General features: G+C 65.0%; 103 protein-coding genes and 3 pseudogenes (1 of these 106 running past the window's edge). 57 read left to right on the top strand and 49 right to left on the bottom strand.

Annotated features, from left to right (window positions below):
• Positions 1–364 carry the 3' portion of a dTMP kinase gene (locus DMX06_RS11680; protein ID WP_110737146.1) on the top strand. The gene continues 254 nt to the left of window position 1, outside the view, so only the last 364 of its 618 coding nucleotides appear in the window; its start codon lies beyond the left edge, outside the window; the stop codon is at positions 362–364.
• On the opposite strand, the gene DMX06_RS11675 is transcribed toward DMX06_RS11680, so the two are convergent.
• Positions 365–1255 carry a LysR family transcriptional regulator gene (locus DMX06_RS11675; protein ID WP_110737145.1) on the bottom strand — a complete coding sequence of 297 codons (891 nt, stop codon included), beginning with the start codon at positions 1253–1255 and terminating at the stop codon, positions 365–367. It abuts the gene before it with no gap.
• A 106-nt stretch (positions 1256–1361) separates the two neighbouring features.
• Here DMX06_RS11675 and DMX06_RS11670 point away from each other — a divergent pair, with 106 nt between their 5' ends.
• Together DMX06_RS11670 and DMX06_RS11665 are read left to right on the top strand one after the other, a co-directional pair.
• Positions 1362–2369, top strand: coding sequence for a zinc-binding alcohol dehydrogenase family protein (locus DMX06_RS11670; protein WP_110737143.1), 1008 nt, complete (start codon positions 1362–1364; stop codon positions 2367–2369).
• Positions 2370–2433: 64 nt separating this feature from the next.
• On the top strand, positions 2434–2760 hold the full coding sequence (locus DMX06_RS11665; RefSeq protein WP_258378842.1) for a putative quinol monooxygenase: 327 nt from the start codon (positions 2434–2436) through the stop codon (positions 2758–2760).
• 14 nt (positions 2761–2774) lie between these two features.
• Here DMX06_RS11665 and DMX06_RS11660 read toward each other — a convergent pair whose 3' ends face one another.
• Positions 2775–3545 (bottom strand): SDR family NAD(P)-dependent oxidoreductase, encoded by a 771-nt coding sequence (locus DMX06_RS11660; protein WP_110737140.1) that lies wholly within the window; start codon positions 3543–3545, stop codon positions 2775–2777.
• Between the two features lie 108 nt (positions 3546–3653).
• Here DMX06_RS11660 and DMX06_RS11655 point away from each other — a divergent pair, with 108 nt between their 5' ends.
• Together DMX06_RS11655 and DMX06_RS11650 are read left to right on the top strand one after the other, a co-directional pair.
• Positions 3654–4196, top strand: coding sequence for a chalcone isomerase family protein (locus DMX06_RS11655; protein WP_110737138.1), 543 nt, complete (start codon positions 3654–3656; stop codon positions 4194–4196).
• A 2-nt stretch (positions 4197–4198) separates the two neighbouring features.
• Positions 4199–4735, top strand: a complete 537-nt coding sequence (locus DMX06_RS11650; protein WP_110737136.1) for a DUF3833 domain-containing protein — start codon at positions 4199–4201, stop codon at positions 4733–4735.
• Positions 4736–4756: 21 nt separating this feature from the next.
• Here DMX06_RS11650 and DMX06_RS11645 read toward each other — a convergent pair whose 3' ends face one another.
• On the bottom strand, positions 4757–4975 hold the full coding sequence (locus tag DMX06_RS11645; protein WP_050705559.1) for a hypothetical protein: 219 nt from the start codon (positions 4973–4975) through the stop codon (positions 4757–4759).
• Positions 4976–5273: 298 nt separating this feature from the next.
• Here DMX06_RS11645 and DMX06_RS11640 point away from each other — a divergent pair, with 298 nt between their 5' ends.
• The 3 genes from DMX06_RS11640 (at position 5274) to DMX06_RS11630 (ending at position 8476) form a co-directional block, all read left to right on the top strand.
• Positions 5274–6134, top strand: coding sequence for an RNA ligase family protein (locus tag DMX06_RS11640; RefSeq protein WP_110737133.1), 861 nt, complete (start codon positions 5274–5276; stop codon positions 6132–6134).
• Between the two features lie 14 nt (positions 6135–6148).
• Complete coding sequence (locus DMX06_RS11635; protein WP_110737131.1) at positions 6149–7294, top strand: AAA family ATPase; 1146 nt, start codon at positions 6149–6151, stop codon at positions 7292–7294.
• A 171-nt stretch (positions 7295–7465) separates the two neighbouring features.
• On the top strand, positions 7466–8476 hold the full coding sequence (locus DMX06_RS11630; RefSeq protein WP_110737130.1) for an aldo/keto reductase: 1011 nt from the start codon (positions 7466–7468) through the stop codon (positions 8474–8476).
• 82 nt (positions 8477–8558) lie between these two features.
• On the opposite strand, the gene DMX06_RS11625 is transcribed toward DMX06_RS11630, so the two are convergent.
• The 5 genes from DMX06_RS11625 to DMX06_RS11605 all read right to left on the bottom strand — a co-directional run bounded on the left by DMX06_RS11625 (position 8559) and on the right by DMX06_RS11605 (position 12956).
• A complete protein-coding gene (locus DMX06_RS11625) occupies positions 8559–9545 on the bottom strand; it encodes a zinc-binding dehydrogenase (protein ID WP_110737128.1) in 987 nt (328 codons plus the stop codon).
• Between the two features lie 149 nt (positions 9546–9694).
• Entirely contained in the window at positions 9695–10102 is a 408-nt protein-coding gene (locus DMX06_RS11620; RefSeq protein ID WP_110737126.1) for an SRPBCC family protein, read from the bottom strand.
• Positions 10103–10123: 21 nt separating this feature from the next.
• On the bottom strand, positions 10124–10921 hold the full coding sequence (locus tag DMX06_RS11615; RefSeq protein WP_110737124.1) for an SDR family NAD(P)-dependent oxidoreductase: 798 nt from the start codon (positions 10919–10921) through the stop codon (positions 10124–10126).
• 92 nt (positions 10922–11013) lie between these two features.
• A complete protein-coding gene (locus DMX06_RS11610) occupies positions 11014–11919 on the bottom strand; it encodes a LysR family transcriptional regulator (RefSeq protein ID WP_110737123.1) in 906 nt (301 codons plus the stop codon).
• Positions 11920–12020: 101 nt separating this feature from the next.
• On the bottom strand, positions 12021–12956 hold the full coding sequence (locus DMX06_RS11605; RefSeq protein ID WP_110737121.1) for a cyclase family protein: 936 nt from the start codon (positions 12954–12956) through the stop codon (positions 12021–12023).
• A gap of 316 nt (positions 12957–13272) precedes the next feature.
• Here DMX06_RS11605 and DMX06_RS11600 point away from each other — a divergent pair, with 316 nt between their 5' ends.
• From DMX06_RS11600 to DMX06_RS11590, 3 genes are all read left to right on the top strand, one after another.
• The gene (locus DMX06_RS11600; protein WP_110737120.1) at positions 13273–13824 is read left to right on the top strand and encodes a fimbrial protein; all 552 of its coding nucleotides are present in this window, start codon (positions 13273–13275) and stop codon (positions 13822–13824) included.
• A 62-nt stretch (positions 13825–13886) separates the two neighbouring features.
• Positions 13887–14633: a fimbrial biogenesis chaperone gene (locus tag DMX06_RS11595; RefSeq protein ID WP_110737118.1), complete on the top strand. Its 747-nt coding sequence runs from the start codon at positions 13887–13889 to the stop codon at positions 14631–14633.
• A 52-nt stretch (positions 14634–14685) separates the two neighbouring features.
• Positions 14686–17076, top strand: coding sequence for a fimbria/pilus outer membrane usher protein (locus DMX06_RS11590; RefSeq protein WP_258378841.1), 2391 nt, complete (start codon positions 14686–14688; stop codon positions 17074–17076).
• 4 nt (positions 17077–17080) lie between these two features.
• On the opposite strand, the gene DMX06_RS11585 is transcribed toward DMX06_RS11590, so the two are convergent.
• Complete coding sequence (locus tag DMX06_RS11585; RefSeq protein WP_110737115.1) at positions 17081–20662, bottom strand: transporter substrate-binding domain-containing protein; 3582 nt, start codon at positions 20660–20662, stop codon at positions 17081–17083.
• Positions 20663–20672: 10 nt separating this feature from the next.
• Positions 20673–21296 carry a response regulator transcription factor gene (locus tag DMX06_RS11580; protein WP_110737113.1) on the bottom strand — a complete coding sequence of 208 codons (624 nt, stop codon included), beginning with the start codon at positions 21294–21296 and terminating at the stop codon, positions 20673–20675.
• Positions 21297–21492: 196 nt separating this feature from the next.
• Between DMX06_RS11580 and DMX06_RS11575 the strand changes: the two genes are divergently transcribed.
• The 7 genes from DMX06_RS11575 to DMX06_RS11540 all read left to right on the top strand — a co-directional run bounded on the left by DMX06_RS11575 (position 21493) and on the right by DMX06_RS11540 (position 28212).
• Positions 21493–22548: a fimbrial protein gene (locus DMX06_RS11575; RefSeq protein ID WP_110737111.1), complete on the top strand. Its 1056-nt coding sequence runs from the start codon at positions 21493–21495 to the stop codon at positions 22546–22548.
• A gap of 35 nt (positions 22549–22583) precedes the next feature.
• A complete protein-coding gene (locus DMX06_RS11570) occupies positions 22584–23810 on the top strand; it encodes an EAL domain-containing response regulator (RefSeq protein ID WP_110737109.1) in 1227 nt (408 codons plus the stop codon).
• Between the two features lie 125 nt (positions 23811–23935).
• Entirely contained in the window at positions 23936–25069 is a 1134-nt protein-coding gene (locus DMX06_RS11565; RefSeq protein ID WP_110737107.1) for an aminotransferase class V-fold PLP-dependent enzyme, read from the top strand.
• Positions 25070–25091: 22 nt separating this feature from the next.
• Positions 25092–25643, top strand: a complete 552-nt coding sequence (locus DMX06_RS11560; protein WP_110737105.1) for a YdeI/OmpD-associated family protein — start codon at positions 25092–25094, stop codon at positions 25641–25643.
• Between the two features lie 378 nt (positions 25644–26021).
• Complete coding sequence (locus DMX06_RS11555) at positions 26022–26258, top strand: hypothetical protein (RefSeq protein ID WP_110737103.1); 237 nt, start codon at positions 26022–26024, stop codon at positions 26256–26258.
• Positions 26259–26334: 76 nt separating this feature from the next.
• On the top strand, positions 26335–26643 hold the full coding sequence (locus DMX06_RS11550) for a DUF3077 domain-containing protein (protein ID WP_110737101.1): 309 nt from the start codon (positions 26335–26337) through the stop codon (positions 26641–26643).
• 528 nt (positions 26644–27171) lie between these two features.
• Positions 27172–28212, top strand: coding sequence for a hypothetical protein (locus DMX06_RS11540; protein ID WP_146232204.1), 1041 nt, complete (start codon positions 27172–27174; stop codon positions 28210–28212).
• Between the two features lie 28 nt (positions 28213–28240).
• Here DMX06_RS11540 and DMX06_RS11535 read toward each other — a convergent pair whose 3' ends face one another.
• Entirely contained in the window at positions 28241–28864 is a 624-nt protein-coding gene (locus tag DMX06_RS11535; RefSeq protein ID WP_110737095.1) for a LysR substrate-binding domain-containing protein, read from the bottom strand.
• Between the two features lie 183 nt (positions 28865–29047).
• On the opposite strand from DMX06_RS11535, the pseudogene DMX06_RS11530 reads away from it, so the two are divergent.
• The 3 genes and pseudogenes from DMX06_RS11530 (at position 29048) to DMX06_RS11520 (ending at position 32512) form a co-directional block, all read left to right on the top strand.
• Positions 29048–30244 (top strand): annotated as a pseudogene (locus DMX06_RS11530) (IS256 family transposase).
• Positions 30245–30441: 197 nt separating this feature from the next.
• The gene (locus tag DMX06_RS11525; RefSeq protein ID WP_258378840.1) at positions 30442–31473 is read left to right on the top strand and encodes a tetratricopeptide repeat protein; all 1032 of its coding nucleotides are present in this window, start codon (positions 30442–30444) and stop codon (positions 31471–31473) included.
• A gap of 175 nt (positions 31474–31648) precedes the next feature.
• Positions 31649–32512, top strand: coding sequence for a hypothetical protein (locus DMX06_RS11520; RefSeq protein WP_146232203.1), 864 nt, complete (start codon positions 31649–31651; stop codon positions 32510–32512).
• Between the two features lie 301 nt (positions 32513–32813).
• Here the strand turns inward: DMX06_RS11520 and DMX06_RS26120 are convergent, their stop codons facing one another.
• Positions 32814–33242 (bottom strand): hypothetical protein, encoded by a 429-nt coding sequence (locus DMX06_RS26120; protein ID WP_146232202.1) that lies wholly within the window; start codon positions 33240–33242, stop codon positions 32814–32816.
• Between the two features lie 749 nt (positions 33243–33991).
• A complete protein-coding gene (locus tag DMX06_RS11510; RefSeq protein ID WP_110737089.1) occupies positions 33992–34729 on the bottom strand; it encodes a hypothetical protein in 738 nt (245 codons plus the stop codon).
• Between the two features lie 204 nt (positions 34730–34933).
• Between DMX06_RS11510 and DMX06_RS26975 the strand changes: the two are divergent.
• Together DMX06_RS26975 and DMX06_RS26970 are read left to right on the top strand one after the other, a co-directional pair.
• Positions 34934–35755: pseudogene (locus DMX06_RS26975) on the top strand (HAMP domain-containing protein); the annotation flags it as partial.
• Positions 35753–36616 (top strand): methyl-accepting chemotaxis protein, encoded by an 864-nt coding sequence (locus tag DMX06_RS26970; protein ID WP_446033103.1) that lies wholly within the window; start codon positions 35753–35755, stop codon positions 36614–36616. The pseudogene DMX06_RS26975 and the gene DMX06_RS26970, both read left to right, overlap by 3 nt.
• A 151-nt stretch (positions 36617–36767) precedes the next feature.
• Here DMX06_RS26970 and DMX06_RS11500 read toward each other — a convergent pair whose 3' ends face one another.
• From DMX06_RS11500 to DMX06_RS11455, 10 genes are all read right to left on the bottom strand, one after another.
• Positions 36768–37043, bottom strand: coding sequence for a type II toxin-antitoxin system RelE/ParE family toxin (locus DMX06_RS11500; RefSeq protein WP_110737086.1), 276 nt, complete (start codon positions 37041–37043; stop codon positions 36768–36770).
• The gene (locus DMX06_RS11495) at positions 37043–37315 is read right to left on the bottom strand and encodes a CopG family ribbon-helix-helix protein (protein ID WP_110737084.1); all 273 of its coding nucleotides are present in this window, start codon (positions 37313–37315) and stop codon (positions 37043–37045) included. Before DMX06_RS11495 ends, DMX06_RS11500 begins: the two co-directional genes overlap by 1 nt.
• 211 nt (positions 37316–37526) lie before the next feature.
• Positions 37527–39764, bottom strand: coding sequence for a TonB-dependent receptor (locus tag DMX06_RS11490; protein WP_258378839.1), 2238 nt, complete (start codon positions 39762–39764; stop codon positions 37527–37529).
• A gap of 262 nt (positions 39765–40026) precedes the next feature.
• Positions 40027–40989 (bottom strand): siderophore ABC transporter substrate-binding protein, encoded by a 963-nt coding sequence (locus DMX06_RS11485; protein ID WP_110737083.1) that lies wholly within the window; start codon positions 40987–40989, stop codon positions 40027–40029.
• Positions 40986–41768: an iron ABC transporter ATP-binding protein gene (locus DMX06_RS11480; RefSeq protein WP_110737081.1), complete on the bottom strand. Its 783-nt coding sequence runs from the start codon at positions 41766–41768 to the stop codon at positions 40986–40988. The genes DMX06_RS11485 and DMX06_RS11480 overlap by 4 nt, the downstream gene beginning before the upstream one ends.
• Positions 41765–42700, bottom strand: a complete 936-nt coding sequence (locus DMX06_RS11475; protein WP_110737283.1) for an iron chelate uptake ABC transporter family permease subunit — start codon at positions 42698–42700, stop codon at positions 41765–41767. The genes DMX06_RS11480 and DMX06_RS11475 overlap by 4 nt, the downstream gene beginning before the upstream one ends.
• A complete protein-coding gene (locus DMX06_RS11470; RefSeq protein WP_110737079.1) occupies positions 42700–43644 on the bottom strand; it encodes an ABC transporter permease in 945 nt (314 codons plus the stop codon). The genes DMX06_RS11475 and DMX06_RS11470 overlap by 1 nt, the downstream gene beginning before the upstream one ends.
• Positions 43641–45410 (bottom strand): ABC transporter ATP-binding protein, encoded by a 1770-nt coding sequence (locus DMX06_RS11465; RefSeq protein ID WP_110737078.1) that lies wholly within the window; start codon positions 45408–45410, stop codon positions 43641–43643. Before DMX06_RS11465 ends, DMX06_RS11470 begins: the two co-directional genes overlap by 4 nt.
• Before the next feature lie 2 nt (positions 45411–45412).
• Positions 45413–47197, bottom strand: coding sequence for an ABC transporter ATP-binding protein (locus DMX06_RS11460; protein WP_110737076.1), 1785 nt, complete (start codon positions 47195–47197; stop codon positions 45413–45415).
• A gap of 120 nt (positions 47198–47317) precedes the next feature.
• Positions 47318–47833, bottom strand: coding sequence for a sigma-70 family RNA polymerase sigma factor (locus DMX06_RS11455; protein WP_110737074.1), 516 nt, complete (start codon positions 47831–47833; stop codon positions 47318–47320).
• Positions 47834–48050: 217 nt separating this feature from the next.
• Between DMX06_RS11455 and DMX06_RS11450 the strand changes: the two genes are divergently transcribed.
• Positions 48051–50150, top strand: a complete 2100-nt coding sequence (locus DMX06_RS11450) for a condensation domain-containing protein (protein ID WP_110737072.1) — start codon at positions 48051–48053, stop codon at positions 50148–50150.
• 216 nt (positions 50151–50366) lie between these two features.
• On the opposite strand, the gene basC is transcribed toward DMX06_RS11450, so the two are convergent.
• Both basC and DMX06_RS11435 read right to left on the bottom strand, forming a co-directional pair.
• Complete coding sequence (gene basC / locus DMX06_RS11440; RefSeq protein ID WP_110737281.1) at positions 50367–51686, bottom strand: putative histamine N-monooxygenase; 1320 nt, start codon at positions 51684–51686, stop codon at positions 50367–50369.
• Between the two features lie 61 nt (positions 51687–51747).
• Complete coding sequence (locus DMX06_RS11435; protein ID WP_258378838.1) at positions 51748–56034, bottom strand: amino acid adenylation domain-containing protein; 4287 nt, start codon at positions 56032–56034, stop codon at positions 51748–51750.
• 128 nt (positions 56035–56162) lie between these two features.
• On the opposite strand from DMX06_RS11435, the gene DMX06_RS11430 reads away from it, so the two are divergent.
• The 7 genes from DMX06_RS11430 (at position 56163) to DMX06_RS11400 (ending at position 64470) form a co-directional block, all read left to right on the top strand.
• Entirely contained in the window at positions 56163–57335 is a 1173-nt protein-coding gene (locus DMX06_RS11430; protein WP_110737067.1) for an isochorismate synthase, read from the top strand.
• A 26-nt stretch (positions 57336–57361) separates the two neighbouring features.
• The gene (locus tag DMX06_RS11425; protein WP_110737066.1) at positions 57362–58963 is read left to right on the top strand and encodes a (2,3-dihydroxybenzoyl)adenylate synthase; all 1602 of its coding nucleotides are present in this window, start codon (positions 57362–57364) and stop codon (positions 58961–58963) included.
• 17 nt (positions 58964–58980) lie between these two features.
• Positions 58981–59847: an isochorismatase family protein gene (locus tag DMX06_RS11420; protein WP_110737064.1), complete on the top strand. Its 867-nt coding sequence runs from the start codon at positions 58981–58983 to the stop codon at positions 59845–59847.
• Positions 59847–60596: a 2,3-dihydro-2,3-dihydroxybenzoate dehydrogenase gene (dhbA, locus tag DMX06_RS11415; RefSeq protein ID WP_110737062.1), complete on the top strand. Its 750-nt coding sequence runs from the start codon at positions 59847–59849 to the stop codon at positions 60594–60596. Before DMX06_RS11420 ends, dhbA begins: the two co-directional genes overlap by 1 nt.
• A gap of 80 nt (positions 60597–60676) precedes the next feature.
• On the top strand, positions 60677–61972 hold the full coding sequence (locus DMX06_RS11410) for a histidine decarboxylase (RefSeq protein WP_110737061.1): 1296 nt from the start codon (positions 60677–60679) through the stop codon (positions 61970–61972).
• 427 nt (positions 61973–62399) lie between these two features.
• Positions 62400–63467: a GNAT family N-acetyltransferase gene (locus DMX06_RS11405; protein WP_110737059.1), complete on the top strand. Its 1068-nt coding sequence runs from the start codon at positions 62400–62402 to the stop codon at positions 63465–63467.
• Positions 63468–63486: 19 nt separating this feature from the next.
• Positions 63487–64470, top strand: a complete 984-nt coding sequence (locus DMX06_RS11400) for a fatty acid desaturase family protein (protein ID WP_110737057.1) — start codon at positions 63487–63489, stop codon at positions 64468–64470.
• A 132-nt stretch (positions 64471–64602) separates the two neighbouring features.
• Here DMX06_RS11400 and DMX06_RS11395 read toward each other — a convergent pair whose 3' ends face one another.
• The 16 genes from DMX06_RS11395 to DMX06_RS11320 form a co-directional block, all read right to left on the bottom strand.
• A complete protein-coding gene (locus tag DMX06_RS11395) occupies positions 64603–65943 on the bottom strand; it encodes an LLM class flavin-dependent oxidoreductase (protein WP_181427812.1) in 1341 nt (446 codons plus the stop codon).
• The gene (locus DMX06_RS11390) at positions 65930–67474 is read right to left on the bottom strand and encodes an MFS transporter (RefSeq protein WP_110737055.1); all 1545 of its coding nucleotides are present in this window, start codon (positions 67472–67474) and stop codon (positions 65930–65932) included. Before DMX06_RS11390 ends, DMX06_RS11395 begins: the two co-directional genes overlap by 14 nt.
• 70 nt (positions 67475–67544) lie before the next feature.
• Positions 67545–68294 carry a tRNA-dependent cyclodipeptide synthase gene (locus DMX06_RS11385; RefSeq protein WP_110737053.1) on the bottom strand — a complete coding sequence of 250 codons (750 nt, stop codon included), beginning with the start codon at positions 68292–68294 and terminating at the stop codon, positions 67545–67547.
• A gap of 5 nt (positions 68295–68299) precedes the next feature.
• Entirely contained in the window at positions 68300–69076 is a 777-nt protein-coding gene (locus tag DMX06_RS11380; RefSeq protein WP_050705786.1) for a 2OG-Fe(II) oxygenase, read from the bottom strand.
• A gap of 234 nt (positions 69077–69310) precedes the next feature.
• The gene (locus DMX06_RS11375; RefSeq protein WP_181427811.1) at positions 69311–70297 is read right to left on the bottom strand and encodes an aliphatic sulfonate ABC transporter substrate-binding protein; all 987 of its coding nucleotides are present in this window, start codon (positions 70295–70297) and stop codon (positions 69311–69313) included.
• 59 nt (positions 70298–70356) lie between these two features.
• A complete protein-coding gene (locus DMX06_RS11370) occupies positions 70357–72807 on the bottom strand; it encodes a TonB-dependent receptor plug domain-containing protein (protein ID WP_110737049.1) in 2451 nt (816 codons plus the stop codon).
• A gap of 55 nt (positions 72808–72862) precedes the next feature.
• On the bottom strand, positions 72863–73357 hold the full coding sequence (locus DMX06_RS11365; protein WP_110737047.1) for a RidA family protein: 495 nt from the start codon (positions 73355–73357) through the stop codon (positions 72863–72865).
• A 75-nt stretch (positions 73358–73432) separates the two neighbouring features.
• Positions 73433–75007, bottom strand: a complete 1575-nt coding sequence (locus tag DMX06_RS11360) for a flavin monoamine oxidase family protein (RefSeq protein ID WP_110737045.1) — start codon at positions 75005–75007, stop codon at positions 73433–73435.
• 406 nt (positions 75008–75413) lie between these two features.
• Complete coding sequence (locus DMX06_RS11355) at positions 75414–76616, bottom strand: dipeptidase (RefSeq protein WP_258378837.1); 1203 nt, start codon at positions 76614–76616, stop codon at positions 75414–75416.
• Between the two features lie 207 nt (positions 76617–76823).
• Positions 76824–77780, bottom strand: a complete 957-nt coding sequence (locus DMX06_RS11350) for an ABC transporter substrate-binding protein (protein ID WP_110737043.1) — start codon at positions 77778–77780, stop codon at positions 76824–76826.
• A 15-nt stretch (positions 77781–77795) separates the two neighbouring features.
• Positions 77796–78614 carry a class II aldolase/adducin family protein gene (locus DMX06_RS11345; RefSeq protein ID WP_110737041.1) on the bottom strand — a complete coding sequence of 273 codons (819 nt, stop codon included), beginning with the start codon at positions 78612–78614 and terminating at the stop codon, positions 77796–77798.
• Positions 78611–79555, bottom strand: a complete 945-nt coding sequence (locus tag DMX06_RS11340) for a D-isomer specific 2-hydroxyacid dehydrogenase family protein (protein WP_110737039.1) — start codon at positions 79553–79555, stop codon at positions 78611–78613. The genes DMX06_RS11345 and DMX06_RS11340 overlap by 4 nt, the downstream gene beginning before the upstream one ends.
• Entirely contained in the window at positions 79552–80742 is a 1191-nt protein-coding gene (locus DMX06_RS11335) for an acyl-CoA dehydrogenase family protein (RefSeq protein WP_110737038.1), read from the bottom strand. The genes DMX06_RS11340 and DMX06_RS11335 overlap by 4 nt, the downstream gene beginning before the upstream one ends.
• Positions 80739–81500: an ABC transporter ATP-binding protein gene (locus tag DMX06_RS11330; protein WP_110737036.1), complete on the bottom strand. Its 762-nt coding sequence runs from the start codon at positions 81498–81500 to the stop codon at positions 80739–80741. The genes DMX06_RS11335 and DMX06_RS11330 overlap by 4 nt, the downstream gene beginning before the upstream one ends.
• A 2-nt stretch (positions 81501–81502) precedes the next feature.
• The gene (locus tag DMX06_RS11325; RefSeq protein ID WP_110737033.1) at positions 81503–82318 is read right to left on the bottom strand and encodes an ABC transporter permease; all 816 of its coding nucleotides are present in this window, start codon (positions 82316–82318) and stop codon (positions 81503–81505) included.
• A 211-nt stretch (positions 82319–82529) separates the two neighbouring features.
• Positions 82530–83426 (bottom strand): LysR family transcriptional regulator, encoded by an 897-nt coding sequence (locus DMX06_RS11320; RefSeq protein WP_110737031.1) that lies wholly within the window; start codon positions 83424–83426, stop codon positions 82530–82532.
• A 110-nt stretch (positions 83427–83536) separates the two neighbouring features.
• Here DMX06_RS11320 and DMX06_RS11315 point away from each other — a divergent pair, with 110 nt between their 5' ends.
• Together DMX06_RS11315 and DMX06_RS11310 are read left to right on the top strand one after the other, a co-directional pair.
• Positions 83537–84139, top strand: a complete 603-nt coding sequence (locus tag DMX06_RS11315) for a cysteine dioxygenase family protein (protein ID WP_110737029.1) — start codon at positions 83537–83539, stop codon at positions 84137–84139.
• Positions 84136–85719: a rhodanese-related sulfurtransferase gene (locus DMX06_RS11310; protein ID WP_110737027.1), complete on the top strand. Its 1584-nt coding sequence runs from the start codon at positions 84136–84138 to the stop codon at positions 85717–85719. The genes DMX06_RS11315 and DMX06_RS11310 overlap by 4 nt, the downstream gene beginning before the upstream one ends.
• A 392-nt stretch (positions 85720–86111) precedes the next feature.
• Here the strand turns inward: DMX06_RS11310 and paaX are convergent, their stop codons facing one another.
• Positions 86112–87035 (bottom strand): phenylacetic acid degradation operon negative regulatory protein PaaX, encoded by a 924-nt coding sequence (gene paaX, locus DMX06_RS11300; protein ID WP_110737025.1) that lies wholly within the window; start codon positions 87033–87035, stop codon positions 86112–86114.
• A 59-nt stretch (positions 87036–87094) separates the two neighbouring features.
• Positions 87095–87694: a phenylacetic acid degradation protein PaaY gene (gene paaY, locus DMX06_RS11295; protein ID WP_110737022.1), complete on the bottom strand. Its 600-nt coding sequence runs from the start codon at positions 87692–87694 to the stop codon at positions 87095–87097.
• 340 nt (positions 87695–88034) lie between these two features.
• Here paaY and paaF point away from each other — a divergent pair, with 340 nt between their 5' ends.
• From paaF to DMX06_RS11210, 16 genes and pseudogenes are all read left to right on the top strand, one after another.
• Positions 88035–88808, top strand: coding sequence for a 2,3-dehydroadipyl-CoA hydratase PaaF (paaF, locus tag DMX06_RS11290; RefSeq protein ID WP_110737020.1), 774 nt, complete (start codon positions 88035–88037; stop codon positions 88806–88808).
• A 31-nt stretch (positions 88809–88839) separates the two neighbouring features.
• On the top strand, positions 88840–89634 hold the full coding sequence (gene paaG / locus DMX06_RS11285) for a 2-(1,2-epoxy-1,2-dihydrophenyl)acetyl-CoA isomerase PaaG (protein WP_110737018.1): 795 nt from the start codon (positions 88840–88842) through the stop codon (positions 89632–89634).
• A gap of 2 nt (positions 89635–89636) precedes the next feature.
• Entirely contained in the window at positions 89637–91154 is a 1518-nt protein-coding gene (paaH, locus tag DMX06_RS11280) for a 3-hydroxyacyl-CoA dehydrogenase PaaH (RefSeq protein WP_110737016.1), read from the top strand.
• A complete protein-coding gene (paaI, locus tag DMX06_RS11275) occupies positions 91147–91596 on the top strand; it encodes a hydroxyphenylacetyl-CoA thioesterase PaaI (protein ID WP_110737014.1) in 450 nt (149 codons plus the stop codon). Before paaH ends, paaI begins: the two co-directional genes overlap by 8 nt.
• Entirely contained in the window at positions 91589–92809 is a 1221-nt protein-coding gene (gene pcaF, locus DMX06_RS11270) for a 3-oxoadipyl-CoA thiolase (RefSeq protein ID WP_110737012.1), read from the top strand. The genes paaI and pcaF overlap by 8 nt, the downstream gene beginning before the upstream one ends.
• A 94-nt stretch (positions 92810–92903) precedes the next feature.
• The gene (gene paaK, locus DMX06_RS11265; RefSeq protein ID WP_110737010.1) at positions 92904–94223 is read left to right on the top strand and encodes a phenylacetate--CoA ligase PaaK; all 1320 of its coding nucleotides are present in this window, start codon (positions 92904–92906) and stop codon (positions 94221–94223) included.
• A gap of 288 nt (positions 94224–94511) precedes the next feature.
• Positions 94512–95501, top strand: coding sequence for a 1,2-phenylacetyl-CoA epoxidase subunit PaaA (gene paaA, locus DMX06_RS11255; RefSeq protein ID WP_110737006.1), 990 nt, complete (start codon positions 94512–94514; stop codon positions 95499–95501).
• 28 nt (positions 95502–95529) lie between these two features.
• Complete coding sequence (gene paaB / locus DMX06_RS11250) at positions 95530–95811, top strand: 1,2-phenylacetyl-CoA epoxidase subunit PaaB (RefSeq protein WP_011533969.1); 282 nt, start codon at positions 95530–95532, stop codon at positions 95809–95811.
• 8 nt (positions 95812–95819) lie between these two features.
• Entirely contained in the window at positions 95820–96578 is a 759-nt protein-coding gene (gene paaC, locus DMX06_RS11245) for a 1,2-phenylacetyl-CoA epoxidase subunit PaaC (RefSeq protein ID WP_110737004.1), read from the top strand.
• Positions 96565–97089 carry a 1,2-phenylacetyl-CoA epoxidase subunit PaaD gene (gene paaD, locus DMX06_RS11240; protein ID WP_110737002.1) on the top strand — a complete coding sequence of 175 codons (525 nt, stop codon included), beginning with the start codon at positions 96565–96567 and terminating at the stop codon, positions 97087–97089. The genes paaC and paaD overlap by 14 nt, the downstream gene beginning before the upstream one ends.
• 15 nt (positions 97090–97104) lie before the next feature.
• The gene (gene paaE, locus DMX06_RS11235) at positions 97105–98181 is read left to right on the top strand and encodes a 1,2-phenylacetyl-CoA epoxidase subunit PaaE (RefSeq protein ID WP_110737000.1); all 1077 of its coding nucleotides are present in this window, start codon (positions 97105–97107) and stop codon (positions 98179–98181) included.
• Positions 98182–98352: 171 nt separating this feature from the next.
• Positions 98353–98661, top strand: coding sequence for a DUF485 domain-containing protein (locus DMX06_RS11230; protein ID WP_110736998.1), 309 nt, complete (start codon positions 98353–98355; stop codon positions 98659–98661).
• A pseudogene (locus DMX06_RS11225) lies at positions 98652–100220 on the top strand (cation acetate symporter); the annotation flags it as partial. The gene DMX06_RS11230 and the pseudogene DMX06_RS11225, both read left to right, overlap by 10 nt.
• 35 nt (positions 100221–100255) lie before the next feature.
• A complete protein-coding gene (locus DMX06_RS11220; protein WP_110736994.1) occupies positions 100256–101488 on the top strand; it encodes an OprD family porin in 1233 nt (410 codons plus the stop codon).
• 25 nt (positions 101489–101513) lie between these two features.
• Positions 101514–103562 carry a phenylacetic acid degradation bifunctional protein PaaZ gene (gene paaZ / locus DMX06_RS11215; RefSeq protein ID WP_110736992.1) on the top strand — a complete coding sequence of 683 codons (2049 nt, stop codon included), beginning with the start codon at positions 101514–101516 and terminating at the stop codon, positions 103560–103562.
• A 191-nt stretch (positions 103563–103753) separates the two neighbouring features.
• Entirely contained in the window at positions 103754–104065 is a 312-nt protein-coding gene (locus DMX06_RS11210) for a hypothetical protein (protein ID WP_050705697.1), read from the top strand.
• A 5-nt stretch (positions 104066–104070) separates the two neighbouring features.
• Here the strand turns inward: DMX06_RS11210 and DMX06_RS11205 are convergent, their stop codons facing one another.
• On the bottom strand, positions 104071–105702 hold the full coding sequence (locus tag DMX06_RS11205) for an ATP-binding response regulator (protein ID WP_110736990.1): 1632 nt from the start codon (positions 105700–105702) through the stop codon (positions 104071–104073).
• Positions 105703–105809: 107 nt separating this feature from the next.
• On the opposite strand from DMX06_RS11205, the gene DMX06_RS11200 reads away from it, so the two are divergent.
• Both DMX06_RS11200 and DMX06_RS26300 read left to right on the top strand, forming a co-directional pair.
• The gene (locus tag DMX06_RS11200) at positions 105810–106424 is read left to right on the top strand and encodes a LuxR C-terminal-related transcriptional regulator (RefSeq protein WP_110736988.1); all 615 of its coding nucleotides are present in this window, start codon (positions 105810–105812) and stop codon (positions 106422–106424) included.
• Between the two features lie 112 nt (positions 106425–106536).
• A complete protein-coding gene (locus tag DMX06_RS26300) occupies positions 106537–106704 on the top strand; it encodes a hypothetical protein (RefSeq protein WP_181427815.1) in 168 nt (55 codons plus the stop codon).
• A 45-nt stretch (positions 106705–106749) separates the two neighbouring features.
• Here the strand turns inward: DMX06_RS26300 and DMX06_RS11195 are convergent, their stop codons facing one another.
• From DMX06_RS11195 to DMX06_RS26555, 5 genes are all read right to left on the bottom strand, one after another.
• Positions 106750–106971, bottom strand: a complete 222-nt coding sequence (locus tag DMX06_RS11195) for a DUF6555 family protein (protein WP_050705694.1) — start codon at positions 106969–106971, stop codon at positions 106750–106752.
• Between the two features lie 104 nt (positions 106972–107075).
• A complete protein-coding gene (locus tag DMX06_RS11190; RefSeq protein ID WP_110736986.1) occupies positions 107076–107285 on the bottom strand; it encodes a general stress protein in 210 nt (69 codons plus the stop codon).
• 140 nt (positions 107286–107425) lie between these two features.
• The gene (locus tag DMX06_RS11185; protein ID WP_110736984.1) at positions 107426–107977 is read right to left on the bottom strand and encodes an ATP-dependent Clp protease proteolytic subunit; all 552 of its coding nucleotides are present in this window, start codon (positions 107975–107977) and stop codon (positions 107426–107428) included.
• Positions 107978–107991: 14 nt separating this feature from the next.
• The gene (locus DMX06_RS11180; RefSeq protein WP_110736983.1) at positions 107992–108387 is read right to left on the bottom strand and encodes a low affinity iron permease family protein; all 396 of its coding nucleotides are present in this window, start codon (positions 108385–108387) and stop codon (positions 107992–107994) included.
• Between the two features lie 13 nt (positions 108388–108400).
• Positions 108401–108529 carry a hypothetical protein gene (locus DMX06_RS26555; protein ID WP_258378836.1) on the bottom strand — a complete coding sequence of 43 codons (129 nt, stop codon included), beginning with the start codon at positions 108527–108529 and terminating at the stop codon, positions 108401–108403.
• A gap of 260 nt (positions 108530–108789) precedes the next feature.
• Here DMX06_RS26555 and DMX06_RS11175 point away from each other — a divergent pair, with 260 nt between their 5' ends.
• The 6 genes from DMX06_RS11175 (at position 108790) to DMX06_RS11155 (ending at position 112947) form a co-directional block, all read left to right on the top strand.
• On the top strand, positions 108790–109086 hold the full coding sequence (locus tag DMX06_RS11175) for a hypothetical protein (RefSeq protein WP_110736981.1): 297 nt from the start codon (positions 108790–108792) through the stop codon (positions 109084–109086).
• A 106-nt stretch (positions 109087–109192) separates the two neighbouring features.
• Complete coding sequence (locus DMX06_RS26550) at positions 109193–109324, top strand: hypothetical protein (protein ID WP_258378835.1); 132 nt, start codon at positions 109193–109195, stop codon at positions 109322–109324.
• Between the two features lie 235 nt (positions 109325–109559).
• Positions 109560–110333, top strand: a complete 774-nt coding sequence (locus tag DMX06_RS11170) for an endonuclease/exonuclease/phosphatase family protein (protein ID WP_110736979.1) — start codon at positions 109560–109562, stop codon at positions 110331–110333.
• Entirely contained in the window at positions 110330–111532 is a 1203-nt protein-coding gene (gene clsB / locus DMX06_RS11165; protein ID WP_110736977.1) for a cardiolipin synthase ClsB, read from the top strand. Before DMX06_RS11170 ends, clsB begins: the two co-directional genes overlap by 4 nt.
• Positions 111532–112491, top strand: a complete 960-nt coding sequence (locus DMX06_RS11160; protein ID WP_110736975.1) for a lysylphosphatidylglycerol synthase domain-containing protein — start codon at positions 111532–111534, stop codon at positions 112489–112491. The genes clsB and DMX06_RS11160 overlap by 1 nt, the downstream gene beginning before the upstream one ends.
• Positions 112492–112518: 27 nt before the next feature.
• Positions 112519–112947: a hypothetical protein gene (locus DMX06_RS11155; RefSeq protein WP_110736973.1), complete on the top strand. Its 429-nt coding sequence runs from the start codon at positions 112519–112521 to the stop codon at positions 112945–112947.
• Positions 112948–113663 lie beyond the last annotated feature (716 nt).

Raw genomic sequence — 113663 nt, 5'->3', positions numbered from 1 at the left:
GGCCAGGCAGCCCAAGGACAGCATTATCCTGATCGATCGCTGGTACCCGTCCGATGCCGCATTTCGCCGGCTGGTGCCGTTTGCCGAGATCCTGCGGCTGAACATCGAACGCGGCGTGCGGGTGCCGGACCTGCATGTCGGTGTCGTTACCGACCCTGAAATTTCCTGGGTCAGGGCAGCTGCGCGCACGCGTGGCCTGGGCAGTACCGTGATGCATGAGTTGCAGGAGCACGTAGCCTGCACGCAAGCATTCGAGCGAGCGGTTACCGATCACGGCTGGGTGCTGTGCCGAAATGAAGGCACCCTGGAAGCGGCGACGCTGCAGGTGGTAACGGCTATCCAAGGCATGCTGCCGGCAGGCTGATCAGTAGCGCTCGAGGACGGCGAAGTGGCTCGACAACCAGGCGTGCAGCTGTTTTACCGCAGGCGACAACTGCTTGCGGTGCGGGCACACCAGGCTCAGTGGCATGGACGGCCCGGGGTGATCCTGCAACAGCACCACGAGCCGTCCCGCCAGTACATCGTCGCTCACATCCAGCCAGGACTTGTAGGTGATCCCTTCACCCGCCACGGCCCAGCGCCGGGCGATATCGGCATCGTCGCAGAGCAGCGCTCCACGCACCTGCACGGTCTGCTCTCCCAGTTGCCACCTGTCGTAGACCCGGCCCTGCTGCATGTACAGCAGGCACTGGTGCTCGCGCAGGTCCTCGGGGGCTTGCACCGTGCCTTGCCGCGCCAGGTACTCGGGCGCGGCCACCAGCACCTTGCGGTTCCATGGTGCCAGTGGCAGGGCGATGTAGTTGGCGTCGGCGTTCAGGCCGTAGCGGATGGCGATGTCCACAGGCTCGCGGAACAGATCGGCGATCTGGTCGGAGAGAAACAGGCGCAGGTTCAACTGCGGGTGCTCGCGGCGAAACGCCGTTAGCCAGGGCAGCAGCACATTGCGACCCAGGTCGGACGGCGCGGCCACCTGCAACGTTCCGCTTAGCTGGGCGCCTTCCCGCTGCAGGTTGTCCCGCCCGAGCCTGAGGGCTTCCAGGGCGGCCAGGGCCGAGGGCAGGTACTGCTCGCCCTCGGCCGTCAGGCGCAAGCTGCGCGTGGTGCGGGCAAACAGCCGTACATCAAGCTCACGTTCCAGGCGCTTGACCGCCTCGGCCGCCTGGCCGGGCAGCAGGTCGGCTTCGTGGGCGGCCGCGGTAAAGCTGCCTAGCGCTGCACTGCGCACAAAGATGCCCAGGTCGTCGAGACGAATCATTTTCACTCCTACAATGAAAGTGTTCACGGGTACAGCCCGTTTTTCCCGAAGGCCGGATACGCCAGACTGGGTTCACGAATCAAACCATATCCTGCAGCGAGTGCCTATGAAAGCGATCGGTTATACCCAGAATGGCCTGCCCATCGAAGACCCTGCGTCCCTTCAGGACATCGACGTGCCCAGGCCGAATCCAGGGCCCAGGGACCTTCTTGTGGAGGTCAAGGCCGTGTCGGTCAACCCCGTCGATACCAAGGTGCGCGCCGGAACTTTCACGCCTGAGCCGAAAATACTTGGCTGGGATGCGGCCGGTATCGTCCGTGAGGTTGGCCCACAGGTGACACTGTTCAAGCCAGGCGATCAGGTGTACTACGCCGGCTCCATCGCCAGGCCCGGCAGCTACAGCGAATATCACCTGGTCGACGAACGTATCGTCGGTCACCAGCCGCGCAGCCTGGATGCGGCGCAGGCAGCAGCGCTGCCGCTGACGGCCATCACCGCCTGGGAACTGCTGTTCGACCGCTTAGGTTTGGTCGAAGGCGGCGGGGAGGGCGATGCCCTGCTGATCGTCGGCGCCGGCGGCGGTGTCGGCTCGATGCTGGTGCAACTGGCCCGGCAACTGACCCGCCTGACGGTCATCGGCACCGCCTCCCGCGCCGAGACCGCCGACTGGGTACGCGAACTGGGCGCCCATCACGTCATCGACCACAGCGCGCCGCTGACAGGGCAACTGCAGGCCCTGGGGATCGAGTCGGTCAGCCATGTCGCCAGCCTCACACATACCGAGCAGCACTTCGCGCAACTGGTCGAGGTGCTGCGGCCACAAGGTCGCCTGGGGCTGATCGACGACCCGCAGACCCTGGATGCCATGCCGCTCAAGCGCAAGTCGCTGTCGCTGCACTGGGAGCTGATGTTCACCCGCTCGCTGTACCAGACCAACGACATGGTCCGCCAGCACGAGCTGCTCGAGCGGGTGGCCGGGCTGATCGACCAGGGCATCCTGCGCACCACCCTGGGCGAGCATTTCGGCGCCATCAATGCCGCCAACATGCGCCGTGCCCATGCGCTGGTCGAGAGCGGCAAGTCGCGCGGCAAGATCGTTCTGGAAGGCTTCTGAGCCCATCCGAGAGACAACGGCGGGCCGGTCGATCCGGCCCCTTGCGATTGACCAGGAGATTGATGTGAACCCACAAGACCATCCCCTCGTTTCCCTTGCCATCCTCAAGGCCAAGCCAGGCCTGGCAGCGTCGTTGAAAGCAGCCTTGCTGGCCTTGATCGAGCCGACCCGGGCGGAACCCGGCAACCGCGACTACATGCTGTTCGAGCGCAGCGATGAGCTCGGGACGTTCTACATGCGCGAGGCGTTCGACCACCAGCAGGCCCTGGACACGCACCTGGCCACCGACCACTTCCAGCGCTTTGCCGAGCAGGCCGACCAGCTGTTGGCGGAGCCGCTGCAACTGATCTTCCTTGACCCGGTGTCCACCGCCGTCACGCCTCATCCCTGACGAGCACCTGCGGATCACCAGGGAACGGGGCTGCCATCCCAGGCCCAGAACGTACCGGTCTCTGACGGCCCGTGCTGGCCGACGAGTTCGAGGATGCAACTGGCGGCAAACGCGGGCGCGAACAGCTTGTCGATCGGCACATTGCCCTGGAACGGGCGTGAAAGCGGGGTATCGGTGGTCCCAGGGTGCAGGGCCAGGACTGTCGAGGCAGGGTTGAGGCGTTTGAGCTCGATGCTGGCCGTACGCAACAGCTGGTTCAGTGCGGCCTTGCTGGCGCGATAGCTGTACCAGCCGCCCAGGCGGTTGTCGCCGATCGACCCGACCCGCGCCGACAGGGCGGCGAAGGTGACGGGCTGGCGGCGCAGCAACGGCAACAGGTGCTTGAGCAGCAGGACGGGGGCGAAGCAGTTGGTGGCGAAGCTGGCCTGCAACCCCGCCAGATCCAGTTGCGCCAGCGACTTCTCGGCCCGCGCCGGCGGTGCTTGCAGCACACCGAGGGTACACATGACCAGGTTTAGCTGATCGCAGCAGCCACGGACCTGATCTGCCAGTACTTGCAGCGCCTGTTCATCCCGGGCGTCGCAGTCGAGGCGAAGCAAACGGCGGCCATGCTTCTGGACCAGGACATCCAGCTCAGGGCTGCTGGTTGCCCGCCGCGAAACAGCGAGCAGCAGCCCGACGTCATCACGTGCCAACAGCTGCGAGCACAGGGCAAGACCGATGCCCTGGCTGGCGCCGCAGACCAGCACGTTGGCGGGTGTATGAAGATGGGTGATCAGGCTCATTGGACGATCTACCTGATAGGTGCAGTCGACCCTAATATCTATACATGATTTGATTTATCTGTACATAAAACTAGTCTTGTATAAGTTAAGTCTTCCTGCAGATTCGTCATGGCATTCCTTGCGCGCTTGGCCTGTCTCTGCCTGCTGCTGACGTCGATGCCAGTGGCTATTGCGGACTGGCGTGCAGCGCTACCGGCGGCCCGGCAACTAGGCAGTGGCGACTTCACCTGGTTCGGCCTGCGGCTGTACAGCGCACGCTTGTGGACCGAGGGTCCGCGTCATGACTGGAACCAGCCGTTTGCCCTGGAACTGACCTACCACCGCTCATTGTCCCGGGACACGCTGGTGCAAGCCAGCCTCGAAGAGATGCGCCGCCTCGGCGCCGGCAGCGTGACGCCGCAACAGCTCGAAGCCTGGGCCAAGGTACTGCAGGAGGCCTTCGTGGATGTGCGCCCCGGCATGCGCATCACCGGCTTGTACCTACCGGGGCAGGGCGGTCGCTTCTATGTCGATGACCAGCCCACCCGCACCCTTGCCGACCCGGCCTTTGCCCGGGCGTTCTTCGCCATCTGGCTGGACCCGCGGGCCCGGGACGCCCAGTTGCGTCTGCAACTGCTCGGCCTGGCCGGCAAGCCCCGAGGAGGATCATGAACATGTACAGGGCGCTGTTGCTGGCCGCCTGCCTGGTGCTGGGCAGTTGTGGCAATGTCGAAGTCGAGCGGTACGCCGCCGAGCAACCCCGTTTCGACCTGGCGGCGTTCTTCTCGCGCCCGGTGCAGGCCTGGGGCATGTTCCAGAAGCGCTCCGGAGAAGTGGTGAAGCGCTTTCACGTACGCATCGACAGCCGCCGGGAGGGCGAACGGCTGATCCTCGACGAGCTTTTTCTCTACAGCGACGGCACCCGGCAGCAGCGCACCTGGACGCTGGTGCCGGACGGACCCGGTCGCTGGCGCGGCACGGCGGGGGATGTGATCGGCGAGGCGCGCGGTGAAGTGGCCGGTAACGCACTGCGCTGGCGCTACACGCTGGATCTGCCCGTGGACGGGCGGCACTGGCAGGTGGACCTGGACGACTGGATGTACCTGATGGACAAGGACACCCTGATCAACCGCTCGCGCATGAGCAAGTTGGGCCTGGAGATCGGCCAGATCACCCTGTTCTTCCGACGCTTGCCGGAAGGCGCGCCATGAGCGCGCGTACCGAGCAGAGCGTCAGTCTTTGCTGGCGTTGAGCTTGCGCAGCTCTTCGTAGGTAGCGGACTGGACGAACCAGAAGCCGGAAACGATGCACCATCCGAGGCTGCCGGCCACGAAGACACCCAGGGCTGGCAGGAACCCGCCGGTGAACAGGGTGATGAGCGCGAAGAGCCAGATAACGGCCAGGGAGATGTAGAGGACGATGTTGTTGACGCTGATGACGAAGTCTTTCACGAAGCATGTTCCTTGCGGGATTTCAAAAGATTGCCCCTCCAGGGGCGCGCCGATGCTATCACATTGATGCTATTGAAGGCTTGACCCGCTACCGGTACCTGCTGTTGAATACGCGCCCTCGAATCCCCGCAACCTTTTCCCCAAGTGGTGAAGCCAGTGCCCTGCGCCATCAAACACGCCTGATACCGACGACGGTCCATCGTGCCTGATGGCTGCCCGTGCCTGCGCGCGGCAGCGCTTCATCCTCGTGCCTGCCTGATCCTGTCGTCGGTTTTTCCCTATTTCCAAGGAGAAACCCATGAACATGGATTTTCGTGCCGACGCACATTCCCTCGAACTGCTCAAATACCCCCGCACACCCCATCTGCAAGGCTCGCGCCTGCAAGACGGCGACAGCGATGCCGGCCAGGTAGCCTATGGCTCGTTGGCCGGCCAATGGCTGGTGGTGGAAGAGAAACTCGACGGCGCCAACGCCGGCATCAGCTTTACCAGCGGTGGTGAACTCCGCCTGCAATCGCGTGGCCACTATCTCAGCGGCGGTGGCCGCGAGCGCCAGTTCAACCTGTTCAAGCAATGGGCCGTCGCCCACGAGCACTGGTTGCTGGAGCGTCTTGAAGACCGCTTCGTGCTGTATGGCGAGTGGCTGCACAAGAAGCACTCGGTGTTCTACGACCACCTGCCGCATTTTTTCTGCGAGTTCGACGTGTGGGACCGCGCCACGGGGCTGTTCCTGTCCACCGCGGCGCGCCGCCGCCTGCTCGCCGACGGCCCGGTGCTGTCGGTGCCGGTGCTGTACGAAGGCCCGGCACCACGCCGCTATGCCGAGCTGATGGCGTTGCTCGGCGACTCGCTGGCCAAGACCGCGCAATGGCGCGAAGTGTTCGAGCAGGTGGTACGCCGCGAAGGCCTCGACCTGGCCCGTGCCTGGCGCCAGTGCGACCGCTCGAGCCGCATGGAGGGGCTGTACCTGAAGCTCGAAGACGAGCGCCAGACCTTGGGCCGGCTCAAGTGGGTGCGCCAGGACTTCGTCCAGGCCATCCTCGACGCCGACCAGCACCATGCCAACCAACCGTACATACCCAATCAACTGGCCGCCGGCGTCGATCTCTACGCACCGCGCCTGTCCCTGGACTGGCACGGCGCACGCCGCGGCGACTGAAGGAGCTTCCTGAAATGGATATTCGACAACTGCAACAACTGGTGCCCGACCCCGGGCACGACATGGACAGCGCCGCTTGCCTCGCGGCCATTCCGGCCCTGGCACGCCTGGCCGACACCCCGCAGGATCCGACCTATCACGCCGAGGGCGATGTATGGGTCCATACCCGCCTGGTGGTCGAGGCGCTGCTGGCGCAGAGCGCCTACCGCGACGCCAGCGCCGAGCAGCGCTTCGTGCTGTTCTTCGCCGCCTTGCTGCATGACATCGCCAAACCCGACACCACGGTGATCGACCCGCAGACCGGGCGCATCGGCCAACCCGGCCACTCGCGCCGAGGCGCGGTGGATGCGCGCCTGCTGCTGTGGCGCGCCGGCGTGCCGTTCGCGCTGCGCGAACAGATCTGCCGGATCATCACTGTGCATCAACTGCCGTTCTTTGCCCTGCAGGGCGATCGCAGCGGGCGCAGCGCGGAGTTCCTGCTGCACAAGCTGTCCTGGGAGCTGCCGGTGTGGATGCTCTGCGCGGTGGCCGAGGCCGACATGCAGGGCCGCCACTATGCCGGCAAGGCCGATGTGCTGACCGCCATCGAACTGTGGCGTGAGCTGGCGGCAGAGGAGGGGTGTTTGCACGGCCCACGGGCGTTTGCCGACGACTACACGCGTATTCAGTACCTGCGTGGCGCCCGCGTGCACCCGGACTATGCGCTGCACGAACCCCAGGGCTCTCAGGTGGTGATGCTCTCGGGCCTTCCGGCCAGCGGCAAGGACACCTGGACCGCCCGACACCACCCGGACCTGCCGGTGGTGTCGTTCGATGACGCGCGCCAGGCCCTGGGCCTGCGCCACGGCCAGAACGAAGGCGCCGCCGCGCACTACGCCATCGACCGGGCCAAGGCGCTGCTGCGTGAGCGCAGGCCGTTCGTGTGGAACTCGACGCACCTGTCGGCGCAGATGCGCAGCCGGACGCTGGATTTGCTGTATGGCTACGGGGCGCAGGTGGAGATCGTCTATCTGGAGCGGCCGGAGGACGAAATCATGCGGCGTAACCAGCGACGGGATACGTCGCTGCGCAATGATGATATACGGCGGATGCTGTTCAAGTGGGAGGTGCCGCTGCCAACTGAGGCGCATCGGGTGAGGTATGAGGTGGTGACGGGGTGAGTGGGGCTTGATTGAAGGTACGGACAAAGGGACGCTGCGCAGTCGGTCGGGAGTCATGCATCTAAGGTCTCAAGTCTGTCGAATTATGACTTGGACGGTCTTGATAGGGGCGGCATAGGATTGCCGCCACTGGAGTTCACACAGCAACTCCCCTTATCAGGAAGTACACCCATGAGCCTCAAATCCCTTATCGCCAATCCGCTGGGCTTCGGCACCGCGCCACTGGGCAACATGTTCCGCAACGTACCGGAGGCCGAGGTCCAGGCCACCGTCGATGCCGCCTGGGACAACGGTGTGCGCTACTTCGACACCGCGCCGTTCTACGGTGCCGGGCTGTCCGAATCGCGCCTGGGCAACGCCCTGGCCGGTCGGCCTCGTGACCAATACGTGCTCAGCAGCAAAGTCGGCCGGATCATCCTCGACGAACTGGAAGACCCCACCAGCCGCGAGCTGGGCGAGAAGAGCGGCTTGTTCGAACACGGCAATCGCAACCGCATCGTCAATGACTACAGCGCCGATGCGACCCTGCGCTCCATCGAAGACAGCCTGCGCCGGCTGAAGACCGACCGCCTGGACATCGTCTGGATCCACGACATCGCCCAGGACTTCTACGGTGACGAGTGGCTGGAGCGCTTCGAGACCGCGCGCAAGGGCGCCTTCCGCGTGCTCACCCGCCTGCGTGAAGAGGGCGTGATCAAGGCCTGGGGCCTGGGGGTGAACCGGGTCGAGCCGATTGAGCTGACCCTCGACCTGGACGAGCCGCAACCTGATGGCTTCCTGCTCGCCGGGCGCTACTCGCTGCTCGATCACGACCGCGCGCTGCAGCGTGTCATGCCGCAGGCGGCGGAGCAGGGCGTTGGTATCGTCGTGGGCGGCCCCTACAGCTCCGGCGTGACTGCCGGTGGCGAGCACTTCGAGTACCAGAAGGCGACCCCTTCGGTGTTGGCCAAGCTTGAACGCATCCGGGCAGTGGCCCGTGCCCACGGTGTCGACGTCAAGGCGGCCGCCCTGCAGTTCGCCTTGGCCCACCCGGCGGTGGTCGCGGCGATCCCGGGTTCGACCCGTGTGGCGCACGCCAACGAAGACCATGCAGCCCTGGGCGCGGTCATTCCGGCAGCGTTCTGGAACGAATTGCGTCAACAAGGCCTGATCAACGCACTGGCGCCGGTTCCGGCAGCCTGAGCTTGAACAGGACAGGGCTGCAGCGCAGCCCTGTTTGCATCATCGCCGCGCTTAGCGCGGCGTTTTCATTTGTGCAGCCGGATTACGCCAAGCGCGTCACCCACTTGCCCGACGCGCTGCCTTCCTTCAGTTGGCGCAACGCCTGCGGCAGCGCCTCGAAGCGAAAGTCCAGGCGCTGCGGTGCCAGCAGCCGGCCATCGGCGACCATCCTCAGCAAACGCTCCCCTTCGACCTTCAACGCTTGCCGATCGAGCAGCCGGCCATGGGCATGGACACTGTTGAGCGCCACCTCGTGCAGCGAGATCGCCGTGCTGAAGGCCGGCAGCGGGGCGCTTTCCTGGCGGTCCTGAATGCACACCAGATGGCCGTTGTAACCCAGCAGATGGGCCAGGCTCGCGGCATGGCTGCCGCTGACCGTGTCGAACAGGGCATGCAGCGGACGCTCACCGAGGGCCGCCTGCACATCGGCCTGCCAGTCGCCGGCACGGTAGTCGAACACCCCGGCCACGCCCAGTTGCCTGAGCCGATCATGGTGCTGCCGGCCCGCCGTGGCCCACACGCGCAGGCCGCGCTGCAGTGCCAGCTGGACGAGATAGAAGCCCACCGCGCCGCCTGCGCCAACTACCAGCACATCACGCGACGCGCCGTCGGCGACCTTGGCCAGGGCCTGCCAGGCCGTGAGCGCGGGGCAGGGGACGGCGGCGGCCGCGGCGATGTCGAGGTTGTCGGGAATGTGCATGACCAGGTTCGCATCCAGCAGGCAGTGCTCGGCGAAGCTGCCATCGCGGGACAGCGACTGGTGATAGGCGACGCGGGAGCCCAGCGTCAGGTCGACGCCGGCACCGACCGCGATCACGGTACCCGCGCCATCGACGCCGGGCACGGTGCCCGGGTGCCAGTCGGCGTGACCCCATTCGCAGATCTTCCAGTCCACCGGGTTCAGGGCGATGGCGCGGTTGGCCACCAGCACTTGGCCGGGGCCAACTTCAGGCAGGGGTTTGTCGATGAGTTGCAGGCCGTCCAGGCCTGCGCCCGGGGTCCAACCCCAGGCGCGATGAGTGATGGACATGAGCGGTTCTCGTAGGGGCAGAAACGGGGCAGGGTAGCGAGGCGCGGGGCAGGGATACAGCGGAGTTCGGGCAAAGGTGTATTGAGCTGGAATCAGCAATGCAAAAGGGCCGCTCGAAGGCGGCCCTGCTGTGCATCTCGGGGGTTACATCAACCCAGGCTCTTGGCTAGGGCCTGCAGGCCACCTTCATAGATGCCGGTGAACAACGCCGTGGCTTCTTCGTCGCTGACGCCAACCGGGGTGAACTCGCCGAACCACTCCACCCGGCTGCCCTGGCCGTCGGCCTTGACCCGCAGGGTCGACAGGTAGCCGGTCACCGGGAACGGGCTGGTCAGGATCGAGTAGCTGTAGCTGCGCTGCTGCTCATCGAAAGCCATCAGGCGCTCGACAATGATGTTGCCGTCCGGGTCTTTCAGCGAGCGCACGCGGCCGCCTTCGCTGGACAGGCTTTCAGGGATGAACGGCAGCCAGTCGGGCAGGCTGTCGAAGCCGCCGATCAGGGCCCAGACGTGCTCGGGGCTGTGTGGGGTGTTCAGGGTTGCTTGGGCGTTGGCCATGGGAAATCTCCAGAATTGAATTCAAATTGCGAGGCTGTCGACTACACCGCCGTCGACCCGCAGGGCCGCGCCGGTGGTGGCGGAGGAATAAGGGGAGGCGAGGTACACCACCAGGTGCGCGACTTCGTCGACGTCGGCGGCGCGCTGGATGATCGAGCTCGGGCGGGCGCTGCGCACGAAGTGGTCGGCCTCTTCGCGAATGCTGCGCCCGGAAGCTTTGGCCGCATCGGCCACCAGGTTGGCGACGCCGTCGGTCAGGGTTGGGCCGGGCAGCACCGCGTTGACGGTGACCCCGGTGCCGGCCAGGCGTTTGGCCAGGCCATGGGAAACGGCGAGGTTGGCCGCCTTGGTCACACCGTAGTTGATCATGTCGGCCGGGATGGCGATGCCGGACTCCGAGGAGATGAACAGGATCCGCCCCCAGCCTTTCTCGACCATGCCCGGTGCGTAGTGGCGCGCCAGGCGCACGCCGGACAGCACGTTGGTGTCGTAGAAGCGGTTCCACTCGCTGTCGTCGACGTCGAAGAAATCGACGTCATCGTAGATGCCCAGGTTGTTGACCAGGATGTCGGCGCGAGGGTGAGCGGCGATCAGCGCCTGGGCGCCTTCGGCCGTGCCCAGGTCGGCGAACACCCCGTGCACCTGGCCACGGCCACCCTGGGCGCGCAGTTCGGCCAGGGCGGCGTCGAGCGACTTCTGGCTGCGGCCGGCGATGACCACGTCGGCATGGGCGCGGGCCAGGCCGCGAGCGATGGCCAGGCCGATACCGCCGGTCGAGCCGCTGATGATGGCGGTACGCCCGCCGAGGTCGATGTTCATGGAATGGCTCCTGTGGATGAGTTGCATCGATGGGAGCCATGCTAGTGACGCGCGATCAGACTGTAAAAGACTAGATTTGACTGAATTAAGACCTACAAAGTCTGATCGGCCAGGGCCAGCACGCGCTCGCGGAATACCCCCACGATCGGCCGCAGGTCGACCTGGTGCCAGGCCGCCCACAATTGCACGCAGGGGCTGAACCACTCTAGCTTGCGCAGCACCACCGTGGGGCCGGCGCTGGCACTCAGACTGCCCTGCACCATGGCCAGGCCGAGCCCGGCGGACACCAGGCCAAGCACGCTCAGCGGGTCGGTGGCCTCCAGCGACAGACGCGGGGTGAAGCCCGCGTCGGCGCAGCGGGCGATGAAATCGTCGCGCTTGTTGATCTGGTCGGGCTGCCCGCCGGTGATGATCCATTCCTGCTCATGCAGGTCGGCGGGGCTGAGGTCGGTCTTGCCAGCCAGCGGGTGCTCGGCGGGGATGGCCAGGAGCATCGGGTCGTCCAGCACCGGATGCGCCCGCAGGTCGGGATCATTGTCGGGCGGCGGCTCGCAGACCAGGGCGATGTCCAGGCTGCGCTGGCGCAGGCCCTCGAACTGCTCGCTCGGAGTCATGTTGTACAGGGCGATGTGAATCTTCGGGCGTTCGCTGCGTATGGCCCGCACCGCGCCGGGCAGCACGCCGGCATGGATGGCATGGTTGACGTAGCCGATGCACAGCCCGCCTTCCTCGCCACGGCCCAGGCGCTTGCCCAGTGACTCCAGGCGTTCAGCGTGCTTGAGCAGGCCACGGGCCTCGGACAGGAAGGTGCGACCGTCGGCGGTGAGGAACAGGCGCTGGTTGCGCCGTTCGAACAAGGCCAGGCCGAGGTGGTCCTCGAGCTGGGCGATCTGCCGGCTCAAGGGGGATTGAGAGATATGAAGCTGTTCCGCCGCGCGGCCGACGTTTTCGCATTCGGCGACGGCGACGAAGTAGCGCAACTGACGTAGATCCTGCATGAGACCTCCAGGGGACAGCCCTGTGTTTTTACCAGGTGGCCAGCCTGCATCAACGCAAATGCCCGCTGCAAGCAGCGGGCAGGGTACTCAAGGCCTGATGATCAGTGAATGGCCACCGGGTTGATGTTGACCTGGGTCGAGCCCTTGTACAGCGGCTGGCCCAGCACGAACAGGAACTCGAAGGCCTTGTCGCGCACCAGGGCGCGGGTGTCGATCAGCTCCAGGTTGTAGATGCCGCGCTTGGCCAGCATGTACTGGTTGACCGGGAACTCTTCACCCGTGGGGTTGGGGTAGACCTCCGAGGCCCAGGTGTCGCCGCCGAAGGCGACGATGCCCTGGTCGGCCAGCCACTCGGCCGCCGGCAGGTCGATACCCGGCTCGGTGGCGAGGAACTGCATGTTGTCCTTGCCGATCAGCTCCAGCCAGCCGGTGTTGAACAGCACCACGTCGCCCTTGCGCAGGGTGATGCCTTGCCGCTTGAGCACCGCCTTGATGTCATTGACGGTGAACGACGTACCACCCGGTACGATGGCCTTGCCGTAGTGGGCGGTCATGTCCAGCACCACGCCGCGGGTGACCATCGGCGGCACTTTCTCCACGCCGAGCTTGGTCACGCCTTCGACGGTGACGAAGTCGGCGGCCTTGTTGCCGTTGTAGTAGACGTTGTCGATGCCGATATGGCCGATGCCGTTGAGCTGGGTGCCGACGCCGGTCCAGCCGTTGACCAGTTCATCGTTGAAGCTGAACTTGTTCTTGCCCAGGGTCTGGCCGGCCTGTTCGCCGGGCTGGATGTTGTAGAGGTGGAAGCTGCGGTGGCGGAAGGCGGGCAGGTCCTTGCTGACGGGGACGGCGAGGGGGTAGGTCTTGCCGGTCTTGACCAGGGTGATGGCTTGCTTGACCACCTCGGGGGTGAGGAGGTTGGCGGCGCCGATTTCATCGTTTGGGCCGTAGGGGGAGGATTGCCAGTCGGCGGCCAGGGTGGATTGGGCGGTGGTGGCCAGGGCCAGGGTGAGTAGCAGGGGTTTGAAGTAGTGCAAGTTGTGGGCTCCTGAACGGGAAATGGTGTCAGGGGCGGATTCTGGGTGGAGGCGGGGATGGGAAAAAGTGGTGGAAGGGACAAGGAGTTTTGCGTGTGAGTCAAGGGACAGTCCCTCCCTCAGTGCCTGCCAGGGCCTGGTTGCTGCCATGCCGGACCTATTATTCGACCGCTCTTACCCACATATGGGCAAGTATCAAGACTGCTCTCGCCCGTATTCAAGACGGCTCCCGTACCCCCTGGCGCATCGCTTCCCTAGTCTGCAACGGCCCGCATCCAGCGGTTCCCTTCAACTTCGGAAAACAGGAAGCACCTCCATGAATCTTCTGAAATCGGCATTGGCCGTCGGCCTGTGCTGCGTCGCCACATCCGGCATGGCCGCTGATGGTGAGATCAGTTTCGTCGGCTCGGTCAACGCCTCAACCTGCTCGGTCAGCGTCGGTGATGTCAACAACACCGCAAGCTCGATCGTGTCACTCGGCAACGTATCTTCCCAGTCACTGAAGAAACTAAACGATACGGCCGGCGCCGCAGCGTTCGAGCTTCATCTGCAAGCCTCAGGCGTCGAGGACGAAGACTGCGACCTAAGCGATAAGACGGCCACCGTACGGTTCCTCGGCATGAGCGGGGTTGCTGGGCCCAACGGTGAGTGGCTGGGTCTTGAAAATGCCGGGAGCGACGGTGTAGCACGCAATGTCGCGGTACAGATTCGCGACGCCGCGGGCAACGATGTGCAGATGGGCCGCTCCTCCAGCGAGTACGCCAATCTGAGCGAGCCGCTGCGTTTCACCGCGAACTACATCGCCACCGGCGCCGCTACCCCAGGCACTGCCAACGCCAAGGCCTCCTTCAGCGTCGACTACAAGTAACCCGCCCCTGCACCGGGGCCAGGTCGCGCTCCGGTGCTGTCAATGTTCAGGTTCGAACTGCAATGAAAACCCTTCTTCGCACGCGCGCGGGGGCCTTCGGCCTGCGCAGGATTTGTGTTGCACTCATTGTCAGCTGGCCAGCACTGCCGGCCAGTGCCGGCGTGATGCTCAACGGCACGCGCATCGTGCTTGGCGCGGACGAGCGCAGCGTATCAACCATCGTTTCCAACCTGGGGCGTGACGACTACGCGGTCCAGGCCTGGGTCAATGACGCCGCCGACAGCCGCGACCGCGCCAGCCCTTTCATTGCCATGCCCGCGCTGTTCAGGGTGCGTGCCGGCGAAGAACAGGTGGTGCGGATCATCAGGACGCCAGGTGAATTACCCAGCGATCGTGAGTCGGTGTTCTACTTCAACGCCCAGGAAATTCCAGTGCAGAGCGAGCGCCAGGACAATGCGCTCAAGGTCGCCGTGCGCACCCGGGTCAAACTCTTCTACCGCCCAAAAGGCCTGCCGGGCACCGCGTTGCAAGCCCCCGGGCAGTTGCAGTGGAAACTGATCGACCGGCCCACCGGCACACTGCTACGGGTCAGCAACCCCAGCGCGTACCACGTCACCTTCATTGGCATTCGGGTCACGGACGACCAGAAGCCGATCGAACTGCGGGACATCGACATGCTGGCGCCCAGGTCGAGCCTGGATTACCCGCTTAAGCGCCAGGTCGGGGGGGCGGGCGCGACGGTCGAGTTCTCAACCATCAACGATCATGGCGGTTACCAGGACCCGCTGAAAACCCGCGTCGGGTTCTGACCGCATGATACAGGGACGAATGGCAAGGGCAGGGACGGTGCTATTCCTGGCCATGCTGCGCGAAGCCGCGGCCAGCTCACAATTCGATACCGGCTTCATGGCCGATATTGGCGGTTCGGGCTGGCAGGGTGACCTGCAGGCCATGCTGCACGAGCAGGCGTTGCCGACCGGGCGCTACCTGGTCAGTGTGCGCCTGAATCAGGAGGCAATCGGGCAACGAGAGGTCGACTTCCGGCGCATGGGCGAAGCGCTAAGCCCATGCCTGTCCCGGGCGCAGTTGGAACGGCTGGGAATCCAGTTGCCCGCCGCTGTCGACGATACGGATTGTCCCGACTGGTTGGCGACACTGGAGGGCGCGTCGGTACATTTCGACAGCCGCCAACTCAAGCTCGACATCAGCGTTCCACAGGTCTACCTCAGGCACGATGCCTTGGGCTACGTGCGCCCCGAAGAGTGGGACGCAGGGATCAATGCTGGGTTTCTCAACTACCAGTTTTCCGGTTCCAGAAGTGAGTACCAGCATCAGGGCACTGATCAATACAGCCTCTACCTCAATGGTGGTTTGAACCTTGGCGCCTGGCGCCTGCGCTCCAGTTCTTCGTATCAGAAGGACGGCACCTGGGAGCGTGCTGCCAGCTATCTGCAACGTGACTTGCCAGGCACCGCAGGGCAACTGCTGATCGGGGAAAGCATGACCCTGGGGGACACCCTGCAAAGCATCCCGTTTCGCGGCGTGCAACTGGCCAGCGACCTGCAGATGCTGCCGGACTCGCTGCAAGGATACGCGCCCGTCATTCAGGGGGTTGCCCGTACCCAGGCGAAAGTCGAGGTGCGTCAGTATGGCTATTCGCTCTACAGCACCTTCGTGCCGCCCGGCGCGTTCGAGATCCGCGACCTGAACGCGGCATCCGGCAGTGGCGACCTGGAAGTGATCATCACCGAGGCCGACGGCACCCAGCAGCGTTTTACCCAGCCCTATGCAACGCTTGGCAATCTGCTGCGCGACGGTACCTGGCGCTACAGCGTGACCGCCGGGCATTACCATGCGGCGAGCTCACCCGAAGCACAGCCGGGCTTCATGCTCGGTTCATATGCCCGAGGTTTGCCACGCGATTTCACCTTGTCCGTGGCGGGGCTGGTGGGCGAGGGTTACCGTGCCTACCAATTTGGTGTCGGCAAGGGGCTGGGCAGCCTGGGCGCGGTATCACTGGACGTCACTCACGCCCGGTCGGATATCTGGCCCTCGGCCGTGACCGGACAGAGCTATGGCCTGCGTTATGGCAAGGCCTTCGCCACGGGGACCAACCTGCGTTTTGCCGGCTACCGCTATTCGACCCCCGGTTACCGTGATTTCAGCGAAGTGGTGGGGGATCGTACCTGGCAGCAAGCGTTGGCTGACGACAGCCAATACAAGATGGTCAGCCGGCGCAGCCGTCTGGAGGCCAACGTTTCACAAAGCTTTGCCAGCAGCACTTCGATGTACCTGAACCTGTCCCAACAGGATTACTGGAACAGCGCGCGCCAGCAACGCCAGCTGCAGTTCGGCGTGAGCAGCCAAGTACAACGGGCCAACCTGTCGCTGCACGCCAGCAAGAGCCTGAGTGCTGACGATCAGCAAGGGCTGCAGGTAGGCCTGACCATCAGTTTCCCTCTGGGGGGCCAGAGCGCGAGGGTCAGCGTGGAGCGCGAAGCTGATGGCAGTCAGGGCCAGCATTTGGGGTTGAGTGGTTTGGCCGGTGAATACAACAACCTCAACTACAACCTCGACCTGCAGCGCAACGCACGTTCGGCCAATACCGGCTCGGCCTCTGTCGGTTACCGTGCGCCCTGGGCCGACCTTAATGCGGGGCTGAGCCACAGTAGCGACTATCGCTCGCTCAACATCGGTATGTCCGGGGCGTTGTTGGCCCACGCTGGGGGTATCCAGTTGGGGCAGCACCTGGGTGAGACCATGGCGCTGGTCGAGGTCACGGACACGCCGAATGTAGGTGTGCTGAATGCTCCCGGTGTCTTCACCGACGCTCGGGGATACAGCCTGGTGCCGTATGTTCAGCCTTACCGACGCAACCGCATCAGCCTCGACACTCGCAAGCTGGACACCAACACCGACATCGACAATGGTGTCGGTACCGTGGTCCCACGGCGCGGCGCGGTGGTGCTGGCGCGGTTCAGCGCACGGCGCAGTGAGAAGGTACTGGCCACGGTGGGCTTGCCGGGCGGTACGGCGGTGCCGTTTGGTGCCGCCGTGCTCGATGGGGCTGGGCAGCGTGTCACTGCCGTGGGGCCCATGGGTCAGGTACTGCTGTCCGTCGGTGAAGACCGGCATTACCGTCTGGTCTGGGGCCAGGCCGACGATCAGCAGTGCACCTTCAGCCTCGACCTGGAGCAAACCCGCGAACAGGACGGCCTGCGCCTGGCCGATGTGAGTTGCGCCTCCGGATGACTGCTCATGTTGCGTCGAGGCTGGCCGCCAGCGCAGCGTTCAGGTCGTTCACCAGGGTCGCGATCACCTGGCATTGCGCTGTCAGCGAAGGTTCTGTGGCGTCAGCTTCGATCGCTTGCTCCAGCGCTTCGCAATGCTTCAGCAAGGCGTCGGACTGCATCAACTGCGCAGCGGTCTTGAACCGATGCGCCAGGCTTGCCAGCGCGGCATGGTCGTGGCGGCCGAGGGCGTTGGCCAGGGCAGAAAGGTCCTGCTGGTTGGTCAGTACCAGGTTGCGCAGCAACGGTCGGCGTTTCGCTTCCGGCAGGCCAGCGAGCAACGGCATGCAACGACCGGCAGGTTCGCTGCCGCTGTGTGCTTGCTGGGTGAAGGCCGGTGCATGCCGGGCCAGCACCGTAAGGCTCAAGGGCTTGAGTAGGCAAACATTCATGCCAGCGGCCAGGGCGGCCGCATGATCCTGGGCACGGGCACTGGCGGTAGTGCCGATAATGGTCACTGGCCGTACACGTTGCAAACGCTCAAGGCGACGAATCTCCTCCGTCAGCCCGAGGCCATCCAGCTCGGGCATGTTGCAGTCAGTAATGATCAGGTCGAAGGCATGCTGTTCCCAGTACATCAGTGCTTCGAGTCCATCGTGGGCCAAGGTCGGCTGATGGCCGAGCAGCTCGAGCTGTTCCTTGAGCAGCACCAGGCTTGGCAGATGGTCTTCGACGATCAGTATCTTCAATGGGCAGCGCCCCGGTGCGGCAGGCCCGCCAAGCGCGTCGGGCATAGTCGTGGTACAGGCGGGCGCAGGTTCGGCCGGCAGCGTGAAGGTCATGCTGGTGCCGTTGCCGGATGCAGGGTCCAATACCAGGTCGCCACCCATGATGCGGGCTAGCGAGCGTGCAATCGACAGCCCGATAGCAGCGCCGCTGTTGCGCGATACGGTTGCGCGAGAGAAGGGCACGAACAGCGTCGGTAGTTCCTGTTCAGCGATACCGGGCCCGGTGTCCTGCACGCGGAGGGTGAATGCCAGCAGGCCTGCTTGCGAAGACTGACCAACGACTTGCAAGGTGACGCTGCCCTGTTCGGTGAACTTGATCGCATTGCTTATCAGGTTCGACAGCACTTGCTTGACCTTCAGCCGGTCAAGGTGCACCGCTGTATCAACATGTCCTTCGTAGGTAACGTCCAGGTCCAGGCCCTTGCGATGAGCCTGGTGGCTGAAAATCTGCAAGACGCCGTCGACCACCTGCCTCATGGTCCAGGGCGCAAGGTGCAGCCGGGTCTCGCCCGACTCGATGCTGGAGATGTCGAGGATGCCGCCCAGCAACTCCAGCAGGCTTAACGCGACATCGTGTGCCACCTGAACTTGCTGCACCGATCTTCCTGCCATGTCATTGCGTTGCAGCACAAGCTCGAGCATGCCGATGATTGCGTTCATGGGCGTACGTATTTCATGGCTCATGGTCGCCAGGAAGATTGTTTTGCTGCTGTTGGCCTGGTCGGCGGCGTCCTTGGCCTCGTGCAGCTCACCCAGTATGCGCAGTCGATCACCGATATCCAGCCAACCGCAGACCAGCCCGAAGATCTGTTGCCCGTCTTCGCGCAAGGGTTGTATCCAGTGGTAGATGTCGAGCATCTTGCCGGGTAGGGCCAGCTGCTGGTCACTCGCGCAGGGCTGGCCGGTATTGGCCACGCGGGCATAATCCAGGCGCCACTGCGCCAGTTGCGTCGGATTGAGCATGGCGTCGAGCTGCGCGCCGCTGCTTTCCAGGCTGGCCAAAGGACGGAAACTGTCGGCGTAGGCGGTGTTGAACAGCAGCAGCGCACCTTGAAGGTCGCGTACATAGATGGGGTGCGGAATGCTGTCGACAATGTTCTGGATAAGGCCAAGCCTGGCTTGCAGCGCCTTGCGTACCGTGGCTTTCCTGAAGATCAGCTTGCGCAGGTAGACGATCCACACACAGGTGATCAGCAGCAGCACGAACAGCCCGCTGAGCACCTGGTAGACCCGCAGGCTGAGGCCCGTCCAGTAAAGATTGTCGGTGGCCGCGTTGGCGCGCCAGCGGCCGGAAATGGTGGCGACTTCGTTGGGTGAGATGCGTTGCAGAGACTTTTGCAGCAGCGAGATCAGCGCCGGATTGTCCGCCGTGCTCGCAAGGCCGACCCGTGCATAGACACGAGTCAGCATATCGGCAACTTTCAATTGCCCTTCATATTTGTATGACAGGTAGTAGCGAGCCTGGTTGGCCGAGAGCAGCGTGAAATCGCTGTCTGCGTTGCTGACACTTTTCAACGCGTCGGGAACGTTGTCGGTCAGCTTCAAGGCAATCGACGGGAACTGTTCGCGCAGGTAGTCGATCAGCGCATCGGATTCGGGCAGGGCAATGCTGAGGGTCGAACCGGGAGCCAGATACGGCTGCTCCGGTGCCTCGGTGCGGGTGATCAACGCATACGGTGTGTTGATGATCGGCCGGGTGAACAGGTACTTGCGCTCTCGCGACGCTGTCTGGGAGATGATCCCCAGGTCTGCTTGGCCGCTGTCCAGCAATTGCAGCGTCTGGTGGATCGAGCGGGTGCGCACCACCTCGAAACGCAGCCCGGAGTTGATCCGCACCAACTCCAGGATGTCGGACATGGTGCCGCCGAACTGCCCCTGGCTGTCGAACAGAGCATAGGGCGCGAGGTCTTCGCTGGCGGCTATCCTGATCGGCTCGCGGCGGTTAAGCAATGCTTCTTCCTGGGCGTCGAGCGTGCTGACCTGTTCATCTTCACGGCACTTGAGCGCTGCCACCCACCAGTTGACCTGATTGATGACCTGGCAACGGCTGTGGGAGTGCAACTGCTGGTCGAGAATGGCTGCGAGCCTGCGGTTGTCGGCGGTGTAGGCGAAGCCGATACCGGTTTCGATGGCGTTGACGCTGGTGTTGGTGACCAGGAGGTTGTTGAAGCTCTGGTTCAGCAGGTACAGGGTACTGACGGTGTCACCCAGGTACGCCTGGGCCTTGCCCTTGAGCACCGCAGCGATGGCCTCGTACGGGGTAGGGTAGTTCTTCACCGTGGCCGTGCGGAACAGCTGGAACGTTTGCGCATCGATGAACCCATCGGCGGTCGAAGAGATCTCAGCTGACGCATCGCGCAGGTCGATATCCAGCAAGCTCCCAGTGGGTGAATACAGGGCGATGCGGGTATAGGCATAGGGGGCGGTGAACGCCACCTTGTAGCGCTGGGCCTCGGGCGCCGTGGCCGCGTCCACCAGGTCGACCTGGCGAGCCACCAGAGCGGCGAAGGCACTGTCCCGGCTGTCGTAGACCACGACCCGAAAGCGGATGCCCAGTGCATCCTGCAGCGCGAGCAGGTTTTCCGCGAGGATGCCTTCGAGCTGCTGGTGCTCAGTGATGATGGTGAGTGGCGGGTAGTCGGGGCTGGAGATGGCCACGGTGACCACCTGTTTCTGCGCCAGCCACGCACGATCGGGTTCGCTGACCGGGGCAGAGAAGCTCAAGGCCTGGCCACGGGAGGAAAGGGCCAGTTCCTGGGCGAGCGATGGCAAGGCAGCCAGCAGCAGGAGCGAAGCGAGGAGGGCGCGCAGGGTATTCACGGGGCAGTGTTCAGATCAGGTTCATGTCTCTGGCGATATCGGCCAGTTCGATGGTGGTGCGTACCCCCAGCTTGCGCAGGATGTTGACCTTGTGGCCGCTGATGGTCTTGTGGCTGAGGTGCAGCCGCTCGGCGATCTCCATGTTGCTCAAGCCCTGGGCCAGCAACTGCAGGATCAGCATTTCCTTGTTGGTCAGGCTCTGCGTGCCGTTGTCGCTCTGTGGGTTGAAGTCCATGTAGTGCGAGAGCACGTCCTTGGGGAAGTACAGGTAGCCGTCCTGGATCGTCTTCAGGCCGCGCAACAGGTCGTCCAGCGTTGCGCTCTTGTTGATGAAACCACTGGCACCCGCTTGCATGCAGCGTGAGGCGTAGGTGGCAGCCATCTGCGAGGTGAACACCAGTGTCTTTACCGGCAGGTTTTCGGCGTGGATGCGTTGCAACACCGAGAGGCCATCCAGACCGTCGAGGCCAATATCCAGGATGAGGTAATCCGGGCTTAGCCGGCGCAAACTCGCCAGGGCCTCGATGCCGTCGGTGCACTCGCCCACAACGTTGTATCCGGTCTGTTCCAGAAAGGCGCTGATGGCACTGGAGAAGATCGGGTGATCGTCCACGATCAGCACGGTAATGCTCATGTCAGGTTAGTCTCTGGTTAATCGGCTTGTATGCGTTGGAAGCGATTATAGCCTGACAGTCGCTTAGCCAGTGATCTGGATAAGGCGTGTTGCAGTCCGGGAACGTTCTTGGTGGCTAACAAGATGCGTCCTGGATAATTCAAAACTCGGCTGCCTTATTCTGTCGGCGATGTCGATATGCAACGCGAGGTGACAGATGAATAGGCTGGCATTGGGCTTCGCCTCGATGGCGCTGTTGCACAGCGGGACCGCTTTTTCGTATTGCACGGGTGGTGGTGAAGAGGTTTATTTAACCTTCAACATGGGTACACAGTATGTGCCACGTGATGCCCCCGTGGGGTCGGTCATAGGCACGGCCAACATGAGTTATGTGTACCGCCCCGACAATCCCTGGAACTGCGGCGCCAGTGATGAATGGGATGTGCGCTTCAGCGATAACTTCCCAGTGGTAAACGGTATTCAATTACCATCGATGGAGAGTGGAATTTCCACTGCGACCATCGTCAAGACCAATGTGCCCGGAGTGGGTCTGGTGGTCAGTTCGGAGCCGTTGAAGAAATATAATGTGAGCAGTGGGTCGCCGCCCTATGTTCCTTACAAGACACGTCTGACGGGCTGGGTAACGCAACATACTAGTGCCACGGCAAAATTCACCCTGGTGAAAATAAGTCAAGCGATTCCCGCTGGAAGCTCGAAGATAGAAAACCCTTACTCTACGATTAGCTACTGGTCGTATCGTAGAAAGCACAGCATCTTCCTGGTGGGTACGGTCGTGCGCTCCGAGTGCTCCATCGAGGGGAATGCCCAAGCCTATATCGAAGTACCCATGGGCACGATCGGGCGCAACGTATTCAAGGGCAAGGATAGTTATACGCAAAGCAACGATGTACTGATTCCGCTCACCAACTGCACGCCGGGCAGTTACCCCGCCAACCAAGGCTGGAACTACTATCAGAATGCCAATGCCTGGCTCCGTCTCGATGGCGCCAAAGGCTCGACCATCGTTGATGCCGGGCGTGGTCTGTTGGGCCTAACGCCGGAGTCGACTGCAAAAGGGGTCGCGGTACAGGTACTGCGCAAGGACGGGGTCACTCCATTGCCGCTGGGGCAGGCAGTGGCCATTTCGCGGCTGAGCAGCGGCAACATGAACATCGAGCTCAAGGCTCGTTATATCCAGACGTCCGATTCGTCGCTGGGCCCGGAACCGGGTTCGGCCAATGCGCGCGCGGCGTTCACTGTCACCTACAAGTAAGCCGATGCGCGGCTTTTTATAAGGAGTTGCAGGCCATGCCGACATTGAGCGTGCTTTTGCTGTGCGCGAATGCCTACAGGGTCGAGCGGTTCACCGCGCTGTTCGCACGGCTGGATTTCGTTCGGCTGCAGGTGGTCACCCACGAAAGCGACTGGTCTGAGCCTCTCTGTGGACAGGAGGGACCGGACCTGGTGGTGTGCGACAGCTTGCCTGCGCGAGGAGGCATTGGTTATTTGCGTCGGTTGTGCGAGCACAGCGGCTTTTTCTCGGTGATCGAATGTGAGGCGTTGGCAGCCCCCATCCGCTGGGGGCTCAACCATTTTCGTGTGCAGGCGGGCAAATATTTCGTGGGCAGCTACGATGCGTTGGCGGCAGCGCAAATCGATGGATTGCTGTTCAAGGCGTTGACGGTCAAGCGAACGGTGAGGCGCCATAATCTCGGTAGCCTGCCACGTTCATCGCGGGAAGTGATGAACGATTGGAGAGAGGCGTTGGATATTGACCAGGCTCTGGATCAGCAGCAAATCGTGGCTTTCTATCAGCCACAGGTCTGTTTGAGGAGTGGGCGCATCTGCGGTATCGAAGTGCTTGCCCGCTGGCGGCATCCACAAAAGGGGGTGTTGGGGCCGCAGGCTTTTCTCGACCTGATTGATACGCCGCAACGCCATGCCCGACTGCTGGACTGCCTGTTGCAGCAGGGGTTGAAACTGCAAAAGCACCTGCAATTGAGCGCTTCGGGGGAGTGGCTGGTGTTTTCCTACAACATCGAGCCCAGCCAGTTGGACGAAGAAGGTTTCGCCAGCCGAATCCTCCGGCATATCGAGCAGGCCGGCGTACCTTGCAGCCAGGTCATGCTCGAAGTGACCGAGCGTGACCCATTGGCGCTGAACCTCAACAGCATCGAGAACATCAGCCAACTGGTGAAGAGCGGAGTAGGGCTGGCGCTGGATGACTTTGGTACGGGCCACTCGACACTTGCGCGGTTGGCGCGCATTCCGTTTGCCCAGGTCAAGCTCGACGCAGGATTCGTTGCCCACGTGAACAGCCTGCGGGAGACACGGGTTGTTGAAGCGCTGGTAGGTCTGGCGCAAACGATGGGCTTCGAACTGATAGCCGAAGGCATCGAAACAGAGAAGCAGCGGCTGCATCTGCAACGGCTGGGTGTGGATGTGGGCCAAGGCTTCCTGATGTACAAGCCGATGAGTTGCAACGATCTGCTCGAGGTCCTGGTTACCAGTCTCGCGATCTTGCGCTTGGGCTGATAGGTCAATGCCAATTTGATGGTGGGGCAAGACTGTCGATTGCGAAGTGCCTGATGCATCTTGTCATTTGCAATAGCTTAGGGCAGGGTCGATGCCATGGACCTCTCTGCCAAAGGAACCGCACCATGTCGAAGATCTATCCCGGTATCGATCCCGAAGGGCTGGTCGAGTACTCGGTGGTCTACACGGACCGCTCGCTCAACCACATGTCCCAGTCGTTTCAAGGTGTGATGAAGAACATTTCAACCACCCTGAAACAGGTCTACAACGCCCAAGCGGTTGCGGTGGTTCCGGGCAGTGGCACCTTCGGTATGGAAGCAGTGGCACGGCAGTTTGCCACCGGCCAGCAATGCCTGGTGATACGCAACGGCTGGTTCAGTTATCGCTGGAGCCAGATCCTCGAGATGGGCAACATCCCGGCGGCCACAACGGTGCTGAAAGCCCGGCCGGTTGAAGCGGGGCGCCAGGCTGCCTACGCCCCGGCCCCTCTGGACGAAGTGCTGGCCGCCATCGAGGCGCAGAGGCCGCAGATTGTCTTCGCCCCCCACGTTGAAACGTCATCGGGGATAATCCTGCCTGATGAATACCTGCGGGCCGTGGGCGACGCCGTGCATGCGGTGGGTGGCCTGTTCGTGCTGGACTGCATCGCCTCAGGCGCGATCTGGGTTGATATGCACAAATGCGCGGTCGACCTGCTGATCAGCGCACCGCAGAAAGGCTGGAGCGCCTCACCTTGCTGCGCCCTGGTGATGCTCAGCGCTTTGGCCCTGGAGCGCATCGAATCGACGCAAAGCACCAGCTTCGCCTGCGACTTGAAGAAGTGGCTTCAGATCATGCAGGCCTATGAGCAGGGCGGCCACGCCTACCATGCGACCATGCCCAGCGATGCCCTCGCGCGGTTCAACGAAGTGATGAAAGAGACCCAAGCCTACGGTTTCGACAAGGTCTGCGACGAACAACAGGCCCTGGGTGACCGGGTGCGCGCAATGATGACCCGCAAAGGTATCAAGAGCGTGGCCGCGGCGGGTTTTCAGGCCCCTGGCGTGGTGGTGAGCTACACCGATGATGCCGATATCAAGAGCGGTAAGAAGTTTGCCAGCCACGGCCTGCAGATTGCCGCTGGCGTGCCGTTGCAATGTGACGAGCCGGCCGACTTCCAGACCTTCCGCATCGGGCTGTTCGGGCTCGAAAAGCTGCACAATATCGAGCGTACGGTCAGCACACTTGAGCAGGCGCTGGACGAGGTGATGGTTAACTAAGCGCACGGTTGGAGAACCTGCCATGACAACAGAGGATGCGAGGTCTCGATTCGAAGCCAAGCTTCTTCGTCCGGCAAAGCCCGGGGAGGATAGGTCGTGGGCGTTCGCGGTACTTCCAAGGGACGCGAGTGAACGGCTTCCGAGGCGGGGAAGGACGAGCGTTGAAGGTACGATCAATGGGCATCCTTTCCGGGCAACCCTTGAGCCCGATGGTCAGTTGAGTCATTGGCTGAAGGTCAGTAGCGATTTGCTTGACGCGGCAGGTGTGGCTGTTGGCGATATCGTTACCCTCGAACTGATCCCGGTGAAGAAGGAGCCCGAGCCTGATATCCCAGTGGATTTCGAGGAAGCCCTGGCAAGCACACCTGAGGCTCAAAAGGTTTGGAACAGTACGACGACCCTTGCGCGGGTGGACTGGATCCACTGGATTACTTCAGCGAAGCAGCTCAAGACGCGTGAAAAGCGAATTGGGGATGCCTGCGATATGCTTGCGAGCGGCAAGAAGGCGGTTTGCTGCTTCGACTCGTCCGGCTATTACAGCAAAGCATTTCGGGCGCCCGAGGCGGAAAATTGACCCGTGGTGCAGCTCGGGAACATCCAGGGGCGCAACCAGCCTTATGTTGACGACAAGAGAACACTTTCTATGTGCTCCGAATCGGATTTTCCCTCTTCTCTGTAGTCCATTTCCGAAACATACTCCCACCGCCTTTCAGCCGTTGCAGCAGCCCCATCAGCCATCTAGTCTCGCCAAGTCGCCGCAAATTCGACGACACGGTTTTGACAGACCGTCCCCTGATATACGGATCATGCACAACGCTCTATGGCGGCTGTGCGTGGGGCACTTCGGTGCGCCGAGTTCCGATATCCTCGGTCTGTCAACCCACGTACCGCTGCCACCCATTTGTTTGACAGCAGAGATGTGGTAGCTCCAGTCAGATATCGGAGCTTTATCATGTTAAAGATCGTCCCCGATCCACCGCTACACGACAAATACACCACCCACACCCTCGAAGACCTCCTGGTCCAGATCTCCGAATACCTCGTCTGCGCCCTGACCGTCAGCCAGCAGACCGTCCTGCTCCACGCCAAACCCCCAGGCCAGGTCCTGACCCTCGCCGCCATGCACGAAATCGACAGTGCCCGCACCTTGGTGGAGGTGGCGCTGAGTCGCGTGCAATCCCAGCATTGATCCAGCGAGCCTGGGCTCGCACTTGAAGTTCACCGATCAGGCCCCGCGCCGTTCGCGGGGCCGCAGGAGGAATGGTATGGATAAGGAATTGCAAACCCCACGCATCAGGAAGCTCGCAACCACCGGCGTCGGGCATTTCGGCGAAGCTGGAGAGGAGGGCGGTCAAGACCCGCTGTTCCGTGTTGTGGCGGGCCATTCGATGGACCATGCGGTTGAGCAGGCGACCGTGCTGATGTGCGCAGTGCACAAGATCAGTGATCTGGCGATGGCGGAGACGGATCATTTGCCTACGCTACTCACGGCGGTGCATTACCTCAGTGGCATGGCCAAGGCGCTGGCTCAGGATGTGAATCATGGGTTGATGTTTGGCCGGAGGGTTGAGTAGGAAAGCGGTGGCTGCTGTGGTTGGTGTCAGTCTGTTAGACCCGGGGCCGCTTTGCGGCCCATCGCCGGCAAGCCGGCTCCCACACCGACCTAAATGGATGTCCGGGGTTAATAGACCACTACAAAATGTGTCTGCGCGAAGGCCAGACAAGGCGAAACGGGGGGAGGAAGCGGAGTGTACTGGAGTACATGAGCATTCCGAGCCCCGTTTCAACGCAGTATGGGCGAGTGCAGATACATTTCGTACAGAGCCTAACCAGCCAGATGCATTCAAGCTAGATGGCCGGATGATCGATGCGCCAGTGCTGGCGCGGGCAGACAGGATATTTTCGTTAGTCGTTCTCGGTTTTTCTCCGAGCTAAACGTCACTCCTGGCCATGATGGCCAACCTCCAATGGTTGCGGATTAGCTTCGAGACTCCCAACCATTGCCAGTACAACAATTCGTTGTCATGACTCCATCATGGCTTGGGTGGCACGGTGATATCATTCCCGCGAGATCCTCACCTGTCTTAATTGGGAACGATGGCATGAACGGAAAATACAAAGGAATTTCTGACGAAGCGATCCGTGAAGGATTGGCACAAGGGCGATTTACCGAAGGCAACGTGCGGCAGATTCGCGACGAAGATGGGAAATTTGTTAAGCACATCAAGGAGGACGGCAAAGTCAGTCCGAGATTGCCTGTATCTGTGATCCAGGTCAGCAACCAGTACGTCTATCAAGCTGATCTGCGCCCCATCGTGGAAGCCATGATAGAGGCTCGTCGCGAGCAACTAGTTGAGGATCTGGGTGACCGTTATGATTTGGTGCTCTCGAAGCTTGAGCGCTACGTCAATCATCGCAAAGGTCTCGAAGATTTGGTCATCGCCTCCAACGATGGCTCGACAATCTTCCAAAAGCGGCTTCGGATCTTGTTGGAGGCATTTCAACCACGAGACCCTGATGCAAACTCGGGGACGACTCTGGTGAACATCCTTAAAGCGTACATCAACATACAGTTTGTGTACCTCATCAGTACGTTTTGGTCTGACCGAAAAAGCGTTGATATCGATACGGCCATTCCTAGAAGGTTGAACGAACTGGAGAAGGCGGTGCTGCAGCACTTCGAGCAGCTTCTCGCTTACCAATACAACCCACAGAACGGGTTATACCTACGCGACACGCTTTATGCCAAGTACCTTCTTCAAGGAGATTCGGGTATTACTCACCTTGAAAGGTTTTTAGAAAAAGACAGAAGATTCGCGTCTCTTGGCGACTTTATGCAGTTCGTTACCAAGCATTTCTTGACCTATACAGGTGAAAAGGATTTTTATGGTAATCATTGCGGAGACGCGAGTTTCAGTATTGACATCACAATTGATCAAACCCCCTTCGAAAAAGATAAACGGCACACATTGGCATGTGAATTTTCTGCATTACTCACCGATATCGACCAGCTATGGAATCTCTATGACGAGCTCCGAGGTGCCGGAAGCATTGAGCCAGAAGATATTCTGTTAAGCCCTGAGATTGCTCAAATGGAAATCAAAAAACTCACCGCCATCCCCCTTCAGTTGCCGAGCATGTAAATGATCTGAAATCGAGCAAAGGAATACTTCAGGCTCTGTAGGGTTGGGTGCGGTTGTGAGTCGAATGAGGTACTCCGATGAGCAACCGCACCAACTGAGCCAGCTTGGCTGCTGCAGGTGAAAGAGCCCGCCCTTTCAAAGTAATGATCGCCACTTGGCGCGTCATCTTCGGCTGCACGATGAGCATCTGGCTGGTTTCGGGAAGAGGGTAGTCAGACAGAACGACCGAAGGCAGCACCGCGGCGCCTAGGCCTGCGCTTGCCATGGAAATCAGGGTCTGCGCCTGGTTGAACTCATAGCGAGTGGTGAGTGTAAGGTTGGCGGCATTAGCGGTGTCTTCGATCAGCATCCGCAGCGCCGTGGCCTGGTTTAGCAACAGCAACGGAAGCCTGGCCAGCTCCTCCATCGTGATGGTATCTACAGCTTCGGGCAGAAGCTTCTTGGGCACCAACGCATACAGGTCTTCTGTGAGGACAGGCTCAAAATTGAAGTCCTGAGCATCACTCATCGGGCCGATGCCGAAATCTACCTCGCCCTTGCGAATGCTTTCGTGCATGTCGCCGGAGGTGAGCTCCCTGATGAAAAGCTCGCTCGCGGGGTAGTCGTGATCAAAAGCAGACAAGATCTTCGCCAGGCGTGTAGCTGGGGACATCGATGGCTCAATACGCCGCTTCTACACCTAGCGAAGGGTACCTTTGAGACCTCTGAGGGATCGTGTCCCTGGAGGTGGTGTAACTGAACCAGCCGAAGGCGCCCTGCGGGCGAAAGAGGATGGTCATCGTGGTTCTTGGCTAAACGTTGAGTTTGCGGACTTAACTTCACCAGAGAAACCACGATGACCAAGCCCACTATCGCACTGACCGAGTTGGTTGAGAAAGGGGCAGACGCTGATCTGCTCAAGCAAATGATCCAGTTTGTTGCCCAGCGCATGATGGAGTTCGATGTCGAAGGCCTGTGCGGCGCCGGCTTCGATGTCAAAAGCCCCGACTGGATGAACAGCCGTAACGGCTACCGGGATCGCCTCTGGCAAACTCGCGCTGGCGACGTTGACTTGAAGATCCCGAAGCTGCGCCAAGGCAGCTACTTTCCTGGCTTTCTCGAGCCTCGACGGACCGCCGAGAAGGCGATGGCAGCGGTGATCCAGGAAGCCTACATCCAAGGCGTTTCAACGCGTTCGGTGGACGAGCTGGTCAAAGCCATGGGCATGAGCGGCATCTCCAAGAGCCAAGTGTCACGGCTGGCCGGCGAGATCGATGAGCGTGTCCACGCCTTTCTGGACCGTCCCCTGGAAGGCGACTGGCCTTACCTGTGTATCGATGCCACGTACGTCAAGGTGCGGGAGGCCGGGCGCATCGTCTCGGTCGCCGTAATAATCGCCGTGGCCGTGAACACCGATGGCGGGCGCGAGGTCTTGGGTATGCGGGTTGGCCCTTCAGAGGCAGAACCGTTTTGGACGGATTTCCTGCGAAGCTTGATGCGGCGTGGCCTGCGTGGCGTAAAGCTGGTCATCTCCGACGCTCACGAAGGCCTCAAGGCGGCTGTTTCCAAGGTCTTCAACGCGACCTGACAGCGTTGCCGCGAGCACTTCATGCGTAACGCCATGGCCCATGTCGGCAAGGGCCAGCGCACCATGGTGGCGGCGCTCCTGCGCACGGTTTTCGCCCAGGACAGCCGCACCGAATGCCACCAACAGTGGCGCCTGGTTGCCGATCAGCTGCGCGAGAAGTACCCCAAGATTGCAACGCTCATGGACGGCTGCGAGGATGAAGTGCTGGCGCACATGGCGTTTCCCAAGGCGCACCGACAGCAGTTGCACAGCACCAATCCGCTGGAACGGCTCAACGCCGAAATCAAACGTCGCACCGATGTCGTGGGCATCTTTCCCAACGATCCTGCCATCACACGGCTGGTAGGCGCGATGCTGTTGGAGCAGAACGAAGAGTGGTGCCTGCAACGACGCTATATGCAGTTGGAGGCATTCGAGGCGGTCAGCGATAATCTACAGGCCAAGCTGTCGGCCGTGATCAACTAAACGGCAAGCTCAGTGGTCAAGGCCATGATGAGTTACACCACTTCCTGGGACACGATCGGCCGGCGCGCCTATACTGGCTATCTGCTTTCGAAAGGTTAGGTAATTCTCGCTTTTTGTCAGCTACTACAGACGTAGATGTATTGCTCGGAATGCGCGTCCGCATTCCAGCACGCTCAAATTTCCAAAGGAGTAGGGAGATGAGCATTTTCAGCTGGATGTTCAACAGACCCAAAGCTGTCAAATCCGATACCGCAGCAAGGCACCAGCCAGCTAAGGCTCAATCCCTCGACGCTCAGCCAGAGCTTCGGGCCGCTCCTCAGATCCGACGAGATAAGCTTTTCTTCACTGTCGAATCGCTTGATTTCTCGGGCATCTATCAGCTGTCAAAGTCCAAGAAGTGGGCGATCGCCTGGAGAGACTCTGATCCCTCAGCGGGTCGGGGAGGTCACAGAGAGTCCGGCTTAGGGGCCTACGTGCTTGCAGATGTGAGCAGCGGCACCGTTGCCTGCCATGGGAGCATGCCTAGGCCAAATAATGGCCACGTGTGTGACGTCGGCGTGTTTTGCCTGGAAGATTGGCATTTTGGTAGCACCCTGTCTGGTACGTTCAGCGTTTTCGATCCCTGCGGTTCTGTGATCTTAGCTAAAGAGCTGAAGGCAAATGTTTTCACCAGTGGTATTTCCAGGCACGGGAAATACGCATTCTGCGCCACCGCCAACAGCCCAACCGATCATGGCAACAAGGTGTTCCTGTTTGACCTGGTCAATCGGGTCGAAATGTACAGCGTCACTCCGGAGGGCGGATGGCCTGATAGCTACGAAGTGGACGAGAGCACAGGAGAACTCATAGCGTTGTTCAAGGACATGGGGAGCTTCCGGTACAACGTTCACGGCCAATTCATCGATGCTGATCAGCTTGGCAATGCCAACCTCAATTCCTCCCGTTACGACCGCATCATCCTCGCCGCAGAAAATATTTTAGGGGAGGGCGACCTGACAGACGAGCGCACGCTGGAAGTCCTGACCGCTGTACGCCGTGCCCGTACACTCGGCGCAGATGAAAACCCTGCCTGGAGGCCCACAGCGCTCAAAGTCCAGGGGCTTGCGCACGAGCAGCTAGGCCAGTACCCCGAAGCAGTCCAAGTCTATGAGGAGGCGCTGGCTTTGAATCCAAAAATTGGCGTTAAGCGCAGGCTGACGTCGGTGAGTAAGAGGATAAAACCTGAATAGCTGGGGTGAGCCAATTCCTGTAAGACACGGTTTTTAGTTAATCCAAAATACAACCGGCCAGATCAATCTGATTCCATCCCGGAATTTGAGATGGTAAGGCTTGGTCTCTTCTAGGAGAGGTCACTCCTACTGTCGCTACCATCATCATTCATGAGTCAAATAAGGTTAGAGAGCGTTGAGTATTTCCTACACCAACCCTTCAGATGAAACTAAAGTTAAAGAGTCCGCAGTCCGTGCCTTATTCGGTGTGAGCCTCGTGATCTGCGTTATGTTTGCCATCGCAATCTCATGCAATAACGGCACTAATCCAGAACCCGACAAATTCGCCATTTATATGTGCGGCGTCTTGCTGGGCTCGATTTATGTGTTTTTGGGCTTGGTTGAAGTAACCCTAATGAATCGCCTCATCAATCTGAAGTCTAGTTTGTTGTTATGGGCTTTCTTTGTTGCATGTCTAGGTTACGTCGCCAGGGCAAAGGCATCAGTGGATATCAACACTATATTCCACATGGAAGCCAGTGCTTTTCCGATGACCTTGATGGCGAGCACTCTGTTGCACATGATCAATTTCCTGTTTTTGTTTTTCGTCGCCTCAGGCATAGCGTGCTTCGTCTTGGCAGCCTTTTCAGTGATGCAAGGACATCATCACGGTAAAGGGTTCATGCTTATATTCTGCCAAGTCGTAACAGGACTCGCATTCATAATCATAACTCTATTTTCGCATTTCAAGATTGACAAAGATAGCCAGAGACTTCAAATGATCTACAGGATCGCTCAGTCTGTAGATTTCAATGCGCACTCTCCTTGCGCGAATATAGATAGTTCCACAACAACCATGGTGTTTCTGGACGCCGATAAACGCTTGGCTCTTGTTGCTCCAACCCTAGATGAGTTTGCAGGGTTCGAGTGGAGAAAAGTGTCTTATCTGCGCTCGGTTGCTATCCCAGAAAGCTTCAAGACCGTTACGTGTGAATATTCGGCCTTAAGCGAAAATCCGATGGACGCCAACGCCGGGCACGACTTGCCATCGCACGGATGATTGCAAGGCTTGAACGACTGGAGAAAATGGGCCGAGCAGCGAAGCAGAGTTTTCGGCAACACCTGTGGGTGAGCCTGGCCGTATTCCTGCGCGGGGGTAGTGGTAGCTAGGCCCGCCAGTGACCAGGAGCAGCACTGACCAACCCCGGCCTCAGCATGGAGGCCCGGCAGGGTCAAGACGCGCGCTTGGCGGACGGCTTGATTCACGACAGCCGTGCACAGGAGCCACGCCCATGGTCGGCCGTATATGTACCACGAAGCGATTCACCCGCTTGAATCACGTCCTACACGGTGTACAGTGCCTAGGCGTTCCAGAGATTGAAAAACGATTCAGCGAGAAATGGGCGAGGGCGCTCGCACTCAAATAAATATGAAGCGGGCAAAAGCTGATTGGCATCAATATTTAGGTAAGTCAGGTAGCTATCAAATGCCTGCACAAACGCCGGTGGTAACGGGACTCGACTTGGATTGAGGATGAAGGTCGAGTACTCCTCGAAGTCTTCACGCGTCCAATCAAGCAGGCAGCGATCGTTCGCGAAGCTCCAGCTGAGCATTTTTTCCAAGCCCTGGATGCACGTGTTGTATTGCCAATGGGAATTCAACGGATTCCAGTTGTGGGCGATCCAGTTGATGAGGAGGGCGATCGTGCTCCTCTGCTTGACTAGACTCGCGCAGTAATGAATTGAGGCTTTTTTGTTTAACGTAAATTGACCACAAAAGTAGCTTTTCAAGCGCCACTAGCTTTTACCGATCCGCACTGCACGATCGATACGCCCGTATTACCTCTAACGAGTCCATCGCGCGCGGTGTTGAAGTATTTTTTAGGAAAGCAGCTTTCTACGTAGGCTTGGGCCTGTGCCGTCATGAAAACCAGCACGTCTCTCTGGTGCATGCCAAATAATGGAGGCGGGCGATCCTGTTTGTGGTAATCAGTGTCCAGATCCACAGTCTCCTGCTCATGAATAACTCCGCGTGCTTTCGATAGCTGCTTACGCGTCCAACCCAATCGGTACTGGCGCGACGTTTCGCTGCGTGACGGGCGAATTGGTGCTGGCTGATCGAGCTGAATGACGCGAAAAACCACGGCTCGATCAAGCAACTCCTGGAGGCCGCGCGCAGACTTGCAATTTTCCGTTTTGGTTCCGACAGGCCAGGACGCAAAAAGGCGACCCCAAGCCGCTTAGCATTCCGTTCTGAAATCGACAGTGGCCGACCGCAGCTCAGGTTTCACATGAGCTGTCGAGGGCAACGCATTGGGAAGGGGTTGTTTCCGGTGACGCGACAGAACTCCGTTTCGGTTTCAACGTTCACAGCTCGAGCGTGATCTGGCAGACGCAAACCACAGGTGATCGACTCAGAAGGTCACCTCCCATAATACTCAATTTAACATAATATACATTATGCGTAAGTTCGTATTGAGCATCACGCCCAGAGGGAGGCCAGATTTCAGCCTCCATCAAAGCCCCATCTCCAATCCAGCTCACTGGAACGTCAATTCCTTCGGCACCTCATACCGACTGCCGTCATGATCCAGATTGAACGTCTTCGTCGTCGAACTGCTCTCGGTCTCCTCACAGTCATCAACACCTTTCACAACGCTCCGACTTCCGGTCGTGATCTCGGTAACCCGCAACCTGCTGAAACCATCCTTGCCAGGTTTGCCAATCGCCAGCGTCCGCTTTGTCTCGCCGAACTCACCAGCGCAGGAACCATCCCATTCACCGTTGCCCTTGCTTACAACCAGGCTTCCCATGATCTGGCGCAATTGCGAGCCGTCGTTCACGTAAAGACTCAGGGTCTCGCTACTGAACGGATTGACCCGTGACGAGCCGGTATGGCTGATACGCACGCCAAATGCCCGCTGCCCAGGCGCAACCTGATACCGCGCCGTGTCCAACGTCAGGCCTGAAAACTGCACCGCGTCGGAGACGATCGCAGCCTCTTGGTAACTGCGAGCAATGATCTTGCCGCTGGCGGCTTCGGCCACCAGTACATCCAGACCGTAATCGCCTTGCCCGTACTCATCGACATTCATCATCACGGGCAAGGCTGCCAATACCTGGTTGGCGTCTGCGGGATTGACCTTGCAGACCGCAAACTCGCTGGCGAGCTTCAAGGTTGGATGTAGGTTCTGGGCCCAGGTTTGCAGGTGCTGCGTGCAGTCGCCCCAGGCGATCATGGGAGCAAACAACAACGGTATTGCGGTGAGTCCACGCATGGATGTATCTCATTCCTTTGATGGTTTTCTCAGGGTATGTGAACTAGGGGCAAACTTCACATGATCGGCAGGCTCCTGCAACACGTCTGTGTGCCCTGCCCGACCATTGATAACCAATAATTATAACTCAACTAAATGAATATTTAGTTGAGTTATATATGGGTTCTTGGAACAGTGTCATGAATCTACGCTCTACCCTCCTCCATGGCCCTTTCCCAACCAGCGAAATACCTCCAGCCATCTATGCTCACCAGACCCACCCCACGGAGCCTGTTCGAAATGGACATTCGCCAGAAAACCATCGGGTTCGGTCTGGTCAGCATCCTCGCCGCGCTGTTGCTCGGCGGCAGCGGCCTGCTCGCCGAGCATGACCAGAACCAGGCACTCAAGCGCAGTGAGGACAGCATGGCCGCCCTGCGCAATCACATGGAAGGCGACATGATGCACGACGCGCTGCGCGCCGACGTGCTCGCCGCCCTGCTGGTCAAGCCGGGCGATGTTGATACCGCCAACCAGGTGCTGGCCGACCTCGACGAGCACGCCAAGTGGTTCCGCGGTGTCGTGCGGAGCAATCTAGAACTGCCCTTGGACGCCGATCTGCATCAGGCCATCAGCGACCTGGGACCCTTGCTGGAGCAGTACATCGCCAGCGCCACCTCGATTATCCAGCTGGCATTGAAATCCCCCGAGCAGGCCCAGGCGCAGTTGCCGGCCTTCGTCGCGGCGTTCAAGGAGCTGGAGCAGCGCAACAGCACCCTCAGCGACCTGATCGCCGGCAACGCCGACAAGAGCCGAGAGCAGAGCACCGCCACCCTGCACCAGGGCATCGCCGTGCTGGTGGGTGGGATGATCCTGGCCACCCTGGTGCTGGCGCTGTGCACTTTCCTGCTGCTGCGTTCGATCCTTCGCCCCCTGAGCCAGACCATGGCGGTGGCCGAACGCATCGCCCAGGGAGACCTGACTACCCAGATCCAGGTCCATGACCGCGACGAGACCGGGCACCTGCTGCGCTCGCTGGCCGACATGCGCGACAGCCTGGGCAACATGATCAAGGCCATCCACGAGGAAAACCTGCTGCTGCGCGAGGTGGCCGACGAACTGGGCCAGGCCTCCAGCAGCCTGGTGGAACGCACCAGCCAGCAGTCCGACAGTGCCGTGAGCATGGCCTCGGCCACCGAGCAGATGATCGCCAACCTGGCGCAGATCGCCGAGCACGCCCGGGATGCGCAGTCCATTTCCGGGCAGTCCGAACGCCTGGCCAGCGACGGCGGCGAGGTCATCCTCAGCGTGGTCGGCGGCATGCAGGGGATCGACGAGGCGGTCAACCGCTCCTCCGAGACCATCACCGTGCTGGGCCAGAGTTCCGAGGAGATCTACTCGATCATCCAGGTGATCAACACCATCGCCGAGCAGACCAACCTGCTGGCCCTCAACGCGGCCATCGAGGCCGCTCGTGCCGGCGAGGCCGGGCGCGGCTTTGCCGTGGTCGCCGACGAAGTACGCGGCCTGGCCGGGCGCACGGCGCAGTCGACCCGGGAGATCACCGGCATGATCGAACGCATCCGACAAAGCACGGGTAATGCCGTGGACAGCATGCAGACCGGCGTCACCCGGGTGCGCGCCGGGGTGGAGCTGGCCACCCAGGCCGGCGCGTCGATCCAGCAGATTCGTGAAGGGGCGCGCCGCGCCGCCTCTGTGGTCGAGGAGATCTCGCAGACCATCGGCGAGCAGACCAAGGCCAGCCAGGAGGTGGCGCAGCAGGTCGAGCTGATTGCCCGCATGTCCAGGGACAGTACCGACACCACGCGGCAGCTGGCCTCGGCGGCGCAGCGGTTGGGCGAGATTGCCCAGGGCATGCAGGCGAGTGTGTCGCGGTTTCGGGTGTGAGGGGGCTGGCTGCCCTCTTGGTTCAACACATAACTTGTTGATTTGGCAAGGACCTGTGGGAGCGGCTTTAGCCGCGAACACCGGCGAAGCCGGTGCCATCCACCGCGTTGCTTGCTTCGCGGGTAAACACGCTCCCACAGGGTGTGTAGGGCTATCGATCCTCGCGGGTGTGCCAGAGCCGCAGCAGGAAGAGCGTGGAATCCGCTATCTCGTAACGCATCTCATAGTGGCCGATCTGGAGCCGGCGCACATCCCGTGGTTCGAACTCTTCCAGACGTTCACCGATACGCGGATTGGCCAAGAGCATGGAGGCAGCGCCGGTAAGCTGCTGGACGGTTCTCACGGCAGCCGGTTTATTGACCGCTGCAAGAAACTCATACAGTCGGGCAATATCGGAGAGCGCCTTGCTGGTCCACTTCAAGTCCATCAGCGGGGAACGGGTAATGGTGTGTCCGTGCCGAGGCTATCGGCCCAGGCCTGAACGGCCTGATGGTCGATCACACGGTTGGCATCAACATCGGCCAAGGCCTCGCGAGTCAGCCGGCTGCGCTCTTCTTCCTGGTCTATCCAGGCAATCAGGGCCTGCTTGACGATCCAGTTCTTCGAGCGCTCCAGGCGCTCGGCCAGCAAATCGACTTTTTCAGCGAGTTGCACCGGCACGTGAGCCGTAACAGAGCGGGTTTTGACTGTGGTCGCCATGATGGGCGCTCCTCACTTGCATGGCTGAAAGCGAGCCTGCTGGGGATGAGCACCTTTTATGGTGATCTGAGCAGTCTTTCAGCGGTTCGATTGAAAATTAATCATAGTGAATAGTTATCCTGCGTCAAGGGGCTGCAGAGCCTGGCACCGGCTGCGTGGTGATCGCGGTGCAAGTCGCACCGCCCCTCCCACGTAGCCAGCGCTGGTCTGGCTAGAAATCCACCGAGGTAGAGAACAACAACGACCGCGGCGTGCCCAGCCCACCGGATAGGCCACTGCCATCGCCGCCGTTCCACGAACCAATCCAATAGGCCTTGTTGGCCACGTTCTGCACGGTGGCGCGCAAGGTCACCGGCTTGTCCGAGATCTTCAGGCTGTAGCGGGCGCCCAGGTCGAAGATCGTGTAGGACGGCAGCGACAGGTTATTGGCATCGGTGGCGTAGCGCCGGCCAGCATAGTTGGCGTTGCCGGTCAGGGTCAGGCCGGGAAGCTCACGCAGGTCGTACTCGACGCCGAGCTTGGCCAGCACCTTGGGCACGCCGGTGGCCTGGTTGCCTTCGTTCTCCTTGCGTATCGATTTGGTCAGCTCGGCCTTGGTGTAGGACGCACCGCCCAGCAGGCGCAGGCCCGGCTCGAGCTCGCCGAAGAACGACCATTCCAGGCCACGGTTGCGCTGCTCGCCGTACACGCCGTAGACCTGCGTGACCGGGTCGGTATAGGCGCTTGGCTTCTTTACCTGGTAGACACTGACCGTGTGGGCGAAGGTGCCCAGGTCGAGCTTGGCGCCCAGTTCGTACTGCTTGGTCTGGTACGGCGCCATGATCGCACCCGCGTTTCGCGCGTTGTCCGGGGCGATGCCGCCCTGGCTCAGGCCTTCGATGTAGTTGCCGTACAGCGACAGCTCGTCGGTGACCTTGACCAGCAGGGCCGTGGCCGGCGATACCCGGCTTTCATCGTAGGGTTTGGAGGTGCGCTGGTGGTTGCCGTCGTAGTTCGACGCGCGCACGTTCTGGTGACGTGCGCCCACGGTCCACTGCACCTTGTCATCGAGGAACGACATCGTGTCGAGCAAGGCTTCGCTGCTCAGCCGGGCGCGCATGCGCGAGGTGACATTGCCGTACTCGCCGATCTCCGGGCGCGGGCCGTAGTCCAGATCGTAGTAGTTGGTGAGGATGCGCGTCGGCAGGCGCTTGTCCTTGAAGCTGTTCTCGGAGTCGTAGCGGGTGGCTGCCAGCGACCAGGCGTGGTCCACGGGGCCGGTGGCAAAGCGCCCGCGCAGGCCGACTTCGCCGGACTTCTGCTCGCCGTCGCGGGCCGAGCGGATCGGTGTGGCGGAGATGTCGCCGGCATCATTGAGCAGCATGCCGCTGGTCATCAGCGCGTTGTAGCCCCCTTCCCTATGGCCCCAGCCGGCAAAGGCGGTGAGCGAGTCGTTGAGGTCGTACTCGCCGCGCAGCACCACGGTGTCGGTGTCATTGACGGTATAGGCCCACTCCGGGGCCAGCGAGTTATCGCCCTTCTTGGCCGTGGGCAGGTGGGTCACCCCGGGGCTGATCGAAGAGATGCCGAAATAGTTGACCCCGTCCATGCGCTCGCGCTGGTGGTAGTAATCCAGCGACGCCCTCGCCCGCTCGCCGCGCCAGTCCAGGGCCAGCGACGACAGCTGCATGCGATGCTGCTGATCGTTCACCGGGGTGTCGCCGTCGCGGTAGACGCCGTTGAAGCGCACGCCGAATTGCTTCTGGTCACCGAAGCGGCGGCCAACATCAGCATGCATGCCGGCCAGGCCGTCGGACTCGTAGGAGGCGGTCAGCCGGGCCAGGGGCTCGTCGCCGGCTCGCTTGGGCACGATATTGATGCTGCCGCCGACGCTGCCGTCAGGCGGCATGCCGTTGAGCAGCGCCGACGGGCCCTTGAGCACTTCGATGCGCTCGGCAAGCTCGGTGGAGCCGCGCATGTTTGGCGCCATGCTCGGCAGGCCGTTGAAGGTGATGTCGTTGCCGGTGCTGTAGAGGCCACGAATGAAGAAGGTTTCGAAGATGCCGCGCTTGCTCGGCACGTAGACCGACGGATCGGTGGCGCCGATCACCGAGCCGATGTCCTGAGCCTGGCGGTTCTCGATGTATTCCTTGGTGTAGCTGATGGCGTTGAATGGTGTTTCGCTGAAGTCCTTGTTGCCCATCAGGCCGAGCCGGCTGCCTGAGCCGACCTGGCCACCGGCGTATTCCGGTGGTGGAGCGCCCAGGGAGTCGCGGGTGTCCTGCACCAGGGTTTCCGGCAGGGTCAGGCCCTCTTCATTCACATCGGGGGTCTGTTGCTGCGCCGTGGAGGTGGACCGTGGCGGTTGCGCGAACGCGTTGCCGACGAGGGTGGTCATGCCCAGCAGCAGGGCCATGTGCAAGGCCCTGCGGGGCAGGTTTGGGGCCTTGGGGTATTGCAGTGGCGACATGAGGGGTTCCTTTGGGACGGAATGGTAATGTTTCTCATTAGTCATTCCGTACGAGGCGGTGAATCCCTCAACAGAAATTACAGTCATTTGGCCAGTATCGGTTCAGCAACTCATTTCGGGTAGGAGCGGCCTTGTGTCGCGAAAGGGCCGCAAAGCGGCCCCAGGATTTCAGCGTTGACCCATCAATCGCCGGGGCTGCTGCGCAGCCCTTTCGCGACGCAAGGCCGCTCCCACAGGAATTACGTATGGGCTGAATGCAGGATCAACCCTGATACCCCTTCACCACCTCGTCCGCTACCCGCTCCAGGCAGGTCACGCTGGCCGTGCACAGGTACCAGGTCTGCGGGTCGACGAACACCACATGGCCGTTTTTCCACGCCTTGGTCTGGCGCAGCAGCGGGTTGTCCAGGGTCTCGCGGTCCAGCGCGGCCCGGCGCTCCATTACTGCGGTGCGGTCGATCACGTAGAGGATGTCCGGGTCGGCCTGGTGAATGAACTCGTTGGAGATCGGCTGCCCGTGCAGGCCGGCCTGCATGTCGTCGCTGGCCGGCTTGACCCCGAGGGTGTCGAAGATGAAGCCGTAGCGCGAACGCACACCGTAGGCGGTGAACGCGCCGTTGTTGTGCAGCACCACCAGCGCCTTCTCCGGACGCCCGTCGGTCACCTGGCGCACCTGGGCCACCTTGGCGTCGATGCGCGCGGCGGTTTCCCGGGCCCGTTCTTCCTTGCCGAGGATCCGCCCGACGGTCAGCAAGTGCTGCTTGGCGGTCTCGATGACGTTGCCCTGGCGGTTGTCCATATCGATGTCGTAGTGCACCGTCGGCGCGATCTGGCTCAGTTCCTGGTAGCTCTGCGCCTGCAGCGGCGAGATCAGGATCAGGTCGGGCTTGAGCGCATGCAGGCGCTCGAGGTTAGGCTGGATAGTGGTGCCGACATCGGCCACCTTAGGGTCGTCGCGGTACTTGGCCAGGAAGCCCGCCACATAGTCCTTGGCGATACCGACCACCGGCGCGCCGAGCTGGTCGAGGGTGTCCAACTCGCTCATGTCGAAGGCCACCACGCGCTGCGGCTGGTGTTCGACCAGCGTGGTGCCCAGGGCGTGCTCGACCTTCACCGGGGCGTAGTCGGCGCTGGCGGCGCGCTCCTGGGCCGGCGGGGCCTGGTCGCAGCCGGGCAGCGCGGCCGCCACGGCGGCGGCCAGCAGTATCTTGCAGATTCCGTTCATACCAGCTCTCTCGATAGTGATGGGTTGAAGTAGTTGCAGACGAAACCGTGCGCGCTGGGCAGGATCTCGAAGGCCAGGCCGAACAGCGCGCGCAGGTTGGCCTGGGTGACCACCTCGGCGACCGTCCCGTGGCTGTGCACGGCGCCGCCCTTCATGGCGACGATGTGGTCGGAATAGTTGGCGGCGAAGTTGATGTCGTGCACCACCAGGATCACCGTGCGCCCCTGCTCGTCGCAGAGCCTGCGGATCGCCTGCATGATCTGCACCGCGTGCTTCATGTCGAGGTTGTTCAGCGGCTCGTCGAGCAGCAGCAGGTCGGTGCGCTGGGCGATGGTCATGGCCAGGAACGCCATCTGCCGCTGGCCGCCGCTGAGCTCGTCGAGGTAAGCCCCGCGCAGGGGTTGCAGCCCCAGGAAATCCAGCGACTCGTCGATCACCTGCTGGTCGTCGGCGGTCAGCAGGCCGCGGCTGTAGGGGAAGCGGCCAAAGGCGACCAACTCCTCGACGGTCAGGCGCAGGTTGAAGTCCAGCACCTGGCGCAGGGTGGCCACGCGGCGGGCGTAGTCGGCGATGGCGATGCGGCCGATGTCCTGGCCATCGAGCAGAATGCGCCCGCGACTGGCCGGCAGCAGCCGGGCGATGCACATCAGCAGGGTGCTCTTGCCGGCGCCGTTGGGGCCGATCAGCGAAGTGACCTGGCCTGCGGGAAACGCCAGGCTCACATCGTCGAGCACGGTCTTCTCGCCGTAGGCCTTGTGCAGGTGTTCAAGGGTGATCATGGGGTGCCTCGGGTGCGGACCATCAGCGCGAGGAAGTACGCGCCGCACACCAGGTTGACGAGGATGCTCACGCTGGTCCGGTAGTTGAACAGGTGCTCGACCAGCAGTTGGGCGAGCAGGAACATGCCGATGGCCACGGCGCAGGCCAGCGGCAGGATGACCTGATGCCGGGCGCTACGCGCCAGGGCGTAGGCGATGTTGGCGACGAACACCCCCATGAACGCGGTCGGCCCCACCAGGCTGGTGGCCACCGCCACCAGCACGGCGATCAGCGCCATCTGCAGGCGCAGGCAGCGGCCATGGTCCAGGCCCAGGGCGATGGCCTGGTCGCGACCCAGCGCCAGCACGTCGAGCACCCGCGTGCCGCGCGCCACCAGCAGCGCCACCGCCGCCACCAGCAGGCCCGAGTACAGCACCTGGGCCGGCTGGGCGCGGTTGAAGCTGGTGTAGCCAAGGCTCTGCAGGATGGAGAATTCCCCCGGGCTGGTCTTGAGCTGGATGAACTGGGTGAAGGTGCCCAGCACCATGGTCAGCACCAGGCCCAGCAGCAACAGGCGGTAGACATCACCCCGCCCCTCGCGCAGCAGCCAACGCTGCAGCAGCCACGAGTAACCGAGCATCAGCGCGATCGACAGCAGCGCGTTGCCCTGGGCGCCCAGCAGCGCCACGCTGGCGGTGCCCAGCCACAGCACCAGCAGGGCCTGGAACAAGAGGTAGATGCCTTCGTAACCCATGATCGCCGGAGTCAGCACGCGGTTGCCGGCCAGGGTCTGGAAGATCACCGAAGACAAGGCGATGCACACCCCGGCCACGACGATCGCGCCCAGGCGCACCAGGCGCTTGGGTATCACGTAGCTGAAGTCCAGGCCCGAGCCCAGCAACAGGAACGCCAGCGCCAGGGCCGGCAACAACAACCAGGCGGCGCGGCGCATCATTTGCACTTCCACAGGATCAGCAACAGGAACAGCACGCCACCGACACTGCCGGCGGTCAGGCCAATGGGCACCTCGTAGGGATGGATCAGCAGCCGGCCGAGGATGTCGCAGGCCAGCAGCAGCGCCGCGCCGCACATGGCTACGATGGGCAGGGTGCGCTTGAGGTTCTCGCCGTAGCGCAGCGCTACCAGGTTAGGCACCACCAGGCCGACGAAGGGGATCGCGCCCACGGTGATCACCGTGGCCGACACAGTCACCGCCACCAGCACCAGGCCGAGGATCGCGGTGGCCGCGTAGTTGAGCCCGAGGCTGGTGGCCATGCCCTCGCCCATGCCGAGCACGGTGAAGCGCTGGGCGTACAGGTAGGTGAGCACGACGATCGGCAGGATCAGGTAGATGATCTCGTAGTTGCCCTCGATCACCCGCGAGAAGTCGCCCAGCAGCCAGCCCTGCATGCTCTGCAGAATGTTGTGGCGGTAGGCGTAGAATTCGGCGATGGCGCTGAGCAGGCTGCCGTACATCAGGCCGATCACCGGCACCAGCACCAGGTTGGTGAAGCGGATGCGGCGGATGATCGCCACATACACCAGGCTGGCCAGCAGGCAGAACACCAGGGCGAACAGCATGCGCCCGCTGGCCCCGGCCCCGGGCAGCACGGTCAGGGCCACCAGGATGCCCAGCTTGGCCGCGTCGAGCCCGCCGCAGGTGGCTGGTTCGACGAAGCGGTTGCGCACGATCTGCTGCAGGATCACCCCGCAGATCGACAGGCCGACCCCGGTCAGCACCAGCGCCGCCAGGCGCGGCAAGCGGCTGGCGGTGAGGGTCAGCCAGGCATCGTCGCTGGCCGACCACAAGGCCGACCAGGACATCTGGCTGGCCCCGACCATCAATGAAGCGCCACACAAGAGCAACAGCAAGGTTGGCAGCAGCACCCGACTCAAGCGGTCACTCCATCGCCTGCCGCCTCGCCGATGCGCCAGCCTTTGGCGGCCCGGCGTTGCTCGAGGAAGTGCGCGTACAAGCCACCCTCGGCAGCCAGCTGGGCATGGGCGCCCTGCTCGCGAATGCGCCCTTGGTCGAGCACCACGATCTGGTCGGCCATGGCCACCGTCGACAACTGGTGGGCGATGACGATCAGCGTGCGCTTGCCGCGCAGCCGTGCCAGCGCTTCGGCGATAGCCGCCTGGTTCTCGGCGTCCAGCGCTGCGGTGGCCTCGTCGATCAACAGGATCGGCGCGTCCTTGATCAGCGCCCGGGCAATCGAGATGCGCTGGCGTTCGCCGCCGGACAGGCGCGCACCGCCCTCGCCCACCGGCGTGTGCAAGCCTTCGGGCAGGCGTTCGAGGATCTCCTGCACCCCGGCCAGCCGTGCCGCCTCGAGCACCTCGGCCTCGCTGGCGTCAGGTTTGCCGAGGCGGATGTTGTCGGCGATGCTGCCCTGGAACAGGTAGGCGTCCTGGAAGATCTGGCTGATCTGCCCGGCCAGCTGTTCGGCGGACATCTGCCGCACATCCACGCCGCCGACCTTGACCCGGCCCTGGGTGACATCGAAGAACCGCGCGATCAAGCGCACCAGGGTGGTCTTGCCCGACCCCGACGCGCCGACCAGCGCGGTCATGCTGCCGGGCGCGATATCCAGGCTGACCTCGCGCAGCACCTCGGGCTGGCCGTCGCCGTAACGGAAACCGACCTGTTCCAGCTGCACCGAACCTTCGACCGGCGCCTGCGGCGCAGCGGGTTCGGGCAGCGGTTCGACGGCCAGCAGTTCGGCCACCGCCTGCAACTGGCCACGGGTGCCGCGCAACACTTCGCTGTAGCCGGCCACATCCAGCAACGGGTCGATGAAGCGGGTCGCCAGCACCAGCGCGACCAGGGTGGCGATCACCGCCGCGCTGTCGAAAGCTGCACCGACCTGCTCGCCGAGCCACAGCGTGGCGACCACCAGCAAGGCGGCGAAGCTGGCCTGCACTGCCCAGACATTGAGCACCGACGACAGCGCCGAAAGCTGGATCAGCTTGCGCGCGGCCTGCTGCTGCTGGGCCACGGCCTGCTCCAGGAAGCGCGTGCCGCCCTGCTCGCCATTGAAGGCGCGCAGCACCGACTGCGCCTGGGCGAACTCGACCATGCGCTGGCTGGTCTGCGCGGTGTCGCGCTGGTAGCGCTGGTCGGCGCGCTGGCCCAGGCGCATGGTCGCCAGCATCACCAGGGCCAGCAGCGGCAGGCTGACCAGGGCCACCAGGCCCAGGCGCAGGTCGACCAGCAACAGCGCGACGAGGATCACCAGCGGCGTCACCACACCGGTGAACAGTGGCGTGAACACGTGGGCCGGCAGTTGCGCGATCTCCATCATGCCCTGGGTGGTGACATGGCTAAGGCGCGCGGTATTGGCGGCGCTGAACCAACCCACCGGCAGCGTGCCGACATGCTCGCCCAGGCGCTGGCGGCCGCCGCGCAGCACCGCGATGCCCACGGCGATGCCGGCCTTCTCCACCCGCCGGCGCAGGTACCAGCACACCACGACGCCCAGGGCCAGCAGCGCCAGCCATTGGCCGGCGGCTTCCAGCTGGTTGCCCAGCAGGTCGCGCAAGATCGGCACCAGGGTGACGATGGTCAGCCCGCAGAGTACGCCATACACCAGCGCCAGGCGCATGTAGCGGCGCAGGAACACGGCGTCGGCGCCGAGCAGTCGAACGAAAATCCCCAGCATGATCAGTGCTCCTCCACCTGCGCGGTCACCCGCGCCTTTGCATAACCCCCGGCGGCCCACAAGCGGGCGTACAGACCGCGACGGGCCAGCAGTTCATCGTGATTGCCGCGCTCGGCGACCGTGCCCTGGTCCAGCACCAGGATCTGGTCGGCGTGCATCACCGTGTCCAGGCGGTGGGCGATCACCAGCAGCGTGCGCCCCTGGGCGAAGCGCGACAGCGCCTGTTGCAGCTTGACTTCGTTCTCGGCGTCGGCCGCCGCGGTGGCTTCGTCGAGCACCAGCACCGGCGGGTCGAGCAGCACGGCACGGGCGATGCTCAGCCGTTGCAGCTCGCCGCCGGAGAACTGCACGTCCTCGCCGATCACCGCGTCGTAGCCGCGCGGCTGGGCGAGGATGCGCTCGTGGATGTTGGCGATCCGCGCCGCCGCCTCGATCTGCTCCTGGCTCGCCGAAGGCCGGCCCAGGGCGATGTTCTCGCGCACGCTGGCATGGATCAGGCGCACGTCCTGCAGGACGAAGCCGATACGCCGGTACAGCTGGGCGCTGTCGATCTGGCGCAAGTCGACGCCGCCCAGGGTGATGCGCCCGGCGCTGGGGTCGAAGAAGCGCAGCAGCAGGCGCGCCAGGGTCGACTTGCCGGCCCCCGAGGCACCGACCACCGCCGTCACCGTGCCGGGCTCGAGGGTGAACGACACCTCGCTCAGCACCGGATTGCGCGGGTCATAGTGATAGCCCAGGCCCTGCACTTCGATTCGAGCATTGGCCGGCAGCTTGTCGGCGCCCTGGCCGTCGGTCTCCAGCACCGGTGTGCGCAGCAACGCCTGCACGCGCTGGGCGGCGCCGGTGGCGTTGTTCAGGTCGTGGGTGATGTAGGCCAGCAACAGCAACGGTGCGCAGATGCCCGGCGCCACCAGGGCGAACGGCAGCACCTGAACCGGGGTGATCCAACCCAGGCCGACGAACAGGGTGCCGAACGCCAGGACCACGCCGAGCACCGACACCGGGGCGATCATTGCGTTGGCGTTGGCCATGGCGCTGACCAGCGGCCGGGTGAAGTCAGTGAAGGCCGCGGCGAAGGCGTCCACCGCCTCGCGGTAGCTGCCATGGGCCTTGCGCTGGCCACCGAAGGCCTTGACCACCGGGATGCCGTTGACGAACTCGACCACCGCCTGGTTGATCCGCCCCATGCCGGCGCCGAAGGCCTGCATGTTGCGGGCGCTGGCCTGGTGGGCGCGGGCGAAGAACAGGAAGAACAGCGGGAACGGCAGCATCGACACGATCGCCATGCGCCAGTCCATGGCGAACAGGTAGACGATCGAGGCCAGCACCGCCCCGGCGCTGCGCCCGAGGGTGGTATAGAAGTGCGCGGTGAGGCTGTGCAGGATGCCGATGTCGTCCTGCATGGCCTGCTTCACCTCGCCCGAGGCGCGACTGGTGAACCAGCCCAGCGGCGCCCGCGCGAGGCGACGGATGATCGCCAGGCGCAGCGTGCCGGTGATGTGGTTGTCGGCCAGGTGCGCCACCAGGTCGCCCAGCGAGATCAGCGCCATGCCGGCAAACAGGCAACCCAGCCCCACGGCGATGACCGGCCAGGCCTGGTCGACGTCCTGCCCGCCGGCGAAGGCCAGCCGGGCGACCTCGGCGATCGCCGCCAGGGGCGCCAGGGTCAGCATGGCGCCCAGGGCGGCGAGCAGCCCGGCGACGATCAATCGGCCGCGTATCGGCGCAAGCACCGCGGCGACCGGCCCACGGGCGGACGATTCCGCCACCCCTTGTTCAACACTCATGAATGCTCCTTTTCAGCTCGAGGAGCGGGCCGGGCCGTCCCAGGGGCGCCCTGCCCGCGTGTCCTTCTCAACCTGTATTCCGCACGAGGCGGTCAAACCCGCAAGAAAATCTGCGCACGCTCAGGCGCCGCCCAGCCGATAGCGCCGGCAGGTGCGCAGGCCAGCGGCGATGTACTTTTCCACCGAGGACACCGAGACCCGCAGCTCGTCAGCGATGGCGCGATGGGCCATGCCGTCGAGGCGGCACAGCAACAGGGCCTGGCGCGCCTTGGGCGAGTGCCGCTGCAGGGCGCTGTCGATCGCACCCAACGCTTCGACCACCAGCGCCCGCGCCTCCTCCGACGGCACCCGTGGCTCGGGCAGCAGGCCATGGTCTTCGAGGTAGCGGTTTTCGCGCTGGCGACGGCGGTACAGGTCAATGACCTTGCCGTTGGCGATCTGCGTGAGGTGGCAGCGCGATTGCTCGGCGCTGGGTACCTGGCCTTTGTTCATCAGGTGCAGGTAGATGTCGTGGGCCAGGTCCGCCGCGTCCACCGAGTTGCCCAACTTGCGCCGCAGCAGGTCGCACAACCAGCCATGATGATCCTGATACAGCTGGTGCAGCTGCTGACGAAGCGCGAACGTTCCGTTGTCCACGGTACCTCTCCCTGAGCGTGGTGCATTCCAGACGGCTTCCTTTGACGTACGCCAATCTAGATGATAATTATTTGCATCTTTCACACCATAACGAATCCCCGGGATTCACGCAATGCACCCCGGTGGTGCAACCCCTCTGCGCGGCCACTCACCGCGATCCATGGATGGCAGTGAGGCCGACGCGGGCCTTGAACGATCGAACAGCAGGAAGCTAGCTATGTTGGAACGCAACACCACCCCACCCTCGCCCCAGGTCCTGGACGAACACGAGGAACTCGCCTGGTTCGCCCAGCAGCAGCAACCCGAGCGGTTGCACCGGCAACTGGGCGCCTGGCGCCTTGGTCCCCGGGCCGACCTGTCGCTGCTGGCCCTGGCCGTGCAGGCGGTGGTTGAAGCCACGCCGGGCCTGAACAGCCGCTACCACTTCAGCGACGACGGCGACCTGTACAAGACCCAGGAACCCGGCTGGTACCCGTGCCTGCGTATCGAACGGAGCGCGGCCGAGGGCATGGACGCCCTGCTGCGCGCGCGCCAGGCGGCGCCCTGGGACTCCACCACTGAGCCGCCGTTCGAGGCCCTGCTGCTGGCCGGCGAACAGCAGGCCGCGCTCGGCCTGCTCTGCCATGCGGTGCTGCGCCAGTCGCCACAAGCCCTGCTCGAACGCATCCGCGCCGAATACGACGCCCAGGCCGGTGACCAGCCACTGGTGCTCGAACCGCTGTCGCAGGCGCCCTCGACAGACATCGCGCAACGCATCCTCGACGCGTTCCGCCAGGCGCTGGCGGAGCCTGGCATGACCCTGGACGACGACTTCTTCGACATGGGCGGCCACTCGCTGCTGGCCACGCGGATCATCGGGCGCCTGCAGGGCGAGCACGGCATCGAACTACGCTTCAGCGACTTCTTCGCCTCGCCCAGCGCATCGGCGCTGGCGACCCGCGCCAAGCTGAGTCAAGGGCAAGCCAACCAGGCCAGCGATCAGGCCGGGGATATCCAGCAGGCACCGATGGCCCTGGCCCAGGCATCGTTGTGGCGCGCCTGCGCGGCCTTCGACTACGGCACCATTTTCAACTTGCCCTTTGCCCTGGACTTCCACGACCCGGTGGACGAAGTGCTGCTGCAACAGGCCTTCACTGACCTGCTGGAACGCCACGCCAGCCTGCGCACCACCTACCATGGCGAAGGCGACAACGCCAGCCAGCGCATCGTGCCGCTGGCCGAACTGGGCCGCTACAAGTGGTTCTGGAGCAGCGCCGAGAGCACCGGCGCGAGCCTTGCCAGCGAGGCGAAGCACCGCTTCGACCTGGCCCGCGAACTGCCACTGAGGCTACGCCTGCTGCGTGACCCGCACAGCGGCCACCAGGTGCTGTCGTTCCTGGTCCATCACATGGCCATCGACGAGTGGTCGCTGAACGTGATCATGGCCGAACTGGCCGAGGCCTACCTGGCCCGCGCCCAGGACCGGGCGCCGCAATGGCCGGCGCCGGCGCGCACCTTCCACGAATTCGCCCTCGCCCAGAGTGCCCAGGGCCCGAACCCGCGCCACCTGGCGTACTGGACCGAACTGCTGCGCGACGCCACCCGCGGCCTTGCCCTGCCCGCTGACGCCACGCTGCTGCCCGCCGACCAGGCGACCACCCGTGCGCGCTGGCTGGAGCTGCGTCCTGAGCCCGGCGTGCTGGAGCAACTCGGCGCCAGTGCCCGGCAGCACCAGTCATCGCTGTTCAGCGTGATCTACACCGCCATCGCCCTGTCGCTGCACAAGCTCGGCAACCTGTCGGACCTGGTGATCGGCACTTCGGCCTCGGGGCGTACCGACCCTGCATTCTTCGACACCGTCGGCTACTTCACCACCATGGTCGCCCACCGCGTGCAGTTCGCCCCGGAACAGTCGCTGAGCGACCTGCTGGGCGATGTGACGCGAATGATCAACGACTCGATGGCCTATGCCGACGTGCCCATGGAGACCATCCAGCAGGCACTGGGCATGACGCCCGCCGAGGGTCTGATGTTCGATGTGTACGTGCAGATCCACGCCAACAACGCCCTCAATGGCGCCCTGCGCACGCCCGAGGGCCAGGCGATCCGCTACAAGCAGATCGACCCGGACAAGAGCGAATCGATGTTCGGCCTGCAGTTCGAGATCATGGAGGATGTGTTCGACGGCCAGCGCTCGCTGCGGCTGGTGGTTACCTACCGCAGTGATCGCTACAGCGCCGTCCAGGTCGAGCGCCTGTGCGCGATGATTTCGGCGGCGTTCGCAGTATTTGCCGAGGTGGATGCCGGCCGGCGGGCGCTGGGCGACGTGCTGTTGTAGCACCCTGGGGGCGCTTTGCGCCCCTTTCGCGGCACAAGGCCGTTCTCAAGACTCATTGATTTATTTAGTCCCTGTGGGAGCGGCCTTGCGTCGCGAAAGGGCTGCGCAGCAGCCCCTGCAATTTCCATGGTGGCTCGAAATCAGGGGCCGCTACGCGACCCTTTCGCGACGCAAGGCCGCTCCCACACGGAACAGAGTTGCAAGCAGCCCCATGGCTCAGTCCTGCGGCAACCCGTACAGCTGGAACGACGACCGCTGCGGCACCCGATACTGCGCCCTGCCCAGCAACTGATTGAGGATCACCGCATTGCGCACCGGCCCCAGCCCCAGGTCCGGCGAGCCGACGCCATGCTGGAAGATCTCCGCGTTCTGCACGAACACCCGGCCACTGCCGCCATCGCAACGCTGTGCGGTGAAATCCTCACCGACGATGCAGTCACCGTGCGCGTCGGTGGCCAGCACCGTGCCCTTGAGCTGCTCGAACCACTGCGGCCAGGCATGGGCATAGCCGGTCGCCGCGACGATCGCGTCGGTTTCCAGCGTCGCACGCTGGTCCAGCTGGCGGTGGCGGAAACTCATGCGCAGGCCCGCCGAGGCCAGGTCCTCGACCGTCTCCACCTCGCAACTGGACAGCAACGTCAGCCCCGGCTCGCGCCCGCCGATGGAACGCTCGTAGATCAGGTCGTAGATCGCGCCGATGGTGGAGAAGCTGATGCCCTTGTACAGCAGGCCCTGCTCCGCGACGATCTCGCGGCGCTTGTCGCGGTCCAGGGTGTGGAAGTAGTTCATGTAGGCCGGGGTGAAGCACTCCTGGCCAAGCTTGGAGTACTCCATGGGATGGAAGCCCCCCGACCGAGTAATCCAGTGGATCGACGCCCCCGCCTCCACCTGCTCCGGCGTCAACGCATTGAACAGGGCCAGCACGCACTCCGCCGCGCTCTGCCCGGAGCCGACCACCACCACCCGTCGGCACTGCTCCAGTTCGCCCTGGCGCTTGCCGAACTCCGCCGAGTGCAGCACCGGCGCCTGGCTGCGGGTACGCGCCCAGGCCGGCAGCCACGGCCGGGTGCCGAGGCCGATGGCCAGGTCGCGGCTGCTGTAGCGTCGCTCCAGGCCCGACACCGACACACTGTCGATGACGAAGCGCTCGCTGCCGCCATCGTAGCGCACCCCGGTGACCTCCTCGCCGAAGTGACAGGCCGGCAGCTGGCGCGCGGCCCAGCGGCAATAGTGATCGTATTCGCGCCGGGGCACCTGGAAGTGGTCGTAGTAGTAGAACTGGAACAACCGGTCGTGCTGGTGCAGGTAGTTGAGGTAGCTCAACGGGTGGCACGGGTCGGCCAGGGTCACCAGGTCTGCGAGGAATGGCACCTGCAAGGTGGTGCCCGGCAGCAGCAGCCCCTCGTGCCAGCGGAATTCCGCCTTGCGCTCGAGGAACGCGCAGCGCAGGTCCGGGTGGCGCGACAGCAGCGCGGCCAGGCCCAGGTTGAACGGTCCGACGCCGATGCCGGCGATGTCTACGGTTGCTATGTCCATATGCTCGATGATTTCCCAAAAACTACGGATGGCGCCCTGGGCCGGGCCCAGGGCGGTTGATTCAGGCAGGCGTGGCGGCAAGCAGGCGCTCGACGTCTTCGACCGTGCGGCACGCCAGCAACTGTGCGGGCGACAGGCGCACCGCGAAGGCCTCGCCCAGGCGTGCGGCCAGGGGTTTGAGGTGCTGCGGCCGCAGGCCCATGGCGAGGAAATCCCGGGCCGGTTGCGTGGCGCCGAGCACCTGCAGGTAGATCGCCAGCACCTGGGCGCAACGCTTTGGATCACTGGGCGTCGGTGCCGGTGCCTGCTCGGTTTCGCCTTCCAGCAACGTGCGGGCGCGGCGGCGGTCCGGCTTGCCGTTGGCCGTCAACGGCAACTCGGCCACCTCGACGAAGCGCGTGGGCACGTGGGACTGCGCCAGCAGCGCCCGGGCATGCTCGCGTAGCGCCACGGCGCCGGGCGGCGCGCCGTTGCGCCGCACATAGAGCGCGCCGATGCAGGCCTCGCCCTGTTGCGTGTCGCCGTAGTCCACCACCAGCACCTGCTGCACCGCCGGGTGGCGGATCAGCTCGATCTCGATGTCCGGCAGCGACACGCGCACGCCGCGCACCTTTACATAGCCATTGACCCGGCTGTCGAACAGCAGCACGCCGTCCTCGCGATAGCGGCCACGGTCGCCGGTACGGAAGGCACGCACCGGCGCGCCGTGCTCGTCGAGCACGCTGACGAAGTCGTTCTGCACCAGCTCGCTCTCCTGCAGGTAGCCTAGGGCCAGGCCCACGCCACTGGTGTGGATACGCCCGGCGACGCCCTGCGGGCAATGCTCGCCGTGCTCGTCCAGCAGCCAGTAGCGGTTGCCCGGCAGTGGCCGGCCGTAAGGCACCTTGGCCAGGTCCTGGTCGCCGATCTCGTGCCAGATGCTCCAGATGGTGGTCTCGGTCGGCCCGCCAAGGGACACCAGCCGCGCCGCTGGCAACTGCTCGCGCAGCTCGGCGATCACCGCCGGCTTGATGTAGTCGCCGCCCTGGGCCAGCAGGCGCAGGCTGTTCAGTCCGTCGCCCTGGCGGCAGGCCAGGAGCATTTCGAGAATGGCCGGTACCGAGCACCACAGGCTCACGCCGTGCTGCCTGACCAGCTGGTTCCAGCGCAGCGCGTCCTTCTCCTCGCCGGGCTCGGGCAACACCAGCGCCGCCCCGGCGCAGAGGCTGCCGAGCACGTCGAACACCGACATGTCGTGGTGCAGCGGGGTCACCGAGATGAACACGTCATTGCGACTGACCTGCCACTGCGCCAGGGTGCTGCCGATGACGTTGGCCGTGGCGCGGTTGTTCAGCACCACGCACTTGGGCTTGCCGGTGGTACCGGAGGTGTAGAGGTAGTAGGCCGGCGCGCTGCTGGCCGACAAGGCCGCCAGGCCAGTCAGGTCCAGGGCTGCCGGCGGACTCGCCAGCAGTGGACCGACTGCGTCGACCACCAGCGCGGGCTGGCAGTTGTCCAGCAGGTAGCGCAGGCGCTCCTCGGGCGCCGCCGCGTCGATCGGCACCCAGACCAGCCCGCCCAGGGCGCAGGCCAGGGTCGTCATGGTGTGCTCGGGGCCACGTGGCAGACAGATCGCGACTACCTGGCCAGGGCGCAGGCCCCGGGCCTTGAAAGCCTGGGCGATGCGGGCGACGCCCTCGCCCAGTTCGGCGTAGCTGATCCGCCGCTCACCGTGCAACAAGGCGATGCGTCCATTGTCCGGGCCGAACAGGTTGTGGGCGATACGCCCGAGGAAATCGACAGGTTCGGCCCGCGCCTCGCTGCTGTTCAGGCGGTAGTGGCCAAGGTCGATGAACTGCCGTGCCTGGACTTCGAACGTGGCCTGCCCGGCCAGTTGTGCCACCGCCTGGCCAAAAGCCGCGAGCAACTGTACGACCCAACGGCCATCGACCGCTTCGCAGGCATAGTCGATCTCGAACACCAGGCCTCCCTCGGCGGTGTTGCAGAAGCGGATGTCCATGGCCACCTGGGGCGTCTGGGTCAGGCCCGTGCGCAAGGTCATCGGGCCATCGACCGCGCCCACCGGCCAGGACAGGCCATTGGTCAACACCACCGGCAGTACCGGGCCCGGGCCGTTGCTGTCGTACAGCAGGCGGGCCAGGTCCACGCCGGAGAATGCCAGGTGCTGCAGGCCCTCCAGCACATCGGCCTGCAGACGCTTGGCGCGCTCGGCGAGCGTGGGCAGGCTGCGTTGCCAATCGAGGGCGATAAAGCTGGAACGGTTGGCGAACGCGCCGTCCTGGGGCGGCGCCACCGGCACCGCCACGCACAGGCTGCCCTCATCGAGCCAGTGGCCGAGCACTTCCAGTACCACGGCCATGATCGTCGAGTTCTTGAACAGCCCCTCGCGCGCACCGGCGCGGCTCAGCGCCTTGAACGCCGGGGCCGGGATCACCTGACGCTGGCGTGCGTACCGGGCCACGCCGACCTTGTCCAGAGCGCAGCGCCACGGTAGCCGTGGCGCGCCATCAACCTCTGCCAGCTTTGACTTCCAATACTCGGCATCGGCTTTGCGCACCTCGCTTTGGTCGTTAACAGCCGCCGTCGGCTCGCTGGCGGTCAGCGGCTGGCAGTGCCCGTCGAACAGTTCGACCATCAGGGTAGCGATGGAGCGTCCATCGAGGATCAGCGCATCGAAGCGCACGAACACCACCAGCTCGCCCTGCGGCAGCTGGAAGGCGGTAACATTCCAGGGCGGCCCGGCAAGGTCGGACAGCGCATGGGCGTAGACCTCACGACGAACGTCGAGCTGTGCCTGGGCCTGCTCGGCCGTCAAGGCGTGCAGGTCGATCACCTCCAGGTTGACCTGCACCTGGTCGCTTACCGACTGGGTCAGCGCCTGGGCGTCGATGCGGGTGCGCAGGCTGTCGTGGCGGCGCACCATGTCCGTAAGGCGGCTGCGCAGCAGCGCCAGGTCCATGCGCCCGCGATACTCGCGAAACTCCTGCATGGCCACGCCGCCCAGCGGCAGATGCTCGCCACGCCCCAGCAGGTAGGCCTGCTGCAGGGCGTTCAAAGGGCGATCCCGGCTGGCCTCGATCGCCAATGGCTGGTGCAGAGCGCCGGAGTCGGCGGCCACCGCCACGGCCAAGGCGATGAAGCGCTCGAACAGCGTCTGGACCCAATCCGCCGGCAGTGCGTCCAGGCGCACATCCCAGTTGACCAGCAGGCCGCCATCGACCTGGGCCACCTGCGCGTCCAGTGCCACCTGCGGACCTTGGGAGATCACCCAGTCCATCGGCCCGAACACCCGGCCCACGCGCTCGGAGAACAGCTCGCCACCGGGCAGGTCCAGCCCTGCGGTGAACACCACCGGGGCCAGTTGCGGCGTGCCGTGATGGCGCGACAGGTCGCGCATCAGGTCCACGCCCGGATAGGCGCTGTGCGCCAGGCGCTCGACCAATTGCCGGTGCAGGTCCTGGCACAGCGCGGCAAGGCTGGTGACGCCGGTGAAGTCGACATCGACCAGCACCAGGTTGGCGAACTCGCCGACGATCCGTTGCACCGGCTCCAGCACCGGCTCGCGCCAGAACACCGGTACGTTCAGGCGCAGGCGGCGGTCCCCGGTGTGTTCACCCAGGGCGGTGGCGAACAGCCCGAGCATCAACGCCGACGAGGTGATCCGCTGCGCCCGCGCCGCCTGTTGCAAGGCGCGGTACTGGGCACGTTCGAGCCGGGCGGCAAGGCGCTCGCTGCGCGCCGGCCCTGGCGCAAGCAAGGGCAACGAGGGCGCCGGGGCGATCTGCGCCAGGCGTGCTCGCCACCAGCCGCGGTCGCGGCTGCGGGCGGCGTGCAGGTCGGCATCGGCACGCACCTGGTCCAGCCAGTCGAAGTAGCTCGGCGTGGTCGGCAGCACGGTTCCAGGGGTGTCGTACAGCCGGGCCAGGTCTTCCATCAGCACCCGGAAGCTCGACGGGTCCACCGCGATCATGTCGGTGTCCACATGCAGCCGGCTGGCATCGCCCGGCAGCAGGCTGAGGCCGAAGCGTGCGCCCTGGCCGGCATTCAGGTCCAGGCGCTGGTGGCTCCACTGGTGACGTTTCTCCAGCAGGCGCCGCTCCACCGCCGGCCCGTCCAGGTGGCTGAAATCCTCCAGCTCCAGCTGGGCGCACAGCGCCTCGTCGATGGTCTGCCGCCCCTGCCCGTCGATGCGCAGCCTGAGCATCGAATGCGCCCGGTACAGCCCCTCAAGTGCGCCCGTCAGGCGCGCCACATCGATGGCCTGGCCATCGAACTCGGCATACAGGTGAGCGCTGACGCCACCCAGTGCCGCATGTGCATCCCGCCCGATCCAACAGGCGGCCTGCATCGAAGTTAACTCTCTCATCGCTTACCCGCGTGGTTGACAAATCCATGTGTTTCGCGTCCTCATATTTACTAACGAGAATGATTATATTTCAAGGTTTTCTTTCTCACCCACCGCCAAGGAGGCTACCCATGAAGACAGGCACCCTGCGTTTGCAAGACAGGGACACCGTGCCGCTCATCCAAGAGGACTCGAGCTTTTCATTCACATCCGGCGACCGCGAACTGAGCGTCAGCGGTCTGCGCGAGCGTATCGACACCCCGGCGCAAGGAAGCCATCTGGCCGGCGGCGCACTGCGGCGCAGCATCGACCAGGCCTTCGAACGCGCCCGCCAGGCGGGGCAGGACAACCCCATCGTGGTCGGCGCCATCCCCTTCGACACCACCCAGGCTTGCAGCCTGTACGTCCCCCAGGCCTATGCCTGGCAGGCGCGCACCGCGGCTCCCGCCCAGGCCGGCGCACTGCCGGCGTTGCTCAGCCAGGCCAACATCCCCGACGAACACGGCTTCAAGCGCGCCGTGCGCCACGCCATCGTCAACTTCCAGCACAGCGATGTGCGCAAGGCCGTGCTCTCGGTGCAGCGTGAACTGCACTTTGCCGCACCCGTGGACCCGGCACAGGTGCAGGCCAACCTGAAAGCACTGAACCGCGAGGGCTACCACTTCCGCGTGCCCCTGGCCGATGGCGCCACCCTGCTGGGTGTGAGCCCGGAGCTGCTGGTGCACAAGCAAGGCACGGCGTTCGTCAGCAACCCGCTGGCCGGCTCCGTGCGGCGCATGGCCGACCCCGAGGCCGACCGCGCCAATGCGCAATGGCTGGCGGCGTCGGAGAAGGACCACTACGAGCACCGTCTGGTCACCGAGGACATCGCCCAGCGCGTCGGCGAACTGTGCAGCCGCTTGCAGGTTCCCGAGCGACCGTCGCTGATCAGCACCGCCGCGCTGTGGCACCTGTCCACCCGCATCGAGGGCGAACTGGCCACGGCCGATATCGACGCCCTGCAACTGGCCTGCCGCCTGCACCCGACTCCCGCCGTGTGCGGCTATCCCACCGAGCGGGCACGCCAGTTGATCCGTTTTGTCGAGCCCTTCGAGCGCGGCCTGTTCACCGGCATGGTCGGTTGGTGCGACGCCCAGGGTAACGGCGAGTGGGTAGTGACCATCCGCTGCGGCACCTTCAACGGCCAGCGCGTGCGCCTGTTCGCCGGCGCCGGCATCGTCGAGGCCTCCAGCCCCGATACCGAATGGAACGAAGTGCAGACCAAGCTCGGCACCATGCTGCGTGCCTGCGGCCTGGACCATTGACCTCAAATCCGTTTTCCGAGACCTTCATGACTATCGAATTCACCCCCTGGCCCGCGGACCGGGCGCAGCGCTATCGCGCCGCCGGCTACTGGAACGACCAGCCGCTCAGCCAGTTGCTGATCGAGCGCGCCGCCGCGCAGCCACAAGCACCGGCGATCCTCTGTGGCGAGCGCCGCATCAGCTACGGCGAACTGGACCGGCGCGCCTCCAACCTGGCCTCGCGCCTGGCCGCCCACGGCCTGGGCCAGGGCGACACGGCGCTGGTGCAGCTGCCCAACGTCGCCGAGTTCTACATCGTGCTGTTCGCCCTGTTCAAGGCCGGCATCGCCCCGGTCAACGCGCTCTACAGCCACCGCCAGCACGAGCTGGGCGCCTTTGCCCGGCAGATCCACCCCGCCCTGCTGATCGCCTCGGCCGAGCACGAGGTGTTCCGCAACGACGCGTTCCTCGACGACCTGGCCAAGGAAGGCCTGCGTCCGAAGCTGACGCTGATGCTCGATGCCCTCGACGACTGGAGCGCCAGCGCCGATGTGCGCGGCACCCACTACGCGCCCAGCGCTGCCTGCGCAGTGGCGCTGTTCCAGCTGTCCGGCGGCAGCACCGGCACTCCCAAGCTGATTCCGCGCACCCACAACGACTACGCCTACAGCGTGCGGGCCAGCGCGCAGATCTGCGCACTGGACAGCGACACACGCTTTCTCTGTGCCCTGCCCGCGGCGCACAACTACACCCTCAGTTCCCCCGGTGGCCTGGGCGTGCTGCACGCCGGCGGCTGCATCGTCATGGCGGCCAACCCGGAGCCGTTGAACTGCTTCGCCCTGATCGAGCGCCACGCCGTGACCATGGCCGCCCTGGTGCCCAGCGCCGTGGCCCTGTGGCTGCAGGCCGCCCCCGGGCACGCCGCCAAGCTGCGTAGCCTGCGCCTGCTGCAGGTCGGCGGCGCCAGTTTCGCCGAGGCCCTGGCCCGGCAGGTTCCCGAGGTGCTGGGCTGCAGGCTGCAACAGGTGTTCGGCATGGCCGAGGGCCTGGTCAACTACACCCGGCTGGATGACAGCGACGAGCAGGTGTTCACCACCCAGGGCCGGCCGATCAGCGAGCTGGACGAAGTGCGCATCCTCGACGAGCAGGGCCAGCCGGTCGCCGACGGCGAGCCAGGCATGCTCGCCACCCGTGGCCCCTATACCTTCTGCGGCTACTACAAAAGCCCCGAGCACAACGCCCAGGTGTTCGACCAGGACGGCTTCTACCACTCCGGCGACATCGTCCAGCGCAGCGCCGACGGCAACCTGCGGGTGGTCGGCCGAGTCAAGGACCAGATCAACCGCGGCGGCGAGAAGGTCGCCTCGGAAGAGATCGAGAACCTGATCGTCATGCACCCGGACGTGACCCACGCCGCCCTGGTGGCGCTGCCCGACGACCTGCTCGGCGAAAAGAGCTGCGCCTTCATCGTCTCGCGCAATCCGCAGCTCAAGCCGATTGCCCTGCGCCGTCACCTGATGGGCCTGGGCATCGCCGAGTACAAGCTCCCGGACCGGATCCGGCTGATCGACGCCATGCCGCTGACCGCAGTGGGCAAGATCGACAAGAAGCAACTGCGCGCGCTGCTCGCCGTCGCCCCGACCGCCTGACCGTCCAAGGACCCGACATGACCATTCCAACCATCCACGACTATGCCATGCCACAGCGGGCCAGCTACCCGGCCAACAAGACCCAGTGGCAGCCCGACCCGGCCCGCGCCGTGCTGCTGATCCACGACATGCAGCGCTACTTCCTGCGTTTCTACCAGCCCGACGGCGCCCTGCTCACCGCCCTGGTGGACAACCTGTCGCGGCTGATCCAGTGGGCCCGCGAGCAGGGCATCCCGGTGGTCTACACCGCCCAGCCCCATGAACAGCCGCCCGAGGACCGCGCCCTGCTCAACGCCATGTGGGGCCCGGGCCTGCCGGCGGCCAGCCCCGAGCAGCAACCGATCATCGACGCCCTGGCGCCGCAGCCGGGCGATACCGTGCTGACCAAGTGGCGCTACAGCGCCTTCCAGCGCTCCGACCTGCTCGAGCGCATGCGCGACTGGCGGCGCGACCAGTTGCTGATCGGCGGCGTGTACGCCCATATCGGCTGCATGATCACCGCCGCCGACGCCTTCATGAACGATATCCAGGCCTTCCTGGTGGGCGATGCGGTGGCCGACTTCTCCGAGGAGGAGCACCGCCTGGCCCTGAAGTACGTGGCCACCCGCTGCGGCCATGTCACCGACACCGCCACCCTGCTGACCCAGCCCGCGGGCGAAACCACCCGCGACTGGCTGCACGGCCGGGTGCGCCAGATGATCGAGGACGACAGCGACCTCGACCCGCAGGAAAGCCTGATCTTCTACGGGCTGGACTCGCTGCAGGTGATGAAGCTGGCCGCCGAGCTCAAGCAGCGCGGCATCGCCGTCAGCTTCGAGGAACTGGCCAACGCACCGACCCTGGACGGCTGGTGGTCGCTGGTGCAAGCGCGGGGTGCCGCCTGATGGCCATGGCCCGTTTCACCGGCCGGCGCGTGCTGGTCACCGGTGCCGCCAGTGGCATCGGCCGCTGCGTGGCGCAGCAGTTTCTCGACGAAGGCGCCGAGGTCATCGGCCTGGACTGCGAGGAGGCCGAGGTGCCGTTCCCGCTGCTGCATGTCGACCTCACCGATCCGGCCGACGTACAGCGGGTCTGCGACCGCCTCAAGGAGCAGGCACAGTATCTGGACGTACTGGTCAATGTCGCCGGCGTGCTGCGCCTGGGGCGCAGCGACGAGGTGTCCTGGGAGGACTGGCAGCGCTGCCTGGATGTCAATGTCAGCGCGCCGTTCTACCTGATGCGCCAGTGGACCCCGGTGTTCCGCCGCCAGCGCCGCGGCGCCATCGTCAACGTCGCCTCCAACGCCGCCCATGTACCCCGCCTGAACATGGCCGCCTACTGCGCCTCCAAGGCCGCACTGGTGAGCCTGAGCCACTGCGTGGGCCTGGAACTGGCGCCCTATGGCGTGCGCTGCAACGTGGTCTCGCCGGGCTCGACGCGCACGCCGATGCTCGCCGGCATGCTCGGCGACCCGGCGCTCGAGCGCCAGCTGGTCGACGGCCTGCCCGGGCAGTTCAAGCTCGGCGTGCCGCTGGGCAAGATCGCCACGCCCGACGACATCGCCAATGTGGTGCTGTTCCTGGCCTGCGAGCAGGCCGGCCACGTGACCCTGCAGGATATCGTGGTCGACGGCGGCGCCACCCTGGCCGCCTGAGCCTGATGCGGCACTGACAAGGACTTTCACCCGCACCGCGCTCGGCCCTGGCTGGCCGAGCGCGCACCATGGAGCTGGACATGACATTCTCACCCGCCAACCACAAGCGTCTCGAGGCCTTCTGGCAATACTGCCTCACCCACCAGTACTTCAACGTCGGCTACCCCGAGTCGGCCGACTTCGACTACAGCCTGCTGCACCGCTTCATGCGTTTTTCCATCAACAACTGCGGCGACTGGAACGAGCCCAGCAACTACCTGCTCAACTCCTTCGACTTCGAGCGCGAAGTGATGCGCTTCTTCGCCGAGCTGTTCCACATCCCGTTCGAGGACAGCTGGGGCTATGTCACCAACGGCGGCACCGAAGGCAACATGTTCGGCTGCTACCTGGCCCGCGAGCTGTTCCCCGACGCCATCCTCTACTACTCGAAGGACACCCACTATTCGGTGGCCAAGATCGTCCGCCTGCTGCGCATCAAGGCCCAGGTGGTGGAATCCCAGGCCAATGGCGAGATGGACTACGACGACCTGGTCGCGCAGATCGCCGCCGATGGCGAACGCCACCCGATCATCTTTGCCAACCTCGGCACCACCCTGCGCGGCGCCACCGACAACATCGCCACCATCCAGCAGCGCCTGGCCCAGGCCGGCATTCGCCGCGAGGACTACTACCTGCATGCCGACGCGGCCCTGAGCGGCATGATCCTGCCCTTCGTCGACGCCCCCGAGCCCTACTCGTTCGCCGACGGCATCGACTCGATCTGCGTCTCCGGGCACAAGATGATCGGCTCGCCGATGCCCTGCGGCATCGTCGTGGCGCGGCGCGGCAACGTCGAGCGCATCTCGGTGGAAATCGACTACATCAGCGCCCGCGACCAGACCATCAGCGGCTCGCGCAACGGCCACACGCCACTGATGATGTGGGCCGCCCTGTGCAGCCGGTCGCGGGAGGACTGGCGCGAGCGCATCCAGCGCTGCCTGGACCTGGCCCAGCACGCGGTGGACCGGCTGCGGGCGGCCGGCATCGAGGCCTGGCGCAACCCCAACTCGATCACCGTGGTGTTCCCCTGCCCTTCGGCCAGCGTGTGGAAACGCCATTGCCTGGCCACCTCGGGCGACACCGCGCACCTGATCACCACGGCCCACCATCAGGACAGCGCACAGATCGACGCCCTGCTCGACGAGGTGATCGCTGACCTCAAGGCCCGCGACAAGCCGCCAAGCCGATACCCGTTGCAAGGCACCTTGGTGGACGGCCTGGGCAGTCGCACCAAGGTCTACAGCACGGCTGGGCAGCCCCTGCCAGAGCCGCTGCAGGGCCATGCAAAGCCCGAGCGCGACAGCGGCCTTGCCCGCCTCAAGGGCAGCGATATCTGAACGCAGAGTCATCCTTACGGCCACTTGTATGTAAGCCTGTTCCTACAGCGTTTCACCTGGGGACCTTGCGTGCCGAAAAACAGGGGGCGGGCCTGCCCGCCGCCTCGGCACCGTGACGGGGCACCGCGTTGCAGACGCCGGTCGCCCCCCGTTTGACGGCCCATGGCGTGGCTCTATAGTCCGTTTCCTGGCAGCGGCAAGGATTTCCGCTGGCCTTGGACAAGAACCCGCCATGTACAGGAGTCGTATGATGGCCATGCTCACGGATGACGCACCCTCGCCTCACCCTCTACACGCATCACCCAGCCGCGCCGACCTGCGACGACATCCCCGTCACTGACCCCTGCACCCACCCCGCCACGTGCCTGTGACCCGCCTTGGGCGGTCACTGCATTCGTTCGCCTTCAATAAATACAAAAGGTGCGTCATGACTGCGACCCGTTCGCCGCAAACGGCCGTTGCGCCGTTGCCGGAAACCGAATCACTGCGTTATCGCCCGGCCAGCCCCGCCGATATCGAAGCCCTCGCCGCGCTGTTCCAGCAGGTGTATGGGCAGACCACCCACCCCTGCCAGAACCCGGGCTATATCCGCCACTCCATGGGCAGTGGGCAACAACAGTGGTTCGTTGCCGAGGCCCAGGGCCAGCTGCTCGGTTGCTGCTGCATCGCCCGTCGCCCCTGGAACCGCTCGTGGGAAGTCTGCCACGGGGTCATCCACCCCGATGCGCGCAGGACCGGCGCCATCTCCAGCCTGATCCGCCTGGGCTTTGAGACCCACCGGCCCGAGCCCGTGGAGCTGGGCTTCTACATCACCCGCAACATCGCAAGCCACAGCGTCATGAACAAGATCCGCCCCGCCGTGCTGGTGGGGCATGACGGCGGCCCGGACACGGTCGACGGCCTGCGCGAATATCACCTGACCGCCATCCAGCCGGTGCTGCAGGCCGGCTTTGTCCATGTTGCGCCCTGGTACGTGACCACCCGCGCCGCCGAATTCGTCCGCCGCCTGCTCTACACCGCCCTGCGGCTCGGCGTCACCCCGGGCAGCTACCCGGACACCTTTCTGAGCGGCCCCACCGGCGCCGAACGCCATGGCCAGCTCAGCTACACCCACGATCCTGAGGCCCGCGCGCTGATGCTGTCGGGCCAGTGCGGTCGCTACCTGTCAAGCCAAGCCGTGCTGGCGGAGCTGGGCGCACTGCTGCGCCAACATGCGCAGGCCGAGTACGTCAGCCTGGTGATCCTGGCCGACAAGCTCGAACTGCTGGCCAGCCTGCGCCGCCTGGGCTTTGCCATCACCGCCTACCTGCCGGCCTGGCACCTGGAGAACGGCACGCGCTACGACTGCATCCAGCTGGTGTTCCAGGACTTCGACGTGGCGCCGCGCAGCCACGGCTTCGACGACGACATCGCCCGTTTCGACCTGGCCTACGCGCACCTGGCCAACAACCTCTGCAGCCTTCCCGCGGCCCCGGCTTCCCGGGCCGCCAGCTAACCGATCGGAGTTTTTGCAAGTGACCAAGGACCAATGGCTTAGTGTAAGAAAACAGATCCCCGACGGCGCCCGGGAACCCTGGACCGTGATGCTCTGGGTCGCCGACCTGGCGTTGTTGGCGGTGGCCTGGAATCTCTGGCTCGCCGACTCCACCGCCCTGCAGTTGCTGGGCCTGGCGCTGGCAGGCCTTGCCACGGTGCAGCTCTACCTGATCATGCACGAGGCGACCCACGGCGCCGCCTCGGCCAATCGCCGGTTCAACGACTTCATCGGTCACTGCAACGGCTGGCTGATCGCCTTGCCGTTCCTGGTCCGTCGGCGCTTCCACATGGCCCACCACACCTGGACCGCACACCCGGTGAACGACCCGGAGAACCGCGGCATGATCGAGCGCTTTTCGGTGATGACCAAAAAGCAGGAGCGCACCCTGGAGTTCGTCTGGAAGCACTGGATCCCGATGATCGCCGCCAACCATTTCCTGCTCAACTGGCGCGCGCCGTTCATTGCCCGGGCCAAGGGCGACAGTTCGCCGAGGATTCTCAAGGAGATCCGCTTCGCCCGCCTGTACCTGGTCGGGTACCTGGCGGCGGCCGTGCTGGCCTGGAGCCTGGGGCACCTGCTGGACCTGGTGCTGTTCTACGGGATCACCTGGGTGTTCCTGTTCTTCATGGTCGAGCTGCTCAACCTGCCGCACCATGCCGAGGCGCCGTTGCTTGCGCGGGACGCCGACCGCCTGCAGTTCTGGGAGCAGGACGGCGTTTCCCATGACTGCAAGGACCTGCCGCTGTGGTCGCGCTATGTGATCCTCAACTTCAACCTGCATATCGTCCACCACGCCTTCCCCTCGGTGCCGTGGTACCGGTTGGCCCAGGTGCAGAAGCTGCTGAGCGAGCATGAGGTCGGCCATGCGCCGTCGCAGACCCATGAGTGGGAGTTCGCGGTGAAGAACCGGCGGCGGCCGTTGTTGCAGCTGATGGGGCATTTCTTCGATCAGCGGGGTTGAGGCCCTGGGGCTGCGATGCAGCCCTTTCCGGCCGGTCCGACGCCTCGGCAAGGCCGCTCCTACACAGGCACGCGATCACCTGTAGGAGCGGCCTTGTGCCGCGAAAGGGGCGCAACGCGCCCCCAGCGATCCTCAGCCCTGAAAATATCGATTGGGCACATACCGCAGCCCCAGATTCTCCCGCAACGTGCGCCCCTCGTACTCGCGCCGGAACAACCCCACCCGCTGCAACTCGGGCACCACCTGCCCGACAAAATCATCCAGCCCGCCCGGCAGGTGGGTAAACAGCAGGTTGAAGCCATCCGCCGCCCCTTCCTCGAACCAGCAGGCCATCTCCTCGACGATCTGACCGGGCGTGCCCACCAGCAGCCGGTGCCCGCCCGCGCCGAGCCTGGCCAGCAACTGCCTGGCGGTGGGCCGTTCGCGGCGGATCAGGTCCACCACCAACTGCTGGCGGCTCTTGTGCCGCTCGGTCAACGGCAAAGGGTCCGGCAGCAGCACCGGGGCATCCGCCGGCAGCCGCTCCAGATCGATGCCGATGTCCAGCAGGAACGACAACGCCTTGAGCGCCGCCTCCGGATCCACCAGCGCCTGCAGCTGCTCGTGCTTCTCCTGGGCTTCGCTGGCCGTGCGGCCCACCACCGGCGCCATGCCCGGAAACACCAGCAACGACTCCGGTGCCCGCCCGGCCAGGGCCAGGCGCTGGTGGATGTCGGCGTAGAACGCCTGGCCCTCGCTCAAGGTCTGCTGGGCGGTGAACACCAGTTCGGCGCTGCGCGCCGCCAGCGCTCTACCAGCCTGCGAGGAACCGGCCTGGGCGATCACCGGCCAGCCTTGCACCGGGCGTGGGGCATTCAATGGGCCACGCACGCGGAAATGCTCGCCTTGGTGGTCGAGCACCCGCATGCGCGCAGGCTCCAGCCATGTACCGGAGGCCTTGTCCAGCGGGAAGGCATCGTCCGCCCAGCTGTCCCAGAGCCCGGTGACCACGTCGAAGAACTCCTCGGCACGGGCATAGCGATCGGCGTGAGGCAGGTGCGCCCCCTGGTTGAAGTTCTCGCCACCGATCAGCGCGGTAACCAGGTTCCAGCCGGCGCGGCCTCCGGACAGATGATCGAGGGAGGCGAAGCTGCGGGCGATGTTGTAGGGCTCGTTGAAACTGGTGTTGGCAGTGGCGATCAGGCCGATATGGCGGGTCACCACCGCCAGCGCCGGTAACAGGGTCAGCGGGTCCCAGCGCAGGCTGTAGGCGCTGCTGCGCAGCACCCGTGGGTCCAGCTCGCCGACGGCGACGTTGTCGTTGAGGAACAGCGCGTCGAAACGCCCGTGCTCCAAGGTCTGGGCGTACTGCCGGTAGCGCTCGAAGTTGATCGAGGCATCGGCGTCGGCCTGTGGGTGTCGCCAGCTGCCGGCGTGAGCGCCGGCGCCGGAGAGAAAGGCCCCCAGCCGCAGGCGGCCGTCACGCCTTGCCATGGCTGGGCTCCTGGGCGGGTACGGTTGCCTTCTGCGCTCGCAGCAGCAGGGTCACGCCACCCCAGACCAGCAACAGGCTGACGGCGAGGAACACCATCAGCGCCTGGTAACCGTCGAGGAACGCGGCATGCACCCAGCCCTGCAGGACATCGTCGCCCTGCCCCAGGTGCTCGGCCAACAAGGTCGCACCCTGCTCCGGCGCAGCCGCCGCCCGGGCCAGCCAGTCGGTCTGCACCGGCACGCCCGTGGCTGCGGACAGCGTGTCGACCGCCACCGCCCGGTACAACCCTACCCCGACTGCCAGCCCCAGCCCGCCGCCGACATTGTGCAGGGTCATCAGCGAGCCCATGGCCACCGAGCTCACCTGCTGCGGCACCGACGAGATCCCCAGCACCGTCGAGGGTCCGAGGATGCAGGCCCAACCCAGCCCCATCACGGCGAATGCGCCCAACAGATGCACCAGCGAGGTGTGCTCGCCGAATGCTGCCTGCAGTACGGCGGACAGCACGAACAGCAGCAGCCCGGCCTGCACCAGCAGCGCCGGGCCCTTGCGGTCCACCAGGCGGCCCACCAGCGGCGACAGCAACGCCACCCCGAGCGTTGTCGGCAGCAACAGCAGGCCGCTGGCCTGCACGCTCTCGCCACGGATCAACGCCAGGTACAGTGGCATCACGAAGAACGCCACGCAATAGAACACCGCCAGGCCGAAGCTGGCGGTGACCGCCGCGACGAAACGGCGGTTGGCGAACAGGCGCAGGTCGATGATCGGTGCATCGACGCGCAGTTCGACCCCAACGAAGACCAGCAAGGCGAGCAGCGCCACCGCCAGCAGGCCCAGGGTATTGACCGAGGTCCAGCCCCAGGCGGCGCCCTGGACGATCACCAGCACCAGGCTCGGCAAGCCCACCAGCAACAGCACCGCGCCCAGCCAGTCGAGCCGCGCGCCCGCCTCGCCGGCCCGCGACTCGTCCGCCGCCACGGCAATGATCGCCAGGCTCAGCAGCACGAACGGCACGTTGACCAGGAAGATCCACTGCCAGCCGAAGGCGCTGGTGATCAGCCCGCCCAGCACCGGCCCCGCGGCAAGACCGATGCCGTTGACACCGAACAGCACGCCGAACGCCTTGCCCTGCTCCTCGCTGGCGAAGGTGGCCGCGACGATCGCCCCCGACGCGGTGTACAGCACCGCGCAGGCCAGGCCCTGGGCGACCCGGGCCGCCACCAGTGTATCGATGCCGCTGGCCAGTCCCGCCGCCAGAGACGCCAGCCCGAACACACCCAGCCCGATATTCAGCACCCGTCGGCGGCCTTTCAGGTCGGCCAGCCGGCCGACCAGCACCATGGCGCTGGACAGCGCCAGGATAAAGCCGTTGATCACCCACTGCAGGCTGTCCACCGAAGCGCCGAGGTCGGCCTGCAGCGCCGGCAGCGCGGTATTGACGATGGTGAAGTCGACGCAGCCGAGAAAACTGGCGATGCTCACGCCGAGCAAAGCCCACCATTTGCGTTGCTGTTGCGCAAAAACGCCCATGGAAACTCCTGTTCCGGATTTCAGTATGAAGGCCGTCGTCCGTGTGGCGTGGGGCCGGGGTTGCGAAGAGTCAGATGGCAATGGCGCTGGCGGCCCAGGCCGGATGCACCGCTCCTGGCAGGGTGAAGGGAATCGGGATGCCGCGCTTCTTGAACTTCAGCGGCAGCCAGTGCACCCGCTCCGGCGCGTGCGGCTCGACCAGCAGGCGCCGGGCGGTGGCCATGGCATCGGTCATCTGCTGCGGGTAGATCACGTAGTCGTACCCCTCCTCTGCCCACTGCGGCAGGATGATCGGCACCTCCTCGAGGATGTACTCCCGGCACTGGGCGGCGGCGCGCTCCAGGTCCGCGTCGGGGTCACGCAATCGCAAACGCTCGATGAACACGCCGATGGTCGCCTCGATGGCGCCGCGCAGGTCCTCGCTGTCGCGGTACAGCTGGTTCACCTGCTGGCGCAGTTCGGCGTAGCGGTCCGAGGCCAGCTCCTGGTTCCAGCGGCTGATGCGCACCGGCGCCTCGAGCCCGGCCAGGTACTTGCGATTGCGCGCCAGCCACGCATCGCCGTCGCGGATCGAGGCCGACAGTGCCTCGCCCGGCGACTTGCCGTGCTTGTTGTGGCGCTGCAAGGTGTCGGCCACCACTACCTTCACCTGGCTGAAGCCGGATTTGTTGATCAGGTGCACGGTGGAGCTGAGCTTGTGCTCCTCGTGGTATTCCTGGCCCACGCTGACTGCCAGCACGCAGCGCTTGCCGGTGAAGTCCAGTTCTTCGCCACCCTTGTTGAAATAGGCTTTGAGGTTGATCGCTTCCACATTGCTCATGTCGCTTAGCTCCAGTAGGCCAAAGGCTGGTCGTCGCCGAAATAACCGATGAATACGCCGAGGGTGACCCGGGTGCTGGTGGCCGAAGGGCGCACCGCGTGGATCAGCCGCGGGTTGAGGAAGATCAGGTCGCCCGGCTCGGGCTTGACCACCAGGTCCGGCGGCGGCAACAGGTGACGCTCGATGCCGTAGGCGCGCTGACCACGCAGGCGCTGGTATTCGGCCTCGTCCGGGTGCAGGTTCCAGATCTCCAGCTCGCCGCCGTCCTCGGGGATCTGCAGGTAGATGTTGGTCGACAGCTGGGTGAGCAGCCGCGGCTGGTGATCGGCCGGGGCGTTGCGCGCCAGGTCGTCGGTATGCGGCGTGAGGTCGACATTGTTGCCCTGGAAGCGGGCAATGCCGACGAAGCACTTCTGCCCGTTCACATCCAGCAGCCGCGCCCCTTTGGGCCAGACCTCGTCGAGCAGAAGGCGCAGGTGATCGATGGGCGATGCCAGCGGGCCGAAGGCGCTGCGGATCTTGCGGATGTTGCCGATGGCCTGGCCGTGATACTCGGCGCGGCTGGCCTCGTCCTTGATCTCGATGTAGGCCTTGCCCAGGCGCACGAACTCGGTCTGCTCGCTGAAGGCGCCGCGCAGTTCGTGATGGCTCAGGCGCTCCAGAGCCAGGGCCACGGTATCGGCGGGTGCGAAGCCTTTGATCAGGATGCCCAGTGTGCGGGCGTGAATCACATCGTCTAACTGTGCGGCGGTCAACTCCTCGACCGTGGTAATCGTCAGCATGAACACTCCCTCGCGTATTCCTGAACGGTTTGACTGCACCTGTGATGGGCGGATAACCGGCGACATCCGATGGTCGCCAAGCCATCTTCAACAAGCGGCAAGCACTTGTGAAATATCGTTTTTCTCTAGCGTCAAAACTTTTTTCAAAATATTACAGAGCAACTTCAGTCATTATCAGCAATGCGCATGAACATTATAAAAATGACAACTTCCGTCACGCGCCGCGGATAACTTTCACTGAACTTCCGGCGTCTCATTGAACTGCCTGTCCACCTGTTGTTCGGCAACGAAGCCCGGGCCGATCACCCCCTCGTCCCGGTACAGCCGGGCGGTGTCGGCCAAGTCCCTGACCAGGGCGTCATCCACCTCGACCCGGCGAGGTTGTGAGTAGCGGTTCGAGCGCAGGTGCACTTCCAGTGGCAGCCCGCTCTGGCGGGCCTGGATCACCGAGAATTGCTCGACATGAGCGTTGGCCCAGTCCCAGGCGCGGCCGACCCGATGCAGGAAATCCCGCAGTTGCGCCGGCTTGTCACGGATCGCCGCAGGATTGGCCACCAGCAGCATGTTGCCGGCGAACAAACCTTCGCCGCTGACCAGCACCCGTGTGCCGCCTTCAAGCTGGACCATGCTGGTGTACGGATCCCAGGTGGCCCAGGCATCGGCGCCGCCGTTGGCCAGCAGGCTGCGCGACTCGCCCGGCTGGAGGAACACGAACGTGGCGTCGCGGCCTTTGTGGCCGCTGGCGCGCAATGCGGCCAACGCCAGGTAATGGCCGATGGAGCCGCGGGTGGTGGTGATGCGCCGGCCCACCAGCGACGCCGCGTCGGTCAGGGGCGACGCTTCGGGCACGACGATCGCCACCGCCGTGGGCGTGACTTGCAGGCGCACCACCCCGACGGTCTTGAGCCCGGCGCCGGCCGCCGTGGCGAACACGAACGGCGCGGTGCCCAGGGTGCCGATATCCACCGCGCCGGCCGCCAGGGCTTCAGCGGTGGGCGCGGCAGCGCCGAAGGCGGCGAACTCCAGGGGGTATGGCACATCATCGAGCTCGCCGGCGGCCTGCAGCAGCACCTGCAGCGAGTTCTTCTGGCTGGAGACGCGCAGGGTTTCGTCGGCGTGTGACACGCCCAGCATCAGGCACAGCAACACGCCAGCGAGCCACGCCCCGGTGGGAGCGGGTTTACCCGCGAATGGCACACCGCGGTGGATGGCACCGGCCATGCCGGTGTTCGCGGGTGAACCCGCTCCCACAGGAAAGCCGTCAGCTTCGCGAGTACCCATCAGAACGCCAGGCTCACACGGCCGTAGTAGTACCCCCCACCCAGTCCATAAGGCGAGAACATGCCGTACTCGTAGGTCCCGGCCCAGGGCACGATGCCGATCTTGTCCGGGTACTTGTCGAACAGGTTGTTGGCGCCCAGCGCCACTGTGATGTTCTGGGTGAGGTCGTAGGCCACGTCGATATCGGTGATCCACTTGGCGCCGTAGGTTCGGTCGTTGGCCGGGATGTTCGAGCCTTCGGTGTACTCGCCGTAGCGGGTCAGGGTCAGGTTCACCGTCCAGTCGTCGACCTTGTAGTTGCTGTTGAGGATCCACTTGTCCTTGGGTGTGGCCTTGGTCAGGTCGATCTGCTGCTGGCGGTCGAACAGCACGTAGCCCGCGCCCAGGCTCGACAGGCTCGCCGGGGTGTCGGCCAGGTCGCGGATGCTGGTCTTGTTGTGGTTGTAAGCCAGGCTCCAGCGCACGGTGCCGTACTCGGCCAGCGGCTGGCGATACTCGGCCACCAGGTCGACGCCCTTGGTGCGGGTGTCGGCGGCGTTGGCGAAATACTGCCCAGAGAGGTCCGGCGACAGGCCGTTGGCCACCAGGATGCTCGACACGGCGGGGCCGGTGAGCACGCCGGTCTGCAGGATGCGGTCGTCGATGTCGATCAGGTAGAAGTCGGCGGTCAGGCGCAGGCGGTCGGTGGGCTCGGCGGTGAAGCCCAGGCTGTAGTTGCGCGACTTCTCCGGCTCCAGGGTCTGGGCACCCAAGGCGATGGCCTCGGGCGAGCCTGGGCGCATTTGCTTGGTGCGCGCCGTGCTGGTGCTGCCGCCGGCGCCGAAAATGGTCACCGAACTGGTCGAGGAAAACACGTTCTGCGCCAGTGACGGCGCACGAAAGCCATTGCTCACCGCGGCCCTGACCGCATAGCCCGGGGCGAACTCGTAGCGGGTGGTGAACTTGCCGCTGACGGTCTCGCCGACCTCCTGGTTGTAGCGCTCGTAGCGCAGGGCGAAGGCACTGTACCACTGCGGCGTGAGGTTGAGACCGAAGTCGACGTAGGCCGCGCCGCTGTGGCGGATCATCTGCCCGGCGTCCTCCGGGGTGGTGCCATTGACAGAGAACAGCCCCGGGTCCGGGCGGCGTCCGGCCAGCGGGCCGCTGGGGATCACATAGTCGCCGTAGTTGTAGGAATTGGGTTCGCCCTCGGTAAGCTCGTACTTCTCCCAGCGGTACTCGACGCCGAACGAGGTTTCCAGCGGGCTGCTCCAGCCGATGTCCAGGGCCCGGCTGAAATCCAGGTTGGTGGTCCACTGGTCGAAGATCTCGTCGGTCAGGTGAAAGCGTCGCTGGCTCAGCAACGGGTCGTTGGACAGGTTGAGGTTGTTGTCGGTGTACAGCTTGGCCTTGTCACGGCCATAGGTGGTCGACAGGTCCCAGTCCCACTCGGCAGCCAGGCCCTTGAGGCCGGCAAGCAGCTGGTAGTCGGTCTCCTCCACTTCGCGGGTGGCCTGGCCGCCTTTCGGATAAGGCGCGTTGGCCAGCCAGTTGGTGGCGGTGATGTCGGTGGGCGCGCGGTGGCCGAGGACTTTCTTGCCGTCGCGGTAGCTGAGGGTGGAGAACGAATACAGCTTCAGTTCCTCGCCCAGGGGCAGTTCCAGGTTGTAGGCGCCGCTGTAGGTGCGGTCTCGGCCGAGGCCGTATTCCTCGCCCCAGCCGTGACGCTCTGTCAGGCGCGGGTCGGGCTGGCCGTTGGCCAGGGTGGTGAAATTGCCGCGCACGGCGCCGGCGCGGTCGTAGGGCTCCTGCACCTTGGCGTCGAACGACAGGTTGAGAAAACCGCCGTCGCCCAGGCCGAAGCCGGCGTTCGCCGCCTCATGGCCACTGGTGCCGTCGCCGGCGTAGTACTGCCCGACCGAACTGTCGGAGGTGATGCCCTCGGCATCCTGCTTGAGGATGATGTTGATCACCCCGGCGATGGCGTCGGAGCCGTACTGCGCCGCCGCGCCGTCGCGCAGTACCTCGATGCGCTCGATCGCCGCGGTGGGAATCAGGTCCAGGTCCACCGGCACCGCGGCAGTGCCGACCCGGGCGTTGTTGTTGATCATCGCCGTGTTGTGCCGGCGCTTGCCGTTGACCAGGATCAGCACCTGGTCGCCACCCAGGCCGCGCATGCTGATGCCGCGCACCAGGAAGGCGGTGCCGCCACCGTTGATGGTCGGTGCGTTGAACGAGGGCAGCAGGCGCGTGAGCATGTCCTTGAGGCCGTTCTGGCCGCTGGTGCGCAACTGCTCGCCAGAGATCACATCCACCGGCACCGGGCTGTCGGTCACGGTGCGTTGCTGGCTGCCGCGCACGCCGGTCACCACCACGGTGGACAGCGCCGGGTCTTCGGCGGCGATGGCCTCGCCAGCCAGGCTCAGGGCCAGGGCGGTGGCCACGGGGGAAAGCTTGAAGGTCTTGGGCATCTGCGGATATTCCTTGTGGCGGCCATGGCCCGGCCGCCGCTATCGGGTTCGGGGTTCAACGGGCCTTGGCGGCGACCGCCTCGACTTCGATCAGGGCGCCGGGCAGCACCAGCCCGGCCACCTGCACCGTGGTGCGGGTCGGTTTCAACGGTTGACGGTCATTGCCGAAGAACTGGCGGAAGCCGCGCTGCAGGCCGTCGAAATCCATGCGTCCCTGCAACCCCGGGTCGCCCACCAGGTACACCCGCAACTGCACCACGTCGCCCAGGCCCAGCCCGCGCGGCGCCAGGGCGGCCTCGACCTTGCGCAGCACCGCCACGGTCTGCGCCTCGGTGTCGCCGCTGGCGCGCAGTTCGTCCTTGGCCGCCTTGGGGTCGGCCGGGTCGGGCAGGATGCCGGAGACGAAGGTCAGCGCCGTGCCCGGCGGCAGGGTCGCCGACTGCAGGATCGGCGAGTTGGGATAGGTCGAGGGGACGCGCTCGATATCGGCGGCCTGGCTGGCCGCGGCGAACAGAACCCCCAACCCCAGAAGGGCGTGCTTGAAAGGCATGGCGAAGCTCCACTGATGTGTAGGCGCCAGCCTCGGAGGTCCGCTACCTGGCAGATGGTTTTAGTTGTGTATTGCTCAGGCGGTCTTCCGGGCCTGCGAGGTGCCTTGGGCACGCTCGCACAGGTTGCGCACCACCCGCCGGGCGGCACCGGCAGCGGTTTCCTGCCAGATGCCAATACCGCTGTGGGCCAGGGCGTCGCTGGTCAGGTGCACCCGGCCCTGGGCCTGGTTGAGCAGGTCGTAGTCGGCGTCGGCCAGCGGATGGCTGATCCACGGCCCGAGGCTGTGGGGTATGCGCCCCCAGTCCACCACCAGCGGTTTGCGCAGTTCGTGGCCGTGGCCCGGGTGCAGCAGCTCCACGGCCTGGCGCGAAAGGGCGATCTGCTCGGCGACCGACTTGTCGGCGAACTGGCGGGCGGTCTCGCCGTTGTTGTAGGCGGCGACGAGAATGCCCTCGGCCTGGTTGAAGCCGCCGCTGGGGTACCACAGCCCGGACGACGCCTGGTTGATGAACGACAGGCCGCCGTAGATCTGGTAGTCGGTCTCCCAGAAGCGCCGGGACTGCCAGGCCACCTTGTTGGCATGACCGAACTGCACGGCGCCGATGGCCTGGCGCACCGGGGCGCTGAAGTTGCTGTCGAGCTTCGCCAGCAGCGGCAACGGCAAGGCGATCACCGCATAGTCGCTGGTGATGCGCCGTGGCTGGCCATGCTGCTGGTAGCCGATCTCCACCCGGTCGTCGAAATGGCGAATCGAGCGTACCTCGGCCCCCAGGCGCAGGGCATCCTGCAGGTGGCGCTGGAACGCCAGGGGAATGCGGTCCATGCCGCCCACCGGCTGGAACATGGTCGGCGAGAACTCCGGGTACTCGTCGATCATCAGCGCCGTGCCCAGCGCCGGGTTGAGCAAGGTGCGCAGGGGCAGCGGGTCGTTGCGCAGTGCTTGCTGGTCGCCGGCCCCGGGCCAGACCTTGTAGCCGGAGCGCGCAGAACCCAGGTACTCGAGCTTCTCCGACAGGTCGCCCCAGGTGCGCAGGAAGCCCAGCAGGTTGCGTCGGTCGTCCAAGCTCAGCTCCTGGTCCAGGGCCTGGCGGTCGACGGCCTTGGCCAGCAGTTCGGCCAGGTGCCCGCGACTGTCGTTGACCGCCTGGCGGATCTGCATCGGTGGCTGGTCGAGGTCGGGGCGCACCAGCGCGTTGCGGCTGGTGTTGACCAGCACCTCCAGTTCCACCCCCAGTTCGCGGCAGTAGCCGAGCATCAACTGGTGATGGCTGGGCAACCGGCCGGGGCCGGCGTTGAGGTAGAAGCCATCATCGAACTCGACGGTCTGCACGCTGCCATCGGTGAACGTGACCCGATCCCCCCGGCGCACGGTCCAGTTGCGCCCGCCAACCCGCTCGCGGGCCTCCAGCAGGGTGACGGCAAAGCCGGCCTTTCGCAGCTCGTAGGCGGCCACCAGGCCGCCGATGCCGGCGCCGACCACGGTGACACTGGCGCCCTGCCCGACACGGGTCAGCGGCAGCTGGGCGTAGTTCTCCTGGCCGGCCCGCGCCGGGCCCAGCGACCCGAACAACCCCAGGGCCGCCGTGGCGGCTTGCAGGCCACCGACCATACCGATACGGGCAATGAGCTGGCGTCTGGTCAATGGCATCGCGGGCACTCTCCCTGGTCCACGGTTATCGCTTTCGGTTATGGCTTGATGTTTTCAAGCTACGAAAACGCTCTATGTGGAGCCATCCTAGAGAGCGGGATGAGCTAAGAGAAATACATTTTGAGCATATGCAAATATTAAAATGTGTAATGTCTTAAGCTTTGCATGCTGCACAAAACACATAATTATTTTGAAACACCTGCTTTTTTGTGGGAGCGGCCTTGTGTCGCGAAAGGGCTGCGCAGCAGCCCCCAGCAGTTTCGATGGTGGCGCGGAATCTGGGGCCGCTGCGCGCCCCTTTCCGACCGGTCCGACGCCTCGGCAAGGCCGCTCCCACAGGGGGACAGTTCCATGCGCGACAGCGTGACCCGAGGGGCTGGGCAGTTTCCTACAGCGATCGCGTTCATCAATGGGCGGATTGCGCTTCCCCCATCACCCGCAACAGGTTCCCACCCCAGATATCCGCCAGGTCCTGCTCGCTGTACCCCGCCGCCAGCAACCGCGCAGTGATCTCTGGCAACTGGCTGACATCGCGCAACCCCTCCACCCCTCCACCACCGTCCCAGTCCGCGCCAATGCCGACATGCCGCGGGCCAACCACCTCGAGGATGTGCAGCAGATGACGCATGAAGTCGTCCAGGCTGGTCGCCGGCAACGGATGCCGGGCTTCGGCCTCGCGTATGCGCCGGGCCAGGTCCGCCACCTGCGCCGGCGGCAGGCTGGCCGCCAGGCGGAACTCCCGGTACAGCGGCGCCAGGGCCTTGTCCCGCTCGGGGTTCGGCGCACGCGGCACCAGGTCGCTGGCGTAGGTGTTGACCTGCACCACTCCACCCTTGGCGGCGAGATGGCGCAATCGTTCGTCATCGAGATTGCGCGGATGCGGGCCGATGGCCCGGGCCCCGGAATGCGAGGCGATCACCGGGGCGCTGGACAACGCCAGCACCTGGTCGAACACCGCATCGGAGGCATGGGACACGTCAATGAGGATTCCCAGGCGGTTGGCCGCCTGCACCAGTTCGCGGCCAGCCGGGCTCAGCCCATGCCAATTCGGCAACGCGGTGGCCGAGTCGGCGAAGTCGTTGTTCTGCGCATGCACCAGGCCCAGCATGCGCAAACCCAGGCGGTGGTAAGTGGCCAACCGGCCGGGGTCGGCCGCCAGCGGTTCGGCATTCTCCATGCTGATCAGCACCACCCGCCGGCCGGAGGCGACGATCGCCGGCACCTCCTGCGCCCGCGTGGCCAGGGCGAATGCGTCCGGCCGGGCGGCGACCATGTCGCGGATCCGGGTGATCACCGCCAGGCCATGCTCGCTGGCCAGGGTACGGCCCTCGGGCGTGAGCGGTCCCTGGGGGGTGAAGATGGCGAAGAAACCGCCGTCCAGACCACCGTCGCGCATGCGCGGCAGGTCGACCTGGGACAGGTCGTCGGCATAGCGGTGGCGCTGGCCGATGTCCCAGCCGGGCCGGGCCAGTTGCATGGGCGTGTCCAGGTGGCTGTCGAGGACGATCAGGCGTTCGTGGAGGGCGCGGACTGCGGGCGGGACATCGGCCAGTGCGCAGCCGCAGGCAAACATCAACGCCACCCAGACATATCGAGTTGAGCGAGACATTGGATTCCTTTCACAAAGTGGGCTTGCTAGGCACGGTCCCTGTGGGAGCGGCCTTGTGTCGCGAAAGGGCTGCGCAGCAGCCCCGGCAATTTCGATGGTGGCTCAGAACCAGGGGCCGCTACGCGGCCCTTTCGCGACACAAGGCCGCTCCCACAGGGACTAGCTAAATCAATGAGTTACGGTTTTCCATGAAAGAGGCCGCATTAATCACGAAGCCCAGCTGAAACTCCGATCCCACAACGGCGCCACATCCAGGCGCTGGGGCAGCACGCCGGCGGCGTAGAAGGTATCTGCCACATCCTGCTGCGAGCGCACCGCGGCATCGTCCACCGCCTGCAGCACCCGCGGCCCGCTCTGGGCCTTGTACTGGGCGATGAACACTTCCCGGGGAATGCCCAGCACCTGCTCGCAACGCGCGGCCCAGGCCTCGGGGTGGTGCTGCACCCACTGCCAGCTGCGGTACTCGCGGCGCACGTAGTCCTCGATCGCCGCGCGCTTGCGCGGATCTTCGATCGCCCGCTGGTTGGCGGCGATCACGTAGTTGCCCGACAGGTAGCCCTGCCCGGTGCGCAGCACCCGCGCCCCGCTGCGCAGCTCGGCCAGCTGGATGAAGTAGCCGAAGGTCACCCAGACATCCAGGTTGCCGTTCTGGAACGCGGCGAAACCATCCTGGGGCGTCAGCGCCAGGGGCTGGATGTCCGCCAGGGTCAGGCCCTGGTCCTTGAGGGCGCGCAGCAGCATGTAGTGCGAGGACGTGGAGCGGATGTACCCCACGCGCTTGCCCGGCAGCTCGGCCAGCGACTGCATGGTCGAGCCCTTGGGCACGACGAAGGCCTGGTTGTTGACGTCACCGGTCAGCACGGCGATGAGCCTGACCGGCGCCTGGTTGCGAATGCCGAAGATCGGCGGTATCTCGCTCATCGGCGCCAGGTCCAGGGTGCCGCTGATCAACGCTTCGAAACCGAGGTTGCCGCCGTTGAACTCGGCGTATTTCACCTCATACGCAGGGCGCTCGATGCCGGCCTCCTCGAAGAAGGTCGGCGCGGCGCCCTTGTAGGTGGCCACGCCCAGGGTCAGCCCCTGCCAGTCGCGGGCAAAGGCGCCTGGCAGCGCGCAGGCGAGCCCGCCCAGGGCGCTGTACTGCAGAAAACGACGGCGATTCATGGCGCCTCCTTGCACTCAGTCGAGAAAATCGGGTTCGTCGCGCAGCAGGCGGTCCCAGTACGGCTGGAAGCTGAACCAGCCACCGAACTCGGTGCCGACCTGGCGCGCAGTGTGCTCGGCCACCGCCGCCGGGATTGGCCGCGGCGTGCCGGCAGCCTCGGCCAGCAGTTGCGCGTGGGCGGCGTTGTCCAGGGCGATGAAGCGCCACACCGCGGCCTCTACCGTGCGCCCGACCGTGAGCAGCCCATGGTTCTGCAGGATCAGCGCGACCTTGTCCGGCCCCAGGGTGGCGGCGATGCGCGCACCCTCGCTGGCCTCCAGCACCACCCCGGTGAAGTTGTCGAACAGCGCGTGCTTGCCATGAAAGGCGCAGGCGTCCTGGGTCAGCGGGTCGAGCAGGCGCCCCAGGCTCGACCAGGCCTTGCCGTACAACGAATGGGCATGGGCGGCGGCCACCACGTCCGGGCGCGCCTCGTGCAACGCCGCATGGATGGCGAAGGCGGCCAGGTTCAACGCGCCCTGCCCTTCGACGATCTCGCCCCGTGGGTTGACCAGCAGCAGGTCGCTGACGCGGATATGGCCGAAGTACACGCCCACCGGATTGACCCAGAAGTGATCGGGGTGCTGAGGGTCGCGCACGGTGATATGGCCGGCGCCGCCCATGTCGAAGCCGTGCCGGGCGAACAGCCGGAACGAACCGGCCAGGCGCTGCTTGCGCAGCAACCGCTCGGCCTCGTGGGTCGATTGTTGCGGCGGGTCCTGCCAGCGATGCACGGTGTGGCCGTCGCGGGGCAATGAATAGGCGGTGGGTAGGCGGCTCAGCCTGGCGCTCATGCGGTCTCTCCTTGGGCCAGCAGGTTCTCCAGCGGTCGTCCGCTACGGAAATGGTCGAGGTTGCGCGCCAACAGCGCGGCGAGGTTGCGGTACACCTGCGGCGTGGTGGCCGAGGTGTGTGGGCTCAGCCGGACCTTGGGGTGGCTGTACAGCCGGTGCCCAGCCGGCAGCGGCTCGGGCTCGGTGACATCGAGGCTGGCCAGCGCCACCTGGCCACTGTCCAGGGCCTCGAGCAAGGCGTCCTGGTCCACCAGAGCGCCACGGGCAATATTGATCAGGTGCAGGCCGGGCTTGGCATGGGCGAGGCTGCGCCGATCGACCACATGCCGGGTAGACGGGTCGGCCGGCGCCGCCAGCACCAGGTGATCGGCGCGGGCGAACAGTTCCTCGACACTGGCCACGCCCCGCACGCCGGCCACCTCGAACGGCCTGGCCGAACGGCGCAGGGCAATCACCTCGATGTCCAGGGCCAGGGCCTTGCGCGCCAGGGCCTGGCCGATCCGCCCGAAGCCGTAGAGACCCAAGGTGCTGCCGGCCAGCGAGGCCAGCGGACGTGGTTGCCATTGCCCGGGTTCGTCGATCCACAGATGTGGCAGTTGCTTGGCGGCGGCGAACATCGATGCCAGGGCGAATTCGGCCAGGCTGTCCGCCGTCACCCCGCGAGCACTGGCCACAGGCAGCGGCTCGAGCAGCCAGCCGGGAAAGTAGTCGATGCCGGAGCTGACCAATTGCACGAAGCCGAGCCCGAACGGCCAGCCCGAGGGCGGCGCAACGGCGTCACGCAGGCTAGCGTCGGGCGCGGCCAAAAGGACCCGTACATCGTCCGGCAGGCCATGGGGCACACCCCTGGGCAGCGCCAGGATCTCCACGCCCGGCACGGCGGCGGCCAGCAACGCGTTGAACCGGGCGTCCAGCTGGCTGGCGATACGCACGCCGCTCATGCCTGGCCGCCACGGCTGGGCAAGGCGAACGCCGCGCGACCGGCGGCGCCGAGCACCGCGTCGTTCTGCGGCGTGTGGATACGGCTGCACAGCACGTCGCGGTAATGCCGCTCAAGCGGATTGCCCCGGGCCAGCGCCGGGTTGCCGATGGCCTCCACGCCCAGCTCGACGGCGCTGATGGCCTGGGTGGTCACCAGGTACTTGACCTGAGTGGCCTCGCTCGCCGGGATGCGCCCTTCGGCGGCGGCGTCGAGCAGGACCCGGTTGGACAGCAGCAAGGCATCGACACGCCCCACCAATTCCTGGAACCGCGGCAGGCTCGACAGCGGCGCGCCGAGGTTGGCCGGCGTGCGCCCGGCCAGCCAACCCACCAGCCAGTCGCGGGCGGCCCGGGCGACGCCGTCGTAGATGCTCGACAGCAGCACGGCCAGCCACAGCACGCCGTTGTGGTCGAGCTCGGACGGGCGTGGCTGGCGCGCCGGGAGGACATCCACGGCCTGTTCGGCGGGCACCAGTACATCATCGAAAATCACATCGTGGCTGCAGGTGGCACGCATGCCCAGGTGGTCCCAGGTTTCCTCGATGCGGATGCCCGGCGTGTCGCGGTGCACCAGCCAGGTGCCGACCCGCGGTTCGGCCTCGTCGCTGCGTGCCCACACCGCCAGCCAGGTCAGCCCGGGGATGCCGGTGGAGTAGATCTTGCGCCCGCTGATCCGCCAGCCCTCGGCCACCCGCCGGGCGACGGTGCCCGGCAGGCCGCCCCGCGCCGGGGTGCCCAGCTCCGGCTCGACACGCAGGGCGTTGACCAGCGCGCCGTCAGTCACCGCCTCGCGGGCCAGGCGCAGGCGCAGGTGCTCGGGCCAGGCCTGGTTCTGCTGCAGGCGGGCATGCTGCAGGTACTGCATCACCAACACCAGGGCGGTGGACGGCTCGCCCCGGGCCACGGCGGCGATCACCCGCCGGGCCTGGGTCAGCGTTGCTTCGCTGCCACCCAGGCGGCGCGGCACGGTCAGGGCCAGCAGGCCGTGTTCGTGCAAGCGTTGCAGGTTGGCGTGGGGGAAGCTGCCCTGGCGATCGTGCTCGGCGGCGCTGGCGGCAAATTCGTCGCTCAGGCGGGCCAGCAGGTCGGCGAAGGCCGGCGAATCGAGATCAGGCGCCTTGGCGCTGGTGTGCAGGTCGAGGCTCATCGTTGGGCGGTCCGTGCGAGGGTGTGGGCATGGCTGGCTGCGGGCGCTTCGACGCCGAGCAGGGCCAGCAGGTGTTGGCGCAGTTCCTGGAAGCCACGGCTGGCCACCTCGCGGTGACGCGGCAGGCGGATCGGGATCTGCTCGGCGAGGCGCCCCGCCTCCAGCACCACCACGCGGTCGGCCAGCAGCAAGGCCTCGTCGACGTCGTGGGTGACCAGCAGCACCGACGGCTGATGGGTGCGCCACAGTTCGAGGATCAACTGGTGCATGCGAATGCGGGTCAAGGCGTCCAGCGCGGCGAACGGCTCGTCGAGCAGCAGCAGTTGCGGCTCGCGCACCAGCGCCCGGGCCAGGGCCACGCGCTGGGCCTCACCGCCGGACAGGGTGCCCGGCCAGGCCTCGGTACGGTGCGCCAGGCCCACCTCACGCAGCGCCGCCAGGGCACGCGCTTTCGGCTCGGCACCCCTCAAGCCCAGCACGACATTGCGCCAGGCCCGCTTCCAGGGCATCAGCCGTGGCTCCTGGAACACCGCCGCATGGGCGCCGGGCACCTCCAGGGTGCCCGCCTCCACCCGGTCCAGCCCGGCCAGCGCCCGCAGCAGGGTGGTCTTGCCCGAGCCGCTGCGGCCGAGCAAGGCGACGAACTCGCCGGGCGCCAGGTCCAGGTCCAGGCCATCGAGCACCGTGTGGTCCTGGAACCTGCGCGTGAGCCCGCGCACCCGCACCGGGGGGCGCAGGCGTTGCAGTGCGACTTCCATGGTCAGTTCCTTATGAAGGTGGGGCGCCAGGCCAGGGCCAGGCGTTCGAGCAGGCGAACCAGGGCGTCGATGGACAGCCCCAGCACGCTGTAGACGATCAGGCAGATGACGATGACATCGGTGCGCATGAAGTCGCGGGCGTCGTTTACCAGGTAGCCCAGACCCGCACTGGCGTTGATCTGCTCGACCACCACCAGGCCCAGCCAGCTGATGCCGAAGGCATAGCGCAGGCCGACGAAGAATGCCGGCAGCGCGCCGGGCAGGATCACATGCCAGACCAGCCCCAGGCGGCCCAGGCCAAACAGTTGCCCGGCCTCCACCAGCTTGGGGTCGACACCGCGGATGCCGGAGAACAGGGTGAGGTACACCGGGAAGGTGGTGCCCAGGGCAATCAGGGCGATCTTGGGCGTCTCGCCCACGCCGAACCACAGGATGAACAGCGGCACGATGGCCAGGAACGGCAAGGTACGCAGCATCTGCACCGGCGAATCGATGGCGAGCTCGCCGCGCCGCGACAGGCCCGCCAGCAAGGCCAGCGCGGTGCCCACACTGACACCGATGGCCAGGCCGCTCAGGGCACGCTTGAGGGACACCCACAGGTGCCCGGCCAGCTCGCCGCTGGCGATCATCTGCCAGAGGGTGTCGCCAATGGCGCTGGGCGCAGCGATGATCCGCGGCGGCAGCAGGCCGCTGCGCGAGGCAAGTTCCCAGGCCGCCAGCAGAAGCAATGGGCTGACCAAGCGTAGGCCAAGGTTGCGAAAGCCCTGCCAGCGCAGCAGGGCTGTGATGGGTACCAGGGTGTTGCTGTGCCGGGACATTCCCTCTCCTCGCTCAAGGCCGTTCCATTGATTGCTGGCCGTGGCGGGAGTGTGGATCGAGCCCGCCGGTGCCTGGCTTGATCCTTATGCTATCGATCTTAAAAAGGGGCGTGAAATTCGATCTGCTTCTAACCTAATATACAAAAAATGCATTTATAACGACTTCTTACATGCAACAATTTTAACCTCAGGATATGGGCGGCGATTGGCTTTACAGCTGATTCGCCACCCGTTGAGCCACAGTCTCACCGAACAACGCCACCGGCGCCTGCAGGTTGCCGAGAAAACGCGGATGGATCAGCCACAGGTCGATCACCGGCTTGAAATCACTCACCTGCACAATCTCCAGGCGCTCGCGATGACGGCTGTTGTCCAGCAACGGCCGCGGCACCAGGCCGAAACCCAGGCCATTGGCGATCAAGCCCAACTGCAGCTCGGTACCGAAGGTCTCCAGGTTGATCCGCAGCGACAACCCTTCGTCGTTCAACGCCCGCTGCAGGCCGGCACGGAAGCCACAGCCGTCGGGGTTGAGCACCCAGCCGCGCTGGTAGCAGTCGGCGAGCTTGCAACTGCGCTTGCCCACCTCGCCGCGAGCGGCCACCACCACCAGGTCCATGCGCGCCAGCGAACGACCGACGATGCCCTCGGGGAATACCTTGCCGGCCGGGAACAGCGCCGCCACGGCATCCAGCTCGCCGTTCTCCATCTTGCCCAGCAGATGGCTGCCCCAACCGGTGGCGACTTGGGTCTGCAGGTCGGGATACAGCGCCTTGAGCTGGCTCAGGGCGTCGAGCAGCACCACGTCGCCGACGGTCTGCGGCACCCCCAGGCGCAGTGCGCCGCTGGGCGAAGAGTCGCTGAGCACCAGCTCACGCAGCGCGTCCATCTCGCGCAGCACCGCCCGGCACTGCTCGTAGACGCGCATACCCATGGGCGTGGGTTTCAGCGGCTTGGTATTACGGTCCAACAGGCTGACGCCCAGGGCCTCCTCGAAGTTCTGCACCCGACGGGTGATGGCCGGCTGGGTCAGGCGCAGTGATTCGGCTGCCTGGCTGATGGACTGGCTGCGGATGACGGCCACGAATGCATCGATATCATCTATCTTCATTCTTAATTCGCATAATAAATATCTGGAAAAATACGCAACAAGAATAATACCTTTTCCCTCGCCACGGTAGCGCCCGGCGCTGCCTCACCTGACGGACATCGAGGGAACCCATGTCTCAAACGCCCAACCTCGGACGGCTACGCGGCTTCATCGGCGAGCTGGCCGACCTCCTCGCCCAGGCACCGGACGAGCCACGCCTGCTCGACCACGGCGCGCGGCTGCTGCGCGACCTGGTCAGTGTCGACGACTGGCTGCCGGACGACTACGCCCGGCCCAGCCCGGAGCGCTACCAGCAGTACCTGCTGCACGCCGATTCCAGCCAGCGGTTTTCCATCGTCAGTTTCGTCTGGGGGCCGGGCCAGGAAACGCCCGTGCACGACCATCGCACCTGGGGCCTGATCGGCATGCTGCGCGGCAGCGAGATCAGCCAGGGCTACGCCCTGTCACACGGTGCCCTGCAACCGGAAGGACTGGCCGAGCGGCTGGAACCCGGCCAGGTGATCGCGGTGTCGCCGCGCATCGGTGACCTGCACCAGGTGCGCAACGCCCATGCCGACCGCACCTCCATCAGCATCCATGTCTACGGCGCCAACATCGGCGCGGTGCGCCGTGCGGTGTACAGCGCCGAGGGCGCAGAGAAGCCCTTCATTTCCGGCTATTCCAACAGCTACCTGCCCAACCTCTGGGATCTGACGAAAGAGAACCGCGCATGAGCCAGGCCACCCACCGCAGCTATCACGCCATCCGCACCGCCCTCCTTGCCGGCCAGGAGCTGGCCTTGCTCGATGTCCGCGAGGAAGACCCGTTCGCCCAGGCCCATCCGTTGTTCGCCGCCAATGTGCCGCTGTCACGCCTGGAGCTTGAGATCTACGCCCGAGTGCCACGGCGCGACACGCCCCTCACCGTCTACGACGACGGCGAAGGCCTGGCGTCGACCGCCGCGCAGCGCCTGCTAGCCCTGGGCTACACCGACGTGGCCCTGCTCGAAGGCGGCCTGGCCGGCTGGCGCCAAGCGGACGGCGAACTGTTCCGCGATGTCAACGTACCGAGCAAGGCCTTTGGCGAACTGGTCGAGGCCGAACGCCATACACCCTCGTTAGCTGCCGAAGAGGTCAAGGCATTGCTCGACGCCAACGCCGACGTGGTGGTACTTGATGCCCGTCGCTTCGACGAATACCAGACCATGAGCATCCCCGGCGGCATCAGCGTGCCCGGCGCCGAACTGGTGCTGCGCGTGGCGGAGCTGGCCCCCGATCCGGGCACCCGGGTGATCGTCAACTGCGCCGGGCGCACCCGCAGCATCATCGGCACCCAGTCGCTGGTCAATGCCGGTATTCCCAACCCGGTGGCGGCCCTGCGCAACGGCACCATCGGCTGGACCCTCGCCGGGCAGACGCTGGAGCAAGGCCAGTCGCGCCGTTTCCGCGCCGTGACCGCCGCCACCCGTGACAGCGCCGCGCAACGCGCCCGCCAGGTGGCCGACCGTGCCGGCGTGGCACGCATCGATCTGGCAGGCCTGCGCCGATGGCAGGCCGAAGCGCAGCGCACCACCTACCTGTTCGATGTGCGCACGCCAGAGGAGTTTGCCCTGGGCCACCTGCCCGGCGCCCGCTCCACGCCCGGCGGCCAGTTGGTGCAGGAGACCGACCATGTCGCCAGTGTACGCGGCGCCCGCCTGGTGCTGGTAGACGACGACGGCGTGCGCGCCAACATGAGCGCGTCGTGGCTGGCCCAGATGGGCTGGGAGGTGGCGGTGCTCGATGGGTTGTCATCGGACGACTTCACGCAAACCGGTGCCTGGGTCGCGCCCGTGCCGGTGCCGGCCCAGGCCGAGACCATCAGCCCCGCCCGCCTCGCCGACTGGCTATCGGAGCCGGATACCCAGGTGCTGGACTTCACCACCAGCGCCAACCATGTCAGGCAGCATATTCCTGGCGCGGTGTGGGCGCTGCGCAGCCAGCTGAAGGAGGTGCTGGCGTCATTGTCCGGAGCGCGGCGCTTTGTCCTCACCTGCGGCTCGAGCCAGCTGGCGCGCTATGCCGCGCCGGAGGTGGCGGCGCTGAGCGGCAAGTCGGTGTTCGTGCTCGAGGGCGGCAACAGCGCCTGGATTGCCGAGGGACTGCCTACTGAGCAAGGCGAACAGCGTCTGGGTGCGCCGCGCATCGATCGCTATCGCCGCCCCTACGAGGGCACCGACAATCCACGGGAGGCGATGCAGGGGTATCTGGACTGGGAGTTTGGGCTCGTGGACCAGTTGGGGCGGGATGGGACCCATGGGTTCTTTGTGATCTGAAGAAAAAACACCCGACTATCGGCTCTGTGCTGTCGCGCAGAAAACCATGATTGCGTGGCTAGCGCACACCCTGTAGGAGCGGCTTTAGCCGCGAAGCAAGCGACGCGGTGGATGGCACCGGCTTTGCCGGTGTTCGCAGCTAAAGCCGATTTCATGAAATAGATCGTAACCCATTGATTTAGCTAGACCCTGTGGGAGCGGCCTTGCGTCGCGAAAGGGGCGCGTAGCGGCCCCAGGTTCTGAGCCACCATCGAAATCGCCGGGGCTGCTGCGCAGCCCTTTCGCGACGCAAGGCCGCTCCCACAGGGGGACAGTTCCCTGCGCGACAACGTAGCCCGAAGGGCTGGGCGATCTCTTACAGTTCCCTGCTAAACCCATCAGTTAGATGCCACTCAGCCAAGCCCGCCAAAGCGCCGATAGTAACTCTCGTTGGCATCCGGCAACGGCCCATCCGCCGTTTCCAGCGCGCAGGCCAGGTATTCCTCCGCCCTGCCCTGCACCAGCCGGTACAGGTTGCGGCACAGCTGGCGCGCCGCGCGCCCTTCCCAGTCACCCGGCAACAGCTCGTCCGGCAGTTGCGGATCACGCAGCAGCAGGCGGCGGTATTCATGGATCAGCAGCGTGCGCGCCAGGAAGCAGTCCTGCGGGCTCGGCGCCTCGAGGTCCTTCATGGCCTGCCACAGCGGGCGGAACAGGCGGATGAACTCGCTGTAGTGCTGGCCCAGCTCCTCGATGTTCCAGCTTTCCCGCACCTGGGCGCGCAGGGCCTTGGAGGCCAGCACTTCCTGAGCGTGGGTTTCGAAGACGATGCAGTCGTCCTCGGCGTCCTGCTCGCGCAGGGTCGCGGCGAGGTCGGCGCGGTCGGTGCGCGGGCAGCCCAGCAGGTTCGTGCCCATGGCGCCGAAGCCCTGCCATTCCAGCTCTTCGCGCACGGCCTTGCGCTTGCCGGCGTCGAGCTGCGCCAGCAGCACCAGGGTCCAGGCGCCGTTCCAGGCCGGCAGGCTGGCGCTGTAGACGCGCTTGAAGGCTTTCTCGAAACGCCGCCGACCGGTGCCGGTCAGGCTGTAGTAGCTGCGCCGGCCGACTTTCTCGGCGGTCAGCCAGCCTTCCTTGGTCAGACGGAAGATCGAGGTACGGATCAGCCGCTCGTTGATGCCCATCGGCTCCAGCAGGTTGATCAGGCTGCCCAGCCAGACCGTGCCGCCATGGGGTTCGATGGCATCGCCATACAGGGTGATGATCAGGGAGCTGGCGCGGATCGGCGTCTGCTCCTGGAAACGGGTGATCAGGTGGTTCAGGGGGGCAAGGCTGCTCATGGGGGAACGAGGCGCGGCTAAAGCCTCGACTATACCTGCCTGCCGCGACCGCGCAAGGCTCATGCGCCGCCCTCGGCCTTGGGCCTGAAGCCGGAGTCGCCCATGCGCGGCCGGTCCGCTTCGGGCGCGGTCAGCGGCGGGCACTCCACCAGCGCGGTCATGCAGCGCCGGGCCAGGTGGTGATATTCGGCGGTGCCGCGCTGCTTCCAGGCCAGCTCCTTATCGCTGAGCGGGCGCTTGACCTCGGCCGGTGCACCAACCACCAGGCTTTGCTCCGGGCATGTGAACCCCGCCTTGACGAAGGCCGTGGCGGCAACGATGCAGCGTGGGGCTATATGCGCGCCATCCATGACCACCGCGTTCATGCCAACCAGGGCGTCCTCACCTATCCGGCAACCGTGCAGCACGGCGCCATGACCAATGTGGCCGTTGCGCTCGACCACCGTGTCGCCGCCGGGGAAGCCGTGCATCACGCAGGTGTCCTGCAGGTTCGCGCCCTCTTCCAGGATGATTCGCCCGAAATCGCCGCGCAGCGAGGCCAAGGGGCCGATGTAGCAGTTGGGGCCGACCAGCACGTCGCCGATCAGCACCGCGCTGGGGTGTACGTAGGCGCTGGGATGTACCACTGGGGTCAGGCCGTCGAGGCGATAGCAGGGCATGGACTGGGTGCTCGATATGATTCAGAAGATTTGGCGATCCTGTATCAGATCAAATCACTTAGTCAATGCCTTGCTGGTGTATCGCTTTCTTCGCAAAGCTTCAGGACAGTGATGACCTAATCGCTGGGCAAGCCAGCGCCAACAAACGGCTAAAACAGCGTGACAGTGTGGGAGCGGCTTGCCCCGCGATAGCGTCGCTCGACTCAAATATAGATACACAATTACAATTTCAATATTGATTTTACGTATCGCTTTGTACATATACTTGCCCCAGCACCACGAACAATTCCAAGAAACGCCGGCCCCAGCCGGCGCCGAACGTGCAGCCTGAGGTACCCCCATGCCAAGCAACCTCATCGTGCAGGCCCCGGCGGACGGCGTCCGCCTGATCACCCTGCACCGCCCGCAAGTCCTCAACGCCCTGAACACGGCACTGCTGGAAGAGCTGGCCGAACAACTGGACGCCGCCGATCAGGACCCGCAGATCCGCGCCGTGGTCATCACCGGCAGCCAAAAGGCCTTCGCCGCAGGCGCCGATATCAACGAAATGGCCCAGCGCGACCTGGTCGGCATCCTCAACGACCCGCGCGTGGCCCACTGGCAGCGCATCGCCGGCTTTGGCAAACCGCTGATCGCCGCCGTCAACGGCTTTGCCCTCGGCGGCGGCTGCGAACTGGTGATGTGCGCCGACATCGTCATCGCCGGCAGCGACGCCCGTTTCGGCCAGCCGGAAATCAACCTCGGCATCATCCCCGGCGCCGGCGGCACCCAGCGCTTGCTGCGCGCCGTGGGCAAGCCGCTGGCCATGCAGATGGTCCTCGGCGGTGAAGCCATCGACGCCCTTCATGCCCTGCAGGCGGGCCTGGTCGGCGAAGTCACCCAGCCCGAACTCACCGTCGAGCGCGCCCTGCAGGTGGCCACCGCCATCGCCGCCAAGGCACCGCTGGCGGTGCGCCTGGCCAAGGAAGCGCTGCTCAAGGCCCAGGACATGGACCTGGCCTGCGGCCTGCGCTTCGAACGCCACGCCTTCACCCTGCTGGCCGGCACCGCCGACCGCGACGAGGGTATTCGCGCCTTCCAGGCCAAACGCCCGGCCCGATTCCAAGGGCTGTAAGCCTTCCACCGACTGACGGAGCGAGCCAGTCATGTCCTTCCAGCACATCCTGTTTTCCATCGGCGACGACGGCGTCGCCCTGCTTTCGCTGAACCGGCCCGAGCAGCTCAACAGCTTCAACAGTGCCATGCACCTGGAGGTGCGTGAGGCCTTGAAGCAGGTGCGCCAGAGCGAAACCGCCCGGGCGCTGCTGCTGACCGGCGAAGGCCGTGGCTTCTGCGCAGGCCAGGACCTGGCCGACCGCAATGTCGCGCCCGGCGCCGAGCTGCCTGACCTGGGCCAGTCCATCGAACAGTTCTACAACCCGCTGGTGCGCAGCCTGCGCGACCTGCCGCTGCCGGTGATCTGCGCGGTCAACGGCGTGGCCGCCGGCGCCGGGGCCAACCTGCCGCTGGCCTGCGACCTGGTGCTGGCGGCGCGCTCGGCGAGCTTCATCCAGGCGTTCTGCAAGATCGGCCTGGTGCCGGACTCCGGCGGCACCTGGCTGCTGCCGCGCCTGGTCGGCATGGCCCGGGCCAAGGCGCTGGCCCTGCTCGGTGAGCGCCTGAGCGCCGAGCAGGCCGAGCAATGGGGGCTGATCCACCGGGTGGTGGACGATGCCGCGCTGCGCGACGAAGCGCTCAAGCTCGCCCGCCACCTGGCGACCCAGCCCACCTATGGCCTGGCCCTGATCAAGCGCGCCCTCAACCAGAGCTTCGACAACCGCTTCGACCAACAGCTGGAACTGGAGCGCGACCTGCAACGCCTGGCTGGGCGCAGCGAGGACTACCGCGAGGGCGTCGGCGCCTTCATGAACAAACGCACAGCTGTGTTCAAGGGGCGCTGACCATGGCCGCACTCGACAACAACGCCCTGGTGGCAGTGATCGGCGCCGGCGCCATGGGGGCTGGTATCGCCCAGGTGGCGGCCCAGGCCGGCCACCCGGTACGCCTGTATGACAACCGCCCCGGCGCCGCCGCGCAGGCCATCGAGGGTATCGACCGACAGCTCGGCCGCTTGGTGGAGAAAGGTAGGCTTACCCCCGACACCCGCAGCACCATCCGCGCTCGCCTGCAACCGATCGACAGCCTCGCCGACCTGGCCGATGCCCGCCTGGTGATCGAGGCCATCGTCGAAAGCCTGCCGATCAAGCAGGAGCTGCTACGCCAGCTTGAAGCCCGGTGCGCCGACGACTGCATCCTGGCCAGCAACACCTCTTCGCTGTCAATCACCAGCCTTGCCGCCGGGCTCCGGCACCCGCAACGGGTGATCGGCATGCATTTCTTCAACCCGGCACCGCTGATGGCGCTGGTGGAGGTCGTGTCCGGACTGGCCACGGCGCCGACATTGGCGAGCACCCTGTACGACACCGCCCGCAACTGGGGCAAGCAACCGGTGCACACCCGTTCGACACCGGGCTTTATCGTCAACCGCGTGGCTCGGCCCTTCTACGCCGAAAGCCTGCGCCTGCTGCAAGAAGGCGCCGCCGACTGCGCCACCCTCGATGCCCTGCTGCGCGACGCCGGAGGCTTTCGCATGGGCGCCTTCGAGCTGACCGACCTGATCGGCCATGACGTCAACTACGCGGTGACCTGCTCGGTGTTCGAGGCGTTCTATGGCGACTTCCGCTTCCAGCCATCGCTGGTGCAAAAAGAGCTGGTCGACGCCGGGCGCCTCGGGCGCAAGACCGGCCAGGGCTTCTATAGCTACGCCGAAGGCGCCGAGCGGCCAGCGCCTGCGGCACTCACCAGCCAGGCGCTTGTCGAGCGCTGCACGGTGGAAGGTGACCTCGGTGTCCTGCGGCCCCTGGTCGAGCGTCTGCGCGCCAAGGGTATCGACGTCACCGAGCGCGCTGGCAGCGGCCTGCTGCGGGTGGGGGATGCCACCCTGGCGCTGTCCGATGGCCGCCTGGCCAGCCAGCGCGCCCGCGAGGACGGTTTGCGCAACCTGGTGCTGCTGGACCTGGCCCTGGACTACACCAGCGCCACGCGCCTGGCCATCAGTCACGGCGCCGAGTGCAGTGCCGAGGCCCTGGACCAGGCCGTTGCCCTGCTCGCCCGGGCCGGCTTGAGCGCCTGCCCGGTGGCTGACCTGCCCGGCCTGGTGGTGCTGCGCACCGTGGCCATGCTCGCCAACGAAGCCGCTGACGCCGTGCTGCAAGGCGTCGGTACGCCCGGCGACATCGACCTGGCCATGCGCGCCGGGGTCAACTACCCGCGTGGCCCGCTGGCCTGGGCCGACGACCTGGGGGTCGGCTACACCCTGAACGTGCTCGACAACCTGCAACGCAGCTACGGCGAGGAACGTTATCGCCCGTCCCTGCTGCTGCGCCGCACCCACGCCGAAGGAGGCTGCCTGCATGACTGAGCAATCCGCACACACCCTGGCCCGCGCCTGCGCCCAGGCCATGTTCGCCCGCGACGCCGCCAGCCAGGGCCTGGGCATCGAACTGCTCGACGCCGGCCCAGGCAGCGCCCGGCTGGGCATGCGCGTGCGCGCCGACATGCTCCAGGGCCACGGCACCTGCCACGGCGGCTACCTGTTCGCCCTGGCCGACTCGGCCTTCGCCTTCGCCTGCAACAGCTACGATGAAGCCGCCGTGGCCCTGGGTTGCAGCATCGACTATGTGGCGCCGGCACGCCTGGGCGATCAGTTGCTGGCCACCGCCAGCGAGCAGAGCCGCAAGGGCCGTACCGGCAACTACGACGTGCGCATCGAGAACCAGCAGGGCGAGCTGATCGCCCTGTTCCACGGCAAATCCTACAAAGTGCGCGGCACCGTGCTGTCGCCGGAGACCTCCCATGACTGACGCCACCCTGCCCCACGCGCTGATCATCGATGCCGTGCGCACGCCCATCGGCCGCTATGGCGGCGCCCTGTCCAGCGTGCGCCCCGATGACCTTGCCGCAGTGCCGATCAAGGCGCTGATGGCGCGCCATCCCGAGTTGGACTGGGCGGCCGTGGACGATGTCATCCTTGGCTGCGCCAACCAGGCCGGCGAAGACAACCGCAACGTCGCGCGCATGGCCGGCCTGCTGGCCGGGCTGCCGATCGAGGTGCCCGGCACCACCCTCAACCGTCTGTGCGGCTCGGGCCTGGACGCCATCGGCAACGCCGCCCGCGCCCTGCGCTGCGGCGAGGCCGGGCTGATGCTGGCCGGCGGCGTCGAATCGATGTCGCGGGCGCCCTTCGTCATGGGCAAGTCGGAACAGGCCTTCGGCCGCAGCGCGCAGCTGTTCGACACCACCATCGGCTGGCGCTTCGTCAATCCGCTGATGCAGGCGCACTACGGTATCGACTCGATGCCCGAGACCGCCGAGAACGTCGCCGAGCGTTTCGCCATCTCCCGCGAGGACCAGGACGCCTTCGCCCTGCGCAGCCAGCTCAAGGCCGCCGCCGCCCAGGCCAATGGCCGCCTGGCCCGGGAGATCGTCGCGGTGCAGATCCCCCAGCGCAAAGGCCCGGCCAAGCGTATCGAGCAGGACGAACATCCACGGGGCGACACCACCCTTGAGCAACTGGCGCGCCTGGGCACGCCGTTTCGCGAGGGCGGCAGCGTCACCGCCGGCAATGCCTCGGGGGTCAACGACGGCGCCTGCGCCCTGCTCCTGGCCAGCCCCACGGCAGCCCGGCGACATGGCCTCAAGGCTCGCGGCCGGGTGCTTGGCCTCGCGGCGGCGGGCGTCGAGCCGCGACTCATGGGCATCGGCCCGGTGCCAGCCACCCGCAAGGTACTGGAACTGACCGGCCTGTCCCTGGCCGACATGGACGTGATCGAACTCAACGAAGCCTTCGCCGCCCAGGGCCTGGCCGTGCTGCGCGAGCTGGGCCTGGCCGACGACGATCCCCGGGTCAACCCCAACGGCGGCGCCATCGCCCTGGGCCACCCGCTGGGCATGAGCGGCGCACGGCTGGTCACCACCGCCCTGCACCAGCTGGAACAGACCGGCGGGCGTTATGCCCTGTGCACCATGTGCATCGGCGTCGGCCAGGGTATCGCCCTGGTGCTCGAACGCCTCTGATCAGCCGCCAGAGACGCCACGCGACGCGGGCAGTATGCTGCCTGCCATGACACTCAGGGCTTCGGCCCACGACAAGAACAACTCGAGTGAAACCATGAACCTCTACCACGATGCCGACCGCGCCCTGCTCGACCCGATGGAAACCGCCAGCCTCGACGCGCTGCGCCAGCACCAGCTGGATCGCCTGCGCTGGAGCCTGAACCACGCCTACGCCAACGTGCCGCTGTATCGCCAGCGCTTCGACGCCTGCGGCGCCCACCCCGATGACCTGAAGTCGCTGGACGACCTGGCGAAATTCCCCTTCACCGGCAAGAACGACCTGCGCGACAACTACCCCTACGGCATGTTCGCCGTGCCCCAGGACCAGGTGGTGCGCCTGCACGCCTCCAGCGGCACCACCGGCAAGCCGACGGTGGTCGGCTACACCCAGAACGACATCGACACCTGGGCCAACGTGGTGGCGCGCTCGATCCGCGCCGCTGGCGGGCGTCGTGGCGACAAGGTGCATGTGTCCTATGGCTACGGCCTGTTCACCGGCGGCCTGGGCGCGCACTACGGCGCCGAGCGCCTGGGCTGCACGGTGATCCCCATGTCTGGCGGCCAGACCGAGAAACAGGTGCAACTGATCCGCGACTTCCAGCCCGACATCATCATGGTCACGCCCTCGTACATGCTCAACCTGGCCGACGAGATCGAGCGCCAGGGCATCGACCCACACGACCTCAAGCTGCGCCTGGGCATCTTCGGCGCCGAACCCTGGACCGACGAGCTGCGCCGCTCCATCGAGCAGCGCCTGGGCATCGACGCACTGGATATCTACGGACTGTCGGAAATCATGGGCCCGGGCGTGGCCATGGAATGCCTCGAGACCAAGGATGGCCCGACCATCTGGGAGGACCACTTCTACCCCGAGATCATCGACCCGGTCAGCGGCGACGTGCTGCCGGATGGCCAGCTCGGCGAGCTGGTGTTCACCTCGTTGAGCAAGGAAGCGTTGCCGATGGTGCGCTACCGCACCCGCGACCTGACCCGCCTGCTGCCCGGCACGGCGCGGCCGATGCGGCGCATCGGCAAGATCACCGGGCGTAGCGACGACATGCTGATCATCCGCGGGGTCAATGTGTTCCCGACGCAGATCGAGGAGCAGGTGCTCAAGATAAAACAGCTTTCAGAGCTTTATGAGATCCATCTGTATCGCAATGGCAACCTCGACAGCGTCGAGGTGCATGTGGAACTGCGCAGCGACAGCCAGTACCTCGACGAGGGCCAGCGCAAGCAGGTGGTGGGCGAGCTGGCGCGGCAGATCAAGACCTATATCGGTATCAGCACGCAGGTCCAGTTGCAGCCTTGCGGCACGCTGAAACGTTCGGAGGGCAAGGCTTGTCATGTGTATGACAAGCGGTTGGCTGGCTGACGGCAAGCGCTGAGAAGGAAGCCCCGGCATGGTCCGGGGCTTTTTTTGGCCTTTAGAAAGCTGGGGGGCGCTCTGCGCCCCTTTCGCGGCACAAGGCCGCTCCTACAGAGGAGATCGCATTCCCCTTGTAGGAGCGGCCTTGTGCCGCGAAAGGGCTGCGCAGCAGCCCCGACAATCCCAATGCGATACACAATTCTTATTTGATACATCAAATACTGTTTGATGTTGTGTTTTGTATCGCTTATAAATAACCCACGCCCCAAGCAGCCCACAACCGGGAGCCTGAACATGTACGCACAGCTCGTAGAAACCGGCGTCAAACGCCTCAAGTCCCTGGAGGAGATGTCGCCCGAAGAGCGCGCCTTCCAGGAGAAGATCGACGCCGAGATCAAGATCGAAGCCAAGAACTGGATGCCCGAGGCCTACCGCCAGACCCTCATCCGCCAGATTTCCCAGCACGCCCACTCGGAAATCGTCGGCATGCTCCCGGAAGGCAACTGGGTCACCCGCGCGCCGTCGCTCAAGCGCAAGCTGCAGCTGATGGCCAAGATCCAGGACGAAGCCGGCCACGGCCTGTACCTGTATAGCGCCATGGAAACCCTCGGCGCCGATCGCGACGAAGAGATCGCCAAGCTGCACAGTGGCAAGGCCAAGTACTCGAGCATCTTCAACTACCCGACCCTGAGCTGGGCCGACATGGGCGCGGTGGGCTGGCTGGTGGACGGCGCGGCGATCGTCAACCAGGTGGTGCTGCAACGCACCTCCTACGGCCCCTACTCCCGCGCCATGATCCGCATCTGCAAGGAAGAGAGCTTCCATCAGCGCCAGGGCTACGAACTGCTGCTGACCATGATGCGCCACGGCACCCAGGCGCAGAAGGACATGGTCCAGGACGCCATCGACCGCCTGTGGTGGCCGGCGCTGATGATGTTCGGCCCCAGCGACGAGCACTCGCCCAACAGCGCCCAGTCCATGGCCTGGAAGATCAAGCGCCAGACCAACGACGAACTGCGCCAGCGCTTCGTCGACCAGACCGTGCCCCAGCTCGAACTGCTCGGCTGCACCGCGCCGGATCCAGCCCTGAAGTGGAACGAAGCCCGCGGCCACTACGACTTCGGCGAGATCCAGTGGGACGAGTTCTACGAAGTGCTCAAGGGCAACGGCCCGTGCAACCAGGAACGCCTGGCCACCCGGCGCAACGCCATCGAAAGCGGTGCCTGGGTGCGCGAGGCCGCCGTGGCCTATGCCCGCAAGCAACAGAACAAGAACGCCGCCTGAAGCGGCGAATGATGCGGAGATACCCCCAATGTCTGTCTGGACCCTGTTCGAAGTCTTCGTGCGCAGCAAGCACGGCCTGAACCACAAGCATGTCGGCAGCGTGCACGCCGCCGACGCCGCCATGGCCATCGAGAATGCCCGCGAGCTGTACACCCGCCGCAGCGAGGGGGTGAGCCTGTGGGTAGTGCCCTCGGCGCTGATCACCGCCTCCTCTCCTGACGAGAAGGATCCGCTGTTCGCCCCGGCGGATGACAAGGTCTATCGCCACGCCAGCTTCTACGAGCTGCCGGCAGAAGTCGGACACATGTGAGGCGCGCCATGCACAAGCAAGCACTGATTCAATACCTGCTGCTGCTCGGCGACAGCGCCCTGGTCCAGGGCCAGCGCCTGTGCGAGTGGTGTGGCAAGGCCCCGGCGCTGGAGGAAGAACTGGCGCTGATGAACGTCGGCCTCGATCTGGTCGGCCAGGCGCGCAACTGGCTGGACTATGCCGCCGAACTGCAGGACGACGGCCGCGATGCCGACGCCCTGGTCTTCCGCCGCGACGAGCGCGCCTACCGCAACCTGCTGCTGGTCGAACAGCCCAACGGCGACTATGCCGTGACGATGCTCAAGCAGTTCCTCTACGACGCCTGGCACCACGCTGTACTTGACGGTCTGTGTGCCTCGAACGATGAGCGCATCGCCGGTATCGCCGCCAAGGCCCTGAAGGAGGTGACCTACCACCTGCGCCGCTCCGGCGAGTGGGTGCAGCGCCTGGGCGGCGGCACCGAAGAGAGCCGCCAGCGCATGCTCGAGGCCATCCCCGTGCTGTGGCGCTTCACCGTCGAGCTGACGGTCGCCAGCGACAGCGAAGTGCAACTGGCCCAGGCCGGCATCGCCGCCCACCCGGCGCAGGTCGCCCAGCGCTGGCACGCCACGGTGGAAACGATCTTCGCCTCGGTCGAGCTGCCGCTGCCCAAAGCCGCCAGCCACTTCTACCTGGACGGGCGCAAGGGCCTGCACACCGAGCACCTGGGCCTGCTGCTGGCCGAGATGCAGTTTCTGCCGCGAGCCTACCCCGATGCGACCTGGTGAGCTGATCGCGGGTGACCGCGGCGCCCGCGCCCTGCGCGACGGCGACCTGGCCCAGGCCTGGGCGGTGCTGGCCGAGGTGATGGACCCGGAGGTACCGGTGGTCAGCGTGGTCGACTTAGGTGTCGTGCGCGACCTCGACTGGCGCGCCGGCCACTTGCACCTGGTGGTCACCCCGACCTACTCCGGCTGCCCGGCCACCGAGGTGATCGAGGGCGATATCCGCCAGGCGCTGGAACAGGCCGGGTTCGCCGAGCCCGCGCTGGAGCGCAGGCTTACCCCGGCCTGGAGCACCGACTGGATCAGCGACCAGGGCCGCGAGCGCCTGCGCGCCTACGGCATCGCACCGCCCGCTGGCAGCGTCAGCCTGCGCGGCGCTTCGCCAAAAGTGTGCTGCCCACAATGCGACAGCAGTGATACCGAACTGCTCAGCCAGTTCGGTTCCACCGCCTGCAAGGCCCTGTACCGCTGCCGTGCCTGCCTGGAACCGTTCGATTATTTCAAATGCCTTTGAGCCGTGGAGAACGCCATGAGCCAGTTTCACAGCCTGACCGTCAAGCAAGTGCGCCAGGAGACCCGCGACGCGGTGTCCATCGCCTTCGACGTGCCCGCGCACCTGCACGATGAGTTTCGTTTCACCCAGGGCCAGTACCTGGTCATGCGCACCCGATTGGATGACGAAGAAGTGCGCCGCTCCTATTCGATCTGCAGCGCGGTGCAGGACGGCGAATTGCGCGTGGCGGTCAAACGCGTGCCGGGCGGTCGTTTCTCGGCCTTCGCCAACGAAGTGCTCAGGGCCGGCCAGCAGCTCGAGGTAATGCCGCCGTCGGGCAGCTTCTTCGTGCCGCTGGACCCGGCGCGCCGAGGCCACTACCTGGGCGTGGCCGCCGGCAGCGGCATCACCCCGATCCTGTCGCTGGTCGCCACCACCCTGGCCTGCGAACCCCACAGCCGCTTCACCTTGCTGTACGGCAACCGCGCCAGCAACAGCGCGCTGTTCCGCGATCGCCTGGAAGACCTGAAGAACCAGTACCTCGACCGCCTCAACCTGATCTTCGTGTTCAGCCGCGAGCAGCAGGATGTCGACCTGTACAACGGCCGCATCGACGCCGACAAGTGCGGCCAGCTGTTCGCCCGCTGGCTCGACGTGAAGTCACTCGATGCGGCATTCATCTGCGGCCCGCAGGCGATGACCGAGACCGTGCGCGACAGCCTGCGGGCCAATGGCCTGGCCACGGAGCGCATCCACTTCGAGCTGTTCGCCGCCGCCGGTGCAGAGGCCCGTCGCGAAGCCCGCGAGGCGGCGCGCCAGGTGGATTCGGCGGTCAGCCACGTCACCGTGATCAGCGACGGCCGCGCCCTGGCCTTCGACCTGCCGCGCAACACCCGCAGCGTGCTCGAGGCCGGCAACGCCATCGGCGCCGAGTTGCCCTGGTCGTGCAAGGCCGGCGTGTGCTCGACCTGCAAGTGCAAGGTGATCGAGGGCGAGGTGGAGATGGACAGCAACCATGCCCTGGAGGACTACGAAGTGGCGGCCGGGTATGTGCTGTCGTGCCAGACCTACCCGCTGAGCGACAAGGTGGTGCTCGATTTCGATCAGCTCTAGCACCGCGTCGCCTGCTTCGCGGGTAAACCCGCTCCCACAGGTACATCGGCGCCCTCAAGACCAACGCCGTCCCTGTGGGAGCGGGTTTACCCGCGAAGAAGCCAACACAGATACCGGCAACACCCGCGTGACCTGAAAAAACAATTACAACAGCCAGAGAGAACGCTCCCCATGACACCCGAACACCTCGAATCCATCAGCAAGCACCCCGCCTTCGTGCAACTGATCCAGCGCAAGCGCCGCCTCAACGGCTCGCTGACCCTGGCCATGCTCGTCGCCTACTACGGTTTCGTCCTGCTGGTGGCCTTCGCCCCCGGCGTGCTCGGCCAGTCCCTCAGCGGCGGGGTGACCAGCGTCGGCATGCTGGTGGGCGTGCTGATGGTGCTGCTGTCCTTCGCCCTCACCGGCATCTACATGCACCGCGCCAACCGCGTCATCGACCCGCTCAACGAGGTGGTCAAGCAGGAGTGCGCGCGATGAACTGGACCGCCATCTCGATGTTCCTGGTGTTCGTCGGTTTCACCCTGCTGGTGACCCGCTGGGCCGCCCTGCGCACCCGCTCGGCCAGCGACTTCTACACCGCCGGCGGCGGCCTGACCGGCATGCAGAACGGCCTGGCGATCGCTGGCGACATGATCAGCGCCGCCTCCTTCCTCGGCATCTCGGCGATGATGTTCATGAACGGCTACGACGGCCTGCTCTACGCCCTGGGCGTGCTGGCCGGCTGGCCGATCATCCTGTTCCTGATCGCCGAGCGCCTGCGCAACCTGGGCAAGTACACGTTCGCCGACGTGGTCTCCTACCGCCTGGCCCAGGCCCCGGTGCGCCTGACCTCGGCCTTCGGCACCCTGGCCGTGGCGCTGATGTACCTGGTGGCGCAGATGGTCGGCGCCGGCAAGCTGATCGAGCTGCTGTTCGGCATCAGCTACCTGTACGCGGTGATGCTGGTGGGCGTGCTGATGGTGCTGTACGTCACCTTCGGCGGCATGCTCGCCACCACCTGGGTGCAGATCATCAAGGCGGTGATGCTGCTGTCGGGCACCACCTTCATGGCCTTCATGGTGCTCAGGCACTTCGGCTTCAGCACCGAGGCGATGTTCGCCAGCGCCGTGGCCGTGCACGCCAAGGGCCAGGCGATCATGGCGCCGGGAGCGCTGTTGTCAAACCCGGTGGACGCCATCTCCCTGGGCCTGGGCATGATGTTCGGCACGGCCGGCCTGCCGCATATCCTCATGCGCTTCTTCACCGTCAGCGATGCCAAGGAAGCGCGCAAGAGCGTGTTCTACGCCACCGGATTCATCGGCTATTTCTACCTGCTGCTGATCGTCATCGGCTTCGGCGCCATCGTCATGGTCGGCACCGAGCCGTCCTACCGCGACGCCAGCGGGGCGATCATCGGCGGCGGCAACATGGTCGCGGTGCACCTGGCCCAGGCGGTGGGCGGCAACCTGTTCCTCGGTTTCATCTCGGCGGTGGCCTTCGCCACCATCCTCGCCGTGGTCGCGGGCCTGGCGCTGTCCGGGGCCTCGGCGGTGTCCCACGACCTGTACGCCTGCGTGGTGCGCAAGGGCCAGGCCAGCGAGAAGGAAGAGATGCGCGTATCGCGCCTGGCCACCCTGGGGATCGGCCTGTTCGCGGTGCTGCTGGGGCTGCTGTTCGAGTCGCAGAACATCGCCTTCCTTTCCGGCCTGGTGCTGGCGGTGGCCGCCTCGGTCAACTTCCCGGTGCTGCTGCTCTCGATGTTCTGGAAAGGCCTGACCACTCGCGGCGCGGTGGGCGGCAGCCTGGCCGGGCTGGTCTCGGCCATCGTGCTGGTGGTGCTGGGCCCGGCGGTGTGGGTCAACGTGCTGCACAACGAGCGGGCGCTGTTCCCCTACAGCAATCCGGCGCTGTTCTCCATGTCGCTGGCCTTCCTCGCCGCCTGGGCCTTCTCGGTCACCGACGGCTCGGAGCGGGCGCGCGATGAGCGTGGGCGTTACCTGGCCCAGTTCATCCGCTCGATGACCGGTATCGGCGCCGCCGGCGCCAGCAAGCACTGACCTCAAGAACAATAACAATGTCGGGGACAACAACAATGAACCGCACGCACCTCAAGTCAGCCGCCTGGCTGGCCACCCTCGCCCTGCCCTTGCCGGCCATGGCGGACTTCGTCGCTGACAGCCACGCACGCCTCGAACTGCGCAACCACTACATCAACCGCGACTTCCGCCAGGGCAACGCCCCGCAGAGCAAGGCCGAGGAATGGGGCCAGGGCTTCACCGCCCGCTTCGAATCGGGTTTCACCGAGGGGCCGGTTGGTGTCGGGGTGGACGCCATGGGCCAGTTGGGGATCAAGCTCGATTCCAGCCGCGACCGGCGCAACACCGGCCTGCTGCCCTACGGGCCACGCAGCCTGGAACCGGTGGACGATTACAGCGAACTGGGCCTGACTGGCAAGCTGCGGGTGTCCAAGAGCACCCTGCGCCTGGGCACCTTGCAGCCGATTCTGCCGGTGGTGGTGTACAACGACACCCGCCTGCTGGCCTCGACCTTCCAGGGCGGCCTGCTGACCAGCCAGGAGCTGGACGGCCTGACCTTTAACGGCGGCCGCCTGACCAAGGCCAACCTGCGCGACTCCTCCGGGCGCGACGACATCGGCTACGGCGTCGCCAGCAGCGACCACTTCGACTTCGGCGGCGGCAGCTACGCCATCACCCCGCAGGCCAGCGTCAGCTACTACTACGCCAAGCTCGAAGACATCTACCGCCAGCAATACATCGGTTTGCTGCATACCCAGCCCCTGGCCGAAGGCGTCAGCCTGCGCAGCGACCTGCGTTACTTCGACAGCCGCGGCGACGGCGCCGAGCGCGCCGGGCGCATCGACAACCGCAACTTCAACGCCATGTTCACCCTGGGTGTGAAGGCCCACAAGTTCACCGCCACCTGGCAGCAGATGTCCGGCGACAGCGCCTTCCCGTTCCTCAACGGCGGCGATCCGTACACCGTCAACCTGGTCACCTACAACACCTTCACCCGCGCCGGGCTCGACTCCTGGCAGGTGCGCTACGACTACGACTTCGTCGCGCTGGGCATCCCCGGCTTGAGTTTCATGACCCGCTACACCGACGGCCGCCACGCCGAGACCGCCACGGTCAGCAATGGCCGCGAGCGCGAGCGCGACACCGACATCACCTACGTCATCCAGAGCGGCCCGTTCAAGGACGTCAGCCTGCGCTGGCGCAACGTCACCTTCCGGTCCGGCAACGGCCTGACCAACGCCGTGGACGAGAACCGCCTGATCATCGGCTACACCCTGGCGCTCTGGTAACCGCGCCCCTTCAAAGGAGAACAGCATGTCCGCCGCCCCTACCCTGCAAAGCTTCATCGCCGGCCGCTGGATCGGCCAGCACGGCGCCCAGGCCCTGCGCAGCGCCCTGGATGGCCACATCCTGGCCTACAGCCACGAAGAGCGCCCGGACTTCGCCGAAGCCGTGGATTTCGCCCGGGCCCAGGGCCTCAGGCAGCTGCTGGCCATGGATTTCCAGCAGCGCGCCGCCCGGCTCAAGGCCCTGGCGCTGTACCTGGCCGAGCGCAAGGAGCAGCTCTACGCCCTGTCCCACCACAGCGGCGCCACCCGCGCCGACAGCTGGATCGACATCGAGGGCGGCAACGCCACGCTGTTCGCCTATTCGAGCATGGGCCGGCGCGAACTGCCGTCGGGCAACCTGGTGCATGAAGGCCCGGCAATCGCGCTGGGCAAGCATGGCCATTTCGCCGGCAGCCATATCCTGGTGCCGCGCACGGGGGTGGCCGTGCATATCAACGCCTTCAACTTCCCGATCTGGGGCATGCTGGAGAAGTTCGCCCCGACCTTCCTCGCCGGCATGCCGTGCATCGTCAAACCCGCCACGTCCACCAGCTACCTGACCGAAGCCGTGGTACGCCTGATGAACGAATCGGGCCTGTTGCCGACCGGCAGCCTGCAACTGGTGATCGGCAGCACGGGCGATCTGCTCGACCGCCTGCAGGGCCAGGACGTGGTGACCTTCACCGGCTCCGCCGACACCGCAGCCAAGCTGCGCGTGACCCCGAACCTGATCCGCCATTCGGTGCCCTTCACCGCCGAGGCCGACTCGCTGAACTGCGCCATCCTCGGCCCGGACGTCAGCCCCGGCAGCGAGGAGTTCGAGCTGTACATCAAGGAAGTGGCGCGGGAGATGACCACCAAGGCCGGGCAGAAATGCACGGCGATCCGCCGCGCAATCGTCCCGGCCAAACACCTCGACGCGGTGGCCACCCGCCTGCGCGAACGCCTGCGCAAGGTGGTGGTGGGCGATCCTTCGATGGAAGGTGTGCGCATGGGTGCGCTGGCCTCCCATGACCAGCAGCGTGATGTCGCCGAGCGTGTGCTCCAGTTGCTGGACAGCTGCGAGCAGTTGCTTGGCGCCAGCGATGGCTTCACCCCGGTGGGCGAAGGCGTGGCCGAAGGCGCGTTCTTCGCCCCGACCCTGCTGCTGGCCCGCGACCCGCATGCCGAGGGCGGCGCCCATGATATCGAGGCGTTCGGCCCGGTGAGCACGCTGATGGCCTACGACGACCTCGACGAAGCCCTGGCCCTGGCCGCCCGCGGCAAGGGCAGCCTGGTGGCATCGCTGGTAACCGCCGACCGCGCCGTGGCGGCCAAGGCCATCCCGGTGGCGGCGGCCTGGCACGGGCGGCTGCTGGTGCTCGACAGCGAGGCGGCCAAGGAATCCACCGGCCATGGCTCGCCATTGCCGCAGCTCAAGCACGGCGGCCCCGGCCGTGCGGGCGGCGGTGAAGAGCTGGGCGGGCTGCGCGCGGTCAAGCACTACCTGCAGCGCGCCGCCGTGCAGGGCTCTCCGAGCATGCTGATGGCGGTGACCGGCGAGTACGTGCGCGGCGCCGAGGTGATCGAGAGCGAAGTACACCCGTTCCGCCGGTATTTCGACGACCTGCGCATCGGCGAGTCGCTGCTGACCCACCGCCGTACCGTGACCGAGGCCGACCTGGTCAACTTCGGCTGCCTGTCGGGGGATCACTTCTACATGCACTTCGACGAAATCGCGGCGAAGCAGTCGCAGTTCGGCAAGCGCATTGCCCATGGCTATTTCGTACTGTCGGCGGCGGCCGGGCTGTTCGTCAGCCCGGGCGAAGGGCCGGTGCTGGCCAACTATGGGCTGGACACGCTGCGCTTCATCACCCCGGTGGGTATCGGCGACACGATCCAGGCGCGGTTGACCTGCAAGCGCAAGATCGACCAGGGCAAGACCAGTCCGCAAGGGCAGGCCCAAGGGGTGGTGGCCTGGGATGTGGAGGTGACCAACCAGCTGGGTGAGCTGGTGGCCAGTTATGACATCTTGACGTTGGTGGTGAAGCGGTGAGCGTGGTTGGGTTGCGAGGGGCCTGGCGATAGGCTTGAAAGGCCCAACAATAAAGGCAATATGCCACCTCGCACATCCGCCCTACATCGTGCAACACCCCTCGGCGCTATAGTCGGCCCACCGCCCCACCGCCAGTCCCCTTCCTGGCGGTGGGGGCGCCGTACCGAGAACAATGCCAAGGAAGCAACGCGATGATCCCCATGTCCTTCCCCTTCAAGTCCCTGTTCCTGCTCGCCGGCCTCGCTGCCCTGGCCGGTTGCCAGACCGCCAGCCCCAGCGCCGACACCCTCAAGCAGCGCACCGAGGTGACCCTCGGCGTGCCGGTGAGCAAGGTCAGCAACCTGCGCAGCGACTCGAACACGACCTACTTCACTGCCAGCACCAGCAAGGGGCAGTTCGATTGCCAGGTGCCCAGCGGCGGCCTGGTCGCCGTGGCCGGCATGGGCATCTACACCCCGTCCCCCACCTGCTGGAAGGAAGGCCAGGCCCCCGTCTTCCAGTGACACCCTCAAGCGCCGGCCTGAACCGCCGGCGCCGCTGCCGTCTCGCGCAGGGCGCGCAACGCCGCGCGCAACTCGGCAGGTCGCACCGGCTTGGCCAGCACCGCGATACCCCGTGCGTGCAAGGCGCCCTGCAATCTGTCGATGTCGTGACCGGTCATGATCAGCGCCGGCACATCGGCGCCGCGCTGCGCGCGCAACTGGTCGATGCAGTCAATGCCGGTAGCCTGCGGTCCCAGGTCATAGTCGGCGACGATCACATCACAGTCGCTGACCAGGCCATGGGGCGAACTCTCGGCCTGCACCTCGCACCCCCAGCGTTGCAACAAGGCACTGGTGGCCTGCAGCACGTTGTGGTCGTCCTCCACCAGGCACACCCGCAGCCCAGTGAGCAGGCCCGCCTGCACGGCCTGGTCAAGCGTGGCCCGCGGCACTTGCGCAGGGGCCCTGGCCAACCCCTGCAGGGTCACGCAGGTGCCATGCCCCAGGCGCGAGCGCAGGCTGACCTGCAGGCCCATCAACCGCCCCAGGCGCTTGACGATGGCCAGACCCAGGCCAACCCCCTCGACATCCTTGTCGCGTGCCTCGCGCACCCGGTAGAACTCCTCGAACACCCGGTCCTGGTGCTCCTCGGCAATCCCCCGACCCTGGTCGCAGACAACGATGGCCAGGCCCTGCCCGCAAGGCCGCACGCCGATCAGCAACCGGCGTCCGGTGGCGTACTTGAAGCTGTTGGACAACACGTTCTGCACCATGGTCGCCAGCATGCCCGGATCGGCGCGGATCCAGTGACGGCTCGGCACCAGGCGCATCTCCACCCCGGCCCAGCGCGCCGCCTCGCTGTTCTGGCGCAGCAGCTCGCGCAGGAAGCCGTCCACGGCAAAGGTCTCCCACTTCGGCTGTACCCGGCCATTGTCCAGGGTGTACAAGTCGAGGATCGAGCGGAACAGCTGCGAGACGTTGAGCAGCGAGCGGTCGATGCTGTCCACCAGGCGCCGCTCCTCCTCGCCCAGGCGTGCCTCGCGCAGGCAGGCGGTGAACAGGCCGATGGAGTGGATCGGCTGGCGCAGGTCGTGGCTGGCCTGGGCCAGGAAGCGCGATTTCTCGCGGGTCGCGGCTTCGGCCAGGGCCGTGGCCTTGCGCGTGCGCTCCAGCAGCAGGTGGGCATAGAACGGGATCAGGGTGCTGGTGGTCAGCAGCATCGGCAGCAGAAACGGCTGCTCCTGCCAGTACGGGGTCAGCCGCCATACCACCAGCAGCGCAGCCAGGGCCAGGACCGTGGCGATGGCCAGGTAGCGCGAGCCGAAGCGCATGCCGTTGCCCAGGTTGATCCACACCATCACCGCATACAACGGCAGCGCGGTCTCGCCGCCGACCACCAGGCCGAAGCTGGTGCCGGTGTAGTCGCCCAGCATGCCGAAGATCCGCCGCGCCGGATAATGCCCCGGCCAGCGTTTGATAGCCTGGCGCATGCCGATCGAAACCACCACGAAAGCGGCGTAGTAGAGTATCACCGGCAGATAGGTGGCCGGCGAGCGACCCGGCAGGAAGCCCAGCAGCGCCACGTAGCTGATCGCGCAGGAGGCGACGATGATGCGCAGGTTGGCCTGGTCCAGTTCGTTGTTCTTCTCGAACTTCATGGGGTAACGTCCTTGTGCGCCAGTCGGCATTTGCGGCATGCATCATGGGAAAATGCCACAGTTGACTGCTAAATTAGCATGTGTCGGACGACAGGGAGTTCCTCGACGTGAGTTGTCGCATCATCGTGGCAGATGACCACCCGCTGTTCAGGGAAGCCATGGTCAATACCGTGCGGCGAATCCTGCCCGAAGCCCGGCTGGAGGAAGCCGGCAGCCTGGCCGACGTGCTGCGCCTGGCCACCTTGGGCGCCACCCCCGACACCCTGATCCTCGACCTGCGCTTTCCCGGCCTTACCTGCATCGGCCGCCTCGCCGAGCTGCGCCGGCAGCTGCCGCGCACCACGCTGATCGTGGTGTCGATGGTCGACGACCCGGAGGTGATCTGCGAAGTCATGGCCGCCGGTGTCGATGGCTTTATCGGCAAGAGCGTCAGCCCTGCGGAAATCGGCGCGGCCATCCTCGCCATCCGCGCCGGCGAGGTGGTGGTCAACTACCTGCCCAGTGGTCTGCTGCCGCAACTGGGGGCCTCCAGCGAACTGGAACAGCTCACCCACCGCCAGCAGGATGTGCTGCGCCTGATCGCCCAGGGCAAGACCAACAAGGAGATCGCACGGGCGCTGGATATCTCGCCGTTTACCGTGCGTATCCATGTGTCTTCGCTGCTCAAGACCCTCAATGTACCGACCCGCACGGCGGCGGCGGTGAAGTATTCCGGAAACTGAGGGACCGCTTGTCGCCAAGGATCGAATGAAATAGACCTTCCCATGCCGCTGCACGATCCCAATTCACGAGGAGCGGATTAATCCGCCTCACGCGTTGAACGAGGATGCCGACATGAACGAGAAACATTGGATGGGTGGTGGTGACGTGCAGAGCGACTGGCCGGAACTGGAGCCTGACCGACGCAATGACCAGGCCGACGACCCGGATACCGATCCCAACCTGACCGAGGAAGAGAATCGCCCCGGTGTACCGGCCAGTGATCCGGAATCCGGGGCTTGAAGACTGCCCGCGCCCAAAGGGCCGATACCTTACCGAAGGAGCGGGTCAGACCCGCCAGTGCACATCCGTGATGCCATGCCGCTCGGCCATCGGCCGGCTGACCTTCTTGATCTTTTCCCGCCCAAACTTCGGGATGATCCCCAACCCCGCGTCGCAACTGGCCCAGTGCCAGGCCTCGGCGTTGTCCATGTGCTCCTGGCGGATGATGAACCGCCGCGGCTCTCCGTGCAGCCGATATTCAATGGTAAATAGCTGGGGACTTGGCATTGCCGCTGGCCCTCCTCTTCTCCATGGATGACTCTCTGACTGATCGCGGTGCTCCATGAAAATTCAAAAAAATTGTCCGACACTGTGAAGGGAGGGCCAGCCTGTTACGAACCGCTGCCGCCCCCATGGCTGTTGCGCCCCCCCTTGCGGCCCGCCTCGGAGGCACGAGCCCGGTCATTGGCAAAGTTACCGCCTGAGTTGCGGCCGCCCTTCTGACCTGCACGGGATGCCCGCTCGCGGTCGTTGGCGAAGTTGCCGGGATTGGTTTGCTTGGTACCGCCGCGCCGGCCGGTCTGGTCTGGGTCACGAGCCATGACGTGTCTCCTTCTACGTATTGGTTGGACGTGGCAGACAGTGCCACCGTGCAACAGTTATGAGTTGTCGAGATTCGCGACAGCTCATTGGTTCTCGTCGCGTTCTGACTAACGGCAATCAGCGCCTGAGGTGTGCCGCCTCACGCATGTACGCTCCATTGCACCGCATCCGCAGCGATCGGCAACTCGTCGATGGCATGGATCATCCCGCTGGCCAGCGCCTCCTGCGGCGCCAGGATACGCGGATAGGCCATCAGGTAGCGCGGCACGTCGAGCACGTCGCTGGCGCCTTCGGTGCGCTCGGCGACGATCTGCGCATACAGGCGCAGGTCGTAGTCCAGGCTCATGGCGTACTCGGCCATGCGCGCATGGTCCACCGAGCCGTGCAAGGTCCAATGGAAGGGATGGAACAGGAACTTGCTGCAGGCACAGGCCGTACGATGAACGCCGGCCAGGAACAGGATGTTGCCCATCGACTCGACCGTGCCCAGGTTGTGGGTATGCACCGGCACCGGCAAGGCGCGCAGGAAGTTGTACAGGGTGAAGCCGTAGCTGCATTCGCCGCCCATGGTGGCGATGTTCAGCTGCAATACCTCGGCGTCCTGTTGCAGGGCCTTGGAGCAGGTATTGATCAGGTTGCCGCAGGTCGCGGAGTTGATCGGGCCGGTGTAGTGGATGATGTGTCTGGCCATGTCGTCCTCCAGGGTCAGTCAGGCGTGTTCTTTTCCACAGCGTCACTGCCCGGCGTCGCCGGGTCGTGCTCGCCCATCTGCTGGTAATGCTTGCGCAGCGCATGCAGTTCAGCCGGCCCCATGTCCTCGAGGTCGAGCAGTGCCTTGTGCGCCCGCTTGGTGGTGCGCAGCAGCTCGTCGATCTTGATGTGCAACTCATCGTTGTCGCGGTTCTGGGTGTTCTGGATTAGGAACACCATGAGGAAAGTGATGATCGTGGTCGAGGTGTTGATCACCAGTTGCCAGGTGTCGTTGAAGTGGAACAACGGCCCGCTCACTCCCCAGGCGATGATCAGCATCAAGGCAATGGCGAAGGTCACCGGGCGTCCACTGTGGTTGGCCAGCCATTGGGCAAACCGGTCGAATTTCATGGCTGGATCTCCTTCAGGCCGGTTGCCCGGTTTCGCCAGGCTGGCCTATGTCCGGGTCGTCTGATTGCACCTGCGGCTCGTCATCCTCCGGTTGCACCGGGGATTGTGGTCGATTGTCGTCGGTATCGTTGTCGCTGTTCATGGACTCACCTCGATTTGCACGCTGGCATGCGGTGGAGACCCACAAGGCGGGCAAAGTTCCGGTTTTTCTCGCCCCCTTCGGCAGGTGTTCTCACAGTGCAGGGCGCCTCCCTGCACTGCTGTTGTTCACCCGCTAAATATTTGCCTCGCGGTCCTTCAGGCAACTGGTCCGAAAAACCGAGAATATTTTTACTGCGATGACTGACAGCCCAGTCATAACTGAACACAGACCTTCCTGTGTTCGACCAGAGGTAAGCCATCATGGCTAACAATCAGGACAAGGGCGGCGACCGTAGCGCCGACAACAATATGGGCAACGCCGGCCAACAAGGCGGCCACGGCGCAGCAGGCGACATGACCGACCGGCAGAAAGGCGGCCAGCAAGGCGGTCAACGGCCTGAGGACAAGACCGACAAGGATTGGGCGCAGTCCCAGGATACCGGGCGACAAGGCGGGCAATCGGTGGAACAGCCTGATGACAGGAAGAACCTTACCGACACTGGAAAAGTCGGTGGTCAACAACGCGACCAAGACCAGGGCATGGACAAGGAACGCTGATTCCGAAGGGGTCCAACCAGGGCGACAGCGTTCGCCCTGGATCGTATCGAACGGTTCCGGTCCTGCCGGTATGTGAGGCCGCGAATGCTTTGACGAGGTAACAACCATGATCGACCCCAACCATCCAGACCCTTATGTCGATGAAGTACCGCACGATCCCGGCGAAAAGGTCCCAACGCCCGCTCCGGAACATGAGGTACCCGACTGGCCGGAAGGCCAGGTGCCACCCGAGGAATAATCCGACGGATGACGACACCTTGGTGCAGCATGGTCATCAGCCAGCGGTGAACCGGTTTCCCAGCCAGCGCCACTCGTCAATCCTGCTGAACCCTCTCGCTCCGCTACCGGTCGCTACTGATAAGTACACGAACGTAGGAAGCCCTCGTGAGCGAGATCCGCATTGGTATTTCCAGTTGGCGCTATGGCCCATGGCGCAAGGGCTTCTACCCCAGGGGACTGTGCCAGGGGGCGCTATGAACGGGACCCTGCCCGCCCCCCGCTGCATCATCGATAAGGTCAGCGCCGTGCACCGCCTGACGGTGCTGACCCTCAACGTGCACAAGGGCTTTACCCTGTTCAACCGCCGTTTCATCCTGCCGGAGCTGCGCGAGGCGGTCCGCTCGACAGGCGCCGACCTGGTGTTTCTGCAGGAGGTCCACGGCAGCCATCAACAGCATGCCGAGCGCCACCCCACCTGGCCGCAGACCCCTCAGTACGAATTTCTCGCCGACAGCATGTGGCCGCAGTTCGCCTACGGGCGCAACGCGGTCTATCCCCATGGCGACCATGGCAACGCCCTGCTGTCCAAGTTTCCGATCCGCGCCCACGACAACCTCGACGTCACGATCCACGGCAACGAGGAGCGCGGTCTATTGCACTGCCTCCTCGAAGTGCCCGGCCATGAGCAGGTGCACGCGATCTGCGTTCACCTGGGGCTGCGCGAAGACCATCGTCAGCGCCAGGTCGGCCTGCTGCTGGCGTTGCTCGACAGCCTGCCGCCGGACGAGCCGGTCATCGTCGCTGGCGACTTCAACGACTGGCGCCTGAAAGCGGATGCCCGACTGTCGGGCCATCTGCGCGAAGCCTTTGGCAAACCAGCGCGCAGCTTTCCCGCCCGCCTGCCGCTGCTGCGCCTGGATCGCATCTATCTGCGCAATGCTCAGGCCTGCGAGGCGCGGGTGTTGTCCAGATACCCGTGGTCACACCTCTCCGACCATGCCCCACTGGTGGCGCAGGTGACGCTATGAAACAGTCCTGGAGCGACGGCAACCGTGTCGAACTGCTGATCAATGGCGAGCAGTACTACCCGCGCGTGTTCGAGGCCATGGCCCAGGCACAGGAGGAGATCCTCCTGGAGACCTTCATCATCTACGACGACAAGGTCGGCCAACCCTTGCGCCAGGCTCTGGTCGACGCCGCGCAGCGCGGGGTGCGGGTCGAGGTGGCGGTGGACGGCTACGGCACCGCGGACCTGCCCGACGACTTCATCGCCTCGATGACCGAGGCCGGGGTGCGTTTCCATTCGTTCGATCCGCAACCCCGACTGGCCGGCATGCGCACCAACCTGTTCCGCCGCCTGCACCGCAAGATCCTGGTGATCGACGGGCAGCGCGCGTTCATTGGCGGTATCAACTACAGCGCCGACCACCTCGGCGATTTCGGTCCGCAGGCCAAGCAGGACTACGCCGTCGAAGTCGTCGGCCCGGTGGTGGCTCAGGTGCACGCTTCCTCGTGCCGTATGCTCGCACCCGTGCTGGACGCCGCCAGCCAGATCCAGCCGACCTGCACCACCGCAGGCCCGGCCAGCGCCGTGCTGGTGGAACGCGACAACCGGCGCCATCGCAACGATATCGAGGTCAGCTACCTGCAGGTCTTCCGTGAAGCCAAGCAACGTATCGTCGTGGCCAACGCCTACTTCTTCCCCGGCTATCGCCTGCTGCGCGAACTGCGCAACGCCGCCCGGCGCGGGGTCGAGGTGACGCTGATCCTCCAGGGGCAACCGGACATGCGCTGGGTACGCGCGCTCTCGCGACTGCTCTACAACTACCTGCTGCGCGACGATGTGCGCATCCACGAGTACTGCCAGCGTCCGCTGCACGGCAAGGTGGCGCTGGTGGATGACGACTGGTCCACTGTGGGCTCGAGCAACCTCGACCCGCTGAGCCTGTCGTTCAACCTCGAAGCCAACCTGCTGATCCGCGACCGGGCGTTCAACGACGGTCTCTACCAGCACTTGAGCGAGCTGACCCGCAAGCACTGCAAGACCGTGACCCTGGAGCGCATGGTGCGCGGCTACTGGTGGCGTGCGCCGTTGATCTTCCTGGGTTTCCACATCACCCGCTATTTCCCACGCATCGCCGGCTGGTTCCCGGCCCACCGGCAACGCCTGCAATCGCTGCAAGCCGACAGCGACGCCCCGGCCGACTACCACGGGGGCAAGACCTGATGGCCACGCCACGCTGGAAGACCTGGGGCAAACGCCTGCTGACCGTGCTGTTCCTGGTGCTGATCCCGGTGCTGCTGTTCACCCTGGCACGTAACCTGGACTGGAACGAAGTGCGCCAGTCACTGCTGGCCTACCGACCCTCGACCCTGGCACTGGGGTTGCTGCTGGCCCTGTGCAGCTACCTGGTGTTCGCCAGCTACGACCTGCTCGCCCGCGCCTACACCGGCCACCGCCTGCCGGCCCGCCAGGTGCTGCCGGTGGCGTTCGTCTGCTATGCGTTCAACCTCAATTTCACCACCTGGGTCGGTGGCGTGGCCCTGCGTTATCGCCTGTACAGCAGGTTGGGGCTGGATACCCCGACCATCACCCGCATCCTCACCCTGGGCCTGTTGACCAACTGGATGGGTTACCTGCTGTTGGCCGGAACGGTATTCGCCCTGGGCTTGGTCAAGTTGCCGCAAAGCTGGGCGGTGGGCGCCGACGGCCTGCGTCTGATAGGCGTCCTGATGGTGGCGATCGGGTTGGCTTACCTGTTCGCCTGTGCCTTCGCCAAGCGGCGAACGTGGGACCTGCGTGGGCACGAAGTCACCCTGCCAAGCCTGCGCCTGGCGTTGTGCCAGGTGGTCCTGGGGGCCAGCAACTGGGCTTTGATGGCGGCGTTGATCCACCTGCTGCTGCCTCCGGAACTGTTCTATCCCTCGGTGCTGGGCGTATTGCTGATCAGCTGCGTGGCGGGCGTGGTCGCGCATATTCCCGCCGGGCTCGGCGTGCTGGAGGCCGTGTTCCTCGCCCTGCTCCACGGCCAGCTCGGCCAGGGCACGCTGGTTGCCGCGTTGCTGGGTTATCGGACGTTGTACTACCTGATTCCGCTGCTGTTGGCGGTGGTCACCTACCTGATCCTCGAGAAGCGCGCCAAGGCCTTGCGTCAACAGGCCAGGCCGGCCCTCGACAAGCGCTGAAGGGCCTTCGGGCCTGGGAGGTACATCATGCGGTTCGCTCTGTGTATGGCACTGCTGGGCGCCTTGGCCAGCGGGCAGGTGCTGGCCGAAGGTTGCGACGTGGTCACCCGCTCGTCCAGCGAGGCGGTCAAACCGGTGCAGCAGCACACCTGCTACAGCTACGGCAACATGCCCGCCGAAGCGATCGCCTGGTCGTGCAGCAATGAAAGCAAAGAGATGCTCAACAGCCAGAAACGCAGGGTCGAGCGTTGTGTCGACGGCAGCGTTGGCAGCTGCATCGCGCCGCTGACCCAGGAAACCCTGGCCAATCCCGATGCCGCGGGGCGCGGCGAGCCCTCCAGCCGCCCTGCCGTGCCCAAGGATGCGCGGATCATCACCTACTACTACGACACCCCGAGCCTGGGCCAGGCGCGTAGCGATTGTGAGCGCAACAACGGTGTCTGGCAGACCCACTGACGCAGAGGAGAACGACCATGCCACGTGTCGACCATGCGTAAGGGAGATTTGGTCGAGGCCTTGCTCAAGGTGGCTTGAGACACGCCGGCGTCCCAACGAGGCAAGCTCAGCGCTATGCCGTTGCCGTTGCCGTTGCCGTTGCCGTTGCCGTTGCCGATCAAAAGTTTAGCCCCATAGCCCGCTAGCGACAGCTGCGTCAGCCCAGGCGCCGCCCGTAACTTCGCGACTTCAGGAGGCCGAACGCAGGCCTTGCGCAGGGAGGTGACGGGCATGGATGCCCGTCAAGCGCTGGGGCCCAGGATGGGCCCTGCAGCGCGGTCCTCCCGGGAGCAAGGCCGGAGTGAGGGGACCCGGAGCGAAGCGGAGGGCCGGATGAATGGAGCGAGGATTTTTTGGTTCCTTTTTGATCCTTCAAAAAGGAACTCGCCGTAAGGGCGAAAAGGTGACTATGCGTCGACATCGTAAATGAATGCACTTATAACGATTAAAACCAGCACCGACCGACTTTGACTTTGACTTTTAAAGCACGAGTCTTGAAAATTATATGCGCATTCATTTGCCATGGTGACGCGAAGTCACCTTTCCGCCCTTACGTGAACTGACCCCCGAAAGTTGGACACCTGATCCCCAACCGGAGGGTGTTCCATGACGAAATACAACCTGGCACTCAAGCAGGCACTCATCGAAGAGTGCCTTTCTGCCCGCAGTGTTCATGA

Source organism: Pseudomonas mosselii (genome assembly GCF_003205295.1).
Taxonomy (GTDB): Bacteria; Pseudomonadota; Gammaproteobacteria; order Pseudomonadales; family Pseudomonadaceae; genus Aquipseudomonas; species Aquipseudomonas mosselii_B.
Note: the sequence above shows the minus strand (reverse complement) of the source record. Positions and strands in the feature narration are given on the sequence as shown.

Excerpts from the sequence above, each read along its gene's own strand:
- DMX06_RS11555 (WP_110737103.1), top strand. The coding sequence starts at position 26,022 with ATGTTAAAGATCGTCCCCGATCCACCGCTACACGACAAATACACCACC.
- DMX06_RS26550 (WP_258378835.1), top strand. The coding sequence starts at position 109,193 with ATGATCGACCCCAACCATCCAGACCCTTATGTCGATGAAGTACCGCAC.
- DMX06_RS11310 (WP_110737027.1), top strand. The coding sequence starts at position 84,136 with ATGAGCCAGGCCACCCACCGCAGCTATCACGCCATCCGCACCGCCCTC.
- DMX06_RS11365 (WP_110737047.1), bottom strand. The coding sequence starts at position 73,357 with ATGCCTTTCAAGCACGCCCTTCTGGGGTTGGGGGTTCTGTTCGCCGCG.
- DMX06_RS11595 (WP_110737118.1), top strand. The coding sequence starts at position 13,887 with ATGAAAACCCTTCTTCGCACGCGCGCGGGGGCCTTCGGCCTGCGCAGG.
- DMX06_RS11575 (WP_110737111.1), top strand. The coding sequence starts at position 21,493 with ATGAATAGGCTGGCATTGGGCTTCGCCTCGATGGCGCTGTTGCACAGC.
- DMX06_RS11535 (WP_110737095.1), bottom strand. The coding sequence starts at position 28,864 with ATGTCCCCAGCTACACGCCTGGCGAAGATCTTGTCTGCTTTTGATCAC.
- DMX06_RS11395 (WP_181427812.1), bottom strand. The coding sequence starts at position 65,943 with ATGGCAAGGCGTGACGGCCGCCTGCGGCTGGGGGCCTTTCTCTCCGGC.
- DMX06_RS11625 (WP_110737128.1), bottom strand. The coding sequence starts at position 9,545 with ATGTCCATCACTCATCGCGCCTGGGGTTGGACCCCGGGCGCAGGCCTG.
- DMX06_RS11420 (WP_110737064.1), top strand. The coding sequence starts at position 58,981 with ATGACCATTCCAACCATCCACGACTATGCCATGCCACAGCGGGCCAGC.
- DMX06_RS11325 (WP_110737033.1), bottom strand. The coding sequence starts at position 82,318 with ATGTCCCGGCACAGCAACACCCTGGTACCCATCACAGCCCTGCTGCGC.
- DMX06_RS11430 (WP_110737067.1), top strand. The coding sequence starts at position 56,163 with ATGAAGACAGGCACCCTGCGTTTGCAAGACAGGGACACCGTGCCGCTC.
- DMX06_RS11630 (WP_110737130.1), top strand. The coding sequence starts at position 7,466 with ATGAGCCTCAAATCCCTTATCGCCAATCCGCTGGGCTTCGGCACCGCG.
- DMX06_RS11160 (WP_110736975.1), top strand. The coding sequence starts at position 111,532 with ATGGCCACGCCACGCTGGAAGACCTGGGGCAAACGCCTGCTGACCGTG.
- paaH (WP_110737016.1), top strand. The coding sequence starts at position 89,637 with ATGGCCGCACTCGACAACAACGCCCTGGTGGCAGTGATCGGCGCCGGC.
- DMX06_RS26300 (WP_181427815.1), top strand. The coding sequence starts at position 106,537 with ATGAACGAGAAACATTGGATGGGTGGTGGTGACGTGCAGAGCGACTGG.
- paaG (WP_110737018.1), top strand. The coding sequence starts at position 88,840 with ATGTCCTTCCAGCACATCCTGTTTTCCATCGGCGACGACGGCGTCGCC.
- paaK (WP_110737010.1), top strand. The coding sequence starts at position 92,904 with ATGAACCTCTACCACGATGCCGACCGCGCCCTGCTCGACCCGATGGAA.
- DMX06_RS11450 (WP_110737072.1), top strand. The coding sequence starts at position 48,051 with ATGTTGGAACGCAACACCACCCCACCCTCGCCCCAGGTCCTGGACGAA.
- DMX06_RS11345 (WP_110737041.1), bottom strand. The coding sequence starts at position 78,614 with ATGAGCGCCAGGCTGAGCCGCCTACCCACCGCCTATTCATTGCCCCGC.
- paaB (WP_011533969.1), top strand. The coding sequence starts at position 95,530 with ATGTCTGTCTGGACCCTGTTCGAAGTCTTCGTGCGCAGCAAGCACGGC.
- paaE (WP_110737000.1), top strand. The coding sequence starts at position 97,105 with ATGAGCCAGTTTCACAGCCTGACCGTCAAGCAAGTGCGCCAGGAGACC.
- DMX06_RS11500 (WP_110737086.1), bottom strand. The coding sequence starts at position 37,043 with ATGGACTTGAAGTGGACCAGCAAGGCGCTCTCCGATATTGCCCGACTG.
- DMX06_RS11435 (WP_258378838.1), bottom strand. The coding sequence starts at position 56,034 with ATGCAGGCCGCCTGTTGGATCGGGCGGGATGCACATGCGGCACTGGGT.
- DMX06_RS11190 (WP_110736986.1), bottom strand. The coding sequence starts at position 107,285 with ATGGCTCGTGACCCAGACCAGACCGGCCGGCGCGGCGGTACCAAGCAA.
- DMX06_RS11600 (WP_110737120.1), top strand. The coding sequence starts at position 13,273 with ATGAATCTTCTGAAATCGGCATTGGCCGTCGGCCTGTGCTGCGTCGCC.
- DMX06_RS11315 (WP_110737029.1), top strand. The coding sequence starts at position 83,537 with ATGTCTCAAACGCCCAACCTCGGACGGCTACGCGGCTTCATCGGCGAG.
- DMX06_RS11340 (WP_110737039.1), bottom strand. The coding sequence starts at position 79,555 with ATGAGCGGCGTGCGTATCGCCAGCCAGCTGGACGCCCGGTTCAACGCG.
- DMX06_RS11525 (WP_258378840.1), top strand. The coding sequence starts at position 30,442 with ATGAGCATTTTCAGCTGGATGTTCAACAGACCCAAAGCTGTCAAATCC.
- DMX06_RS11410 (WP_110737061.1), top strand. The coding sequence starts at position 60,677 with ATGACATTCTCACCCGCCAACCACAAGCGTCTCGAGGCCTTCTGGCAA.
- DMX06_RS11485 (WP_110737083.1), bottom strand. The coding sequence starts at position 40,989 with ATGAACGGAATCTGCAAGATACTGCTGGCCGCCGCCGTGGCGGCCGCG.
- DMX06_RS11385 (WP_110737053.1), bottom strand. The coding sequence starts at position 68,294 with ATGAGCAATGTGGAAGCGATCAACCTCAAAGCCTATTTCAACAAGGGT.
- DMX06_RS11475 (WP_110737283.1), bottom strand. The coding sequence starts at position 42,700 with ATGCGCCGCGCCGCCTGGTTGTTGTTGCCGGCCCTGGCGCTGGCGTTC.
- DMX06_RS11380 (WP_050705786.1), bottom strand. The coding sequence starts at position 69,076 with ATGCTGACGATTACCACGGTCGAGGAGTTGACCGCCGCACAGTTAGAC.
- pcaF (WP_110737012.1), top strand. The coding sequence starts at position 91,589 with ATGACTGACGCCACCCTGCCCCACGCGCTGATCATCGATGCCGTGCGC.
- DMX06_RS11425 (WP_110737066.1), top strand. The coding sequence starts at position 57,362 with ATGACTATCGAATTCACCCCCTGGCCCGCGGACCGGGCGCAGCGCTAT.
- DMX06_RS11220 (WP_110736994.1), top strand. The coding sequence starts at position 100,256 with ATGAACCGCACGCACCTCAAGTCAGCCGCCTGGCTGGCCACCCTCGCC.
- DMX06_RS11495 (WP_110737084.1), bottom strand. The coding sequence starts at position 37,315 with ATGGCGACCACAGTCAAAACCCGCTCTGTTACGGCTCACGTGCCGGTG.
- paaD (WP_110737002.1), top strand. The coding sequence starts at position 96,565 with ATGCGACCTGGTGAGCTGATCGCGGGTGACCGCGGCGCCCGCGCCCTG.
- DMX06_RS11510 (WP_110737089.1), bottom strand. The coding sequence starts at position 34,729 with ATGCGTGGACTCACCGCAATACCGTTGTTGTTTGCTCCCATGATCGCC.
- DMX06_RS11195 (WP_050705694.1), bottom strand. The coding sequence starts at position 106,971 with ATGCCAAGTCCCCAGCTATTTACCATTGAATATCGGCTGCACGGAGAG.
- DMX06_RS11565 (WP_110737107.1), top strand. The coding sequence starts at position 23,936 with ATGTCGAAGATCTATCCCGGTATCGATCCCGAAGGGCTGGTCGAGTAC.
- DMX06_RS11360 (WP_110737045.1), bottom strand. The coding sequence starts at position 75,007 with ATGCCATTGACCAGACGCCAGCTCATTGCCCGTATCGGTATGGTCGGT.
- paaF (WP_110737020.1), top strand. The coding sequence starts at position 88,035 with ATGCCAAGCAACCTCATCGTGCAGGCCCCGGCGGACGGCGTCCGCCTG.
- DMX06_RS11640 (WP_110737133.1), top strand. The coding sequence starts at position 5,274 with ATGAACATGGATTTTCGTGCCGACGCACATTCCCTCGAACTGCTCAAA.
- DMX06_RS26970 (WP_446033103.1), top strand. The coding sequence starts at position 35,753 with ATGCGCGACAGCCTGGGCAACATGATCAAGGCCATCCACGAGGAAAAC.
- DMX06_RS11155 (WP_110736973.1), top strand. The coding sequence starts at position 112,519 with ATGCGGTTCGCTCTGTGTATGGCACTGCTGGGCGCCTTGGCCAGCGGG.
- DMX06_RS11335 (WP_110737038.1), bottom strand. The coding sequence starts at position 80,742 with ATGAGCCTCGACCTGCACACCAGCGCCAAGGCGCCTGATCTCGATTCG.
- paaZ (WP_110736992.1), top strand. The coding sequence starts at position 101,514 with ATGTCCGCCGCCCCTACCCTGCAAAGCTTCATCGCCGGCCGCTGGATC.
- basC (WP_110737281.1), bottom strand. The coding sequence starts at position 51,686 with ATGGACATAGCAACCGTAGACATCGCCGGCATCGGCGTCGGACCGTTC.
- DMX06_RS11350 (WP_110737043.1), bottom strand. The coding sequence starts at position 77,780 with ATGAATCGCCGTCGTTTTCTGCAGTACAGCGCCCTGGGCGGGCTCGCC.
- DMX06_RS11330 (WP_110737036.1), bottom strand. The coding sequence starts at position 81,500 with ATGGAAGTCGCACTGCAACGCCTGCGCCCCCCGGTGCGGGTGCGCGGG.
- DMX06_RS11170 (WP_110736979.1), top strand. The coding sequence starts at position 109,560 with ATGAACGGGACCCTGCCCGCCCCCCGCTGCATCATCGATAAGGTCAGC.
- DMX06_RS11590 (WP_258378841.1), top strand. The coding sequence starts at position 14,686 with ATGCTGCGCGAAGCCGCGGCCAGCTCACAATTCGATACCGGCTTCATG.
- DMX06_RS11580 (WP_110737113.1), bottom strand. The coding sequence starts at position 21,296 with ATGAGCATTACCGTGCTGATCGTGGACGATCACCCGATCTTCTCCAGT.
- dhbA (WP_110737062.1), top strand. The coding sequence starts at position 59,847 with ATGGCCATGGCCCGTTTCACCGGCCGGCGCGTGCTGGTCACCGGTGCC.
- DMX06_RS11370 (WP_110737049.1), bottom strand. The coding sequence starts at position 72,807 with ATGCCCAAGACCTTCAAGCTTTCCCCCGTGGCCACCGCCCTGGCCCTG.
- DMX06_RS11620 (WP_110737126.1), bottom strand. The coding sequence starts at position 10,102 with ATGGCCAACGCCCAAGCAACCCTGAACACCCCACACAGCCCCGAGCAC.
- paaC (WP_110737004.1), top strand. The coding sequence starts at position 95,820 with ATGCACAAGCAAGCACTGATTCAATACCTGCTGCTGCTCGGCGACAGC.
- DMX06_RS11320 (WP_110737031.1), bottom strand. The coding sequence starts at position 83,426 with ATGAAGATAGATGATATCGATGCATTCGTGGCCGTCATCCGCAGCCAG.
- DMX06_RS26555 (WP_258378836.1), bottom strand. The coding sequence starts at position 108,529 with ATGAACAGCGACAACGATACCGACGACAATCGACCACAATCCCCGGTG.
- DMX06_RS11355 (WP_258378837.1), bottom strand. The coding sequence starts at position 76,616 with ATGTCTCGCTCAACTCGATATGTCTGGGTGGCGTTGATGTTTGCCTGC.
- paaX (WP_110737025.1), bottom strand. The coding sequence starts at position 87,035 with ATGAGCAGCCTTGCCCCCCTGAACCACCTGATCACCCGTTTCCAGGAG.
- DMX06_RS11570 (WP_110737109.1), top strand. The coding sequence starts at position 22,584 with ATGCCGACATTGAGCGTGCTTTTGCTGTGCGCGAATGCCTACAGGGTC.
- DMX06_RS11655 (WP_110737138.1), top strand. The coding sequence starts at position 3,654 with ATGGCATTCCTTGCGCGCTTGGCCTGTCTCTGCCTGCTGCTGACGTCG.
- DMX06_RS11675 (WP_110737145.1), bottom strand. The coding sequence starts at position 1,255 with ATGATTCGTCTCGACGACCTGGGCATCTTTGTGCGCAGTGCAGCGCTA.
- clsB (WP_110736977.1), top strand. The coding sequence starts at position 110,330 with ATGAAACAGTCCTGGAGCGACGGCAACCGTGTCGAACTGCTGATCAAT.
- DMX06_RS11375 (WP_181427811.1), bottom strand. The coding sequence starts at position 70,297 with ATGGCCGGTGCCATCCACCGCGGTGTGCCATTCGCGGGTAAACCCGCT.
- DMX06_RS11175 (WP_110736981.1), top strand. The coding sequence starts at position 108,790 with ATGGCTAACAATCAGGACAAGGGCGGCGACCGTAGCGCCGACAACAAT.
- DMX06_RS11660 (WP_110737140.1), bottom strand. The coding sequence starts at position 3,545 with ATGAGCCTGATCACCCATCTTCATACACCCGCCAACGTGCTGGTCTGC.
- DMX06_RS11490 (WP_258378839.1), bottom strand. The coding sequence starts at position 39,764 with ATGTCGCCACTGCAATACCCCAAGGCCCCAAACCTGCCCCGCAGGGCC.
- DMX06_RS11540 (WP_146232204.1), top strand. The coding sequence starts at position 27,172 with ATGAACGGAAAATACAAAGGAATTTCTGACGAAGCGATCCGTGAAGGA.
- DMX06_RS11615 (WP_110737124.1), bottom strand. The coding sequence starts at position 10,921 with ATGAACATCGACCTCGGCGGGCGTACCGCCATCATCAGCGGCTCGACC.
- DMX06_RS11180 (WP_110736983.1), bottom strand. The coding sequence starts at position 108,387 with ATGAAATTCGACCGGTTTGCCCAATGGCTGGCCAACCACAGTGGACGC.
- DMX06_RS11650 (WP_110737136.1), top strand. The coding sequence starts at position 4,199 with ATGTACAGGGCGCTGTTGCTGGCCGCCTGCCTGGTGCTGGGCAGTTGT.
- DMX06_RS11390 (WP_110737055.1), bottom strand. The coding sequence starts at position 67,474 with ATGGGCGTTTTTGCGCAACAGCAACGCAAATGGTGGGCTTTGCTCGGC.
- paaA (WP_110737006.1), top strand. The coding sequence starts at position 94,512 with ATGTACGCACAGCTCGTAGAAACCGGCGTCAAACGCCTCAAGTCCCTG.
- DMX06_RS11635 (WP_110737131.1), top strand. The coding sequence starts at position 6,149 with ATGGATATTCGACAACTGCAACAACTGGTGCCCGACCCCGGGCACGAC.
- DMX06_RS11560 (WP_110737105.1), top strand. The coding sequence starts at position 25,092 with ATGACAACAGAGGATGCGAGGTCTCGATTCGAAGCCAAGCTTCTTCGT.
- DMX06_RS11465 (WP_110737078.1), bottom strand. The coding sequence starts at position 45,410 with ATGCTGGGGATTTTCGTTCGACTGCTCGGCGCCGACGCCGTGTTCCTG.
- DMX06_RS11670 (WP_110737143.1), top strand. The coding sequence starts at position 1,362 with ATGAAAGCGATCGGTTATACCCAGAATGGCCTGCCCATCGAAGACCCT.
- DMX06_RS11610 (WP_110737123.1), bottom strand. The coding sequence starts at position 11,919 with ATGCAGGATCTACGTCAGTTGCGCTACTTCGTCGCCGTCGCCGAATGC.
- DMX06_RS11480 (WP_110737081.1), bottom strand. The coding sequence starts at position 41,768 with ATGATCACCCTTGAACACCTGCACAAGGCCTACGGCGAGAAGACCGTG.
- DMX06_RS11550 (WP_110737101.1), top strand. The coding sequence starts at position 26,335 with ATGGATAAGGAATTGCAAACCCCACGCATCAGGAAGCTCGCAACCACC.
- DMX06_RS11185 (WP_110736984.1), bottom strand. The coding sequence starts at position 107,977 with ATGGCCAGACACATCATCCACTACACCGGCCCGATCAACTCCGCGACC.
- paaI (WP_110737014.1), top strand. The coding sequence starts at position 91,147 with ATGACTGAGCAATCCGCACACACCCTGGCCCGCGCCTGCGCCCAGGCC.
- DMX06_RS11205 (WP_110736990.1), bottom strand. The coding sequence starts at position 105,702 with ATGAAGTTCGAGAAGAACAACGAACTGGACCAGGCCAACCTGCGCATC.
- DMX06_RS11230 (WP_110736998.1), top strand. The coding sequence starts at position 98,353 with ATGACACCCGAACACCTCGAATCCATCAGCAAGCACCCCGCCTTCGTG.
- DMX06_RS11210 (WP_050705697.1), top strand. The coding sequence starts at position 103,754 with ATGATCCCCATGTCCTTCCCCTTCAAGTCCCTGTTCCTGCTCGCCGGC.
- DMX06_RS11405 (WP_110737059.1), top strand. The coding sequence starts at position 62,400 with ATGACTGCGACCCGTTCGCCGCAAACGGCCGTTGCGCCGTTGCCGGAA.
- paaY (WP_110737022.1), bottom strand. The coding sequence starts at position 87,694 with ATGCCCTGCTATCGCCTCGACGGCCTGACCCCAGTGGTACATCCCAGC.
- DMX06_RS11460 (WP_110737076.1), bottom strand. The coding sequence starts at position 47,197 with ATGAGTGTTGAACAAGGGGTGGCGGAATCGTCCGCCCGTGGGCCGGTC.